The organism is Edwardsiella hoshinae NBRC 105699 = ATCC 33379 (genome assembly GCF_000474215.1).
Lineage (GTDB): Bacteria > Pseudomonadota > Gammaproteobacteria > Enterobacterales > Enterobacteriaceae > Edwardsiella > Edwardsiella hoshinae.
In genome coordinates this window covers 1-115,343 of record NZ_BAUC01000015.1, presented here as the reverse complement: position 1 = coordinate 115,343, position 115,343 = coordinate 1, and the positions used below count along the sequence as shown (strand labels likewise).

Below are 115,343 nucleotides of genomic sequence, written 5' to 3'. Positions count from 1 at the left end.
GGGGGCCAGCACACGGTGGAGCCAATGAGGCCTGCCTGAAGATGCTAGAAGAGATCAACCATGTCGATCATATCCCGGCCTTTATTAAGCGCGCTAAGGATAAGAACGACTCTTTCCGTCTGATGGGCTTCGGTCATCGGGTATATAAGAACTATGATCCGCGCGCGACGGTGATGCGTGAAACCTGCCATGAGGTACTTAAGGAGCTGGGGATGAACGACAACCTGCTTGAAGTCGCCCTAGAGCTGGAGCATATCGCGCTGAATGACCCCTACTTTATCGAGAAGAAGCTCTACCCCAATGTCGACTTCTACTCGGGTATCATCCTCAAAGCGATGGGTATCCCCTCGACCATGTTCACCGTTATCTTCGCCATCGCCCGCACCGTCGGCTGGATCGCCCACTGGAACGAGATGCACGAAGACGGCCTGAAGATCGCCCGTCCGCGTCAGTTGTACACCGGTTACGCCCGCCGCGACTTCAGCTCACAACTGGAGCGTCGTTAATCCCTCTCCCCGGCCTACCTCTCTGGCCGGGGAGTCCTCCCCCGCCTGCGGATATAACGGATCGACTATGAAGGCCTGGCGAGCGGCCACGGCGACGCCTCCCCGCCTGCGGATATAACGGGCCGCTCATCCGCCGTAGCCATCACGCCTCCCCTCCTCCCCGCCATAGCGTTATACTGCCGGCGAACACACGCTCCGCCCGGGAGGCATCATGCAGCACACCATCTTACAGGCCGGTCCCGAACTCCAACTGATACCGGCGCATCCCCGCTTTGCCCAGGCCCTGTTCACCCTGGTGGAGCAGAATCGGGAGTATCTCTGCCGTTTCCTCAGTTGGCCGCACAGTATGGTGCACGTCGACAATCTCTCTCAGAGTCTGCACGCCCAAGCCGAAGCGCACCACGCGGGCAGCGCACGCCATTACATCATCCACTATCAGCAACACTGTATCGGCGTCATCGCCTTAAATAGCATCGATCATCAGCGCCGTTGCGCGCCGATAGGCTACTGGCTAGCCCAGTCTTACCAGGGGAAGGGGCTCATCTCAGCCTCCCTCCAAGCACTGATGCAACACTATGTGGCACGGCGCGAAGTCACTCGCTTCGTAATCCAATGTATCAGCGATAATCTGCGTAGCAACGCCGTCGCACGCCGCAATGGCTTTACGCTGGTGGAGACGCGTCATCAGGCCTGTGAGCTCGAAGGGATACGTTATGATCAAAACACCTATCTGCGCCGTTTCGACTAGCGCTTACCACGCAAATAAAGCCAGTTTTTCGCACTTTACTAATCATAACGCTCCGTATCGGAGAATCACAAAGAGTTGCAAATAACACATTGAATAAAAAGAGTAAAATAAAAATTATCGGAATGAAAATCAACGTATAACGTGATAGGGACGCGAGTTAAAGCAAGATTTATCAACAAAAATATCGACAAATGCGGTATTATGACCAAGTAAACTTTATTTTTACCACTTTCCCGCCTGATGCCACGCAATACGCCTGCATCCCGGCGGTTTTTACTTTTGCGAGGTCTTATCATGCAACTGCCGCACTGCCCAAAGTGTCATTCTGAGTATACCTATCAAGATAATGACATGTACATCTGCCCGGAATGCGCTTACGAGTGGAATGACGCCACTGACGCCGCGCCGGAAGAGGAGAGCCTGATCGTCAAAGATGCCAACGGCAACCTGTTGGCCGATGGCGATAGCGTCACCGTCATCAAGGATCTGAAGGTCAAAGGTAGCTCCTCCATGCTGAAGATCGGCACCAAGGTGAAAAACATTCGCTTAGTTGAAGGCGATCACAATATCGACTGCAAAATCGATGGCTTCGGTCCGATGAAGCTCAAATCTGAATTTGTGAAAAAGAATTAATCCTTAGCCGATCGCATTCTAGATCCTCGTCTTCGCCAATGGGCGAGGATCTAAGACCATTATAAGACAATTAATTTAATGCGTTCTCAATCGAATGCTTTTGTAGAGCAAAGCAGATAATAATTATAATTCTTCACGCTTGCTTTACATCGATGTAGCAATATTTCCAAATCAATAGCATTACTATTCGAATGGCGACTCGCTGGCGTTCAATAATTAGACAGAAATAATAAATCAATAAAAATCAAAGGGTAATATTAAATACTGGCGTAAGAATTAATATTACCAAGTATAAGCAAAGGATTCATTTTTCCTTTCTCTGTAAAGTAGAGAAAAAAGATAGCTTAGGGTCTATATTCTGCCGACATTTTTATGTAAGCTGTGTGTGAAAAGTCGTAGCAGAAACAGAATGAGGACAATTACGATTAGATGAATAACTACGGACATGGCCCATGGGCGATGCTCCGTGAGAACAATCAGGCGTACTTTCTCTATTTGTCGTACCTGGAAAGTATCAACCTGATTGTGTCGTTTTCCCTGGTGTTGGCCAAATTGGCAACCTGATCCATCAATGGGTCAGGTTTTTTTTTACCATATTAACCTGGCTGCCATTCTATTAAGCGATGACAACAGCGTCTAGTTAGACTAAGGTATAGCTATCCCGCAGATAATGCAGGAGGCCCTCTGCGACTCATGTCAACATCTGGTTACCATGGAAGATAGAGGATGTAATTAACCACAGAACGTATTATTGTATAGCTTATTGTATGTGGTGGTGGCAATGAGGAGAAGGAAGCAGAGTGATTGCTGATAACGAGAGCCTGGCGCAGGATATCAAGCTGTTTATCGATCAATCTTTATCCTACTATGGTCAACTACAGTTTGCCTATTTATTGCTCAATAAGAAGAATCCAACGGAAATCACCATCATCTCCAACTCCCCCGATGAATGGGTCAAGTTGTACCAAGAGCACCATTACCAACAGATCGATCCGGTGGTGATCTGTGCGTTACGCCGTACCTCGCCTTTTCTCTGGGATGAGAAAATCACGGTGAATGCCAAACTCAACCTCTCCAAGATCTTTAGCTTGGCCAAAAAATACCAGGTCAATAAAGGGTATACCTTCGTCTTACACGATGCCGAAAACCAGCTAGCGATGCTTTCGATGATGGTCGATGAGCATAGCCTAAATATCGTCGAGCAGAATCAAGGCGCGTTACAGATGTTATTAATTAACGCTCATGAGCGTTTCATGGCGGGTCAACGACAGATTCAAGCGCAACAGCATAATATTAAAAATAATAACATGGAGAATATTTTCTCCGCGCGCGAGAATGAAATTCTGTATTGGGCCAGCATGGGCAAAACCTATCAGGAGATCGCGCTGATCTTGGGGATTAAAAGCGGAACGGTGAAATTCCACATCGGTAACGTTGTGAAAAAACTGGGCGTGCTCAACGCCAAGCATGCCATCCGACTTGGCGTTGAATTACAACTCATCAAACCGGTTGAGCGCTGATCGTCTCTTCTTCTAGCACCAACGGCCAAGCCTGTAGCAATGCCTCTTGCCAGGGGTGCTGTAACTCTTGATTAATCCGCTCAATCAAGCTGCGCTGATTCTCAGCGTCGGCTGGCAAATAGACTAAATAAATCGCCTGATCCTTTTCCGAGATGCCCTGCTCGACCACCGAAACATTCCAACCGGAGCGGTTTAGAATACGCAACATCGGCTGGCTGACGATGGTATAAATCCCCTGGTGGCCTGAAGCCAGGGTATAATTGATCATCGCCAAGAACAACAGGTGACATAGGGGATACTGGTTTGCCAACAAGGTGCGCGCTCGATACTTATCGACGAAGAAACGGCTGGACTCGAAGAACTGGCTACTGGCGGGGATCTCCGCCTTGGCGAAATACTGGAAGAAGGTACCCACAATCATGTTGTGATAACGCGTCTCGATTAAGCGCACGCTACACACCACATCATTATCCTTGACGCCCAGTAGATAGGTCGTATGCTCACTGTCATACTCATCGAACTCCATCCCATCGCTACAGTTGACGGCCCAATTCAAGCGGTCTTTAAACGTGTCTTTACGCAATGAGAATAGCTCACTAGAGGTTGTTCTTGACAGCGACTGATAGTCAACAGCAAAAATTTCAAACATATCCTTTCCTTTAACGCCCCCGTCTATGTAGCTCTCTCCGCTCACGGCTTAGACCAAGCTAAAAAGCTTACCTCGCTTGGCCAGCCTACCGACCGGCACAATCCTATCTTGCATCTTTCAAGGAAATATCCGAATTTAGTTTTTAATGATCGTTCGCCTCGATAGATAGCGGTTGCAAGACAACATATTACAATATGAGAAAACGTCATCATGCGCCTATAAAATACCGCTGAGGGTACCGCGCCGACACACTAAATTCATGAAAGAATAAAATCATCTTTACTTGTCAATATAAATTTAATGCAGCAATAAACTCTTCGGATTATCCGTTAGCATACAGGGAAATGGGGGGTTAAGACAAACGGAATATGAGAAAGTCAGCTGGGTGATCATTGAAAAAATAATAGCGCAATGGCGTAATTTTTGCAGGCGATTATTAATCGCCGCCGAGGACAACGGCAGACTCGCGATGACGGCAAGAATACGCAGTCACGGCGTCCCCCCACATAGGGAAATAGCATTACGGAAAGTTTTGGTATTAAATTGGTAATGTTGGGTGCGATGATGGCCGGCATCGCCGACCATCCGTTAGGCATTCACGCTGGATTAGCGATATCGATAAACGTTACCTCAAGACCATACTCCTGAGCCAACCACGCACCCAAGGCGCGAACGCCACCCCGCTCTGTAGCATGATGACCCGCGGCAAAGAAATGCAGTCCCATCTCACGGGCGGTGTGAATGGTTTGCTCCGATACCTCACCGGTAATGAACGCATCGACGCCAAAGCTGGCCGCCTGCTCGATGAATCCCTGCCCTCCCCCCGTACACCATGCCACGCGCCGGATCAGCGCAGGCGCATTATCGCCACTATGCAACACGCTATGATGCAGCTTACGTTCTAAGCGACCGATCATCTCTCCGGCGCTACACGGCTCAACCAAGTCACCATAGGGCAGTAATGGTGCGATCAGCCCTTGTGGCGTGATCTTCAGCAACTGGGCCAGTTGGGCGTTATTACCCAACTGCGGGTGAGCATCCAACGGCAGGTGATAGGCATACAAGTTGATGTCGTTGGCCAATAGCGTCTTCAGCCGCTGTCGACGCATTCCACGGATAGTCGGCGTCTCATTTTTCCAAAAATAGCCATGGTGGACCAGGACTGCATCAGCCTCGGCCTGCAACGCGGCATCCAACAGTGCCTGACAGGCCGTTACCCCAGTGATGACACGCCGCACCTCACGGCGCCCCTCGACCTGTAAACCGTTGGGTGCGTAATCCTGAATCTCAGCCACATTCAACAGCTGATTTATCTGTTGTTCTAACAACCAATTATCCATGCCCTCTCCTCACGTAGCGGCATTCGCCCCTTATCATTCGATCCTCGAATAATACGCTACTCCCGCCCTGAAAACAGCGCATGCTCCCCTTGACGCAAATGGTGAAAGCGTACGCCGCTACGGTTGCCCGCTGCCAATTGGGCCATGATGGTTTGCTCCGCCGTCTCTCCAGCCCGTAACGAGGGTTTAATATGCGCGATCACGACCGGGAATCCCTGCAATGCCGCGCTATCACCGCTGTAACGGGCCAGTTGAACCAACTCCTGATTGAGCAGGCGTGGCGTGAGATGACCGAACAGATGCGACGGGGGCACAGCGTCACTGAACGAGGTTTCGATGATCATGCCTTTTAGCGCACCGCTGGCCAACAACGGCCCCAAGCGGCGCCAGATACGATCGAGATGGTTGCTCTGCTCGACGCTATCGGCGCCAGTATCGCCGAAATAGGCGAAATACTCGCCCGCTCGCTCCAACAGGATCATCGCCGAGGTCACCCCGGCGTGACTCAACGGATAAACCTGGGCACTCATCCCGCTATTCCCTAACGAGAAACGCTGTGCTGGGCGTACGCTATGAATACGATAGGTACCCAAGCGTTGCCCCTGTCCGGCATCACTAAAATTGGGCCAGCTTTTCCAGTTAAAATAGTGGGTACGTAGCGTCTCCGCACTGCTTGCCAGGGTATAGATCGGCTTGCGGCTATCCTCCGGCGCGACCAACAATAGCCCGGCGACATGGTCCAGATGGGGGTGGCTGATAAAATAGGCCGTAATCAACTCGCGCAGCACGTATCCTTGCGGGGTCCAGGGTGCGGCGCGCTCGGCGCTCGCTTCGGGGAAAGCGCCCTGGGCTAGCGCCTTGGCGATCCCCGGCAGGGTCGAACCCGCGTCTAGCGCCACATAACCCGTATCCCGCTCATGGCGGATCAAATAGGCGGGGAGGTTATCGCCGCTCAGCCCCCCACCACTGCCTAATGCCACCACCTGAAAGCCCGCCAACGCGGGCAACGCCAGCAGACCATACAACAGCCAAGCGCCCACCACCCCACACCAGAGGATTCTCTTGGTCAACATCTGCTTGCTCTCCCTGTCGTCCCATATCGACTCATCCCCCGTCATCGTCAGCCGCACGCGCGCGTTGGAAGGCCAACAGCGTGTCTCGCCGCGCCCGGGCGTGATCGACCAAAGGATCGGGATAGTCTAGCACGCGCCGTTGACGCAACGCCCAGCGTTGAGGGTGATGGATCTCACTATCCGGGACATCCCTCAACGCCGGTAGCCAGCGACGGATAAACAGCCCCAGGGCATCATAACGCTGCCCCTGCGTGGTCGGATTGAAGATGCGAAAATAGGGCGCGGCGTCGCTCCCCGTCGAGGCCGCCCACTGCCAACCACCATTATTCGCCGCTAGATCGCCGTCGAGCAATTGGCTGAGGAAATAACGCTCACCGAGACGCCAGTCGATCAACAGATCTTTGACCAGAAAACTGGCCGTCAACATCCGTAGCCGGTTATGCATCCAACCGCAATGATTGAGTTGACGCATGGCCGCATCGATCAACGGGAAACCGGTCATTCCCTGTTGCCAGCGCTGCAAGCCCTGTGCATCATCACGCCAACGAATACGCGCCGTCCACGCAATAAAGGGACGGTGACGACACAGATCGGGCCAAGCCACCAGCAGGTGGCGGTAGAACTCACGCCAGATAAGCTCATTCAGCCAGGCCTCACTCCCGGAGGCCGCATTCGGCGCACAGGATAGCCGCTCCCGCATCGCCGCCACACACTGACGCGGCGACAAGATCCCTAACGTCAAATAGGGTGACAACAGGCTCGTGCCCGCCTGTGCAGGAAAGTCACGCCGCAACGCATAGGTCGCCAGATCGTTGTGACAGAAATGCGCCAGCCGCGCCAGGGCGGCGCACTCTCCGGCAGGGAACAACGTCGCATCGATCGCCGCCGCCGGGTAGTCAAAGGGGGTGGTCAAAAGGGGCGCGGCGGGCTGAGGCGCGCGCGGCGCAGGCGCCGGCAGGGGAGCGATGTCATGCTGGCTCAACAGAGATAAGAAGGCACGCTTAAATGGGGTAAATACCTTAAACATCTGTCCGCTGCCCGTCAGTACCGTACCAGGCGGCAACAACAAGGCATCGTCGAAGCGATGGCAGGGGATCGGTAGCGTGGCACATAGCGCCGCATCCCGCCGCCGTTCATTTAACTCATACTGACGATTAAAGAACAGGGCCGTGGCCTGATGCTGGTCGCAAAACTGTGCCACAGCCTGCCGCTGTGCGTCATAGTCCGCCACGCTCAAGCAATGCAGCGCTATGTGACGCGCTGCGAGTTCAGCCTGTAATAAGCGCAGATTCTGCCAAATAAACTGCGCCTGACGGGGCGCCATATCCTGCATCTGCCACTGACGCGGCGTCGCCACGTACAGAGCCAGCACCCGGGCGTGGGGAGCGGCGCAGGCAGCATGCAACGCACGATTATCGTTCATACGCAGATCGTTACGCAGCCAAACCACATGCGTCGTCATCGGTGCCACCTAATGACCATAGCGCAGACGCAAGACGTCCGGATACGGCGAAAAATAACGCTGTGAGGCCAAATAATCATCGGGATACTCACGCAGATAATGCTTCAACAGCGTCAAGGGGGCCAACAACGGCTGCGTCCCTTGGCGGTACTGCAAAATCAACTCGCTCAACTCGGCACGCTGGGCGGCACTCAGGCGCGGGCTGAAGTATCCCTGTACGTGTTGCAGCACGTTGGTATGGTTACGCCGTGTCGCGGGCTGGCGCATCAACGCCATCAGGCGCACACGGTAGTCGGCGGCGAACTGCGCCAGCGAGTCATACTGGGCGATAGCCGCCACCAACCGCCCCAAGGCGCGGTAATCGGATTGTGAATGCGCCAGCAGCAACAGCTTATAGCGGCTATGGAAAGCCACCAGCGCGCCGCGCGTCAACCCTTGGCGCCATAGCTGATTAAATTCATGCAAGGCATACACGCGAGCAATGAAGTTCTCACGCAGCAGCGCATCGCTCAGGCGGCCATCCTCCTCGACCGGTAACCACGGCATCGCCGCCATCAAGGCGGCGGCAAACAGCCCGACCCCACTCTTCCGCGCCTCTTGTCCGCTGTAAAGCTTTACCCGCTCCATACCACAACTGGGCGAACGTGCACAGAGTATAAACCCGCACAATGCGTGTAGTTGCGGCAGCTGACGCGCGGAAAACGCCTGCATCGCCGCCGTATAATCCAGGCTAGGGTCGCGGCTATCAACCAGCGCGATCTCCGATGACGCCTCACGCCGCATCAGGCGTAGAGCGGGACGCGGCGACGGCAGCCCTATGCCCATTTCGGGACAGACGGGCAAGAAGTGAAAAAATGGCGCCAGCGTCTCACAGGCCAAGGCCAGACGCTTATGACCGCCATCGAAACGCACCGTTTGACCGAGCAGACAGGCACTGATACCGACCGGGATCGCAGATGACATGGTAAGCCTCCCTTCACAACAATAGACGATTTCCAGGATCCTTACGCAAGTGTAGACTGTCGCGCCACATCTGCGAGTCTCAGGCACGCACCGTCAGAAGAAGTCAGGCTTCACCTTTTCAGATTCGCTCAGCCACACCGGTTTGTCGCTCGTCTTACACCATACCCGATGCAGATAACTGTAAAAACGCGCGCGATCCTTACGCCACAGCATCACCGGCAGCGCCAACGCGCCTACCAGGATGACACAGCAACGGCGTAGCAGGATGCGTGACCAGGAATAAGGGGGATAGGGCATCGAGACCTCCTTGCAAACACGCCTAAGACCTACGCGCTAGGCGGAAAACCTGCGGCCAGAAGCGCTGGCCTGAATGGCTCCAACATAGCCCCTCGCTGCGCAGAAAGCAAGCACTCATCCGACCACCTCATTCCTGCTCGATCCGCAGGCGATCACACGTTTTGATAAGCGCCGGCCGAATAGGTCAACTCGTAGCTGTGGCTGTAGATCTCAATGATATTGCCGAACGGATCCTCCATATAGACCATGCGGTAAGGCTTCTCGCCCGGATAATATTCACGCACCGGCATCCGTTGCTTACCGCCCGCCGCGACGATACGGGCCGCTAATCCTTCGACATCCGGGTCCTGCACACTGAAGTGAAATACCCCGTTCTTCCAGAACTCGAAGTTATTCACACGCGCCTCGCTGTTGGGAAACTGGAACAGTTCGATGCCGATCTTATCGCCCGTCGCCAGATGTGCGATACGAAACGAACCCCAGCCAGGGCCAAACACATCATTACACATCACGCCAATAGCGGAATCATCCTCGCGGATCTCGGTCGGCGGCATCACCAGATACCACCCCATCACAGATGTATAAAAGTCGACCGCCCGCGCCAGATCGGTCACGCTGATACCAATATGGGAAAAACTACGTGGATACGCCATCACTCTCACTCACCTCACACTCGTCGGTAGAAAACGCGTGACAGCGTAGAGCGATTACACATAATCAAAAATAAGGTTAAAGTAATAGAAGCGATAAAATTAATTTATGCTCAATCCACTCTGGCTACGGACGTTCATCGTCATCAATGAAACCGGGAGTTTTACCCGCGCTGCCGAACACCTCGATCTCACCCAGGCAGCCGTCAGTCAACATGTGCAACGCCTCGAAGCCGAACTCGGTCCCCTGCTGCTGCGCCAACCGCGCCGGCTCGAACTGACGCCACGGGGACGGATGGTGTTAGCGTTCGCTCGCCAACAGGCGCTCGCCTGCGCCCAACTGCGTGCGACCCTCGCCGATGACGATCCCTATCGCGGCACCATCACCCTCAGCACCCCGGGCAGCATCGGTCTATTACTCTATCCGCTGTTGTTAGATCAGCAACAGGCTCACCCCGATTTGGTTATCCGCCACCGTTTCGCGCCGACGCATGACATTATCCACGCGTTGCTGGCAGGAGAGAGCGACATCGGCTTAGTCGATCGTCCCGCCGACCATCCCCAACTGAACGCCCGCCCCTTCGTGCAAGAGCCGCTCTGCCTGGTGGTCCCGGCGAGCTACCAAGGCGAGGGCTGGGCGGATCTTTGTCGGCTCGGATTCATCGACCACCCCGACGGCCATGATATGGCGCAACGCCTGTTGGGACGCAACTATCCCGGCGCATCGCTCGCCACGCTGCCAATACGCGCGTTCACCAATCAAATCGGTCTGATCTTAGAGCCGGTGGCCCGCGGACTCGGTTTTAGCGTGCTGCCCCGCTGCGCCATCCGCGCCTTCCCTCGGCCAAATCACATCCGGATACTGACCACACCTGTCGAGGTAACGGATACCCTCTGGTTGACCTACCGTGCCGAATGGCCGCTCCCCGGACGCCACCAACGCCTGATAGCCGCCCTACAGCAGGCGATGTGCGAGTCGCTTGAGCTGCCGATGTCCTAACCCCCCCACCGGAGTCTGGCGGTATGCTCGACGCCGCCCGTCGCCCTTGCTGGCTGAATCACCGACATTTGATTGAATAAACTCCATTTTTATATTTTTTTTACAGCCTACACCGCCTTTTTTACCGTTTTTATGCCCGCGCTTTCCTACCCTAAGGAGGTCATCAAGCAATGCATAATGAGGAGAAAGGTAATGACAGTAGGCGTGATCGCCGGCGCCGTTTTGGTGCTGCTACTGCTGGTGTATCTGGTGTATGCACTGTGGCATGCGGAGGCATTCTGATGTTACTCAACGCCCTGATGCTCATCGGCCTGTTGCTGTTGGCGCTGTTCGTCCTGGCGCCTCCGCTCGGCAGTCTATTGAGTCGACTCATCGACGGTGAGCCTTATCGTGCCATGGTGCGTACGGAGCATATCCTGTGGCGCTTATGCGGCGTCACGCCATGTGACATGGACTGGCGCCGCTATCTGCAAGCGATCCTCGCCTTCAACCTGCTCGGCGCGACGCTATTGTTCGTCCTGTTGTTAGCCCAAGGCGTATTACCGCTTAATCCGCAAGGCTTTCCTGGCCTGCGCTGGGATCTAGCGCTCAACACCGCCATCAGCTTTGTCACCAACACCAACTGGCAGGCCTATAGCGGTGAGAACAGCCTAAGCTACCTTAGCCAGATGGCCGGACTCGGCGTGCAGAACTTTCTCTCCGCCGCCAGCGGCATCGCCATCTTGTTCGCGCTGACCCGTGCCTTCACCCGCCACGCCGATGCGGCGTTAGGTAATGCCTGGGTCGATCTGTGGCGCATCACCCTGTATGTCTTGTTACCTCTATCACTGTTGCTGGCGTTATTCTTCGTCGGCCAGGGCGTGGTACAAAACTTCGCCGCCTATGTCGATGTCAGCCCGTTGGAGGGAGGAGAACAACTGCTACCGATGGGGCCGGTCGCCTCGCAAGAGGCGATCAAACTGTTGGGCACCAATGGCGGCGGCTTCTTCGCTGCCAACTCCGCCCACCCGTTCGAAAACCCCAGCGCATTGAGCAATCTGGTACAAATGGTGGCGATCTTCCTGCTGCCGACCGCACTCTGCTTCGCCTTCGGCCGCAGTGTCGGCGATAGCCGCCAAGGACACGCCTTGCTGTGGGCCATGGTGCTGATCTTCAGCATCGCCGCCGCGGTGGTGATGTATGCCGAATTGCAAGGCAATCCACACCTGATGGCCCTAGGGGCCGACAGTAACGGCAACATGGAGGGCAAAGAGAGCCGTTTCGGTATCCTCGCCTCCGCCCTGTACGCCGTAGTGACGACCGCCGCCTCCTGTGGAGCAGTCAATGCGCTGCATGACGCTTTCACTCCCCTCGGCGGCATGGTGCCGATGTGGTTGATGCAGATCGGCGAGGTGGTCTTCGGCGGCGTCGGTAGCGGGCTCTATGGCATGCTATTGTTCGTCCTGCTCACCGTCTTCCTCGCCGGGCTGATGATCGGCCGTACCCCCGAGTATCTGGGGAAAAAGATCACCGTCTTCGAGATGAAGATGACCGCACTGGCCATCCTGATCCCCCCCGCCCTGGTTCTGGTCGGCAGCGCCATCGCCCTACTGTGTGACGCCGGACGCAGCGCCATCCTCAATCCGGGGGCCCATGGCTTTAGTGAGGTGCTATACGCTTTTTCCTCTGCCGCCAACAACAACGGCAGTGCCTTCGGCGGATTGCGCGCCGACACCCCGTTCTACAACCTATTGCTGGCCCTCGTCATGTTGCTCGGCCGTTTCGGGGTGATTATCCCGGTCATGGCCATCGCCGGTGCTCTGGCACTGAAAAAACGCCAACCGGTCGGCAACGGAACCCTGCCTAGCCACGGGGCCCTATTCGTCGGTCTGCTGATCGGCACCATCTTACTGGTCGGCGCCCTGACCTTTATTCCGGCACTGGCTCTCGGGCCGGTGGCCGAACAGCTACAAATGACGCTGGTTCCCAGCCAGCCGTGAGCGCAAGGACAAAAGAGAAAATCATCATGAGTCACCAACAGCGAGCCCTATTCGACCCCGCGCTGCTTAAGACCGCGCTGCGTGACGCCCTACGCAAACTGGACCCGCGCGTGCAATGGCGCAATCCGGTAATGTTCGTCGTCTACCTGGGTAGTCTGCTGACCAGCATTATTTGGCTGATGATCTTAAGCGGTTATACCGGCGGCAGCGCAGCCTTCACCGGCAGTCTGACGCTATGGCTGTGGTTTACCGTATTGTTCGCCAACCTGGCCGAAGCCTTGGCCGAAGGGCGCAGTAAGGCGCAAGCCGAAAGTCTGAAAGGAGTGAAGAAGCATAGCTGGGCCAAAAAGCTGCAACACGCACAGTACGGCGCCCCCTGGCAGCAGGTGGCCGCCGAGAGCCTGCGTAAGGGCGATGTCGTGTTGGTCGAGGCCGGCGATACCCTTCCCTGCGACGGCGAAGTCCTGGTGGGCGGTGCCTCGGTCGACGAGAGCGCCATCACCGGCGAGTCGGCCCCCGTGATCCGTGAGTCGGGCGGCGATTTCTCCTCCGTCACCGGCGGGACGCGGGTGCTCTCCGACTGGTTGGTCGTGCAGTGCAGTGTTAACCCCGGTGAAACCTTCCTCGATCGGATGATCGCCATGGTGGAAGGCGCCAAACGGCGCAAGACCCCGAATGAAATCGCCCTGACTATCTTGCTGATCGCCCTGACGCTGGTATTCCTGCTGGCCTGCGCCACGCTGTATCCCTTCTCGTTGTTCGGCGCGCAGGTCAACCGCATGGGCAGCCCGGTCACCATCAGTGTCTTGGTGGCGTTGTTGGTCTGCCTGATCCCCACCACCATCGGCGGTCTGCTCTCCGCCATCGGCGTGGCCGGAATGAGCCGCATGCTAGGTGCCAACGTCATCGCCACCAGCGGGCGGGCGATCGAAGCCGCCGGCGACGTAGACGTGCTGCTGTTGGATAAGACCGGAACCATCACCCTTGGCAACCGCCAGGCCTCCGAATTTCTCCCGGTCAGCGGCGTCAGCGAACAACAGCTGGCCAGCGCCGCCCAACTGGCCTCGTTGGCGGATGAGACGCCGGAGGGACGCAGCATCGTCGTACTGGCCAAGCAACGCTTTAATTTACGTGAGCGCGATCTGCACAGTCTCCATGCCACCTTCGTTCCTTTTTCCGCTCAAACACGCATGAGCGGCGTCAACATCCAAGGCCGCATGATCCGTAAAGGCTCCGTCGATGCCATCCGCCGTTATGTCGCATCGGCCAACGGTCACTTTCCACGCTCGGTGGATGAGGCGGTCGAGCGCGTGGCGCGCAGCGGCGCCACCCCGTTGGTGGTGGCGGAGGATGCCCGTATCCTGGGGGTTGTGGCGCTGAAGGATATCGTCAAAGGGGGAATCAAAGAGCGCTTCGCCGAGCTGCGTCGCATGGGGATTAAGACGGTGATGATCACCGGCGATAATCGTCTGACCGCCGCCGCCATCGCCGCCGAGGCCGGCGTAGATGACTTTCTCGCGGAGGCGACACCGGAGGCCAAACTGGCGTTGATCCGTCAGTATCAGGCTGAGGGACGCCTGGTGGCGATGACCGGTGACGGCACCAACGATGCCCCGGCGCTGGCCCAAGCCGATGTGGCGGTCGCGATGAACTCCGGCACCCAGGCGGCCAAAGAGGCCGGCAACATGGTCGATCTGGACTCTAACCCGACCAAACTGATCGAAGTGGTGCATATCGGCAAGCAGATGCTGATGACCCGTGGCTCGCTGACCACCTTCAGCATCGCGAATGACGTCGCGAAATATTTCGCTATCATCCCAGCGGCCTTCGCCGCCACCTACCCACAGTTGAATCAACTGAATGTGATGCACCTCAGTTCGCCCACGTCGGCCATCATGTCGGCAGTGATCTTTAACGCGGTGATCATCGTCTTCCTGATCCCGCTGGCGCTACGGGGGGTAAGTTACCGCCCGCTGAGTGCCAGCGCGCTACTGCGCCGCAACCTGTGGATCTATGGTGCCGGTGGGCTGGTCGTGCCCTTTATCGGCATTAAGCTTATCGATCTGTTGTTAACCCTCTGTGGCCTGGCCTAAAGGAGCGCTCACATGACACAGCCCTTACTCCGCCCCACCCTGGTCATGATGCTGGTTCTCACCCTGATCACCGGTGTCCTCTATCCTTGCTTAACCACGCTGCTGGCGCAGTTGATGTTTCCCTGGCAGGCCAACGGTTCGTTGCTGCAACGTGACGGACACACCGTCGGCTCCGCGCTGATCGGTCAAGACTTCCAACGCACAGACTATTTCTGGCCTCGTCCATCGGCCACCGCCGCACATCCCTATAATGCCTTGGCCTCCGGCGGCAGCAACTTGGCCATCAGCAATCCGCTGTTGACGCACACCCTCGCCGAACGCGCCACACAGTTACGTCAGCGCGATCCGTTAGAACCTTACGCCGAGGCGCTGCCGGTCGATCTGCTCACCAGTTCCGCCAGCGGTCTCGACCCCGATATCTCGCCGCAGGCCGCCTACTACCAGGCGCCCCGGGTGGCCGAGGCGCGCAGATTACCGCTCGCCCAGATCGAGGCGCTGATCGCCGGACTGAGCCGCAACAGTTGGCCGACCTTCATCGGACGGCCGACAGTCAACGTCTTGGCACTCAATCTGGCGTTGGATCGGCTATCATCGAAGCACCGCGCCCATTATGTTAATCCGTTGGCAAGATAAGGATATTTCATGGTCGATGATGAACCTCGCCCCGATCCCGACGCCCTACTGGCCCAACTAGGCGAGCCGGCGCGTGGCAAGCTGAAGATCTTCTTCGGTGCCTGCGCCGGCGTCGGGAAAACCTATGCCATGCTCCAGGAGGCGCAACGTCTACGCAGCCAAGGACTGGATGTCCTGGTCGGTATCGTCGAGACACATGGCCGCGGCGATACTGCCGCCCTGCTCGAGGGCTTGGCGCGCTTACCAGCCAAGCGCATTCATCATCGCGGCCGTCAACTGCATGAATTTGACCTCGACCGGGCGTTGGCCCGCGCGCCAGCGCTAATCCTGATGGATGAATTGGCACACACCAACGCCCCCGGCTCACGCCATCCCAAACGCTGGCAGGATGTCGAAGAGTTGCTGGCGGCCGGCATCGATGTACTGACGACCGTCAACGTACAACACTTGGAGAGCCTGAACGATGTGGTCGGTAGCGTCACCGGGGTACGAGTGCGGGAGACGGTTCCCGATCGGCTGTTCGACGCTGCCAGCGAGGTGGTGCTGGTCGACCTGACCCCGGATGATCTGCGCCAACGCCTTAAAGAGGGCAAGGTCTATATCCCCGGCCAAGCTGAGCGCGCCATCGAACACTTCTTTCGTAAGCGCAACCTGATCGCCCTACGTGAGCTCGCGTTACGCCGGACTGCCGATCGCGTAGACGAACAGATGCGCGCGCTCCGTAGCGGCCCGGGCGGTAACCGGGTTTGGCATACACGTGACGCCCTACTGCTGTGCATCGGCCCCCGCGCCGACAACGACCGGCTGGTACGTACCGCCGCACGTCTGGCCACGCGTCTCGGCTGCGTCTGGCACGCCGTCTATGTCGAAACGCCGCGGTTACATCGTCTGCCGGAAAGCGAGCGGCGCGCCATCCTACGCAGTATTCGCCTCGCGCAGGAACTGGGCGCCGAGACCGCCACCCTCAGCGACCCGTCCCCGGAGCGCGCAATCCTGCGCTATGCGCGCGAGCACAACCTCGGCAAGATCGTCATTGGCCGCCGCCAACGCGAGACGCGGCGCCTGCCTTGGCTCAGAGCCCGTTTCGCCGATCGCTTGGCGCGCCTCGGACCGGAGCTCGACCTGCTGATCGTCGCGCTGGAGGATCGCCCTCCCGGCGTGCGCGAACACGATCCCCGCCCTATCGGCGAACGTTGGCGAGTCCAGATCCACGGTTTTATGGTGGCCGCGGCACTGTGTGCCCTGATCTCGCTACTCGGCAAGCTCCTGCTCCCCAGCTTCGATCAGGTTAACTTGGTCATGATCTACCTGCTCGGCGTGGTACTGGTGGCGCTATTTTTTGGCCGTTGGCCCTCGGTGTTCGCCGCCTGCATCAGCGTCGCCAGCTTCGATCTGTTTTTCATTCAGCCGCAATGGTCGTTCGCCGTCAGCGACGTCCAGTATCTGGTTACTTTCGGGGTGATGTTGATCGTCGGTATTCTGATCGGTAACCTCACCGCCGGCATGCGTTACCAGGCTCGGGTGGCGCGTTACCGTGAGCAACGCGCCCACCACCTGTATGAGATGTCCAAGGCACTGGGCAACGCCCTCAATCAAGAGGCGCTAGTGCGCAGCAGTTGCGCCTCGCTTAACCATAGCTTCGGCGCACGCACCAGCCTGTTGCTGCCCGATAGCGAGGGCCAGTTACGCGCCCATCAGGGGGACGAGGCTGGGGTAGCCAACGTCGATCTGGCGATTGCCCAGTGGTGTCGCGACCGCGGCCAACCCGCCGGGGCCGGCACCGATACCTTGCCCGGCGTCCCCTACCAGTTGTTACCACTCTCCAGCGCCCAGACCACCTATGGCGTATTAGCCATCGAGCCCGCGAATCTGCGCCAACTGATGGTGCCGGAGCAGCAACGTCTGTTGCAGACCTACAGCGTGCTGATCGCCAATGCCCTGGAACGGTTGCATCTGGCGCACAGCGCGGCGGCGGCGCGCCTAGAGGCGGAGCGCGAGCAGCTGCGTAACTCGCTGCTGGCCGCGTTATCACATGACCTGCGTACTCCACTGACCGTCTTATTCGGCCAAGCGGAGATCCTGACGCTGGATCTGGCCAGTGAAAACTCCGTACACGCCCCACAGGCGGGCGAGATCCGCCAACAGATCCTCAACACCTCGCGCCTGGTCAATAACCTGCTGGATATGGCGCGCATCCAATCTGGTGGCTTCCGTCTACGCCAGGAGTGGCAATCTCTGGAAGAGATCGTCGGCAGTGCCCTGCATACCTTGGAGCCGATGCTGGCCGGCCATCCCCTCAGTCTCAAGCTGCCGCCGGATCTGCCGCTGGTCTACTGTGATGGCGCGCTGCTGGAACGGGTGGTGCAAAATCTGCTGGAGAACGCCGGAAAATACGCTGGCAGCGGGGCGACCATCCGCATCGCGGCTCGTGTCACGGCGGAAGAACTGGAGGTAGAAGTGAGTGACAACGGGGATGGTATCGCCAGCGCGCAGCGCCAGCAGATCTTCAACAAGTTTACCCGTGGCGATAAAGAGTCCGCCATCCCCGGCGTCGGTTTGGGATTAGCAATTTGTCGTGCCATTATTGAAGTACACGGTGGTAAAATCTGGCTCGAATGTCCGCCGGATGACGGCGCCCATTTTCACTTTACCCTACCGTTGCAAGCGGCACCGGAGATTGAGCCGGAAACCGATGTGGAGATGAGAGCGTAATCATGACCCCCATCCCGATAACCATCCTCATCGTCGAAGACGAACAGGCCATCCGCCGCTTCGTCCGCGCCGCCCTGGAGAATGAAGGATGGCGCGTCAACGAAGCCGATGGCCTACAGCGCGGCCTAATCGAGGCAGGCACTCGCCAACCCGACCTGATCATCCTCGATCTGGGACTACCGGACGGCGATGGCATCGAATTCATCCGTGATCTACGCCGATGGAGCCGCATCCCGCTGATCGTACTATCGGCGCGCAGCGACGAGGCCGACAAGATCACCGCACTGGATGCCGGCGCGGAGGATTTTCTCAGTAAACCGTTCGGCATCGGCGAACTGTTGGCACGGGTACGCGTCGCCCTGCGACGCCATACCCGCCAGCAGCAAGAAAGTCCGCTGGTCTGCTTCGGCGAGGTGCGCGTCGATCTGCTACAACGCAGCGTGACGCGCGCCGGTGAACCGCTGCACCTGACACCGATCGAATTCCGTCTGCTGGCCGAGCTGATCGCCAACAGCGGCAAAGTGTTGACCCAACGCCAATTGCTTAACAGCGTCTGGGGGCCAAACTACGTCGAGCATAGTCATTATCTGCGCATCTATATGGGGCACCTGCGACAAAAGCTGGAGGTGGAGCCGGCGCGCCCGCGTCATCTGCTTACCGAAACTGGCGTCGGCTACCGTTTTATCCCCTGACGCCCCGCTGCGCCGCGAACATCGCCCTCGCCCCCTCGTCGGTTGGCGCTTGCAAAAACAACGCCGCGCAAAGCGCGGCGTTGTTCTGGTGCAGCCAGATAATCAGGCGTTGGCCAACACGGCACTCACGATATCGACCGCCTCCTTCTCGATACGTTGGCGGTGCTCGGCGCCTAAGAAGCTTTCGCAGTAAATCTTGTAAGCCTCCTCGGTTCCGGAGGGGCGGGCGGCAAACCAACCATTGTCGGTCATGATCTTCAACCCGCCGATCGGCGCATCGTTGCCCGGCGCACGGGTCAAACGCGCGGTGATCGGGTCGCCTGCCAGCCGATCCGCCTGCACCATCTCCGGCGACAGGCGCGACAAAGCGGCCTTCTGGGCGTGGGTCGCCGGCGCCTGTAAACGGTTATAACTCGGCGAACCGAAGCGCTCAGCCAGCGCAGCGTAGTGCTGCTGCGGATTCTTACCCGTCTGTGCAGTGATCTCCGCCGCCAGCAGACACAGGATGATGCCATCCTTATCGGTCGACCACGGCGTACCGTTGAAGCGCAGGAAAGACGCCCCGGCGCTCTCTTCACCGCCGAAGCCTAGGCTGCCATCAAATAACCCATCGACAAACCACTTGAAGCCGACCGGCACCTCGACCAGGCGGCGATCGAGCGCCTTGACCACTCGATCGATCATCGCGCTGGAGACCAGGGTCTTACCGACAGCAACCTCGGCCCCCCACTGCGGACGATGACGGAACAGGTAGTCGATGGCGACAGCCAGATAGTGGTTCGGGTTCATCAATCCGGCAGGTGTCACAATGCCGTGGCGGTCGTAGTCCGGATCGTTGGCAAAGGCCAGATCGAAACGATCACGCAGCGCCAACAGACCCGCCATGGCGCTCTCGGAAGAGCAATCCATGCGGATCACGCCATCGTGGTCCAGATGCATGAAACGGAAGGTCTGGTCGACATGGTCGTTGACCAGCGTCAGATCCAGACCATAGTGCTCGCCGATCCGCTGCCAGTATTCGATACCGGAACCGCCGAGCGGATCGACACCGAGCTTCAGGCCTGCACGCTGGATAGCTGGCATATCGACGATATCACGCAGATCCTCAACGTAAGGCTGCACCAGATCGCGGGCATGGATCTGCCCGCTACGCCAGGCAGCCGCTAAGGTCTGGCGTTTCACCCCCGCCAAATCCTGTGCCAGCAATTGATTGGCGCGCTGCTCGATCACGCGAGTTAAATTGGTATCCGCCGGCCCGCCGTTAGTCGGGTTGTATTTGATACCGCCGTCTTCCGGAGGATTATGAGAAGGCGTGATGACAATCCCGTCGGCCAGTGCACCGCCCTGGCGATTATGCGTCAGAATGGCGTGCGATACCGCCGGCGTCGGCGTGAAGCCATTGTTTTCCTGCACCACCACCTCGACGCCATTGGCGCTCAATACCTCCAGCACGCTGATAAAGGCTGGCTCGGAGAGGGCATGGGTGTCCTTACCGACGAAGCAGGGACCTACGACACCATTGGCCTTACGCACCTCGGCGATAGCCTGGGCAATGGCCAGGATATGTGCCTCGTTGAAGCTCTGGCGCTGGGCGCTTCCCCGGTGACCAGAGGTGCCAAACTTCACGGCATGGGACGGATTATCCGCCTGCGGACGCAGGCTATAATATTGTGCAACCAGCTGAGCCACATTGATCAAATCGCTCTGCCGGGCAGGCTGCCCGGCGCGCGGGTGATTTGCCATCTGCGCTTCTCCCTAACGCTTGTTATTCATTAGATTGTGCCGCAAACCTTCTCGATCAGCTCCCCAGGGAACTGCATCGCTTGCATGATATGTTCGATCATGGCGCGCTTACGGCCTGAGTTGGTATTGGTGATCACCCAATAAGGGGTGTCGGGGACTTGCTTGGGTTTGGTGTGGTTGCCACTCTGCAACAGCGTATTCCTGTCACCGGCAAAGTAGACCCGGGTGCGCCCGTGCAGGGCATCCGTTGCCGCCGCAAACCCGTCGGCGTCAATATGGTACAACGTGGTCAACACCAGCATGAAACGGCCGACCGCCTTGTTTTGTTCTGCGTATTCGTCCGACAACAGCAATTCGCGCATGGTACGCACACGGTCCTGCGGCTGCGGCGCGCGAATAGCCAGGGGGGCTACCGGGAGCGGGGCGACGCTGACGGCCGTCTTATTCTCCATACCGACCTTCAACAGCCGGCGCAGAATGTCGGAAGCACTCTCGCCAATACGCTGGGTGTGGCTGGCAATATAGCGGTAAAGCTCCTCATCGACTTCAATCGTTTTCATCGTTATCCAGTACTTTTGCTACTCAGTCAGCCTGGATTATAAAGTCAAACGCCGTGAGCGGATAGCGTTTAGCGCCCCGCCAGAACGATTAAGGCGCATTTTGTGGTGTCGTGCAGCCCCATCCTGCTACGGACAACCGAGTAATGCCTGTGATAACCTACTGGTAACATTCTACCGACAACGCGTTTGCTCATGATCCTACCCCTGAACCACCAGCTACATCCGGCGCAACAGACGCGACGCTATCCCCCGTTGCTGCTGATCCACGGCCTATTCGGCTCATTGGACAATTTGGGGCTACTCGCCCGCGATCTGAAGCGCGATCGTGACGTGTTGCAGGTCGACTTACGTAATCATGGCCTCTCCGGCCACACGCCACAGATGAGTTACGATTTGATGGCCGAGGATCTCGCCGCCCTGATCGCCGACTATGATCTGCCCCCCTGCGATATCGTCGGTCATTCGATGGGGGGTAAGGCGGCAATGCGTCTGGCGGTGCGTCATCCGCAACGGCTACGCCGCCTGGCGATACTGGACATGGCGCCCGTTGCCTACCCGACCCGCCGCCACGACGCGGTCTTCGCCGCACTCTATGCGGTGCAGGAGGCGGCACTAGAGACGCGCTCAGCGGCAGCGACCTGCCTACGCCACTATCTTCAGTCTGAGGGGGTGGTACAGTTCCTACTGAAGTCCTTTCATCGCGGTCAATGGCGCTTTAACCTGCCCGCGTTATACCAACACTACCCCGCCATCCTCGGCTGGGATACGCAACCGCCTTACGCTGGCGAGGCACTGTTTATCAAAGGGGCTGACTCCCCCTATATCCTCGATGACTACCGTACGGCGATCATCCGTCAGTTTCCCCGTGCCCGCGCGCATGTCATCCACGCCACCGGCCATTGGCTGCACGCTGAACAGCCGGAGAAGGTACTCCATGTGCTGCATCGCTTCCTCGACGCCCCCGAGCACGTAGGGTGATAACGCCGGCGCGGCCGACATCCACATTGCCAACACCGCGCCGAGAAAGGATTGTCGCTGCCGCGCTCCCTAGGGTATGATGGCGCGCTAAAATCGACGGCAGGTCAACGCACGCTGCCGACGGGGAAAATCCCGAATATATGTTAATCGGAGCGCGGATTTCCCGCCCTCCCTTCTCCTTGCAGTACCGCTACCTGAATATGGCCAAAGAACAAACGGACCGTACGACGCTCGATCTGTTCGCGGACGAACGTCGCCCAGGTCGTCCTAAAACCAATCCGCTCTCCCGGGAAGAGCAGTTGCGGATCAACAAGCGTAACCAGCTGCGCCGCGATCGGGTCAAGGGGCTACGCCGCGTCGAGTTGAAGATGAACGAAGAGGCCGTGGCGATCCTCAATCGCCTGGCGCAAGAGCGTAACATCAGCCGCAGCGAGCTTATCGAGCAGATCTTGCTCAGTCAGCTCGCGACGCAACGCTGAGGGACGGCGGCGCGCGCCGCGTCTCGCCTAGGTATACCGCGCGGCGCAACGCACAATGACGATAAAGGCGTGATGCCAAAAGTGTTATAGTATCGACTGGTAGGTAGGCTGGCCCCGACGCTCGTCCACGGTTACATGGTATGGCGTCCCGTGGCGTCGACAGAGGACAGCCTGATTCAATTTCTGAGACAAAAGGTAAATTCGCGATATGGCAATCGTAGGTATTTTCTTTGGCAGCGACACCGGCAACACGGAAAACATTGCTAAGATGATCCAAAAGCAACTGGGTAAAGACGTTGCTGAAGTTCATGACATTGCCAAAAGCAGCAAGGAAGATCTCGCCGCGTTCGACATTCTGCTGCTCGGTATCCCGACCTGGTACTACGGCGAGGCCCAGTGTGATTGGGATGATTTCTTCCCCACCCTGGAAGAGATCGACTTTTCTGGCAAACTGGTCGCCCTGTTCGGTTGCGGCGATCAAGAAGACTATGCAGAGTACTTCTGCGACGCGATGGGCACCATCCGCGATCTGGTCGAAGCGCGCGGCGCTACGCTGGTCGGGCATTGGCCGACTGCTGGCTACCATTTCGAAGCCTCCAAGGCGCTGGTCGATAACGAAACCTTTGTCGGTCTGGCTATCGACGAAGATCGCCAGCCGGAACTGACTGCCGAGCGCGTCGACGCCTGGGTAAAACAGATCCGCGCCGAGATGCACCTGGACGAAATCCTGGGTTAACCCAGCCGCGGATGCCTGTCGGTCGCCCCTGCGGGGCCTGATAGCCGGCAGGTATCCCAACCATCAACAAAAACGATACCCTGACTCATCAGCGCATGTTTCCCGCTATCTTACTGATTTTACTGTTGCCTCCTCGCTGATTACCACAATATCGTCTTCCTGGGGCGGCGGCAGCGCGGTTCCCATTTCAGCCTATCGGCCTTATAATCAAACTCACTATTATTTCTGTTCGGCAGCGGCCTCTCGGTTCTGCCGGGCTCTGTGACAGGACAGAATCCGAATGACTGACAACAATATCGCGCTAAAGAAAGCTGGCCTGAAAGTCACGCTTCCCCGTCTCAAGATTCTGGAAGTACTGCAAGATCCCATGTGTCATCATGTCAGTGCCGAAGAGTTATACAAGAAACTGATCGATATGGGCGAGGAGATCGGTCTGGCGACGGTGTACCGCGTACTGAACCAGTTTGACGATGCCGGTATCGTCACCCGCCACAACTTCGAAGGAGGCAAGTCAGTCTTCGAACTGACCCAGCAGCATCACCATGACCATCTGATCTGTCTGGATTGCGGCAAGGTGATCGAGTTTAGCGATGAGTCCATCGAGAAGCGCCAGCAAGAGATCGCCAGGAAGCATGGTATCCAGCTCACCAACCACAGCCTCTACCTATATGGCCACTGTGCCTCTGGGGATGAGGGCGACTGCCGTCAGGATGAGTCACTCCACGACGAAAAGGCATAACCGCCCATCCGATGAGACAGACATACGGCCCCACGGGGCCGTTTTTTTTGCCGCGAGAGAATAAAAAAATGCCCTCATGGCGAGGGCAATCACGACTTACTACTCAGTTCGGCAGCGAAAAGTTCGACGCGGTTAAAGCCGGATGGCCTGCCCCGCGCAAGCCCCCGCACTGGCGGGGGAGAGGGTAACGTCCTCGGAAAGGTTAGGGTTTAACGGACTCGACGCGGCTAAAACGCTGGCCGTCCGGCGATACGGTACGTACCTGGACCTCGCCGCTCACCGTCGGCTGCGCCTGGGCATCGTAACGCTGCCACTGCTTACCGCCGTCGACGGAGTACTCGACCACCAGCCCCGGCATCGCCACGTTGGTTTCCAGCTTACCGTCAACCACGCGGGCCCCCGGCTGTGGGACACGATAGGCCACGCCCGACTTATCCATCTTGGCCAGTTCACGCTGGCCCATCAGGTTGGCGAAACGCTGCCAATCTTTCAACAGCGCCTGCTGATCGACCAGATGCGTCTCGCCGCCCTTATACTCACGGCCCGCCTGATATGGTTGTTCCCAACCGGCCTGATGCCAGGCTCGCTCGGCCACGGCCATGATGCGCGGATAGATCTTGTATTCCATCATATCGTCGGTACGCACCACTTCGCTCCACAACTGCGCGGAGAGACCATGGGCGCCCGGCCACGGCTTATCGCTCTTCGCCGTGAAGTAGTTACCATCGCGGTCGACCGAGGTTTCAGCGTTCTGCGGCAGGTTATCCGGCGCAAAGGCGAAGATCTTACGCTCATCGCTAAAGCGGGTGCCCCAGTAGTAGCCGTTCTCTTTCGGATTCACCTCATACGGGAAGTCCATGTAGACGTAATCCGGATTGGAGATGATCACCTCATAGCCTTTATTCGCCCAGTCGTTAGCCGAATCGAATCCTCCCCAATACAGGGTATCCCAGAAGTTCACCCCGACGCGCGGCGTGGCGAAGGCCTTGGCGTCCTTGGCATCCTTCAGACCGTCCTGCCAGGCCTGCATCTTACCGATACCATGATCCTTGACCATCTTGCTGACTTCGACTGCGAAGTGACTCGGCAGGTGATCCATATCGGCGACCTTGCCCGTGTTGATCATCGCCTGACAAGCCTGCGACTTGGCCCACGGCTTGTCCTCTTTGCTCAGGTCGAGCATCCCCTTGCCGGGTTCAGGCTTGCTCACATCGGTGTACCCCGGCCCTAAGCGGATGTTCTTCGCCTCGTCACCGCCGAAGTGCCAGGTAGTCAGCGGCTGCCCCGCCTCACGGTGCATCTGGGCGATTTCGCCGATCACCTTATCCACGAAGCGCTTGGAGGAGTCCAGGCACGGGTTGAGGTAGCTGTGGCGATCGTAGAACTGCACCGAGGTGGTGTTGGAGTCATCGGTCGGATCCAGCAGGCGATATTCGTTGGCCCCCTTCTCGTTACCCGCCGCCTTCAGCTTGTTATAACGTGCTTCCATCGCCACCACCGCCGCGCGGGCGTGGGCCGGCATGTCGATCTCCGGGATCACCTCGATATGACGCGCCTGGGCGTATTTCAGCAACTTGATATAGTCGGCACGGGTGAAGTAGCCGCTGCCATTGTTGTCGCTATCCGGGCCGGAGCCCAACTGCGGCAGCAGACATGTCTGCTCGGTCAGATCGTGGCAGCGCTTGCCCCCGATTTCGGTCAGCTCCGGCAGCCCCGGGATCTCAATACGCCAGCCCTCATCATCGGTCAGATGGAAGTGGAACTTGTTCAACTTATAGGCGGCCATCTGATCCAGCAGGCGCTCGATGGAGGCCAGTGAATGGAAGTTACGCCCGACATCCAGCTCGATGCCACGGTATTGGAAGCGCGGCGCATCCTCGGCGTCCAGCGTCGCGATCTTGGCGCTGCCATCCGCCGGCAGTAACGACAGAATGGATTGCAGACCGTAGAAGACCCCGGCCTGATCGTAACCGGTCACCTCAGCGCCCTTGGTGCCGATCTTCAGTTGATAAGCCCCCGCGACCGCCATGTCGCCCTTGAAGGCCTTGGTGGCGATCTGGGTTTTGATCGGGTACCCCCCCTTGACCTGCTTCACCCCCAACTGGCTCAGGCGCGCCTTGATGACGTCGGCGCTGGCATTGTTCAACACCGTCAGATCCAGGCTCACGCCACGCGCCAGATCGGCGTCCTGCTGATGCACCTTCAGGCTCATCGGCGTCGGCATGATCTGACCGCGTAGGCTGGAGGCCGGCAGGGTCTTCACATCGGCATTCTTGGCGAAACGGTTCTCCGGCGTCATCAGGATGTTCTTGTCATCCTGGGTACGCTTCCACAGATCACCGCTAAACGGCGTGACAAACTGGCTCAAATCTTCGGTATCGGTATTGGCGATCACCTTGGGTTTGGCGTCCGGCGACGTCACATACCAACGCGGCAACACGTCGCTCTCGAACAACTGCCAATATTCGCCAACGATCGGGATCTCGACGCGTTCCCCGGCGGCGAAGCCCTTGAATTTATCGGTCGGTTCAATCTTATGCAGATCGCCGGTCACAAAGGTGATCTTAAACTGATCGTTGCCACTCTTTAGGATCTGACGAATATTATGAAAATAGATGGCCCAGTCTTTACCCTCGATGGCGCTGCCATCGTTGGTCAGGCTGATCACGGCCTGGTTACAGGAGGCCCAGTCCGCGCCCAGTGCCGCGCAGTTGACGCCATTCTCCGCGCCGCGGTTGTCGGTGACGGCGTAGTTCACCTTCACCTGGCTGCTGATGCGGTCGACGAGCTGCTGATCGGCTTGCGCCATCCCACTCATCCCCAACATCCCCAAGGCCGTCGCCACTACGCTCAGTTTATAACCTTTCATCATCATCGTTTCCCTTCTGTCAATTCGCGTTGCCGGCGCGGATTTCCTGCCACAATGTACCGCAACGTGCGGTGTAGTTATCGCCAGCGCCACTCATCGCCGCTTCGATACACTGCTGGTAATTCAATACACTCACGCTCTCTTTCTGCGCGAATGCGGCCTGTGACGGACTCTGCTTCATTACCTCAAGAATGGTCTGACAGGCGGCGACCTTATCGCGATTGCCTTCCGCATCCTGCATACACGTGCTGTAGGCTTGCTTCAGCAGTTGTCCATCCTGCGACGGCGCGCTCGGCTGCGCACAGCCGGCCAGTACGATTGCGGCCACGGCCACACCCAGAATCGCTTTCATCTTCTCTCTCCCTTGATTCGCTTAGTCCCCCTCCGCGCGTGCGGAGGGGACATCAACTCAGAACACCGTGAACGGGGCGATGACGATAAACTTCACGTCGCGCTCATCCTGGAACATGTTGCTGTAACCACCGCCCCAGCTCGGGTTGTCGGAGTGGTTGTCGTACTGGGTGTAGTGCAGTTTGAACAGCGTGCCTTTCGCGCGACCATCCTGGATCACATACATCGCATCCAGGCTGTAGGCGCTCTCTTTGACGCGCTCGCTCTGGTTGGCCCAAGTGCTGTTCGGTTTGGCGTCCCATCCGTAAACATAGGAGCCCCCCACCGCCCAGCCGGGCAGATCCCACTTGCTCAAGTCATACATCACGCCGGCGAAGATCGCCTTCTCGCCGTTGGCGTTGAAGTCGGAGCGGTTATCCCACCAGATATCCAGGCGGCCATTGGAGGAGGCATAGGCCGGGGTCATACGTTGCAGGAAGTACCCCTGTTTACCCTCCGCCTTCACCCAGGTTCCTTCCAGGCGCAGATCGAACTGGCCGAGTTGGTAGCCCAAAGTCAGCCCCTGCAACCAGGCCGTACCGTCATAGATATTGGCGGCGCTGTTGGCGTCGGAGATGCGATCGTGCGCGGCGTAGAACTGATAGCTGGTCGTCAGCGGGCTACCGGCCAGGTCGAACTTATACGTCCCCTTGGCGAAGTACTGATCCATAAAGCCCTGCGCCTGACCGAAAGCGGCCTCCACGACCAGGCCGTTCTTGAAGTCATACTTCCCGCCCAGGGAGTGTAGGTACGACACCGCCTCCCCTCGCTTATCGCCCAGACCGCCCTGGTAGAACTTATCCATCTCCAGGTGCCACGGTGCCTTGTAGCGGTCCGTCCACATATAAGAGAAACTCAGCGCGCCAGCAGTGTCGAAGTCAAAGTTGGCACCGGTCTCGAAGCCTTGGTAGGTGCCCGGCATAAAACTCCAATGCGGAGCAATCAGCGTCTGGCCCGTCGGCTGGATCCAACCGATACGCGCCCACATCGGCCCCATCTTCAACTTGGCGGCTGCCTTATACAGGCTGATGCCGCTCTTATCGCCGCTGTAGTTTTCGTCGTAGGCTTTGTTGATAGAGGAGAAAGCGATTTCATTCGGGTGACCGCTTTCGGCGGACTCGGCCATTTCGATGGCGGTGAAAGCGCCGACATCCAAGCCGATAAAGTCAGCGGCATAGCCAGAGGAAAAATCGAGGCTGGCATTCCAGGTCGAGTGCGACAGATTGGTCTTATACTGGCCGCTCTCGATGTCCTTGCGATCACGCTCGCGCTGCCAATAGTAGATCCCACCGGTCATGGTTGAATCGTCAATGAACCCTTCTGCCTTCGCCTGTGAGGGCGCTACGAAGCCGGTGCCCAGCGTTGCTGCTGCAACAGCCAGCGCCAGCACACTGCGCTTAGCACGATGCGTAACCATAGAAAAATTCCTCTTTGACTGTAAAAAATGCGGCTGGCAGAACAGCGCTCGACCAGGTCGCCAATAGCCCCATTGGGGTAAAAGTTATTGTGTGACGAGAGCACAATCTCGTTCACTTACTGCACTACTAGACTATTTTTCGCGACGCGAATTATCAAACAAAAAGTAAATTATATGTATCAATTTTTGACCGAGTGCACATATTCTTATATTTAGTTACACTGCGGTATAATTTTAAAATAAAGAAAAAATACCATTAAAAAACAGAGATATATTTGTAATACTATTCGTGGTTAGGCGAGAGGGATTGACGGACTATGCGTGTAGTCATTGCGCTCATTACGCATCATTACTACATTAACGTAGGTTATTAATTTGCGACGCAAAATCACTTTTCTTGCTTTTGCCCAGCGTAGCGTCGAGGCGCAACGCTAGGTCGTATCACCTCGACCGCCCCTCAGCGCAGAGGGGCAGCGACCCCATCTCTGTTCACCGCCATAGTCAGCCCCGTGCTGGAGACAAAAAAAACCACGGGCCCGAGGGCCCGTGGTGTCTAGCTCAGAGAGGTGCGATGGCGCTTACACGCCCGTCTTAGCCCAGGTGTCACGCAGACCGACGGTGCGGTTAAAGACCAGATGCTCAGGAGACGAGTAACGACTGTCAGCGCAGAAATAGCCTTCACGCTCGAACTGGTAGGTTACCCCCGCGACAGCAACGGCCAAGCTCGGCTCGACGAAACCCTGACGGATCACCAACGACTCCGGGTTGATGGTGGACAGGAAATCCTCCGCCGCACCCGGATTCGGCACACTGAACAGCCGATCGTACAGGCGGAATTCGGCCGCGACGGCATGGCTCGCGGAGACCCAGTGGATCACCCCTTTCACCTTGCGCCCATCGGCCGGATCCTTGCTCAAGGTATCCGCATCGTAGCTGCAATAGATGGCGGTGATCTCGCCGTCGGCATCTTTCTCAACCCGCTCGGCACGGATCACGTAAGCGTTACGCAGACGCACTTCCTTACCCAACACCAGACGCTTGTATTGCTTGTTGGCCTCTTCACGGAAGTCGGCGCGATCGATGTACAGTTCACGCGCGAACGGCACCTCACGGCTACCCATCTCCGGCTTATTCGGATGATTCGGCATGGTCAGCATCTGCACGCTATCCGCCGGCAGATTCTCGATCACCAGACGCACCGGATCCAGCACAGCCATGGCACGCGGCGCGTTTTCGTTGAGGTCGTCGCGAATGCAGGACTCCAGGGCGGCCATCTCGACGTTGTTATCCTGTTTGGTGACCCCGATACGGCGGCAGAACTCACGCACCGCCGCGGCGCTGTAGCCACGACGACGCAGACCGGAAATGGTCGGCATCCGCGGGTCATCCCAGCCTTCGACGATCTTCTCGCTCACCAGCAGGTTCAGCTTACGCTTGGACATGATGGCGTATTCCAGATTCAGGCGAGAAAACTCATACTGCCGCGGATGGCATGGGATGGAGATGTTATCCAACACCCAATCATACAGGCGACGGTTATCCTGGAACTCCAGCGTACACAGCGAGTGGGTGATCCCCTCCAGCGCATCGGAGATGCAGTGGGTGAAATCGTACATCGGATAGATGCACCACTTATTGCCGGTCTGGTGATGTTCGGCGAACTTAATGCGGTACAGCACCGGATCACGCATCACGATAAACGGCGACGCCATATCGATTTTAGCGCGCAGGCAGGCACTGCCTTCGGCAAATTCGCCCTGGCGCATCTTCTCAAACAGTGCCAGGTTCTCTTCCACGCTACGATCGCGGAACGGACTATTTTTGCCCGGCGAGGTCAGGGTACCGCGATATTCGCGGATCTGCTCGGGGCTCAGCTCGTCGACGTAGGCCAGCCCTTTGCTGATCAATTCGATGGCGTAGTGATGCAGTTGGTCGAAATAGTCGGAGGAGTAGCGCACGGCCCCACTCCACTCGAAGCCTAGCCATTGCACATCACGCTTGATGGATTCGACGTATTCGATGTCTTCTTTGACCGGGTTGGTGTCATCGAAACGCAGATTGCACAGTCCTTGGTAATCTCTGGCAATACCGAAATTCAGGCAGATAGACTTGGCGTGACCGATGTGCAGGTAGCCGTTCGGCTCCGGCGGGAAACGGGTATGCACGCTACTGTGTTTACCGGACGCCAGATCGTCATCGATAATCTGACGGATAAAGTTGGTTGGGCGGGCTTCAGCCTCACTCATCTTCGGCTCCTCTTGCCAAAAAATACGTTCTCATGGCGTCATGATCTAACAACCACCGGCAGGACACAACCATTGTAACGGTAAAATCCTGACGTTTTTTGTCGTTACCGCCTGTCATTGCTTACTCGCGCGCCACGATCTCCTCTCGCCCCCACCAGCGAGACTCGTAACACCGCCATAAAAAAACGGGAGGCGCCTTTCGGCACCTCCCGCGCGCTTCGACCTCAGCGCGTCGCTGATTACTTGCTCAGCAGGGTATACAGCTTGCTTTCCCCGGCCACCACCTGGCCGGAAGCCGGTGCCCCGATTCCGCCAAACTCATCGATATTACTGACGACAACCGGGCTGATCATCGAGCGAGCGTGGGCATTCAGGTAATCCAGATCCAGCTCCAACACGGGTTGGCCGACGTTGACCACATCCCCTTCGTTCACCAAGCGTTTGAAGCCTTCACCGTTTAAGGCCACGGTATCGATCCCCATGTGTACCACCACCTCAGCACCGTCGTCGGTCTCCAGGCAGAAGGCATGGTTGGTATTAAAGATCTTCACCACGGTACCATTAGCCGGCGCCACTACGATGTTGCTGGTCGGGCGTACAGCGACGCCATCCCCCACCGCTTTGCTGGCGAACGCCTCATCCGGTACATCGCTCAGGGCGACCACCTCACCACTGATCGGTGAGACCAGAGTAGCACGGACACCGGCGGCGGCGTTTGGCGTCGCCTGAGCTTTCGCGGCCGGCGCGGCAGAGGGCGCGGCGCTACCGGCGGTGGCGGCCGGAACATTCCCTACGCTGCGCATCGCGTTAGCGATCTTCTCGGCCACGAAGCCAACAATGATCTGGACGCTGGTCTTGTTCAGACGGATCACCCCGGAAGCCCCCAGTTTCTTAGCCATCGCCTCGTTCACCAACGAGGAGTCCTTCACCGTCAGACGCAGACGGGTGATGCAGGCATCGATACCGGTCAGGTTGGCGGAGCCGCCGACACAGGCGATGTACTGACGCGCCACGTCGCTCAGGTCCGCCTCTTTGGTCAGATCCAGATCTTCGTCGTTGCCATCGGCCTCTTCACCGGCACCACTCAGCTCACGCCCCGGGGTCATCAGGTTGAATTTAGTGATGGTGAAACGGAATACCAGGTAGTAGATAACGAAGAACACCAGACCTTGCAGGATCAGCATGTACCAATGCGTGGCCAACGGGTTGCGTGATTGCAACACCATATCCACCAAACCAGCGCTGAAACCGAAGCCGGAGATCCAGTGCATACTGGCAGCGATAAATACCGAGATCCCCGTCAGGATGGCGTGCAACACATACAGTACCGGTGCCACGAACATGAAGGAGAACTCCAATGGCTCGGTGATACCGGTAAAGAAGGCGGCGAAAGCGGCGGCCAGCATGATACCGGCAACCTTAGCCTTGTTCTCCGGACGGGCACAGTGGTAGATAGCCAACGCCGCCCCCGGCAGACCGAACATCATGATCGGGAAGAAACCCGCCTGATAGCGCCCCGTGATACCGACGACGGCCTTGCCGCTCTCGATAGACTGTGCGCCCCCCAGGAAGTTGGGAATATCGTTGATGCCGGCGACATCGAACCAGAATACGGAGTTCAAGGCGTGATGCAGACCGACCGGAATCAGTAGGCGGTTGAAGAAGGCGTACACGCCCGCGCCAACGGAGCCCAGCTTCTGGATATGCTCGCCGAAGTTCACCAACCCGTTGAAGATCACCGGCCAGATGTACATCAGAATGAACGCCAGGATGATCATCAAAAACGAGGTCAGGATCGGTACCAGGCGGCGACCGCTGAAGAACGAGAGCGCCTTCGGCAATTCCACACTGCTGTAACGGTTGTACAACTCGGCAGAGATGATACCGACCAGAATACCGATAAACTGGTTGTTGATCTTCGCGAACGCGGCCGGAACCTGATCCACTGGGATCTTCTGGATCATCGCCACGGCAGCGGGCGAGCACAGCGTTGTCACCACTAAGAACCCGACAAAACCAGCCAGCGCGGCGGCCCCATCTTTATCTTTCGACATACCATACGCGACACCGATAGCAAACAGCACCGACATATTGTCGATAATGGCTGCACCGGATTTGATAAAGAACGCCGCCAGTGCGTTATCCCCCCCCCAGCCGACCGGGTCGATCCAATAACCGACACCCATCAGTATTGCGGCGGCGGGTAGCGTCGCTACCGGCACCATCAGCGCGCGGCCTACCTTCTGCAAATAACCGAGAATACTCACATTTCCCCCTATTGAGCCTACAATGTCACTAACGGCCCGATCATCACTGATTTAATCGATCAATATATTCGCAAAATTTATGGACAACATTCAGGAGTGTAAAAAATTTATTTTTCTCCGCAAATTAAAACCTCCTGATTTGTGATAATTATCACCAATAATCGGTGAAAAGCTATCTACCTACTGGCTATCAACGAAAACTTATTTTATCATTCGAAAAATCGATCGGCGTGGCGCAATTCGCCTTGCTAAGCGTGAGGTGCAGGAAGACCGCATGTGACGCCGAACCGGCTTTCCGTCCCGTTTCCCGTTATTGTAAAAGGTGCCCTATGAGACTTATTCCGCTGCATAACGCGACCGACGTTGGTCTGTGGTCTGCCCGTCATATCGTCAAGCGCATCAAGGCGTTCCAACCGACTGCCGAGCGGCCGTTTGTGTTGGGACTGCCAACCGGTGGCACACCGCTGCAAACCTACAAGCGTTTGATCGAACTGTATCAAGCAGGTGAGGTCAGCTTCCGTCACGTCGTAACCTTTAACATGGATGAATACGTGGGGTTGCCCGAATCGCATCCGGAGAGTTACCACAGCTTCATGTATAACAACTTCTTCAATCATATTGATATTCAAAAAGAAAATATCAATCTGCTCAATGGTAACGCACCAGATGTAGACGCGGAGTGCCGTCGCTATGAAGAGAAAATTAAATCTTACGGTAAGATCCACCTGTTCATGGGGGGCGTAGGCAACGACGGCCATATCGCCTTCAACGAGCCCGCCTCCTCGCTGGCGTCACGCACGCGTATCAAGACCCTGACCGAAGACACGCGCATCGCCAACTCGCGCTTCTTCAACGGCGACATCAACCTGGTGCCGAAGTATGCGCTGACCGTTGGTGTGGGCACCCTGCTGGATGCGGAAGAGGTGATGATTCTGGTGACCGGCCATGGTAAAGCCCTGGCGTTGCAGGCGGCGGTTGAGGGAAGCGTCAACCATATGTGGACCATCAGCGCTCTGCAATTGCATCCCAAATCTGTGGTGGTATGCGACCAGCCGGCTACCATGGAACTGAAAGTCAAAACGGTTAACTACTTCCGCGAGTTAGAAGCGGAAAATATGAAAGATCTTTGATAACTACGCTCCGGGGGAATGTGATGTACGCTTTAACCCATTGTCGGATTTATACCGGCCACGATATTCTTGACGACCATGCTGTTGTGATCGCCAATGGTTTAATTGAAAAAATCTGTCCTGAGTCCGCACTCGCTCCAGACATCGCCACGCGCGATCTGGGCGGCGCCATCCTGGCCCCCGGCTTTATCGATGTCCAGCTCAATGGCTGCGGCGGCGTGCAGTTTAACGACAGCGAGCAGGCCGTCAGCGAGCAAACGTTGGACATCATGCAGCGCGCCAACGAGCGATCCGGCTGCACCAGTTATCTGCCGACGCTGATCACCTGTAGCGATCAGATGATGCAGCGTGGCATTACCGTGATGCAGGCCTACCTGCACAAACACCGTAATCAGGCGCTGGGTCTGCATATCGAAGGACCCTACATTAGCCTGGAGAAGAAAGGCACCCACAACCCGCGCTATATCCGTCGTCCGGATCGCGCCATGCTCGACTTTATCTGTGCCCACGCCGACGCCGTCGTCAAGGTCACCATGGCGCCGGAGATGAGCGACGAGGCCGCCATCCGTCAGTTACGCGCCGCCGGGATCGTGGTTTCTGCCGGCCATTCCAACGCCAGCTATGATGAAGCCCGACGCGGCTTCGCCGCCGGGATGCGCTTTGCCACCCACCTGTATAACGCGATGCCAGCGATCAGTGGTCGCGCACCGGGACTGATGGGCGCCATCTTCGATACGCCGGAGGTCTATACCGGCATCATCGCTGACGGTCATCATGTCGCCTGGCCCAACATCCGCATGGCGAAAAAGCTCAAGGGCGACCATCTGGTGCTGGTTACCGACGCTACCGCCCCGGCGGGGGCCGACATTGACAGCTTCATTTTTGCGGGGAAAACAGTATATTACCGCAATGGCTTGGTCGTAGACGAAAACGGCACCCTGAGCGGATCCGCACTGACCATGATCGAAGCCGTGCAGAATAGCGTCGAACATGTCGGTATCGCCTTAGATGAGGCGCTGCGCATGGCTAGCCTCTACCCGGCCCGTGCCATTGGCGTCGAACAGCGCCTGGGCAGCATTGAGCCAGGTAAGGTGGCGAACCTGACGGCGTTTACCCGCGATTTCCGGGTAACCACGACCATCGTTAACGGTGAAACCGTCTACCAACACGGCGGTGAATAACAACAGACGGGTGAATGAGTGATGGCCACGGGTGGACTAGGACAGATCGGTAACGTCGATCTGGTAAAGCAGCTAAATAGCGCGGCGGTATACCGCCTGATCGACCAGCAAGGTCCAATCTCGCGTATTCAGATCGCCGAGTATAGCCAACTCGCCCCGGCCAGCGTCACCAAAATCACCCGTCAGTTACTGGAGCGCGGGCTGATCAAAGAGGTCGATCAGCAAGCCTCCACCGGCGGACGGCGCGCTATCTCCATCATCACCGAGACCCGCCATTTTCAGGCTATCGCCATTCGTCTCGGGCGTCATGACGCCACCATTACCCTGTACGATCTCAGCGGCAAGGAGTTAGGCATCGCCCACTACCCGTTGCCGCAGCGTACGCAGGACAGCGTCGAACACGCCCTGTTTCAAGCCATCGAGCATTTCATCCAGGAGCACCAGCGTAAGACGCGCGAGCTGATCGCCATCGCCTTGATGCTACCGGGTCTAGTCGACCCCGAGCGCGGTATCGTGCGTTACATGCCGCATATCGCCGTCAGCGACTGGCCGCTGGTACAACGCCTGGAGGAACGCTTCCGTCTGGCTTGCTTTATCGGCCACGACATCCGCAGCCTCGCGCTGGCCGAACACTACTTCGGCGCCAGCCGGGACTGCCGTGACTCTATCCTGGTGCGCGTACACCGCGGTACCGGCGCCGGGATCATCATCGATGAAAATATCTTTCTCGGCAGCAACGGCAACGTCGGCGAGATCGGCCACATTCAGATCGATCCACTCGGCGAACGCTGCTATTGCGGTAACTTCGGCTGTCTAGAAACCGTGGCGGCCAATGCCGCCATCGAACAGCACGCCCGCCGCCTACTGGAGCAGGGCTATCCCAGCACGCTGACACGCGAGGCCTGCACCATCAGCGCCATCTGTCGCGCGGCCAATCGCGGCGACGCACTAGCCTGCGAGATCATCGAGCGGGTCGGACGCCACCTGGGGCGCGCCATCGCCATCACCATTAACCTGTTTAATCCGCAGAAGATCGTCATCGCCGGCGACATCATCGAGGCGCGCAAGACGCTGCTACCCGCCATCGAGCGCTGCATCCAGACCCAAAGCTTGAAAGATTTTCGCCAAAATCTCCCGGTGGTCACCTCTGAACTCGACCATCGCTCGGCTATCGGTGCCTTCGCCTTGGTCAAACGTGCCATGCTGAATGGCGTGCTGCTGCAACGTCTACTGGAGCATCACGACTGATACCTCGCCGGGCACGTCTCGGCGCCTCTGACATCAAGTCCAGCGCTCCCCAGGCAGCCCCTCTGCGCCGTACCCGCTGGTGCGGCGTCCTCCTTTCCCGCCCCCGCGACGACGGTGCACGACACCGACGGGAAGCGGGATACCAGACCCGTACCCCGTGTTATAGTAAGTCACTGCATTATCAACGAGAAACCTGAACCTATGACAATAAAAAGCGTGATTTGCGATATTGATGGCGTGTTGATGCACGACAACACGCCGATCCCCGGTGCCGGCGAGTTTTTACAACATCTACAGCAACAAGCGATGCCGTTGGTGATCCTGACTAACTACCCGTCACAGACCGGGCAGGATCTGGCTAACCGCTTCGCCGCCGCCGGTATTGAGGTGCCGGAGCAGGTGTTCTACACCTCGGCCATGGCCACTGCCGACTTCCTCAAGCGCCAAGAGGGCAAGAAAGCCTATGTTATCGGCGAAGGCGCGTTGATCCATGAACTGTACAAGGCGGGGTTCACCATCACCGACATCAACCCGGACTTCGTCATCGTCGGCGAAACCCGTTCCTACAATTGGGAGATGATCCACAAGGCAGCCTATTTCGTCGCCCACGGTGCGCGCTTTATCGCCACCAACCCCGATTCCCATGGGCGTGGCTTCTTCCCCGCCTGTGGCGCTCTGTGCGCACCGATCGAATTGATCGCCGGACGCTCCCCCTTCTACGTCGGCAAACCCAGCCCCTGGATCATTCGTGCGGCCCTGAACAAGATGCAGGCGCACTCAGAAAGCACGGTGATCATCGGCGATAACCTGAAGACCGACATTCTGGCCGGCTTCCAGGCGGGACTGGAGACCATCCTGGTGCTCTCCGGCGTCTCCACCTTGGAGGATGTGGATACCATGCCCTTCCGCCCCAGCTATATCTACCCCTCGGTGGCCGACATCGATATTCTGTGATGCCGATAGCAGGCGGCGCTTGCCGCCTTTTTGAATATTCACTAATAAAAAGCCAATTTATTTAAACGTTATCTAAATTCATCCGTTTAAAAAAAACTTTTTTCGCTCCATGAGGCAAAATGCTTGATTTCCATTCAACGCATGACGCATGGTGAAAGACAGCGCGGGGCCGCCCCGTCGTCATTACCATCCGTCATGTCGTAGAGGAAACGCTATGTGTTCGATCTTTGGAGTGCTCGATCTGCAAACCGACCCGCAGGAACTGCGCAAAACCGCGCTGGAAATGTCTCGCCTGATGCGTCACCGTGGCCCGGACTGGTCCGGTATCTATGCCGGTGATAACGCCATCCTGGCCCATGAGCGCCTCTCCATTGTCGACGTCAATACCGGCGCCCAGCCGCTGTACAACCAGCAACGCACCCATGTGCTGGCGGTGAACGGCGAAATCTACAACCATCAGGCACTGCGCGAACGCCTGGCCGATCGCTACGCCTTCCAGACCGGTTCCGATTGCGAGGTGATCCTGGCGCTATACCAAGAGTACGGCCCCGACTTCCTCGATCAACTGCGCGGTATGTTCGCCTTCATCCTGTATGATGCCGAGCGCGACGCCTACCTGATCGGCCGTGACCATCTGGGGATCATCCCGCTGTATATGGGGCATGACGAGCACGGCAACCGCTTCGTCGCCTCCGAGATGAAGGCATTGGTCCCTGTCTGCCAGACACTACGCGAATTTCCCGCCGGCAGTGTCTTATGGAGCCGAGACGGTGAAATCCGCCGTTACTATCAACGCGATTGGTTCGACTATGCTGCCGTCGAGCATAACACCAGCGATAGCAGCGCCCTGCGTTGCGCCCTGGAAGAGTCGGTGAAGAGCCATCTGATGTCCGATGTCCCCTACGGCGTGTTGCTCTCCGGGGGATTGGACTCTTCCATCATCTCCGCCATCACCAAGAAGTTCGCCGCACGCCGTGTCGAGGATGACGAACGCAGCGCCGCCTGGTGGCCCCAATTGCACTCTTTCGCCGTCGGCCTAGCCGGTGCGCCGGATCTGAAGGCAGCCCAAGAGGTGGCTAACCATCTGGGTACGGTACACCATGAGATCCACTTCACCGTACAAGAGGGGATGGACGCCATCCGCGACGTGATTTACCACATCGAGACTTACGATGTCACCACCATCCGCGCCTCGACGCCGATGTACCTGATGGCGCGCAAGATCAAGGCGATGGGGATCAAAATGGTACTGTCCGGCGAAGGGGCCGACGAGGTATTCGGCGGCTACCTCTATTTTCATAAAGCGCCCAATGCCAAAGAGTTCCATGACGAGACGGTGCGTAAACTGCTGGCGCTACACATGTATGACTGCGCACGCGCTAACAAGGCGATGGCCGCCTGGGGCGTCGAGGCCCGAGTGCCGTTCCTCGACAAGGCCTTCCTCGACGTGGCGATGCGTCTCAACCCACGCGACAAGATGTGCGGCAATGGCCGCATCGAGAAGCAGCTACTGCGTGAATGCTTCGAAGCCTACCTGCCCGCCAGCGTCGCCTGGCGCCAGAAGGAGCAATTCTCCGACGGGGTGGGTTACAGTTGGATAGACTCGCTGAAAGCCGCCGCCGAGGCGCAGATCAGTGATCAAGCGCTGGCTAACGCCCATTTCCGCTTCCCCTACAATACCCCGACCTCAAAAGAGGCTTACCTGTATCGCGAGATCTTTGCACAGCTGTTTCCGCTACCCAGTGCGGCCGAGTGTGTCCCCGGCGGCCCCTCTGTCGCCTGTTCTTCCGCCAAGGCGATCGAATGGGATGCGTCGTTCCGCCGGATGGACGACCCCTCCGGACGCGCCGTCGGCGTCCATCAATCTGCCTACTAACTGATGAATGGCGGCATGCGCTAGGCAGCGTACGCCGCCCGGATAACGTAAAGTCGCCGCGCAACGCCGACTTTTTGCCGATTTTTGTTGCTTTTCACAGCGACCTGTATAATCCACAGGCAAACGGTGCATCAAAGGGAATTTGGCGTAAAAAAGGGGTTGACGCTTCCCCCCCATATCCGCATAATGCGCCCCGCAACGCCGATGAAGGCAAGCGAATAAAGTATGGCTACGTAGCTCAGTTGGTTAGAGCACATCACTCATAATGATGGGGTCACAGGTTCGAATCCCGTCGTAGCCACCATACTTTATGCTATTGCTAGGCGGGAGTGGCGAAATTGGTAGACGCACCAGATTTAGGTTCTGGCGCCGCAAGGTGTACGAGTTCAAGTCTCGTCTCCCGCACCATTTCAACCCGGCTTGCGTCGGATGGGGTATCGCCAAGCGGTAAGGCAGCGGGTTTTGATCCCGCCATCCCCAGGTTCGAATCCTGGTACCCCAGCCATATTTTTCTGTCTCATTGAGACTGGTTACAGTCCCGATTGGGGTATCGCCAAGCGGTAAGGCAGCGGGTTTTGATCCCGCCATTCCCAGGTTCGAATCCTGGTACCCCAGCCACAGAAAAATAACGCATTGTAATTCAATGCATTATATGATTTACTCAGCACTACATTGATGGCTACGTAGCTCAGTTGGTTAGAGCACATCACTCATAATGATGGGGTCACAGGTTCGAATCCCGTCGTAGCCACCATTCTTGGGGTATCGCCAAGCGGTAAGGCAGCGGATTCTGATTCCGCCATCCCGAGGTTCGAATCCTCGTACCCCAGCCAAATTTCTTCGGTTCGCTCAAGCGGGCCGCGCATCTGAGGATGCTACGCACTCTTGGGGTATCGCCAAGCGGTAAGGCAGCGGATTCTGATTCCGCCATTCCGAGGTTCGAATCCTCGTACCCCAGCCATTAAAAAAAGCTCGCCTGCGGTGAGCTTTTTTTTTCATCTGACATTGGCTAACGTCCGCGACCCGGCGGCTAACGCCGGAGCGCATTCTCACAATCCGATGGCGTAACGCAGCGCGCGCGTCTTGAGCTCTCCGGCATGCTCCGCCGCCATCAGTCCCAAGTTACGCAACAAAACCAGCGGCGGCAGACGGTTACTAAAAGCCGCATAGAAGAGATCCATTCCACTCTGCATCAACAGGTTATCCGGGCGACGCCGACGCTGGTAGCGTTGTAATACTGCCAGGCTCTGCCAGGCCTCACCGCGTGCGCGCGCCGTCAGCAACGTCGCCAACAACGCCTCGACATCGCGATAGCCCAGATTCACCCCCTGGCCGGCGAGCGGATTGATGGTATGCGCCGCATCGCCCAACAATGCCAACCCCGGCAGCACATAGTGTCGCGCATGGCGCCGAATCAATGGGAAAGCCCCCGCCGCCACCGCCTGCACCGACCCCAGACGGGAGGGAAACGTGGCGCGGATCGCCGCATCCAATTGCGGCAAAGGCAGGGCTAACAACTGGCGAATCCGCGCCGGACTGTCATACCACACCAGCGAGGCCCAGCCGGGCCACAGTGGTAAGAAAGCGCGCGGGCCCTCCGGCGTAAATTGCTGCCAGGTGACATCCTGCGGCGTCGGGGGAGTTTTGACGCTGATCAGCATGCAATCCTGACGATACTGCCACCCCTGAATGCCGATGCCGGCCTGGCTACGCACCCGCGATTCGGCCCCATCGGCGGCGATCACCAACCCGGCGTGCAGGCGCGCGCCATCATCCAACTGCAACTGCCAGCCTGCACCGTCACGCCGCAGTTGGCGTAACCCTGCGCCGGTACGCAGCGTCACCCGCTCGTCGGCGGCCAACGCCTGCCATAACGCCCACTGCAACACCCGGTTTTCTAACATATACCCCAGATAAGGCAGGCCGAGACTCTCGGCACGAAAGGCCACTCGTGCATCCTGCCACTCCCAGGTTTCCAGACCCCGGTATGGCACGGCCCGCAAGGCACACACCGCTTCCCATACACCAAGCCGCGCCAACAGGCGCACGCTGGCCATGCTGATGGCAGAGATGCGTAGATCGGGCGCGCTAGCGGGAATGAAGGGGGCTGGCGGCTGTGGCTCCACGACCGTTACCGCCAGGCCTGCCTGTGCTAAGCCCAATGCCGCCGCCGCGCCAACCATGCCGGCACCGACCACTACGATGTTGTCCGCTTGCTCCCCCATCTTGCTACCCTCTCCTCGCTATCACTGCCGCGCCTGCGGCACCGCACATTTTGCGCTAGTGTAACGGATTTCCCACGCCTTGCCCCCTGCTATCTGACTGGTCACGACAGCGCCAAGCGATTACAATAGCCGCCCTGCTGCGGACGCAACGGTCACCGCCGGCGGGCGCCTCATCGGCGTTCGCGCGTCCCTGATCCACCTGCACAGAGCAATGGCAAGTCGATGACAAAAAAACTGCATATTAAAACCTGGGGCTGTCAGATGAATGAGTATGACTCATCCAAGATGGCCGATCTGCTGGGCAGCACGCATGGCCTTGAGCTGACGGATAATGCCGAGGAAGCCGATGTCCTGCTGCTGAATACCTGTTCGATCCGTGAAAAGGCGCAGGAAAAAGTGTTCCATCAGCTTGGCCGCTGGAAGATGCTCAAAGAGGCCAAACCGGATCTAATCATCGGCGTCGGCGGTTGTGTCGCCTCGCAAGAGGGCGAACATATTCGCGAACGCGCCAGTTTCGTCGACATTATCTTTGGCCCGCAAACCCTGCACCGCCTGCCGGAAATGATCGAGCGGGCACGCGGCAGCCACAGCCCGGTGGTCGACGTCAGCTTCCCGGAGATCGAGAAGTTCGACCGCCTACCGGAACCGCGCGCCGAGGGCGCGACCGCCTTCGTTTCCATCATGGAGGGCTGCAACAAATACTGCACCTACTGCGTCGTGCCCTACACCCGCGGCGCCGAAGTCAGCCGGCCGTGTGACGATGTGCTGTTCGAAATTGCCCAACTGGCCGCCCAAGGGGTCCGTGAGGTCAACCTGCTGGGACAGAACGTTAACGCTTATCGCGGCGCCACCTTTGACGGCGGCATCTGCACTTTCGCCGAGCTGCTGCGACTGGTGGCGGCCATCGACGGTATCGACCGTATTCGCTTCACCACCAGCCACCCGATCGAATTCAGCGATGACATCATCGCTGTCTATGAGGACACGCCAGAGCTGGTCAGCTTCCTGCATCTGCCGGTACAGAGTGGCTCTGACCGTATCCTCAACCTGATGAAACGTACCCATACCGCGTTGGAGTATAAGGCGATCATCCGTAAGCTGCGCAAGGCGCGCCCGGATATCCAGATAAGCTCCGACTTTATCGTCGGTTTCCCGGGGGAGACGCAACAGGACTTCGAGCAGACCATGCAGTTAATCGCCGACGTCGACTTTGACATGAGCTACAGCTTCATCTTCTCTGCCCGCCCAGGGACACCGGCCGCCGACATGGTGGATGACGTCCCGGAAGCCGAGAAGAAGCAACGGCTGTATATTCTGCAAGAACGCATTAACCAGCAGGCGATGCGTTACAGCCGCCGTATGCTGGGCACGGTGCAGCGCATCTTGGTTGAGGGCACCTCACGCAAGAACGTGATGGAGCTCTCTGGACGCACCGAAAACAACCGCGTGGTCAACTTTGCCGGCCAACCCGAAATGATCGGCCGTTTCGTCGATGTGGAGATCACCGAAGTCTTGCCCAACTCCCTGCGTGGGGTCGTCGTACGCAGCGAAGAAGAGATGGGGCTGCGCATCAGCGAATCACCGCAGTCGGTGATCGCGCGTACCCGTAAAGAGGATGAGCTAGGCGTCGGTCGCTACCAGCCGTAACCACCGCCACGCCCGGCCCTGCGCCGGGCGTGCTTTTCCTGCCATGCCTAGGGATGATAGTGATAGCCCCCCTGGATCCCCAACGGCACGCCCAGTCCCCACATCGCCAGCAACAACACGCTCCAGCACACCGCCAACAACAGAGAATAAGGCAGCATCAGCGCCGCCAGTGAGCCAATCCCTGCCGACGAGACATATTTCCGACAGTAGACCACGACCAACGGAAAAAAGCCCATCAATGGCGTAATAATATTCGAGGTGGAATCGCCGATGCGATAGGCCGCCTGCGCCAGTTCCGGTGACAGCTGCACCGCCATCAGCATCGGCACCAAGATCGGGCTGAGTAGCGCCCACTTGGCCGACGCCGATCCCAGTAACAGATTAACCAAAAATACCAGCAGCACCACCCCGAGTAACGTCCCTGCACCGGGTATACTGAGGGCTTTGAGACCGGAAGCACCAGCCAACGCCAGCAGTGTAGCCAGGTTGGAGGCGTCAAACAGAGCGATAAACTGGGCGGCAAAGAACACCACCACCAGGTAATAGCCCATGGAGCTCATGTTGGCCGTCATCGCCACAATCACATCCTTCCCCGAGGTAAAGCGCCCACTGGCAAAGCCATATACCGTCCCCGGAATGGCAAACAGGATGAAGATCAGCGGCACGATGGCACGGATCGCCGGGGCCGACGAGGCGCTTAACGCGCCAGACGGACTGCGAAAGGGTGAGGCATCGGGGTACATTAGCAACGCCAGTCCGGCCAGCATCAGCAACATCACCGTCAGCGCCCGACGAAACGCCCGATTTTCTTGTGGAGTAAAGTCGTCAAGCGCCCCGTCAGCCGCCTCGACGGGCATATCCACCACCTGATGGCGCAAGCGCGGCTCGATAAAACGATCCGTCACCAGCCATACCAACAGGATCACCATCAGGCCTGAGAGTGAGGTAAACAGAAAATTACACAGCACGTTCACCGTATAGCCCGGCGCCAATAGGCGTGCCGCCGCCTCGCTAAACCCCGCCAATAGGGCATCATTCCCCGATGGAATAAAACTGGCCGAGTAGCCACCGGATACCCCGGCGAAAGCCGCACAGATCCCCGCCAGCGGATGGCGGCCAACACGCTGGAACACCACCCCGGCCAGCGGGATCACCAGCACATATCCCACGTCAGCCGCCACATGGCTGATCAGCGCAACCAAAACGACCATCGGCGTCAACAGCCGCAGGGGGGTGAGCCGTACCAGCTTTTTCACCGCCGCGTCGATAAAGCCGGCGCGATCAGCCACCCCAACCCCAAGCAACGCCACCAGCACGATGCCCAGCGGTGGGAAAGCGGTAAAGGATGAGGTCATCTTACTGAGGAAATCCACCAAGTGCGCCAGGGTCATCATATTGACCACCTGTACCGCCTCGCCACTACTGGGATTGATAAAGCTAAAGGAAACCTGCGACAACGCTGCCGACAGCAGCAACAACAGGATCATCAGGTAAATGAACAGCAGCGCCGGATCCGGTACCCGGTTCCCCCAGCGCTCGACGGCGCTGAGAAAGCGCGCCATCCCTCCGTGACTCTCCTCTCGCGGGGCGGACGTTTTCTGAGGTGAAGCCATGGTTTGTGCCCTCCGTTGTCTGTGTCACCACGGGCCATGGTAACAAGTCGTCTCTGGTGTTTTTTTGCGCCAATCCTCAGTTAAAAAAACGTTAAGTCAGATGTGGTAATGATATATTAATAAAACAAAATATAATGATTACATGACATTAAAATAAATGGGGCGTTCCCCGCTGACGCCGGCGTCGTGTGCGAAGATTGGCAATTGCTACCCGGTGACATGTATGATGTGCGTAACCGTTGTCTATATACCGCGTGGCCAACGCATGGCCCGCATCCCTGCGTCTCCCGCGCCGCGGGCGGCGTAATGCACACACAAATCCAGAGGATTGATTTGAACGTCACAACCGAAGAACTCTTGCTTGAACCCGCTGATAATCAGCGACTGAATAGCCTGTGCGGCCCGTTTGATGACAATATTAAACTGCTCGAACGCCGTCTGGGGATCGAAATCAGTCACCGTGACAATCACTTTAAGCTGGTCGGCCGTACCCCTTGTGTACACGCCGCCATCGATATTCTCAAACAGCTGTATGTCGACACGGCCCCGCTACGCGGCCAGATCGGCGACATCGATCCCGAACAGATCCACCTGGCGCTCAAGGAGAGCCGGGTGTTGGAGCAAGCCGCCGAGCACGTGCCCGATTACGGCAAAGCGATCCACATCAAAACCAAGCGTGGACTGATCAAGCCGCGTACCCCGAATCAAGCGCAGTACATCGCCAACATTCTCGACCACGACATCACTTTCGGCATCGGCCCGGCCGGAACCGGCAAGACCTATCTGGCGGTGGCCGCCGCTGTAGATGCCCTGGAGCGCCAAGAGATCCGCCGTATCCTGCTGACCCGCCCGGCGGTCGAAGCGGGAGAGAAACTGGGCTTTCTCCCCGGCGATCTTAGCCAGAAGGTTGACCCCTACCTGCGCCCGCTGTACGACGCGCTGTTTGAAATGCTCGGTTTCGAGCGGGTCGAGAAGCTGATGGAGCGCAACATCATCGAAGTCGCACCGCTGGCCTACATGCGTGGACGCACCCTGAATGATGCCTTCATCATCCTGGACGAAAGCCAGAACACCACCATCGAACAGATGAAGATGTTCCTGACGCGTATCGGCTTTAACTCCAAGGCGGTGATCACCGGCGATATCACCCAGGTCGATTTGCCGCGCAATCAGAAATCCGGGCTACGTCATGCCATCGAGGTACTCTCGCCAGTCGACGAGATCAGCTTCAACTTCTTCCACAGCGAAGACGTGGTACGCCACCCGGTGGTCGCTCGCGTAGTGATGGCCTACGAGGCGTGGGAAGCCGCCGAACAACAACGCAAAGCGGCGCTGGCCGCCGAGCGCAAACGCGAGGCCCAGGCCTCTCAGCAACAGGAACAAGCATGAGTCATATTATTCTCGATCTCCAAATCGCCTGCGACGACGCCCCCGGCCTCCCGGCCGAGGGGGACTTTCTCCGCTGGCTCGAGGCGGTGCTGCCGCGCTTCCGTGACGAGGCGGAGGTCACCATCCGCCTGGTGGATGAGGCGGAGAGCCACCAGCTTAACCTCACCTACCGTGGTAAAGATCGGCCAACCAACGTGCTCTCCTTCCCGTTTGAGGCCCCGCCGGAAATTGAGCTGCCACTACTCGGTGACATGGTGATCTGCCGTCAGGTGGTGGAGGCTGAGGCGCAGCAACAGAACATAACCCCGCTCTCACATTGGGCGCATATGGTTGTGCATGGCGCGCTTCATCTGCTAGGGTATGACCACATCAGCGACCAAGAGGCTGAAGAGATGGAGTCTCTGGAGGCCGAGATCATGCAGGCGTTAGGCTATCCCGATCCCTACGCGGCCGAAAAAGAGTCCAACTGAACGAACCCGCCGGGTTCATGTTTGCGCTGGCCGCGTGGCGGCCGGCGTTAAGATTGACCAGATAAAGAGTAACCACATACATACGCTATGAGCGACGACCATTCTCAGAATAGCGACAGCCCCAGTCCCCATAAGAAAGGCTTCTTTTCCCTTTTACTCAACCAACTGTTCCACGGCGAGCCGAAAAACCGCAACGATCTGGTTGAGTTGATCCGTGACTCCGAACAAAACGATCTGATCGACCCCGATACCCGCGACATGCTGGAGGGCGTCATGGATATCGCCGAACAGCGCGTGCGCGATATCATGATCCCGCGTAGCCAGATGGTCACCCTGAAGCGGAATCAGACCCTGGACGAGTGCCTGGATGTCATCATCGACTCCGCCCACTCTCGCTTCCCGGTGATCAGCGAGGACAAAGATCACATCGAGGGGCTGCTGATGGCCAAGGATCTGCTGCCCTTCATGCGCAGCGATGCCGCCCCTTTCAGCATCGACAAAGTGCTGCGCCAAGCAGTCGTGGTGCCGGAAAGCAAACGTGTCGACCGGATGCTGAAAGAGTTTCGCTCCCAGCGTTACCATATGGCTATCGTCATCGACGAGTTCGGCGGCGTCTCCGGTCTGGTCACCATCGAGGATATTCTGGAATTGATCGTCGGCGAGATCGATGACGAGTACGATGAAGTTGAGGATCGCGACGTGCGTCAGATCAGCCGCCACCTGTATACCGTGCGGGCACTGACCCAGATTGAGGATTTCAACGAAGTCTTCGCCACCCGCTTCAGCGACGAGGAAGTCGACACGATCGGCGGGCTGGTGATGCAGGCCTTCGGCCATCTACCGTCGCGCGGCGAGAGCATCGAAATCGATGGCTACCAGTTTAAGGTCGCCATGGCAGACAGTCGACGGATCATCCAGGTGCACGTCAAGATCCCGGATAACGCCCCGCTGCCCCAGTTGGACACCGACATCTAGCGAAAACGCGGGGGCATCGCGCCCCCGCTCATCGCAATTACGCCAACAGGCGTCGTGGCTCGGTGTAATTCAGACCATGGGCCTGCGCCACCGCCGGACAGGTCAATTGCCCGGCCATCACATTCAATCCGGCCATTAACCCCGCATCCTGGCGTAACGCCGCCAAGCCATGATCGGCCAATGCCAAGATGTAGGGCAGCGTCGCATTATTCAGCGCCTGCGTCGCACTATAGGCCACCGCCCCCGGCATATTCGCGACACAATAGTGCACCACCCCCTCCTCAACATAGGTTGGCTCTTGGTGCGTCGTGGGGCGCGAGGTGGCAACACACCCGCCCTGATCGATCGCCACATCGACGATTGCCGATCCCGGACGCATCGTCGCCACCTGCGCCCGCGACACCAATTTAGGTGCCGCGGCGCCGGGCACCAGCACTCCGCCGATCAACAGATCGGTCGTCGGCAGCAGGCGTCCTATCGTCTCACTGCTGGAATAGAGCAGCTTCACCCGCCCCTGAAACTCACTATCCAGCCGCTGCAACACCGCCACGTTGTAGTCCAGCAACGTCACATCGGCGCGCATCCCTAGCGCCATACGCGCCGCATTGGCGCCGACCACGCCGCCCCCCAGGATCACTACCTTAGCCGGCTCGACGCCAGGCACCCCAGCCAGCAGGATACCGCGTCCTCCCTGTGTCTTCTCCAACGCCTGGGCACCAGCCTGGATCGACATCCGTCCGGCCACGGCCGACATTGGCGCCAGCAACGGCAATGCGCCGTCACTGTTGGTCACCGTCTCATAAGCGATGCAGACGGCACCACTGGCCAGCAACGCCTGGGTCTGTGCCCGATCGGGTGCCAGATGCAAATAAGCAAACAAGATCTGCCCTGGACGCAGCCGCGCGCATTCGGCCGCCTGTGGCTCCTTCACTTTCACGATCAATGCCGCGCTGGCGAACAGCGTAGCGGCATCGGCGACGATCTCGGCGCCGGCCTGGCGATACATCTCATCGCTATAGCCGATGCCCGCCCCCGCCGCGCTTTCCACCATAACTCTATGGCCTCGTAACGTAACTTCACGTACACTGCTCGGCGTCATACCGACACGATATTCGTGGTTTTTTATTTCTCTTGGTATGCCAATAATCATGTTAGCCTCACGTTATCTGCTGGTTACCGCACCCTAAAAAACAGCCGAATCATTGCATTATTTTTCACCAGTATAGGCACTGTGGAATAGAATTTGTTACCATTTTTTAACAACTGTTGGGCTACATCTCCATTCTGAAGTGAAAAGAGTAGAATTAATGACTATCGCTGCTTTACTGCAACGCCAACGCATGCGCGCGTTATTGGCCCTGGCCAGCGGGGCCTGCGGCACCCTCGCCTTCTCGCCCTATGATATCTGGCCGGCGGCGCTGATCTCCCTCTGCGGCTTGCTCGCCGTCACCTTGAATCGCACGACACGCCAGGCCATGCTACTGGGCTTCCTATGGGGGCTAGGGCTGTTCGGCAGTGGCGTCAATTGGGTTTATGTCAGCATAGCGCAGTTTGGCGGCATGCCGACGGCGATCAGCGTCTCCTTGGTGGTGCTGCTGGCTGCCTACCTGGCGCTCTACCCACTGCTGTTCTGCGCCGTACTCAACCGTCTATGGCCGCGCGCTAACCTCTGGCGTCTGGTGATCGCGGCGCCAGCGTTATGGCAGGTCAGCGAGTTTCTACGCGGCTGGGTGCTAACGGGATTTCCCTGGCTACAGTTTGGCTATAGCCAGCTCAACGGCCCATTGAAAGGGATCGCACCGCTGGCTGGCGTCGACGCCATCACCTACCTGTTGCTGGTCATCAGCGGCCTGCTTGTGTTGGCCGCCGTACGGCGTCGCACCATGCCGGCGTTGCTGGCGCTACTGCTGCTACTCGCCCCCTGGCCGCTCCGCCAACTGCATTGGTATCAAAGCCTGCCGCAGAAGTCAGTCAACGTCGCCATGGTGCAGGGCGACATCGCCCAGTCGCTGAAGTGGGACCCGAACGCGCTGATCACCTCGCTGCAAGCCTATCTCGACGCCACCCGGCCTTACCTGGGCAAGGCGCCGATCATCATCTGGCCTGAGTCGGCCATCGCCGACACCGAGGCCAACCAACAGCCGTTCCTGACCATGATGGATCGCCTGCTACGCGCCCACCACAGCAGCCTGATCACCGGTCTGGTGGACGAGCGCCCCGGGCCGCATGGCATGCGCTTCTACAACTCGGTGATCGTGCTGGGCGGCGAGACGCCTTACCACTACCCGGCGCGCCAACGCTACAGCAAACATCACCTGGTACCGTTCGGCGAGTTTGTTCCGATGGAAGATCTGTTGCGCCCGCTGGCGCCCTTCTTCAACCTGCCGATGTCGGCTTTCAGCCGTGGCGACTATGTACAGCCGGCACTCCAAGTTCAGGGTTACGATCTCACCACCGCCATCTGTTATGAGATCGTGCTGGGCGAGCAGGTGCGCGCCAACTTCCGCCCGAATACCGACTTCTTGCTCACCGTCTCTAACGATGCCTGGTTCGGCAACTCCATCGGCCCGTGGCAACACTTCCAGATGGCGCGGATGCGAGCGCTGGAGCTCGGCCGGCCGCTGTTACGCGCCACCAACAACGGCATCACCGCCGCCGTCGACGCCTCCGGTAACGTCATCGCCAGCCTGCCGCAATTCACGCGCCAGGTACTCGAAGTCAACGTTACCCCGACGCGGGGCGAAACGCCCTATGCCCGCCTGGGAAGCACACCACTATGGCTACTCAGTGCGCTGATGGGCAGCTTGGCACTACTCTACGCGCTACGCCGCCGTTAATCTCACTCGCGGGCGATCATGCCGATCGCCCGCTTCCTTGGCATACCCCTTGCAATAGTTCCCCGTAGTGGGGCAAAAACAGCCTAAACCAGCGATAAAAGGCCAGGCTTGCACCACGCTGGCGCGACACTCCGCCCTAACGGTGTGCAGACGCCCCCTCGCGCCATAAAATGGTGCGTGTTATACCTCATTTTATAAACATTTTGATATCAATTTATTTACATTGCGTTATGTTTCTATCCATCTCTCCCACGCCAGCGTTCGGCGGGGAAACTCGTTAAATAAACATTACAAAACAAATAGATAGACACAACACCCCTCAACAGGAAGGAGTCAGGCATGCATAAGTCTGTGTTAACAATGGCACTTTTAGCACTATCTCTCCCGCTGTATGCCGTAGCGGATAGCGGTACCTCCGATTCGGCCACATTACAGAAGATCAAGCAGAATGGCGTGATCGTCGTCGGCCACCGTGAGTCATCGGTGCCCTTCTCTTATTACGACAATAAACAGCAGGTGGTCGGCTACTCGCAAGATTACAGCAACGCCATCGTGGCCGCGGTAAAGAAGCAACTCGCACTGCCTAACCTCCAAGTGAAGCTCCTGCCTATCACCTCGCAAAACCGTATCCCATTGTTACAAAACGGTACCTATGACTTTGAGTGCGGCTCGACCACTCATAACGCCGAGCGCCAGCAACAAGTGGCCTTCTCCAATACCCTGTTCATCGTCGGTACCCGCTTGTTGACCGCCAAGGACAGCGGAGTGCATGACTTCCGTGATCTGGCGGGTAAACCGGTGGTGGTCACCTCCGGCACCACCTCAGAGATCATGCTCAATCGCATGAACGAAAAAGAGGGTATGAAGATGCGTATCATCAGCGCCAAGGATCACGGCGACTCATTCCGTACCTTGGAAAGCGGCCGCGCGGTAGCTTTCATGATGGACGATGCACTCCTGGCTGGCGAGCGCGCCAAGGCCAAGCAACCCGAACGCTGGGTCATCGTCGGTACACCGCAGTCCTATGAGGCCTACGGCTGCATGCTGCGTAAGGATGATCCCGCCTTCAAGAAGTTGATCGACGACACCATCGCCCAGGCACAAACCGCCGGCCAGGCCGCCAGTTGGTATCAGCGTTGGTTCGAGCAACCGATCCCGCCGAAGAATATGAATCTACACTTCGCCCTCTCCGAGGAGATGCATAAGTTGTTCGCCACGCCCAACGATCGCATCGCCGAATAGACGTAACCACGCCGCGTCGTCCCGTAGGCGCCTACGGGACACGGCATCGCTCTCCTTGCGCGCCCGCTGGCGGCGCGCCGGTTAACCGGAGTCATCTATGTCTATCGATTGGAACTGGGGCATCTTCCTCGAACCGGCCCCCTTCGGCGGCACCACCTACCTGGGCTGGATCGGCTCCGGGATGCAGGTGACGATTGCCCTCTCCGCAGCGGCCTGGCTGATCGCTCTGCTGTTAGGTTCGCTGCTGGGGATCCTACGCACCCTGCCTAGCCGTCCGCTGGCGACGCTTGCGGCCCTCTACGTGGAGCTGTTCCGCAACGTCCCGCTGATCGTGCAATTTTTTACCTGGTATCTGGTGGTGCCGGAGCTATTGCCGACGGACTGGGGCAACTGGTTTAAAGGCGAACTGGATCCGCCGATCCAGTTTTTCGTCTCTTCGCTGTTGTGTTTGGGACTGTTTACCGCGGCACGCGTCTGCGAGCAGGTGCGCGCCGCGATCAATGCCCTGCCGCGCGGGCAGAAGAACGCCGGGCTGGCGCTCGGTTTCACTCTGGCGCAAACCTACCGCTACGTGCTGTTACCCAACGCCTACCGGGTGATCGTGCCGCCCCTCACCTCCGAGATGCTGAACCTGGTAAAGAATTCGGCCATCGCCTCGACCATCGGTTTGCTGGACATGGCCGCCCAGGCCGGCAAGCTGCTGGATTACTCGGCGCATGCCTATGAATCCTTCACAGCCATTACCCTGGCCTATATCGCCATCAATGCGCTATTGATGCTGGGCATGCATCTGCTGGAGCGGCGCCTCCAGCTACCGGGCAATATGGGGAGCCGCTAATGTATCAATTCGACTGGAGTTCCATCGTCCCCAGCTTGCCCTATTTGCTGGATGGTATGGCGATCACCTTGCAGATCACCGTCACGGCGGTGGTGGTCGGCATTCTATGGGGTACCTGCCTGGCAGTGATGCGCCTGTCACGCTGGAAACCGCTCGCCTGGCTGGCCGCGCTGTACGTTAACCTCTTCCGCTCGGTGCCGTTGGTGATGGTGTTGCTGTGGTTCTACCTGGTGGTGCCCAGCCTATTGCAACAGGTGCTCGGCCTGTCACCTAAACAGGATATCCGGCTGATCTCGGCGATGGTTGCCTTCGCCCTGTTCGAAGCCGCCTACTACTCGGAGATCATCCGCGCCGGGATCAAGAGCGTCGCACGCGGGCAGAACGCCGCCGCTCTGGCGCTGGGCATGACACCGTGGCAATCCATGTACCTGGTGATCCTGCCGCAGGCGTTCCGCGCCATGGTGCCACTGCTGCTGACCCAAGGGATCGTGCTATTTCAAGACACCTCGCTGGTGTACGTCCTAAGTCTGGCTGACTTCTTCCGCACCGCCTCAACCATCGGCGAGCGCGACGGCACCCAGTTAGAGATGATCCTGTTCGCCGGTGTCATCTACTTTATTATCAGCCTCAGCGCCTCGCTGCTGGTCAACCATCTTAAGAAAAGGAGCGCAGTATGATCGCCCTGCAACAGGTCAGTAAATGGTATGGGTCGTTTCAGGTGCTGAACGACTGTAGCACCCATGTCGATAAGGGCGAGGTGGTGGTAGTCTGCGGCCCCTCCGGCTCGGGCAAGTCGACCCTGATCAAGACCGTCAACGGGCTAGAGCCGATCCAGCAAGGGCAGATCACGGTCAATGGCACGGCGCTGCACGACCAGCGCACCAACCTGGCGCGGCTGCGTGCCCAAGTCGGTATGGTCTTCCAGCACTTTGAGCTGTTTCCCCACCTGTCGATCATCGACAACCTGACCTTAGCGCAGATCAAAGTGCTCGGCCGCCCACGCGCTCAAGCCATCAGCAAAGGTCAGGCCCTGCTGGAACGGGTCGGCCTGGCATCGCACGCTAGCAAGTTCCCCGCCCAACTCTCCGGTGGCCAGCAACAGCGCGTAGCCATCGCTCGAGCACTGTGCATGGATCCGGTGGCGATGCTATTCGACGAGCCGACCTCAGCCCTCGATCCAGAGATGATCAACGAAGTCCTGGATGTGATGATCGCTCTGGCGCGCGAGGGCATGACGATGATGGTGGTCACTCATGAGATGGGGTTCGCGCGCAAGGTAGCCAACCGGGTGATCTTTATGGATGAGGGACGCATCATCGAAGACCGGGCAAAGGACGATTTCTTCACCCAGCCCCACTCGCCGCGTGCGCGTGATTTCCTAGCAAAAATCATCCACTAACACGCAGGAAGCCGAGCGTCTCAGGAGTGCGCCCTGACTCACGCTTTCCCCCCCGGCAACTGTCCGAGCTTGCGTCACGGGAGTATGGTGTAAGCCAACCATCCCGTGACGCGAATCGGAGGGCTCCCCATGACACTTCCCCTGATCATCGATTGCGACCCCGGCCACGATGATGCCATCGCCCTAATCCTGGCGCTGGCCAGCCCAGAATTAGATCTACGGGCCGTGACCACGTGTGCCGGCAATCAAACGCCCGACAAGACCCTGCGCAACGCCCTGCGCATTCTCACCCTGCTCCGCCGCAGCGACATTCCGGTGGCGGCCGGAGCCGCCAAGCCGTTGCTGCGCGAGCTGATCATCGCCGACAATGTACACGGTGTGAGCGGATTGGACGGCCCCTGCCTACCCGAGCCCGGCTTCGCCCCCCGCCCCGAAGGGGCGCTGGCGTTGATGGCGCAGACGCTACGCGCCAGCGCGCAACCGCTCACCCTGGTGGCCACAGGGCCACTGACCAATGTGGCGCTGTTGTTGGCGGCGCATCCCGAGTTACACACACGCATCGCACGCATCGTCATCATGGGCGGCAGCGCTGGCGCCGGTAACTGGACCCCCGCGGCAGAGTTCAACATCTATGTCGATCCCGAAGCCGCCGAGATGGTATTCCAGAGCGGTGTGCCCATCGTGATGGCAGGGCTGGACGTGACCCATCGGGCACAAATCCTCGATGCCGATATCGAACGCTTGCGCGCCTTAGGCAACCCGGTGGCGCGTACCGTCGCCGAGTTGCTCGACTTCTTTATGCGCTATCACCGTCAAGAAAAATGGGGCTTTCAGGGCGCGCCGCTACACGATCCCTGCACCATCGCCTGGCTGCTACGTCCCCAACTCTTCCGCCACCACACATGTTGGGTCGGCGTGGAAACCTGTGGACAATACAGCGACGGCATGACGGTAGTCGATAGCCTCGGCCAGAACGGTTTGCCCGCCAACACCACCGTACTGACAGACATCGATCGTAGGGCTTTCGTCGATCTGCTCGTCGAGCGGATCGCCACGGCCTATGGCGACTTCACGGAGGAAAGAGGATGAAACGACCGGTGATCATCGACTGCGATCCTGGGCTGGATGATGCCATCGCCCTTGCGATGGCGCTGCGCGCACCGCAACTGGCGGTGTTGGCGGTAACCACCAGCGCCGGCAACCAGACCCCAGAGAAAACCCTGGACAACGCCCTGCGTCTGCTGACCCTGATGGGGCGCGATGACATTCCGCTGGCCGGCGGTGCCGCCAAGCCGCTGCTCTACCCACTGCGCATCGCCCAAGAGGTACACGGCAGCAGCGGAATGGGACATACCCAACTGCCTGAAGCCCCCCGCAGCGCCGATGCGCGTGGCGCACTGGCGCTGATGGCCGAGGTATTGCAGCGTAGTCGCGAACCGGTCACCCTGGTGGTCACCGGCCCGATGACCAACGCGGCCTTACTGCTGCGTAGCTATCCGCAACTGCGCTCGCGCCTGGCGCAGATTGTCTTTATGGGCGGCGGGATGGACGTCGGCAACGTCACCCCCTGCGCCGAGTTCAACATCCTGGTCGATCCTCACGCGGCGGACATCGTGATGCAATCCGGCGTACCGCTGGTCATGGCCGGACTACATATGACCCACCAGGCGTTGGTGCTACCTGACGAGGTTGAGCGCATCCGCGCCCTCGCCAACCCGGTAGCGCTGGCGGTGGCCGAGATGCTCGACTTCTATCTGCCTATCTACCTCAATGGACCACGCCATTTACCAGGGGCAGCGATGCATGATCCCTGTGCCATCGCCTGGCTGCTGGCGCCGCAGTTGTTCAGCAGCGCGCATTATTGGGTGGGCGTGGAAACACGCGGACGCTATACCGCGGGGATGACGCTGGTCGATCGCCACCGGCTGACGGGACGCGACGCCAACTGCGAGGTGCTGTTGACCATCGACCGCCCCGCCTTTGTCGCGTTACTGATCGCCGAGCTACGGCGCTACGCGGCGTAGCGCCAAGCCACGACGCGAGCGTCTTCAGGGACGGAAGGGGCGGCGCTGGAACTGATCATGTCCACAGCGCGGGCAACGCGGCAAGATCTCCGGGGTATAGACATCCAGGTTGAAGTGGCACTTCTCACACACCAGATGCCCCAGACCGACCACCTCGCCGCTGTGGTAGACACCGTGATGGCTGACATCCTGTAATACCTCGCGCCATTCGAGCTGGGTCTTGTCGGTGATGTCGGCCAACTCCTGCCACAGGCTTTCCTTAATCACCCGCATGAAGACACTGTCCTCCATCTCATCGCGGCTCTCCTGATAGGCACGAGCGAACTCTTCCAGATCGCGGCGCATCGCTAGACGGATCTGTTCGATGTCGGCCTCGCTCAGGTCGCTGGCATGGCGCAGTTGCTGCTGCGCGCTATCCAGCAGCGCATCGATGTCGCGCTCGCCGTTCTTCAGGCGTTCGGTCAGCGCCGCCAGCCATTGTTGATAATAGTGCGTCACCTTACTCATCGTCCTACCTCCATCTCGCAGCGGTCAGAAAAACCAACATGCCGCCCCCTCTGCACCGGCCGGCACGTAACTCCCCGAGTTCTCGTCTGTTAGTTATAGTTTAGCCCTGATTAATTGTCAGACTATCCTCTTCATCGTCACTGCGTAACAAAAGGTGATCGACGCGACGGCGGGGAAAGAATTCGCCACGCAGCCACGCTCGGCGGTTGTTGCCTGCGGCGCTTATCGGCTATTCTATGCCGATCACTATCACACATCAGGCTACAGGTGTAGCTGTTTCACTAACAGGACTTCCAGCTGCCATGCAAGAGCAATATCGTCCAGAGGACATCGAATCCCACGTCCAGCGTCATTGGGATGAACAGAAAACCTTCCAGGTCACCGAGGATGCCAGCAAGGAGAAATACTACTGCCTCTCCATGCTGCCGTACCCGTCCGGTCGTCTGCATATGGGCCACGTCCGTAACTACACCATCGGTGATGTGATCTCCCGCTATCAACGCATGCTCGGCAAGAATGTGCTACAACCCATCGGTTGGGATGCGTTCGGCCTGCCCGCGGAAGGTGCCGCGGTCAAGAATAACACCGCGCCGGCCCCCTGGACCTACGCCAACATCGACTATATGAAGAACCAGCTGAAACTGCTGGGATTCGGCTATGACTGGAGCCGTGAAATCGCTACCTGCAAGCCGGACTATTATCGCTGGGAGCAGTGGTTCTTCACCAAGCTGTATGAGAAAGGCCTGGTCTATAAGAAGACCTCCGCGGTCAACTGGTGCCCCAACGACCAGACCGTGCTGGCCAACGAGCAGGTGATCGACGGTTGCTGTTGGCGCTGCGACTCCAAGGTAGAACGCAAGGAGATCCCGCAGTGGTTCATTAAGATCACCGATTATGCCGATCAACTGCTCAACGATTTGGATAAGCTGGAAGACTGGCCGGAACAGGTCAAGACCATGCAGCGTAACTGGATCGGTCGCTCCGAAGGGGTGGAGATCACCTTCCGCGTCGCCGATCGCGACGACACCTTCGCCGTCTACACCACCCGCCCAGACACCTTTATGGGCGTCAGCTACCTGGCGATCGCGGCGGCACACCCGCTGGCTCAGGAAGCCGCAGCCAACAACCCGGCGTTGGCGCAGTTTATCGATGAGTGCAAAAACACCAAGGTTGCCGAAGCCGACATGGCGACCATGGAGAAGAAAGGCATGGCTACCGGCCTGTACGCTGTACATCCGTTGAGCGGTGAGCGTCTGCCCATCTGGGTCGCCAACTTCGTATTGATGGATTACGGTACCGGCGCAGTGATGTCCGTTCCGGCTCACGACCAGCGTGACTGGGAGTTCGCCGACAAGTATGGCCTACCAATGAAAGCGGTGATCCTGACCGCCGATGGCCACGCACCAGACATCAGCGCCGCCGCCATGACCGAAAAAGGGGTGCTGTTCAATTCTGGCGAGTTTGATGGTCTAGACTTCGCCGCCGCCTTCGACGCGGTAGCCACCCGCTTAGCCGCCCTCGGCGTCGGCGAGCGTAAGGTCAACTACCGCCTGCGTGACTGGGGGGTCTCCCGTCAACGCTACTGGGGCGCACCGATCCCGATGGTCACCCTGGAGGATGGTAGCGTCATCCCGACGCCGGAAGATCAACTGCCGGTGATCCTGCCGGAAGACGTGGTGATGGATGGCATCACCAGCCCGATCAAGGCCGATGCCGAGTGGGCCAAGACCACCGTCAACGGCCAGCCGGCGCTGCGCGAAACCGATACCTTCGACACCTTCATGGAGTCCTCCTGGTATTACGCCCGTTACACCTGCCCGCAGTTCGACCAGGGCATGCTGGACCCAGCGGCGGCCAACTACTGGCTGCCGGTCGATCAGTATGTCGGCGGTATCGAGCACGCCATCATGCACCTGATGTACTTCCGTTTCTTCCACAAGCTGATGCGTGATGCCGGCCTGGTGAATTCCGATGAGCCGGCCAAACGCCTGCTGTGCCAGGGGATGGTGCTGGCCGATGCCTTCTACTACACCGGTGCCAACGGCGAGCGGAACTGGGTGTCGCCGGTCGACGTTACCGTCGAGCGCGACGACAAGGGACGCATTACCAAGGCCACTGACCGTGACGGACGAGAACTGATCTACGCCGGCATGAGCAAGATGTCCAAGTCGAAGAACAACGGCATCGACCCGCAGGTGATGGTTGAGCGTTATGGCGCCGACACCGTGCGTTTGTTCATGATGTTCGCCTCCCCGGCAGAAATGACGCTGGAGTGGCAGGAATCAGGCGTCGAGGGGGCCAACCGCTTCCTGAAGCGCGTCTGGAAACTGGCCTATGACCACGTGCAGAAAGGCCCGACCGCGCCCCTCGACCTCAGTGCGCTGAATGACGATCAGAAGGCGTTGCGCCGCGATCTGCATAAGACCATCGCCAAGGTAAGCGACGACATCGGGCGCCGTCAGACCTTCAATACCGCCATCGCCGCTGTGATGGAGCTGATGAACAAGCTGACCCGAGCCCCGCAGGAGAGCGAGCAGGATCGCGCCCTGATGCAGGAAGCGCTGCTGGCGGTGGTACGCATGCTGTACCCGTTCACCCCGCACATCTGCTTCACCCTGTGGCAGGATCTGGGCGGCGCCGGCGATATCGACGTCGCACCGTGGCCGGTCGCCGATGAAGCGGCAATGGTCGAAGAGAACAAGCTGATCGTGGTACAGGTCAACGGTAAAGTTCGCGCCAAGATCACCGTCGCCGCCGACGCCAGCGAAGAGCAGGTACGTGCCCTGGCGGCGGCGGAGCCGTTGGTCGCCAAGTACCTCGATGGTGTCACCGTGCGTAAGGTGATCTTTGTGGCGGGCAAACTGCTTAACCTGGTTGTCGGTTGAGCCTAGGAGGACGTGTGCGACATCGTATCACTACGCTGTTGCTAGGATTGGCGGTGTTACTCACCGCCGGATGTGGATTCCACCTGCGCGGCAACGTGCAGGTTCCCTCCGAGTTCCATAAGCTCATCTTAGACAGTAGCGACCCGTATGGTCCCTTTACCCGCGCGGTGCGCGAGCAGTTGCGCCTAAACGATATCATCATCGTCGATGCGCAGAGCCTAGCGGCACAGAGCCGCACGGCCCAAACGGCTACGGACAACACGGCTAAAACGGAAGTAGATAAAACGGCCAGTGCGCTGCCCTCTCTGCGCCTGTTAGGTATTAGCCGTAGTCAAGACACCGTCTCCATCTTCAAGGATGGAGTCACGGCAGAGTACCAGATGGTGATGACCGCCAACGCTCAGGTGCTGGTGCGTGGCCACGATATCTACCCGCTCACGGTACGCGTCTACCGCAGCTTCTTCGACAATCCGTTGGCCGCCTTGGCAAAGGATGCCGAACAGACGATGTTGGTGCAGGAGATGTACCAACAGGCGGCCCAGCAGTTGGTGCGTAAGCTGATGAGTGTGCAAGCGGCCGAGTTGCACAACAACGATCGGCGGATGAGCGTCGAAGCCAGCGCGCCACGGGTGCAGGGCAGCGACGATTTTGAACGGGTCAACACCAGCATCATCGCCGCACCGGCGTCCACGGCCGGACACACGGCACAATGAACCGGATCTACCCCGAACAGCTCGGCGCGCAGTTGCAGGATGGACTGCGCCCCTGCTACTTCATTCTGGGCAACGACCCCCTGCTCATCCAGGAGAGTCTGGATCTGATCCATCAGCGCGCCCGCGAACTGGGGTTCGACGAACAGCATAGCGTCGCGCTCGATCCCCACACCGACTGGGAGGCGCTATTCAGCCAATCCCAATCACTAAGCCTGTTCGCCAGCCGTCAGATCCTCACTCTGACCTTGCCGGACAACGGCGTCAATGCGGCGATAGGCGAGCGACTGTGTCAACTCGCCGGACTGCTACACCCGGATCTGTTACTCCTGCTGCGCGGCCCCCGTCCCACGCGCGCCCAGGAGAACGCCGCCTGGTATAAACAGCTGAGCACCCAGGCCACCCTGATCAGCTGCCAAACGCCGGAGCAGGCGCAGCTGCCGCGCTGGGTAGCCAACCGCGCTCGCCAGATGCAGCTACAGCTCGATGAGGCGGCGTTGCAACTGCTGTGCTACTGCTACGAAGGCAATCTATTGGCGCTGTCGCAGGCCCTCGGACGCCTGGCGCTGCTCTACCCCGATGGGCGGCTCACCCTGCCGCGCGTCGAGCAGGCGGTCAACGATGCCGCTCACTTCTCCCCGTTTCACTGGGTAGATGCCATGCTCGCGGCACGCGCCAAACGGGCCTGGCACATTCTCAGCCAGCTACGCCAGGAAGGCTGCGAGCCCGTGCTGTTGCTGCGTACCGCCCAGCGTGAAGTACTGCTGCTGTTGCAGTTGCAACGCGCGAGCCAACAAACACCGCTGCGCACCCTGTTCGACCGGCATAAAGTGTGGCAAAACCGCCGCCCGCTGTTGACTCAGGCGTTACAAAATCTGACATTGCCTCAGCTGTATCAGGCGGTCACTTTGCTCAGCCAGTGCGAACAAATCATCAAACAGGATTTCGGCCAATCCGTCTGGCCACAGCTGGAATCCTTGACCCTACTACTGTGCGGCAAGATGCTGCCGGAGAGTATGCTGCATGCCGAGTAAATCCTGCCCGGCGGCGCCAGCCCTGCTGGCGCTGTTTGGAGGCACTTTCGATCCCATCCACTATGGTCATCTCAAACCGGTAACGGCGCTGGCACAAGAGGTGGGGCTTAGCCACATCACCCTGCTGCCCAACCATGTACCGCCGCACCGCCCTCAGCCGGAAGCCAGTGCCGCCCAACGCCTGGCGATGGCGCGTCTGGCCATCGCCGACGATGCGCTGTTCTCCGTCGATGACCGCGAACTGCGTCGCGATACGCCCTCTTATACCATCGATACCCTGGAGGGATTACGCGCCGAACTGGGCAACCAGCAACCGCTGGCCTTTATCATCGGGCAAGACTCGCTGCTCAGCCTGCACCGCTGGCAACGCTGGCAAGATATTCTGCACTGTTGCCACCTGTTAGTCTGCGCCCGCCCCGGCTATCCCGACCATCTGGCGACGCCGGAGTTGCAAGCCTGGCTGGAGCGGCACCGTACCCAGGACAGCGCCCGTCTGCATCAGCAACCTCATGGCTTAATCTACTTGGCCGACACACCACTCTACTCCGTCTCCGCCACCGATATCCGCCAGCGGCGTCACCTAGGCGTCAGCTGTGATGATCTCCTACCGCGGTCGGTACAGCGTTATATCGAGCTACAGGGTCTCTACCGCTAAACCCGCGCCTGTGGTCGGCCGCTTTCGCCCGTTCGGTGATTGACAGGGATTTGCAGGCTGCTATTCTCCGCAGCTACGCATAGCGGGCACGCGCACCTCCCCCAGCGAGGTGCGTCAGATGCCTGGCTATCACCGCATAACTTTATCCACCGTTTGATGAGGGGGAACCTTTGCAAGGTAAAGCACTCCAAGATTTCGTTATTGATAAGATTGATGACCTGAAGGGGCAAGAGATCGTCGCTATCGATGTCCGTGGCAAATCCAGTATCACCGACTGCATGATCATCTGCACCGGTACCTCGAACCGCCACGTGATGTCCATCGCCGACCATGTAGTGCAGGCATCCCGTGCCGCAGGCCTGATCCCGTTGGGCGTGGAAGGACAAAATGGCGCCGAATGGGTGGTCGTCGATCTCGGCGACATCATCGTACACGTGATGCAAGAAGAGAGCCGCCGCCTGTACGAGTTGGAAAAACTGTGGGGTTGATGCGGTGAAACTGCAACTGGTGGCGGTCGGCACCAAGATGCCCGACTGGGTACAAACCGGCTTTCTCGACTATCTCAAGCGCTTTCCCAAAGATATGCCGTTTGAACTGACCGAGGTGCCGGCCGGTAAACGCGGCAAAAACGCCGATATTCGCCGCATCCTGGAGAAAGAGGGCGAACTGATGCTGGCGGCGGTCGGCAAAGGCAACCGCATCGTCACCCTGGATATTCCCGGCAAGCCGTGGGATACCCCAGCGTTGGCCGGGCAATTGGAGCGCTGGAAACAGGATGGCCGCGACGTAAGCCTGTTGATCGGCGGCCCCGAGGGATTAGCGCCGGCCTGCAAAGCGGCGGCCGAACAGAGCTGGTCGTTGTCACCGCTGACGCTGCCGCACCCACTGGTGCGCGTGTTAGTCGCCGAAAGCCTCTACCGTGCGTGGAGCATCACGGCCAATCATCCTTATCACCGTGAGTAATCGCCTGCCGGCCTGTGCCGGCAATGATGTTAATCCCGGCAATACGCTAGAGCATGACGGAACGGAATGAAACCAGATCGTAACCCCTTTCGTGACTATTCGGCAGAGTCCGCCCTGTTCATCCGGCGCGCGCTGGTCGCCTTCGCCGGTGTCCTGCTGCTGACCGGGGTTCTGATCGCCAATCTGTATCACCTCCAGATCCTGCGCTTCGAAGACTATAAGACGCGCTCTAACGAGAACCGTATCAAGCTGGTGCCCATCGCCCCCAGCCGCGGGATGATCTACGATCGTAACGGTACCCCGCTGGCCTTTAACCGTACCATCTATCAGTTGGAGGTGATCCCTGAAAAGGTCGATGGACTCCAAGCGCAGATCGCAGCCTTGCGCCCGATCGTCGATCTCAGCGATGAGGATCTCGATAACTTCCAAAAGGAGCGTAAGCGCTCGCGGCGCTTTACCTCGATTCCGCTGAAGACCGCCCTCAATGAGGTGCAGGTAGCGCGCTTCGCCGTCAACCAGTTCCGCTTTCCCGGCTTCGAGGTTAAAGGCTATCAACGCCGCTACTACCCCTACGGCTCCGCCCTGACCCACGTCATCGGTTATGTCTCTAAGATCAACGATAAAGACGTCGAACGCCTGGACAAAGAAGGCAAGTTGGCCAACTATGCCGCCACCCACGACATCGGTAAGTTGGGCATCGAACGCTACTATGAGGATCTGCTGCACGGCAAGACCGGTTACGAAGAGGTCGAGGTCAACAACCGGGGGCGGGTGATCCGCCAACTGCACGAACAACCGCCCCAGGCGGGGAAAGATATCTACCTGACGCTGGATCTCAACCTTCAACGCTACATCGAGCAGTTACTGGTCGGCAGCCGTGCCGCGGTGGTGGTCAGCGATCCTCGCACCGGTGGCATCCTGGCGCTGGTTTCTACGCCCAGCTATGATCCGAACCTGTTTGTCGACGGTATCTCCAGCAAGGACTACCGCGCCCTGCTCAACGACGCCAATCGTCCGCTGATCAACCGTGCGACCCAGGGGGTCTATCCGCCTGCCTCAACGGTGAAACCCTATGTCGCGGTCTCGGCGATGAGCGCCGGGGTGATCTCGCGTAACACCACCCTGTTCGATCCCGGCTGGTGGCAGTTGCCCGGCTCGGAGAAGCGCTTCCGCGACTGGAAGAAATGGGGGCATGGACGACTAAACGTCACCAAAGCGCTGGAGGAGTCGGCGGATACCTTCTTCTACCAGGTGGCCTATGACATGGGGATCGATCGGCTGAGCGAGTGGCTCAGTAAATTCGGCTATGGCCAGTACACCGGCATCGATCTCTCAGAGGAGCGCTCCGGGCTGATGCCGACCCGTGAGTGGAAGCTTAAGCGTTACAAGAAACCCTGGTATCAAGGCGATACCATCCCGGTCGGTATCGGTCAGGGCTATTGGACCGCCACCCCGATCCAGATGGCAAAGGCGCTGAACATCCTGATTAACGATGGCAACGTCAAGGTCCCGCACCTGCTGCTGAGCACCCGCATCAACGGTCAGTTGGTGCCGTTCCGTCAGCAGGAAAGCCAGCAGATCGGCGACATCCATTCCGGTTTTTGGGAGATCGCCAAAGACGGCATGTTTGGCGTGGCTAACCGCCCCAACGGCACCGGTTATAAATACTTCAGCGGCGCCCCTTATAAAATCGCCGCCAAGTCCGGTACCGCTCAAGTCTTCGGCTACGAGACCTACAACGCGCATACCATCGCCGAACACTTGCGCGACCATAAGCTGATGACCGCCTTCGCTCCCTACGATAATCCGCAGGTGTCGGTGGCGATCATTCTGGAGAACGGCGGTGCCGGTCCGGCCGTCGGCACCATCATGCGCCAGATCCTGGATCACATCATGCTGGGCGATGACAATACCCAGCTTCCCAACGCCACCCCCGCGCCTCCCGGCGTGGAGGGTGACTGATAGGCATACGGATTCACCATGACTGAGAATCAACAAAAGCGCTCAATCTGGGCCAAGATGCACATCGATCTGCCTTTCCTGCTCTGTATCCTGGCGGTACTGGTCTATAGCGCCATCGTGATGTGGAGCGCCAGCGGCCAGGATATGGGCATGATGGAGCGCAAGATCGGCCAAATCGTGATGGGGTTAGTGGTCATGCTGGTCATGGCACAGATCCCGCCGCGCGTCTATGAGCACTGGGCCCCCTACCTGTATATCTTCTGCGTCATCCTGTTGATCCTGGTGGATGCCTTCGGCCAGATTAGTAAAGGCGCGCAACGCTGGCTGGATCTCGGCTTCGTCCGCTTCCAACCGTCGGAAATCGCCAAGATCGCCGTACCGCTGATGGTGGCCCGCTTCATCAACCGTGATGTCTGTCCCCCCTCGCTCAAGCATACCGGCATCGCCTTGATCCTGATCTTCCTGCCGACCCTGCTGGTCGCCGCCCAACCCGACTTGGGTACCTCGATCTTGGTCGCCGCCTCTGGACTGTTTATCCTGTTCCTCGCCGGCATGAGCTGGCGTCTTATCGGCTTGGCGGTGATCTTGGTCGCCGCCTTCATCCCGGTGTTGTGGTTCTTCTTGATGCATGACTACCAACGCGACCGCGTGATGATGCTGCTCGATCCGGAGAGTGACCCGCTGGGCGCCGGATATCACATCATTCAATCCAAGATCGCCATCGGCTCCGGTGGCTTGAGCGGTAAGGGCTGGCTACACGGCACGCAGTCGCAACTGGAGTTCTTACCAGAGCGCCACACTGACTTTATCTTCGCCGTACTGGCCGAGGAGTTGGGGTTATTCGGCGTGCTGCTGCTGCTGGCGCTATACCTGCTGATCATCATACGCGGCCTGTATATCGCTGCCCGGGCACAGACCACCTTCGGCCGGGTAATGGTCGGCGGTTTAATGTTGATTCTATTCGTTTATGTTTTCGTTAATATCGGGATGGTCAGTGGCATTTTACCCGTGGTTGGCGTACCTTTGCCCCTAGTCAGCTATGGTGGCTCGGCGTTGATCGTCCTGATGGCCGGGTTTGGTATCGTGATGTCGATCCATACCCATCGCAAAATGTTATCCAAAAATCTGTAGAGGTCGCGATGCGAATGGCGCACAAATCCTGGCTCAGTCTGAGCTTGGCCTGCCTGATCCTGGCGGGTTGTACCACCCACGACGACGGCGTGATCCAGGCGCCGCCGCAGCCGGCCTATAACGGGCCCGTCGTCGAGATCCCCGGCATCGAACCGCGCTACGAACCCTATATTCCCAGTGCCAACCAGGATTACAGCCGTAACGGCCAACGTTATACCATCGTCAAGGATCCGAGTAATTTCTCGCAAATCGGCCTGGCGGCGAGCTATGGCGAGGAGAACCGCGGCAATGTCACCGCCAGTGGTGAACAGTTCAATCCGGAGGCGATGACGGCGGCGCACCCGACCTTGCCGATCCCCAGCTATGTACGCGTCACCAACCTGGCTAATGGCCGCCGCTTGGTGGTGCGTATCAACGATCGCGGCCCCTATACCCCTGGGCGGATCATCGATCTATCGACCGCCGCCGCGAATCGTTTAAACCTCACTCAGCATACCAAGGTGCGTATCGATTTTATCAATGTGGCACCGGATGGTACCCTCTCCGGCCCTGGCACCATCGGTACCCGCGTCGCTAAGCAGAGCTACGCTCTGCCAGCCCGTCCGCAGATCGGCATGGCGGAGCCTGCGCTGTCCGTCGCGGCCAGTGCGCCATCCGCAGCCAGCAGCGCCCCCGCACCGGAGCCGGTGAGTCAACCGGCCGGCGCCACCATCGGCAACCCAACACCGGCCAGCCTCGCCGCCAACCATGAACATGACAGCATGCCGCTCAGCGCCCCCGCCAGCCACAGCGGCGGCTTCCTCGGCGCACCACAACCGCTGCGTAGCGGCGTGCTAGAAGAACAACCCCCGGCAGCGACACCGGCAACGGTGAATCCCTCATCCGCAGCGGCCGCGGTAAGCGGCGCCATCGGCGGCCACTACCTGGTGCAGGTGGGCGCGGTCAGTAGCCACACTCGCGCCCAGCAATGGCAACAACAACTCAGCCAACGCTTCGCCGTGCCGGGCAAGGTCGAGGCCAACGGCGCGATCTTCCGTGTCCAGCTCGGGCCGTTCGCCACCCGTAGCGAGGCCAGCGCGCTGCAACACCGCCTATCCAGCGAGGCCGGTCAGCAATCCTTTATCACCAACGCGCCTTAACCTGTCCGTGGCCTACCCCGGTGGGCCACGCAATACTTATACACATATTGCTTGTGTAAAAAACCATTGCCACACTATGCGTTAACGTTGCATCTGCTATAGTGTGGCTCGTTTGTCACTTTTTAATTCACGGATGTTGTAGTCCCCATCATGAAACGCAAAGCTGCTTCTTTAACCCTGAAATACGTTGCCGCCGGCAGCCTGCTGGCCGTGGCTCTCACCGGCGCGGCGCGCGCCGACGATGTCAATCTGAAGACCATGATCCCCGGTGTGCCGCAGATCGATGCCGAAGCCTATATTCTGATCGACTACAACTCCGGCAAGGTTCTGGCCGAACATAACGCCGATGAACGGCGTAACCCGGCCTCGCTGACCAAGATGATGACCAGTTACGTCATCGGTCAGGCGATGAAGGCCGGTAAATTCGGTGAAAATGACGTAGTGACCGTCGGCAAAGATGCTTGGGCGACGGGTAACCCGGTGTTCCAAGGCTCCTCGTTGATGTTCCTCAAGCCGGGCGATCAAGTTTCCGTCGGCAATCTGATCCGCGGCATCAACCTGGTTTCCGGTAACGACGCCTGCGTCGCCATGGCCGACTACGTCGCCGGTAGCCAAGACGCCTTCGTCGGACTGATGAACAACTATGTCAAAGCGCTGGGGCTGCAAAATACGCACTTTGAGACGGTACACGGCCTGGATGCGCCGGGCCAGTTCAGCTCCGCGCGCGACATGGCGTTGATCGGCCAAGCACTGATCCGCGATGTGCCGCACGAATACGCCATCTATAAAGAGAAAGAGTTTACCTATAACAATATCCGTCAGATGAACCGTAACGGTCTGTTGTGGGATACCAGTATGAATGTGGACGGTATCAAGACCGGCCATACCGCCTCTGCCGGCTACAACCTAGTGGCCTCGGCGACAGAAGGCAACATGCGCCTGATCTCCGCCGTGATGGGGGGACGCACCTTTAAAGGGCGCGAAACCGAGAGCAAGAAACTGCTGACCTGGGGCTTCCGCTTCTTCGAAACCGTCTCGCCGCTGAAGGCCGGACGTGAATTCGCCTCCGAACCGGTTTGGTTCGGTGATACCGATCGTGCCCAACTGGGCGTCGATAAAGACGTCTACTTGACCATCCCGCGCGGGCGGATGAAAGATCTTAAGGCCAGTTATGTGCTGAACAGCAACGAACTGGACGCTCCCCTGGCGAAGGATCAGGTGGTCGGCACCATCAACTTCCAACTGGATGGCAAGACCATCGAACAACGCCCATTAGTGGTGTTGAACGAAGTGAAAGAAGGGGGCTTCTTCAGCCGTATGATCGATCACATCAAGCTACTGTTCCATCGCTGGTTTGGTTGATTTCTGGGCGCCAGACTTGAAAATGGCGCCCCGCCCCCCACATACTGTATAAGTCATACTCCCGCCACGGCGGGAGTTATCATTGGTAGAAAGTGCAATACGCTGGAGCTGAGATGAAAACCAAACTGAATGAGCTGCTCGAATTCCCGTGCGAGTTTACCTATAAAGTCATGGGGCTGGCACAGCCTGAGCTGGTCGATCAGGTTGTCGAAGTAGTACAGCGCCATGCGCCGGGCGACTACACCCCGCAGGTGAAGCCGAGTAGCAAGGGAAACTACCACTCGGTTTCCATCACCATCAATGCAACCCATATCGAGCAGGTCGAGACGCTGTACGAAGAGCTGGGCAACATTGAGATCGTCCGCATGGTTCTGTAATTACAGTTAATTAACCAAAATACAGCATTTGTCGCGGCCCGGTACGGCATGATCGCCTTACCGGGCCGCGCTTTTTTGCCCCCGGCCACTGGTGACTGAGGGCGACTCTCGGTATAATGGCCTTACCAATTTTTTAACCTGAAGATGACGCCATTGCAACAACAGACTCTCATACTGCGTCAACTGGGGTTGCAGCCTTATGCGCCGGTATCCCAAGCGATGCATACTTTCACCGATCGCCGCCGCCACGATACCCCAGATGAGTTGTGGTTGGTCGAGCATCCCGCCGTGTTTACCCAAGGGCAAGCCGGCAAGGCCGAGCATCTGCTCAATCCCGGCGATATTCCGGTGATCCAAAGCGATCGTGGCGGTCAGGTCACCTACCATGGGCCCGGCCAGCAAGTGATGTATGTCCTGCTCGATCTGCGCCGCCATCATTGCGGCGTCCGCGACCTGGTCACGGCGCTGGAGGAGAGCGTGGTGCGCACTCTGGGCGAGTGGGACATAGACGCCTACCCGCGTCCCGATGCCCCCGGCGTTTATGTCGATGGCAAGAAGATCTGCTCCCTCGGTCTGCGTATCCGCAAGGGGTGCTCTTTCCATGGCTTAGCGCTGAACATCGCCATGGATCTCGCCCCCTTCCAGCGAATCAATCCCTGTGGCTATGCCGGATTGCAGATGACGCAGGTCAGCGATCTGAAACCCGGCGCCACCCTGGCGCAGATCCAGCCCCGCCTGGTACACCATTTTACCCAACTGCTCGGCTATCATCGGCTCGAGCACAGCCAGTGGAATCCGCAAGATTATGAGTAAACCAATTCAGATGGAGCGTGGCGTCAAATACCGCGACGCCGACAAGATGGCGTTGATCCCGGTAAAATCCGTCGCCGTCGAGCGCGAGCAACTACTGCGTAAGCCGGAATGGATGAAGATCAAACTGCCGGCCGATTCCAGCCGCATTCAGGGCATCAAGGCGGCGATGCGTAAGAATGGCCTACATTCGGTATGCGAAGAAGCCTCCTGCCCCAACTTGGCCGAGTGTTTTAACCACGGCACCGCCACCTTCATGATCCTCGGCGCCATCTGTACCCGTCGTTGCCCGTTCTGCGACGTGGCGCATGGTCGCCCGCTGGCACCGGATGCGCATGAGCCGGAAAAACTGGCTCAAACCATCTCCGACATGGGGTTACGTTACGTGGTGATCACCTCCGTCGATCGCGACGATCTGCGCGACGGCGGCGCCCAGCACTTCGCCGACTGCATCCGTGCCATCCGAGCCAAGAGCCCGCAGATCCGCATCGAAACCCTGGTGCCGGATTTCCGTGGCCGGATGGATCGCGCCCTGGAGATCCTCAGCGCTAATCCGCCGGACGTGTTTAACCACAACCTGGAAAACATTCCGCGTCTCTATCGCCAAGTACGTCCCGGCGCCAATTACGCGTGGTCGCTGCGCCTGTTACAACAGTTTAAACAGTGCCATCCGGATATCCCGACCAAGTCTGGTTTGATGGTTGGGCTGGGCGAGACCAACCAGGAGATCATCGAAGTGATGCGCGATCTGCGCGCGCATGGTGTGACTATGCTGACCCTGGGACAATACCTGCAACCCAGTCGCCATCACCTGCCGGTGCAGCGCTATGTCAGTCCAGATGAGTTCGCCGAAATGAAAGCGGCGGCGTTAGCGATGGGCTTCACTCATGCCGCCTGTGGCCCTTTCGTACGCTCTTCTTACCACGCCGATCTCCAGGCGCAAGGTATCGAGGTCAAGTAAGCACGCTCTACCAGGGCCGCGCGAGGTGCTCAGCTCTGGCGCTATCAATGTAGGCGGTAGCGGGTGGTGACGTAGAGGAGTGACCAGCGCTAACCAGCAAGGGAAGAATGCAGCCCAGCCGATACCTTCTGGCTGTGCGAGCGATAATGACAAAGGGCTGACAGTGTCAGCCCTTTATATTGTCTACGTTGTCGCATGGACAAAACTGGTTACAACTTTGCCCTGTTCCCGCTTCCCCGCGCCCGTCACGCTGACATCGGCTAAGCGGATTACTCTTTATGCTCGACTCGCGGCGTCGCATCATCGTTCGTGTTTTTCTTAGCCGCCGGCGTCTCATCGTTCATCGCCTTCTTAAATCCCTTCAGTGCTGCGCCGAGATCGGAGCCTAGCGTACGCAGCTTATTGGTCCCAAACAGTAAGACGATCAGCACGGCAATAACCAGAAGCTTGGTAATACTAATACCTTCCATAAATACCTTCTTAATGTTGTGTACAGCACCGCTCAGGCGGCTGAAGAAACAGCACCACAGTAAACCTGAGTTATTAACCGTAAAAATGGCTAACGGCGCAAAACCAAGATGTAACAGAGTTAAACGACCCAGGATGACGGCCAGGCTCGCTCACACCAGCGTGGAAGATAAAAAAGACGCCGAGCGCAGATGTGGCCCGGCCTGCATGAGAGGATCAGGGATGATTGATATCGTGCGGCTGTAAAGTCGCCAGGTAAGCATTAAACGCCGCCGCATCGCGCGCTAACGCTTCAATATGGCTCCCCACGATTTTAAACTGGCGTAGTAGGCTATTATTCTCCGGCAACGAACCGAGATCGACCAACTTGCGGGTGAGCTGCTCATTCTGTTGCAGTAACGCCGCCTCGCGTTGACGCGCCTGCGCCAACTGCATGCGCATTCCCTCACACTCTTGCTGCCAGACCTGGCGCTGCTGCTCAAAACTCACTTTCAAATCATCCAGCGCCGCCAATGAATTCCGCAGTTGTACTTCCAAGTCAGACATGACACCTTCCCCCGGACGGCGCGCACCGTCACCGCACCACACCAATACGCTTCTCGTCTACCTCCGCCATCATAGTTAGCTTGGTGAATAAATGCGACCCTTTGCCGGAGGAAGCTGCGGAAATTCAGCGAAAATCCGAATTCTCTCGCGCGATGTTACGGTAACGGATTACCTGCCGCCCGATAAATCTGATACCAAGTCTCACGGCTTAAATTCACGGTGCACGCCTGGCTTATCTGCGCCAGACGTGCCGGATTCATACTCCCCGCGATAACCTGCATCTGCGCCGGATGGCGCAAAATCCACGCCGTCGCCAAGGTCGTCTTACTGACGCCATACTCGGCAGCGATCGTCGCCAACGTTTGGTTAAGCTCGCTAAAGTCAGGGTGATCGAGGAAGACTCCGCTGAACATGCCGAATTGGAACGGCGACCAGACCTGAAGGGTGATGTCGTGCAGACGACAATAGTGCAACACATCGCCGCTACGATCGATGGCCGCCTCACTCTCGACATTCACATTGATGCCGCTGCGCACCATGCCGCCATGCGCGATGCCGAACTGCATCTGGTTGACCCGCAGCGGTTGTGGCAGAAACTTCTGCAACAACGCCAACTGTAGCGGCCCATAGTTAGAGACACCGAACGAGCGCACCTTCCCCTGCTCCACCAGCCGGGCAAAGGCCTCGGCCACTTCTTGCGGCTCAATGAGGGTGTCGGGACGATGTAGCAACAACATATCCAGATAGTCACACTGCAAACGCTGGAGGATGCCATCGACCGAGTCCAGGATATGACGATAGGAACTGTCATAAAATCCGCTGCGAATGCCGCATTTGGATTGGATAAACATCGTCTCACGCCGCGCCCCTTGGGCGCGGACGGCGCGGGCAAAACGCCGTTCACACTCTCCCGCACCGTAAATATCCGCATGGTCGAACACGTTGATCCCCAGTGCCAGCGCCTGATCGATCAGGCTGGCGGCTTGAACGTCATCCAACGTTGTCAAGCGCATGCAGCCTAATGCGATAGCGGATACCTGTGGGCCAGCGGCGCCCAATGTCAGTTGTTTCATCACTCACTCCTGTCTCTGCGGGACGGTACCCGGCGGCTTAGGGTCTCTACCCTATCACGTAGCAAGGAAACACTATGCCACAGTGACCGCCAATCCGCCGCTGACGGCGTAACATTTATCGCACAATCTGTAACAAAGATATACGTTTACCATTATGACAATTTAGTAAAAAGATCATACATTTTTACTCCAGCGCCACACCGCCTGCGATAACGCGGCGCACTAGACAAACGCCGGCACGGAGCTGGCACGGAATCATTGGCCGGGCGAAACGTCGGCCGTCACGGGAGACACACCACATCATGCAAGGGATCTCAGATAAACAACGCGGACTGGCCCTACTGGCCCTACTCATCGCCGTCAATCTCGCCGCCTGGCTATGGGCCTTCATGGCCTTTCACCAACACGCCGTCATGATGAGCGCGGCGCTATTGGCCTATGGCTTCGGCCTACGCCATGCGGTCGATGCCGATCACATCGCCGCCATCGATGCGGTGACACGCAAGCTGATGCAGCAGGGAAAACGTCCACTGGGCGTCGGTGCCTTCTTCTCTCTCGGCCACTCCACCATCGTAGTGCTCGCCTGTCTGGCTATCGTCCTCACCTCGCTTGCCTTCCGCGATCGCATCGATAGCCTGCATCAATACGGAGGGCTGATCGGTACCGCGGTATCGGCGCTGTTCCTGCTGGCCATGGCGCTGCTGAATCTACACATCCTATTCGGCGTCTGGCGCCAATTCCGCCACCTCACCCGGAACGGTGGGCAAGACAGCACGTTGGCGGCCGATATGCCCCTGCCCGGCGGAGTGATGACGCGCCTGTTTCAGCGGACCTTTCGCTTGGTGAACCAGAGTTGGCATATGTACCCGGTCGGCTTCCTATTCGGACTAGGGTTCGATACCGCCACCGAAGTCGGCCTGCTGGGGATCTCAGCCTCCGCCGCCACGCACGGCCTCTCACTCTGGTCGCTGATGATCTTTCCGGCCTTATTCACCGCCGGCATGGCACTAGTCGACTCGCTGGATAATTTTGTCATGGTCGGTGCCTACGGCTGGGCCTTCTCTCACCCCATCCGCAAGCTGTACTATAACATGACCATCACCGCCGCCTCGGTGGGCGTGGCACTGGTGATTGGCGGATTGGAGGCGTTGGGGCTGATCGCCGACAGCCTGCAACTACAGGGGGAATTCTGGCAGTTAATCGGACGCCTCAACGACCAGATGGGCAACGTCGGCTTCTGGGTTATCGGCGGCTTCATTTTGTTCTGGCTACTGTCGCTACTCAACTACCGCTGGCGCGGCTACGATCGCATCGCGACCGCGAGCGTCGAGTAAAGTTACAATTGGTGTCGTGATCTACACCGGCATTCACGCTATGATCCTAGGTCGAACCGCCGCGCCTCGCCGCCGGCGGTCGGACACAGGGAGAAGCGGTCGCTACAGCGGCCAGTGCGAGACACCAGTTCATGACACACACCACGCAACGTATCTCTATGATCTGCATCGGCGTACTGCTGCTGATGCTAGCTGGCTGCTCCAGCCGTCATCATCGACCGGCAGCCAACGATAACCCCAATGCCTACGATGGCATGATCCAGGCGGCAGCGGCGCAATACCGTCTCGACCCCAAGCTGATCAAGGCTATCATCCAGGTGGAATCGTCCTATAATCCCAACGCCGTCAGCCCCTCCAACGCCATCGGGCTGATGCAATTAAAGGCCGATGGTGCAGGTTGCGACGCCTACCGTTACCAGGGAAAGCGCGGCTGCCCGGACCGCGATGAACTGTTCGATCCCGCCACCAACATTCAGCTCGGTGCCGCCTACCTCGGCGCTTTACAAAATCAACAGCTGTACTGGATCAACGATCCTCTCACTCGCCGTTATGCCACCGAGGTAGCCTATGCCAACGGTGCCGGGGCGTTACTGCGCACCTTCTCCTCGAATCGCCAAACGGCCATCGCCATGATCAACCGCCTCAGCCCAGCCGCCTTTCACTGGCATGTACGCCAGCATCATCCTGCCGCCCAGGCACCACGCTATATGCAAAAGGTTGAAACCGCCTACCGCAATCTCTGAGCCAGCGGCGCGACACATATGACCGTCAGGCCGCGGCCTCCTCTCTGGAGAGCGGATAGCATGCCGACGCCTCTCGCCGGACGCCGCGCATCCGCCCCCTCGCAGGCCTACGCCTACTCGGCGAGAGAGGGACGACACAGCGGCACGTTTTCTCGGCAATAAGGACACCAGGTATGGCAACGACTTAACACGCTGTGCAGACGGACGCGAATGCGCCGGCCACAACGGGCGCAAGCGGCATAACGCAATGCCAGCAGCCCTTGCACCGCATTTTCCCGCGCTTCCGTCCCCGTCTCCTCTCGCGCCTGATCGACGCGGGCGGGCAACTTCCTGTGTAACATGCGCGCTTCTCTCCACTCACTCGGCGACGTCAACCACTACACAATCGTAGGCGTTTCTTGTCAACCTTGCCGGAGCAGGTACGCGGAAACGCCGTCACGAATTCCAAGAGGGTCGGCACCTTGAAGGCAGCCAGATGCATCGCACAATGTTCGATCAGCGTCTGGGCCGCTACCTCGGCGCCCGGCATCAGTTGAACGATGGCTTTCACCGCTTGATCGCGCAACGCATCCTCAACCCCGATCACCGCCGCTTCACACACCGCAGGATGGCGCTCCAGTACGCGCTCCACCTCGCTGGAAGCGACGTTTTCTCCTGCGCGCTTAATCAGATTCACCGCCCGATCGACAAAATAGAACCAGCCTTCATCATCGTAATAGCCGGTATCGCCGGTGTACAACCACCCATCCTCGCGCAACAGACGGGCAGTCGCCTGCGGATCGTCATAATAGCCCTTAAACAGGGTGCGACCGGCGACGCCACGCAAGCAGATCTCACCGATCTGATGCGGCGGCAATGGCCGCCCCTGGGCATCGACGATGCGCGCCTGATAGCCCATCCCTGGCCGACCGATCGATGGATAGCGCCGTTCGCGGCCTGGCGTATCGCCGATGGCGCCGACCACCGTCTCGGTCATGCCGTAGGAGTTAAACAACGACACCGCAAAGCGCCGCTCGAATTCGCGCTTCTCCGCCAAGCTGATATTGAGGTAAAAGAACAGATCGCGCAGACAGTGGTGACGTTCCCAGGCACGCACCGGTTGGAGCATCAGCGTGCGGACGATCAATGGAATGGCGTGACTGAAAGTGGCACGATGCAGGCAGATCTGACGCCAGAAGCGACGGGCGCTGTACTTTTCCAACAGGATCAAGGTGCCGCCGGTCATCAGCATCGGCATCGCCGCGCTGCATTGAAAATCGATGTGGAAGTTAGGCATACAGCTCAGATAACGATCGCGCGCCGTCATCTGCCCCTGCCAAGCGGTATAGTGACCGCCAAACAGCAGATTGGCATGGGTCAATTCGACCCCTTTCGGCGCCGAGGTGGTTCCAGAAGTAAATAGGATCTCGGCCACATCGTCACTACTGAGCGCCACCGTGCGGCACAAGGTTTCCGCTTGGACGCCGCGTGCGGTCGTGAAGTCCTGCGCCTGACCCGCTCCCCAGCTCAAGATATGGCGCAGCACAGGGCGAGTGCGGTGATACAGCGGCAAAAACTCCGCCTGACAGACCAAGAGAGAGACACCACAACGCGCTAGCAGATACTCGCACTCCTCGGCGGTATAACCCGTGTTGATCGGCACGGCGATAGCACCGATATAGGCCAAGCCAAACCAACAGAACAAAAACTCCGGGCAGTTGCGCATCTGCAACCCCACCCGCTCCCCTTTCTCGACCCCCAATGACAAGAACAGGTTGGCCGTCTTGACGATCTCCACCTGCATCTGGCGGTAACTGTACTCTTGCGTCGCCCCGTCGCGATCCTCATATACCAAGGCACACTGTTCCCCCTGGTCGCGCGCGCGCGCCTGCCACACATCCCGCAGGGTGGCATCCCCGATCATATCCATAGTCCCTCTCGCTACCGTCATCGCCGACAGGCTATCCCCTGCAATCCACGCACGAGATCCTGCTAGCGAATATAATGCCATATGCTTTATTTATTTCTGACATCAATGATTTTTCCTACCGATAAAATTATAAAATTTGGCGTTAATCACATTCGCAAAATAAATAGTCGAGCAATGATCAGCGGCGAGCGAATAAATACAACAGATACTCAAAACAATTAAACAAACCAGAAACCAGAAAATAACACCCCGATCGACTGTGCCCCGCCCTAGCCGACTAGAAGTAAGAAGATCAAATGGATAGCATCAACATCAAGGGGCGTATACAAGTTTCATCGTTAGCGTAGCGCCTCCCGCATTTCCGACGGATGACAACGCCGTGGGGAATCGCTGGCGAGAGATATTTCCAGCGTGACGCGTGGATAAGGCGAAATAAGAATGGGACGATACTTGGATCGTAAAAATTAATCGTTAAATATTTTTTAATTAAGGCATAGCGGCGGTGATGTTCCGAATGTCTCACTCGCCGCCTGGCGGCATATTCCCCCCCTGTTGGGTGCCGATATGCGACGCCCCGCCACGCGGGGCTATCCCGCCGCGCCGGGCGGCGGGATGTGGCCGAGATTAACGCCCCTTCCAGACCGGTGCGCGTTTTTCGGCGAAGGCCTGCGGCCCCTCCAGCGCGTCCTCGGAGTGCAATACCGCCGGGTAGTGCTTCAGCACGCCGCTACGGGTCAGACGGTAGCCCTCTTCCACCGACAACTCGGCGGTGGCGCGGAAGATCTCCTTCAGAGCCGCCAGCGCCAACGGCGCGCTCTCAGCCACCTGCTGCGCCAGCTCTCGCGCCGTCGCCATCAGGTTAGCGTTCGGCACCACCCGATTGACGATACCCCAGCGCAACGCTTCTTCTGCCTCCATACGCCGTCCACTCATCATCATCTCGCAGGCGATCGCCGGGGGAAGGCACTTCGGCAGACGCAACATGCCGCCACTGTCCGGTACGATACCCAGCTTCGCTTCCGGCAGGGCGAAACAGGCGTTCTCGGCGCACACGATCATGTCAGCCGCTAATGCCAGCTCGAAACCGCCGCCGAAGGCGTAGCCGTTCACCGCCGCGATCACTGGCTTATCCAGATCGAACAACTCCGTCAGGCCGGCGAAACCGCCCGGACCGAAATCCGCGTCGGGGGCCTCGCCCTCAGCCGCAGCTTTCAGATCCCAACCGGCAGAGAAGAAGCGCTCACCAGCGCCGGTGATGATGGCGACCCGTAGCGTCGGATCGTCACGAAAAGCGATAAACGCCTCACCCATCGCCAGGCTGGTCTTGGCATCAATGGCATTGGCTTTGGGGCGGTTTAGCGTAATTTCCAGAATTGCGCCGTTGCGTTCTAGCTGTAATGACTCGCTCATCCTCATACTCCATTCCGATTTTAACAGGGTTATCGCACCGGCTTTCTGCCCTGGAGTCGAGGCCGGAGATCGCCTCCCACGACACGCGACTCCGATGCGGCCTAACATAAACTTTTCTTAATCACCTTGCCCGAACAGCTGCGCGGTAGGCTGTCGCGGATCTCCAGGAAGGAAGGCACTTTAAACTTGGCCATCCGCATCTCGCAGAAAGCGAAAAATTCCGCCTCGCTTAACGTCTCACCAGGGTTGAGCACGACCACCGCCTTGATCGCCTCATCGCGCAGCGAGTCTTTCAGCCCGACCACCGCCACATCCATGATCTTGGGGTGGCTAGCCAGGATATTCTCGATCTCTACACAGGAGATGTTCTCTCCGCAGCGTTTGATCATGTTGCAGCTACGATCGACAAAGTAGAAAAAGCCCTCGTCGTCGCAATAGGCATAGTCGCCAGTACGTAGCCAGCCGTCGGCGCGTAATACCCGCGCCGTCTCCTGCGGCAAGCCGTAATACTCCTTAAACAGTGTCTTGCCGGGAATACCGCGTACCCACAGCTCGCCAGTCTCACCAACGCTCAACGCCTGCCCCTCAGGACCGCGGATCGCTGCCTCGTAGCCCATTCCGACTCGACCGATGGACGGCCAGCGCCGTTTGTCGCCGGGCCGATCACCGATGAGGCCGACGATGGTTTCCGTCATGCCGTAGGAGGTCAACAGACGTACGCCAAAGCGCTGGACAAAGGCGTCTTTCTCCTCGCTGGACAAGTTGAGGTAGAACAGCACCTCACGCAGGCAGTGGTTACGCTCCCAAGGCATCACCGGCTGCATCATCAAGGTCTTGATCATCAGCGGAATACACTCGGTCAGCGTCGCACGGTACTTGCACACCTGGCCCCAAAAGGCACGCGCGCTGTACTTTTCCAACAGCACCAGGGTCGCTCCGGCGCTAAAGGCCGCCATCGCCACGGTACACTGGCAATCGATGTGGTAGGCGGGCATCGCCGTCAGATAGACGTCATCGGCGCGCAACGCGCATTGCCAGGCGGTGTAGTAACCGGCGAACAGCAAATTATAGTGAGTGATCACCACGCCCTTCGGTGCCGAGGTGGTACCGGAGGTAAACAGGATCTCGGCGGTATCCAGCGCGCTGAGCACCGGGGCGTGCAGCAGTTGGGGCGGTTGCTGCGCCAGCAGCGTCGGGAAATCCCAGCAACCGTCGGCAGGCAAGCTCGCTCGGTCGCCGTCGATCAGCAGGACCCCCTGCAAGGGAGAGTCCACCTCCTGACGCAAACACGCATAGGCGGGATAGGCTGCCTGACTGGTTACCACCAAGCGGGCGTCGCATTGGGCGATGATAAAGGCACACTCATCGTGTAGCAGATTGGCGTTAATCGGTACGACCACCGCCCCGATCTTCGCCAGACCGAACCAACAGAAGATAAACTCGGCACAGTTGTTTAGATGCAACGCCACCCGCTCGCCCGGTTCGACGCCCAGGGTCAGAAACAGGTTAGCCGTGCGATTGATCTCCTCGTTCAGCCGCGCATAACTATAACTGCGCGCCTCGCCTCGCAGATCTTCGACGATCAGTGCGGTCTTCTCCCCATGCATCTGTGCCAGATCGTCCCACGCCTGACGCAGATGGCGTTCTCCTATCATGTCCATACGCTACCGCCCTTGCTTCTATACCGTCGTCGCCCGCCTGAAACGAGCGACGAGCTTCACTGCTGGTGTTATTTGCCGGTCTTCGCCAGCCCTTTCTCGACCAACGCATCGATCGCTGCCTGGTCATAACCGATGCTGTTCAGAATCGCAGCGGTATCCATGCCGTGGTTCGGCATACCGCGCCAGATCTGACCGGGGTTGTTCTTGAACTTCGGCATCACGTTCGGCCCCTTACAGGTGTGGCCATCGATAGCCTGCCAAGTGGTGATGGACTCGCGCGCCACATACTGCGGGTTGCTCTCCAACTCATCCACATTGAGCACCTTGGCACAGGCGATCTTCAGTTCGGCGAAGCGCGCCTGCACCTCGGCAATGGTATGCTGTGCCAGCCAAGCATCCAGCTTCTCTTCTACCAGCTCGCCGTGCGGGCATTCGATGCGATGGATCAGTTGGGTGCCTTCCGGGATCGCCGGGGTATCCAACAGATGAGCCAGGCCGATATCGCCGAACAATTCGCGGATCTGGTTGATACCTACCAGCTCCATCACGATGTAACCGTCGCTACAGCGATAGAGACCGCAGCCGGCGTAGTAGGGATCTTTCCCCTTGGTCATACGCGGGCACATCTCACCGCCATTGAAGTAGTCCATCATGAAATACTGCCCCATGCGCAACATCACTTCATACATCGCTACGTCGATGCTTTCGCCGACGCCGGTCTGCTGTGCTTTGTACAGCGCGGCGAGAGCAGCAGTGGTCACCGTCATACCGGAAAAGTAGTCGGCAGTGTAAGGGAAGGCGGGCATCGGCTGATCTTTATCGCCGTTCTGGATCAGGTAGCCGCTGAACGCCTGGGCGATGGTGTTATAGGCGGCCAGGTTGGTGTACTCCGGCGTGCCATACTGGCCGAAGCCGGACAAGTGGGCGATCACCAGTTTCTTGTTACGCTCCCACAGCACCTCATCGGTGATGCCGCGGCGGGCGAAGGCCGGCCCTTTACTGGCTTCGATGAAGATATCGGTGGTCTCCATCAGGCGCAGGAAGGCTTCGCGTCCCTCATCCTTGAAAATGTTCAGCGACAACGCATGCAAGTTGCGGCGTGACAGCTGCGGGTAATTGGGTTGCACCCGGATGGTGTCCGCATAGGCGACGTTCTCGATCCAGATGACTTCTGCCCCCCACTCGGCAAACATTTGCCCGGCAAAGGGACCGGCGATCTCGATGCCGGAAAATACGACGCGTAGGCCAGAAAGCGGGCCAAATTTGGGCATGGACAGACGGTCAGACATAGCGTGATCCTTCTTTTGCAAAAATCAGCGGGCCCGAGGGCGGAGCCTCCGCTCCGGGCATCATGGCGCACAGACGGCCGCCGCGGCGGCCGTCATTGACGTTTAGCGATACTGCTTCAGTACCGCACGCCCCAGGGTCAGGATCTGCATCTCGTCGGAACCGCCAGAGACACGATCCACGCGCAGGTCGCGCCAGAAGCGGGTGATGCGGTGATCGCCGGCGATCCCTACCCCACCCAGCACTTGCATCGCCGTGTCTACCACCTCGAAGGCGGCGTTGGCGCAGAAGTACTTACACATCGCTGCATCGCCGGAGGTCATCAGGCCGTTGTCGCTCTTCCAAGCCGCTTCCAGCAGCATGTTTTTCATCGAGTTCAACTTGATGGCCATATGGGCGAACTTCTCTTGGATCAGTTGGAAACGGCCAATGGTTTCGCCGAACTGTACACGCTGGTTTGCGTAGCGTGCCGCATCCTCGAAGGCGCACATCGCGGTACCATAGTTGGTCAGAGCAACCAGGAAGCGCTCATGGTCAAACTCCTCCTTCACGCGGTTAAAGCCATTGCCTTCGCGGCCAAACAGATCCTTCTCCTCCAGTTCGACGTTGTCGAATACCACTTCGCAGCAGCTGTCCATACGCAGGCCCAGCTTCTCTAGCTTGTTGACCTTGATACCCGGCAGGCTCATGTCGACAAACCACTCGGAGTAGATGGCCTTCTCCGGTGACGCGCCGTCACGCGCCATCACCACCAGGTACGGGGTGTAGGCGCTGCTGGTGATGAAGCACTTGCTGCCGTTAAGGTAGACCTTGCCGTTTTTACGGGTGTAGGTGGTTTGCAGGCTACCGACGTCGGAGCCCGCGCCCGGTTCGGTGATCGCCGAGTTCCACATCTGCTTACCGGTACCACGGAAGGCCATGATGCGATCGATCTGCTCCGGGGTGCCTTCGCGCAGAACGGTGTTAAAGCCACCCGGTAACTGATACAGCACATAGGTCGGTGCGCCCAGGCGTCCCAGTTCCATCCAGACCGCAGCCAAGGTAACGAAGCCGGCGTCCAGGCCGCCCTGATCTTCCGGCAACAGCAGTGAGTCGATGCCCATGTCCGCTAAAGCCTTGACGAAGCGTTCGGGATATTCGCTGTTGCGATCGCACTCGGCGAAATAGGCCTCCCAGTTTTCCTGTGCCATCAAATCGCGAATCCCGGCAACGAACAGTTCCTGTTCGTCAGTCAGTGTAAAATCCATGTGTCAGACCTCTTGGTTGGCAGTTAACGGTTTAATATTTCCAGTACGTGGACTTGGCATCTTTCAGGAAAGATATTGTTATCAATATGTTGACAAAGAATAGTGGGCAGCCGCCGGCGATAATCGCCGTCTGAATCGGCTTCAGTCCGCCCAGAGCCAGCAGGATGATGCCGATGATGCCGACCAGCACAGACCAGCCCACACGAACCCAAATCGGCGGCTCTTGATAACCACTGGCCTCTTTACAGGTCGACATGGCCAGGGTGTAGGAGCAGGCGTTGATCAGGGTCACGGTAGCGATGAAGCACAGGATGAAGAACGCCCACATCGTCGCCGTACTCAGCGGCAGCGCGGCCCAGGTTTCGATGATGGCGCGGGCCACCCCGTGAGACTCGATGGTTTTCGGCAGATCGATCACGCTGTTGTTCATCAGCGACAGGGTGTTACTGCCCAGGATAGTCCACAGCAACCAGGTGGAGGCGGTCAGGCCGCCGACCATCCCTAGGCACAACTGGCGGACGGTACGTCCCTTGGAGATACGGGCCAAGAAGATACACATCTGAATGCCGTAGACGATCCACCATGCCCAATAGAACACGGTCCAGGCCTGCGGGAAGCCAGTCTTGCCGACCGCGTCGGTATAGAACAGCATGCGGCCAACGTTCATCAGCAACACCCCGACTGAGTCGGTGAAGTAGTTCACGGTGAAGCTGGTGGCCCCGATGATCAGTACCCAGGCCAGAATGATGATGCTCAGGTAGTTACGCACATCACTGGCGACTTTGACGCCCTTCTGGAGACCGAAAGCGACGCACACGGCGTTAAACACGATCCAGCAGCAGATGATCAACGCATCCAGCTCTAGCGTATGCGGCACGCCGAACAGGTATTGAATGCATTCGGTTACCAGCGGTGTCGCCAGACCCAGACTGGTCCCCATCGCCAGGATCAGCGCCACCAGGTACAGGTTGTCCACCACGATGCCGAACAGGCCGTTACAACGCTTCTCCCCCATTAGGGCGACCAGGGTGCCGCTGGGGCGTACCACACTGATCTTACGGACAAACAGGAAGTAACCGAAGGCGACCGCCAGGAAGCTGTAGGTTGCCCAGGGCAACGGTCCCCAGTGGAACAGGCTATAAGCCAAGCCCATCTCTTTGGCCGCGTTGGAGAACGGCGTCAGGCCGAAGGGCGGCGTGGCGACGTAGTAATAGATCTCGATGGAGCCCCAGAACAATACCGCCGCCGATGTACAGGAGGCGAACATCATGAAGATCCAGCTGACGGTGCTGAATTCCGGTGCCTCATCCCCGAGGCGACGCTGAGCGAAGGGCCCAAAGATCAGCCAAAACCATCCCCCCAACATTACCACCATGTACCATTCGAACGCCCAACCCCATGTGTAGGTGATGTAGTTAAATACCGAGTTAATCACCGCGTTGGACGCATCCAAATCACGAATGGTGAGATAACAAAGTAACGCGACAATAATCAGTGAAGGGAAAAAGACTTTCGGCTCTATCCCTGTTTTCCGTTTGCTATTTTCTGTCTGCATTTGCGTTTCTTCCCCTCATAGCAAGGCCTGGCCTGCCATGACCACGTTAAGTGTAAAGGTTCTGAATAAGTCACGTTAGCGCAGATATAACTCGGCGTAGCGCGACATGAGTCTCTCTATTATTTGAGATAAAAAAGCAATTGATTACCAAATTACTAATATTACATTTCTCAACGCGGCTTATCCTGCGCGGTAAGCGAGAGCGAATGATTAATGTGTGATTATAATGAAATTGGACCGTTCAATAATCTGTGATCTTAATCAAATTATCTCTCTGGTTGCCCGCCACGCCTGACGTCACCCTCGCTGCACACCGTACAAACCAAAGAAATAAATACAATAAAAACAAATAGTTAAAATGAATTTGCCGCAAAAAAACCTAATGCAAACGCGATGTAACACCTTCAATATTGGTGATCTAGGTATTATTTTGGCATTTTGAATCATGGTATTTCTATTGGCGTCAGAAGGATTTCAGCACCAGGATACGCGATGAAGGAATATTAAATTACACCGACTCTATTTGCCGCTGATTTATTTATAGAACAGGTTAAAGGTATTTAACAAGTCTATTACCAAAATATAATTTAATTTTTCTTCCCGGTCTGCTGCCTGATTCTGGACAGTAGCGTCGTACCCCAATTTATATTGCCTAGCGGAGAAGTGATGAAAATTATCGCATGTTATAAACTCATCCCCGAAGAGCAGGATATCACGGTAAACAGTGATGGCACCCTGAACTTGAGTAAGGCGGATAACAAAATTAGTCAGTTCGATCTTAATGCGATTGAAGCGGCCAATGCCTTAAAACAACAGAATAGCGATATTCATATCGTCGCCATGAGCGTCGGCGGCGACGCCCTGAACAATGCCAAGGCACGTAAAGATGTGCTATCACGCGGCCCGGACGAACTGGTCGTCGTGGCGGAAAACGGCCTGGAACACAGCCTACCGCATCAAACCGCCACCCTGCTGGCCGCCGCGGCACGTAAGAGCGGCTTCGATCTGATCCTGTGCGGTGACGGCTCAGCCGACCTCTACGCCCAGCAGGTCGGTCTGCTATTAGGCGACGCACTCGCCGTCCCGGCGATCAACGGCGTCAGCCGTATTCTGTCGCTCAACGCCGATAGTATCGAGGTCGAGCGTACGCTGGAAGATGAGATCGAAACCCTAACCCTGCCGCTGCCGGCGGTCATCGCCGTCTCTACCGACATCAACGCCCCGCAGATCCCGTCGATGAAAGCCATCCTTGGCGCCGCCAAGAAACCGGCACAGACCTGGTCCTGCGCCGATCTCGATGCCGGCGACGTCCAATCCTACACCACCCTGCTCAGCGTCCAGGCGCCGCAGCAGAAGGCGCGTGCGCGGGTGATCATCGAAGGGGACGGCGAAGAACAGATCGCCGAGTTTGCAGAACAGCTGCGCAAGATCGTGCGTTAATGGGGAATAACATGAGCAAATATGCAACCGTATGGGTATTCAGTGACAACCAAGCACGCCTGGCTGAAGTGATGGGCGGTGCCCGCGCGTTGGGCGATAACATCCAAGCCGTCGTCCAGGGTGACGAACAGGCCGCCCTGGCTTTCCGACTCGGCGCCGACGCCGTCCACGATCTCGGTGCGTTACCCGCTGAGCGCATCGTCGAATCCTATGCCGATACCCTGGCGCACGCCATTCGTACTCACGGCGATCGCGCCCTGGTCTTGCTGCCCGCGACCCGACGCGGCAAGGCGTTGGCGGCCCGCCTCGGCGCCCGTCTACACGCAGGTGTCGTCAACGACGCCAGCGAAGTCGTCCTGGATGACGGTCAGCCTGTCGCCACCCACATGGTGTACGGTGGCCTGGCGCTGGGTAAAGAGCGCATCGATACCCCCTATGCGGTGATCACCCTGGCCAGCGGTGCCTTCGCCGCCGCCGCAGAAGATGCCGCCCGCAGCGGTAACGCGACTCCCCTGGCTTTCGTCGCACCGGCTACGACCATCACCTGTGTCTCCCGCCGTGCCAAGCAAGGCGAAAGCGTCGATCTGGGTAAAGCCCGCTGGGTGGTCAGCGTCGGACGCGGCATTGGCAGCCAGCAGAATATCGCGCTGGCACAAGCCTTCAGCGATGCCATCGGCGCCGAACTGGGTTGTTCACGCCCGGTCGCCGAGAACGAGAAGTGGATGGAGCGCGAACGCTATGTCGGTATCTCCGGCATCATGATCAAGCCGGAGCTGTATCTGGCGCTGGGTATCTCCGGCCAGATCCAGCACATGGTCGGTGCCAATGGCGCCCAGACCATCATGGCGATCAACAAGGATAAGAACGCCCCGATCTTCCAGTATGCCGACTACGGCATCGTCGGGGATCTGACCAAGATCGTCCCCGCGCTGACCGAGGCCCTGAAACGCTAGTCCTATGACCGGCGCCCATGATGGCGCGCCGGTCGCTTTACCTGCTACTGGAGACACCATGTCTGAAGATGCATTTGACGCCATTATCGTCGGCGCGGGTCTGGCCGGCTGCGTCGCCGCCCTGGTGCTGGCGCGCGCCGGCGCCAACGTCCTGGTGATCGAGCGCGGCAACTACGCCGGCGCGAAAAACGTCACCGGCGGTCGTCTATACGCCCACTCCCTGGAACGCATCATCCCGGGCTTCGCCGACCAAGCCCCCATCGAACGCCGCATTACTCACGAGAAGATCTCATTCCTCACCGCCGACAGCGCCGTCACCCTGGATTATCACAACGCCCGCGAGAGTGAGGCCACCGCCGCCTCCTATTCGGTATTGCGCGGCAAATTCGACACCTGGCTGATGGAGCAGGCCGAAGCGGCCGGCGCCCAGTTTATCCCCGGCATCCGAGTCGATCGGCTGATCCAACGCGATGGCCGCGTCGTCGGCGTCGAGGCCGATGGCGACGAGCTGGAAGCGAACGTAGTGATCCTGGCCGAGGGGGTCAACGCTCTGCTGGCCGAACAAATCGGCATGGTACAACCGCGCGTGGCAGCCAAGCACGTCGCCGTGGGGGTGAAAGAGCTGATTGAGCTACCGCGTGAGCTTCTAGAAGCCCGCTTCGCCCTCCAGGGTAACGACGGCACCGCCTGGCTATTCGCCGGCACCCCCTCCGACGGTCTGATGGGGGGCGGCTTCCTCTACACCAACGGCGACTCACTATCGCTGGGCATCGTCTGCGGCCTGCACCACATCGAGCAGGCAGGTAAATCGATCCCACAGATGTTGGAGGATTTTAAACAGCACCCGACGGTACGCCCGCTGATCGCTGGCGGCAAGACCGTGGAGTACGCCGCTCATGTGGTTCCCGAGGCCGGCATCAACATGCAGCCTAAACTGGTGGCCGATGGGGTTCTGCTGGCGGGCGATGCGGCGGGTATGTGCCTCAACCTCGGCTTTACCATCCGCGGCATGGATCTGGCAATCGCCTCCGGTGAAGCGGCGGCGCAGGCCGTATTGGCCGCGCGCGAAAAACAAGACTTTAGCGCCGCCGGGCTGGCCGACTACCCGCATCTGCTGGAGAGCTTGCCGGTCATGAAAGAGCTGCGCCACTACCGCAAGGTACCGGCGATGATGGACAACCCGCGCATGTTCACCCAGTACCCGCAATTGGCCGCCGATATTATGTCCGCGCTGTTTACCGTCGATGGCCGCCCGCCGCAGCCGCTGCGTAAGACCTTGTTACAGCACTGTAAACAGGTCGGCTACCTGAATCTGCTCAAAGACGGCATTAAAGGAGTGACAGCACTATGAGCGAACCCGTGAACGTCGATGTCAAACTGGGCATCAATAAGTTCCATGTCGATGAGGGGCATCCGCATATCATTATCCGCGAACACCCCAATATGGCGGCCCTACGTACCCTGACGCTGGCCTGTCCGGCGGGGTTATATAAGCTACAGGACGATGGTAGCGTCCAGTTTGACTATGCCGGTTGTCTGGAGTGCGGAACCTGCCGCATCCTGGGCATCGATGACGTCCTGGAACAATGGAACTACCCGCGCGGCACTTTCGGTGTCGAATACCGCTACGGCTAACCTCTCGACGGAGACGGCTAATCCCGTCTCCGTCTCATAATCATAATAATGCACCTGCCGGCCCCCCGCCCCTGCGGGGATTACATCGCCACCTTGACAGATACCAGGATTATGGAACAGCATAAAAGATTCGATGACATCAGTTTTACGCCGGTGCACCGCAAAATCATGCTGTGGGGGAGCGGTGGCCCGTTCCTCGATGGCTACGTACTGGTGATCATCGGCATCGCCTTAGAGCAGTTGACCCCGCTGCTGCAATTGGATGCCAACTGGATAGGCTTAGTGGGCGCCGCCACCCTGGTCGGTCTGTTCATCGGCACCTCGCTGTTCGGCTATGTTGCCGACCGCGTCGGTCGCCGCCTGATGTTCCTGATCGACATCATCGCCATCGGCGTAATCTCCGCCGCCACTATGTTCGTCAGCTCGCCTCTAGAACTGGTGATCCTGCGCTTCCTGATCGGCATCGTCATCGGCGCCGACTACCCCATCGCCACCTCGATGATCGCCGAATTCTCCTCTACCAAGCAGCGCGCCTTCACCATGGGTTTTATCGCCGCCATGTGGTACATCGGCGCCACTGCCGCCGATCTGGTCGGCTACCTGCTGTATGATGTGGAAAATGGCTGGCGTTGGATGCTGGGTAGCGCCATCATCCCCTGCATCATCATCTTACTGGGACGGGTCGAGTTACCGGAGTCGCCACGCTGGTTGATCCGTAAGGGGCGTCATGCCGAATGTCAGGCACTGATGATTAAACTGTTCGGCCAGCCAGTCTCCTTCGATGACGAGACGCAGCAAGAGACACGTTATCGCGACATCTTCAGTCGGCGTCACCTCTCCTCGATCCTGTTCGTTGCCATCATCTGGACCTGTCAGGTGATCCCGATGTTCGCCATCTACACTTTCGGCCCGCAGATCGTCACGCTGCTGGGACTCGAACAAGGGCGCGAGGCGGTCTTGGGCAACGTGGTGATCAGTCTGTTCTTCATGTTAGGGTGTCTACCGGCCATGTACTGGTTGAACAGTATCGGGCGCCGCCCGCTGCTGATCGGCAGCTTCGCCGTTATGACCCTGGCGCTACTGATGTTGGGCGTGATCGATCAGCCAGGCATCGTATTGATCGTCAGCGCCTTCGCTCTGTATGCCTTCTTCTCCGGCGGCCCCGGCATTCTGCAATGGCTCTATCCTAACGAACTGTTTCCCACTGCCATTCGCGCCTCGGCGGTCGGCGCCGCCATGTCACTAAGTCGCATCGGTACCGTGATCTCAACCTACGCACTTCCCCTCTTCATGCAGCAGCACGGCATCTCCGCCACCATGCTGGTCGGTGCGGGGATTTCGCTGTTCGGCCTCGTGGTGTCGCTGCTGATGGCGCCGGAGACGCGCGGCCTAACGCTAGAGCAAACCAGTCAGATGCGTTTGTGCCGCAGTCGGCGCTAACTCGCCTTTACATGCGCGCGGTTAACGGGTTGCCCAGAGGGCAACCCGTTGGTCGTCAGGCAATCTGCAACTGACGGTAGAAATAGTCGGCACCATCACGCAACGCCTGATCGGCGGATTCCATCATGCGCGAATAGTGTAAGAAGGCATGCAACACGCCGGGGTACATGTGATAACTACAGGGTTGTTGATGCTCACGCAAAGTCTGAAACAACGCCACACTGTCATCCAACAGCGGGTCAAACTGCGCCCCGGCGATAAAACAAGGTGGAATATCGTGGGTTAGGTCATTGTTAAATAAGCAGTAATAGGGAGATTCCCGCGCCGCCTCATCGGGTAAGTAAGCCTGCTCGTAGCTAAGCAGATCCGCCTGTGTCAGGCCATCCCAAACGCCGCCATACAGACGACGCGTGGCGGAGTCTTGTAAACCATACAGTCCGTAATAGAGCAGCACGCCGCGCACCTCACCGCACTCGATTCCCTGATCGCGTAACCACAGCACCGTCGCCATGGCCAGCATGGCGCCGGCCGAATCTCCGGCAAAGCCGATACGCGCCATCGGTAGAGCATAGTCGGCAGCATGTTGATGAAAGAAACGGCACACCGCTACGCTCTCCTCGATCGCCTGAGGAAAACGCGCCTCTGGCGAGAGGGTATAATCGATGCCAACCACGGCACAATGGCTATACTCCGCCAACAACCGCATAATCCGATCATGAGTATCGAGATTACCGAGAATAAAACCGCCACCATGCAGGTAAAAGATCACCGCTTGCGCCGGATGCTGCGGATAATAGATACGCGTCGCAACGCGACCATAAGGCGTCGCCACCGAGACTGATTCGCAGCGCGCCATTTCGGCGCCGCCCTGATTCCAATATTTTCTTTCCTGAATATAGGCTTGGCGCATCGAGGAATAATCTGAGCAAACTGATTCTTGCGTTGCATTATCCTGCTGAAACTGCAAAACACGTTGCATCTCCGCGGAAACCCGCTGGAGAACATTCACTTTATTGTTAGCGTTCATTATACCCTCCGGATAAGATAGTGCTTATTTTATGGCATAATAAAATAGGTTCTGTGAGCCAGGACATACGCATAAAAATTCCATAATAAATAGTGGCATAGAATGAAAATCCGAGCATAACGTATGCAGGCTATCGCCCTAGCCGATAGGCTCAACAATAATATTGCCCCTCAAGATTACTCGGCTAACGGCAACGCGCCTTGGAAAAAGGCTAATAATATAAATTACGTAAATTACACCTGTAGAAAACATTGAATTAACAATGCGTCACAGACGACACTTTCCTGAAAAACCGCAAAAATTTCATTGTTAATAGTAGGGCACCTTAGGTATATTCAAAATATCCCTGGCCGAGGCTAAGCCGCCCACGACAATATTGATAAGGACGGCTAATCATATTCAACCTTAGGCCACAGAATATTGTTAAATGGATTAACCATTCTGGTTAAATGGGTGAAAATATGTGTAGAGAGTATACTCAGGAACCTTTATATCTGTCGGTTGCCCGTTGGGTGATGCAACAGCAACGGTGGGTTAGCGCCCGCGAAATCGCCCAACAGTTCGACCTTTCTACCTGTAAGGCCATCAACACCGTCTCCTATATTCTTTCCGGTGTGGAAGAGATCACCTGTCAGACCAAGACCGTTCCCAATCAGCTAGAGGGCCGTGGCTGCCAGTGCCAACGACTGATTCAAGTCACGCATATCGATGAGTTGATCGCCACCCGGATTCGTAATGCCATCAATATGGAAGCGGAAAATGAGGAGAGCCGCAACGCCAACGAGACGCCGGTAAGTCAGGAAGCCCAGGCTCAGGCCGACGCAGAGGCCGTAGCGCGCATGGCGATCCGCGTCCCTCCCGATGAGCTCAACCGTGAGCAGAAATGGCAATGGATGCTTTCCAAAGCCCAGCGTAAATAAGCGCGAGCAGAATGAGTTTACCCATCCGTACTCGCTACACCGCCGCCGACGCCCAGAAGGTAGCGCTGCGAACGGGTACGGACAGGTAATCATCCGGCAGGATAAAGCGGCGACCGGATGCAGCGGAATAATACCCAGAAACGCCGCCGAGGGTGCCGTAACTCAGTCCTGTCGCTACAGTTATACAATATCTCGGCGGTCGCACGGTATATTTATTTTATTTATAATTATCCGCTTTTTCTTCTCCTGTCGTCCGGCATTTAACCGCGAAAAACTGGTACCTCAGCGTTCGCCAATGCGGGATGAGACCGTCCTTTTCTCCCGCTCAGTCAGCCGCCCCAGCACGCCAAGCATCGCGCTAACAACCACGCACAACGCTATCCCTTTCTCCAGGATAAAAATCACATGATCTCACTGGCTTTATCTTTGCCGCTTTTTTCCCAAAACTATTCGCTCTACGCTATTTGCATGCATAGCGCTTGACGCCGTAGAAACATCTTCTCAATATATAAGAAAATATATAACGTGCGCCGCTGCGTTCGCCGAGTACGGACTACGCGGCGACGCCCGCAAGGAGAAGGGAAATGCTAATCGATGACATTGACTTCGCCGCACTCTACCGCCAGCAGTTGACGCTGGCGCAGCGTACACCGAAATCGCCAGAGCATTGGGATCGCCGCGCCCAGGCCATGTCGGTCACCTGTGCCGCCGCGAACGATCCCTATTTACAGCAGCTAACGGCAGCAATCGATCTGCGTCAGGCGCAGACGCTTTTGGACGTCGGCTGCGGCCCCGGCAGCGTCTGTCTGGCCTTGGCTCCACGCCTACGCCAAGTTTATGGGTTGGATTATAGCCCAGGCATGCTGGCGGTAGCGGCTCAACGCGCCGCCCAGCAAGGAATCGACAACGCCATCTTGTTACGCCGCGCCTGGGAAGAGCCCTGGGACGACATTCCCCGTTGTGATATCGCGGTCGCTTCACGCTCGACGTTAGTGGATGATCTACGCCCGGCGCTGGCCAAACTCAATCGACATGCCCGCTTAGGCGTCTATACCACCCACCCGGTCAGCAGCAGCTTCGTCGATGGCGAGATCTTACGCGCCATCGGCCGTCCAGTGCGGGAACTGCCTAATTACCTCTACGCCGTCAACATCCTCTACCAGATGGGGATCTATGCCGAGGTCAACTTTATCCGGGTTCCCGCCTGTCAACAGCGCGCCGAATCAGCCGCCCAATTTGCCGACGCCCTGAGTGTGGCGCTCGGTGAGGTCAGCGCCGAGGAGCGCCAGGCTCTGGAGGCCTATTACCGTCACTGCCGCCTACACGGACGCACCCCGGCCGGCGCACTCCGCGACTGGGCGTTGATCAGCTGGCGGCCCCAACCCCTTGCCGAGGAGAGTGCATGATCTTTATCAGTGATAGCCAACTGGATACTTGGCTACAGGAAGATATTCAAGGAGGCGATATCACCACCCGCGCGCTGGGTATTGGCAAGCAGCGCGGCGAGATACGCTTTTATCACCGTCAGGGAGGCTGCGTCAGCGCCATCACGCTGGCTTGTCGCCTACTCGCCCGCCTCGGCCTGGCGGTCACGCCCGCCGTCAACGACGGCGACACCGTCGAGCCGGGCGACCTTCTGCTTCACGCGCAAGGCACCGCCGGCGCCCTGCATCAGGGGTGGAAAGCATGTCAAAATCTGTTGGAGTGGAGCTGCGGCGTGAGCGATTACACCGCGCGCATGGTCGCCCTACTGCGACGTTATCAACCCGACGGTCAGATCGCCTGTACCCGCAAGTCGGTGCCGGGTACTCGCCTGGCCGTGATGCAAGCGGTGCTGGATGGCGGCGCCATTCTGCATCGCGCTGGCTGTGGCGAAACTGTGCTGCTCTTCGCTAACCATCGCCGCTTCTGGCCCGATCCTGACGATTGGCAAGGCATGGTGTCACGCCTACGCCATCAGGCCCCCGAGAAATGTATCATCGTCGAAGCCGATACCCCCGAAGAAGCGCGCGCGGCGCTGTATGCCCAGCCTGATATTCTGCAACTGGATAAGTTCTCCCCTGAACAGGCGCGGGCGATCCGCCAGGTGGCCGACGACGTGGCGCCGGGATGCCGCCTCTCACTGGCCGGCGGGATCAACCTGGCTACCGTCGAGAGCATGGCGCAATGCGGCATTGACTTATTAGTCACTTCGGCACCTTATCACGCCGCGCCGGCCGATATTAAAGTCCGGCTAATCCCCGAGGCCTGAGCGGTCCATGGCGAGCGGCCAAGACCGCCCGCCATCACGGTCGCTTAGAAACGGTAACCGATACCCAGGTTGAAGCCGTTGATACTGTGCTTACTGCCGCCCAGATCGGCACGAGAGCCTTCATAGCCGATATCCACGCTCCAATTGGCCAGCGGATTGATCTGCACGCCGGCGCCGTACATCACCCCACCCTTGCTACGCGAATCCTGGAGGCTGCCCTCTTGAGCGCTGCCGAGCGAGACCTCGCGCCACGAGGCGAACACCGTCGTCTTATTTACGTTAATCCCCAACAGGCCATAAACGCTGATTTTTATCTAAGCGCAGCTACAACGCTTCGTTTACCCATGTCCGATCATTCATGTCCAGTGCCCATTATCGTTACCAGAATGAGTCAGTTTATCCAGACATCGAGGGCGGTGCGCTTACCCAAATAGCACCTTTAACCTATCCATGCACCAACGCCCAGATGAGCACATCATCATGATGATTAATTCTTGTTTATGCACTTTTCGTTTAAAATTTCACACTGTAAATTTATTGTGTTACTGAAACTTAAATCTAGAAGATAAGTAGACAAATGATTTTAAATTCTGGTCATATTTTTAATTTCATAACATACATATTTTTTACTCCCAGGTTATTGACGGTTGCGTTATTTATGTTATTTACTCTTGTGGCATTGAAACCAAAATGCAACATCAAATATTTTAATCTTAACAATCCCAACGAGAGGGTATTACTATGATTAAGCTCTCTACTCTGTCTCAGCGCATTTCTGCAATCACTGAAGAAAATGCCATGTATACCAAAGGTCAGGTTATCGTTCTTAACTGATAATTTATGGCATAGGCCGCATTCAGTATGCGGCCTTACTTTTTTGGAGAGAAAAATGTCTCTTTCAAATATTAAGCCCATGATTAAAGAGTCACATCACATCATTTTGGCTGATGATGGTGATATCTGTATTGGAGAAATTCCGGGAGTCTCCCAGATAATTAATAATCCTCCTGCATGGGTAAGATCGGCACTTGAAAAAATGGATGGTAAAAGGACTGTCCCTCGGATTTTTAAAGAGTTAATCAATGAAGGAGTTCAGCTAAAAAGCGAGTGTCTTGATGCGTTTGTTGCAAGTTTAGCTGAAAGGAAACTTCTTCAGGACAACGCCTTCTTTTCAAACTCGCTATCTGGTCAAGAAATTGAAAGGTATAACAGGCAGATCCTCCAGTTTTCATTGATTGATGCCGATAACCAACATTCCTTCGTCTATCAAGAGCGGCTAAAGCAAAGTAAGATTGCCATCTTCGGAATGGGTGGGTGGGGGACATGGTGCGCTCTACAACTAACGATGGCAGGCGTTGGAGCATTAAGACTCATTGATGGCGATGATGTAGAATTATCAAATATTAATAGGCAGGTTCTGTATCGTACAGATGATGTAGGTAAGAACAAGGTGGATGCGGCCAGAGAAACGCTCATGGCATACAATGAGAATGTCAATGTTGAGACATTCTGCGAGTTTGCATCTTCAGATAAAGGCAGATTAGAAGAACTCATTGGCGACAGTACTTTTATTATTCTTGCATGGGCAGCGCTCGGTTACTACCGTAAGGACACCGCTGAAGAGATTATTCATAATATAGCCAAAGAAAAAGCGATTCCGGTTATCGAACTTGGTGGTGATCCCTTGGAGATTTCTGTTGGTCCAATCTACCTCAATGATGGTATCCAAAGTAATTTCGAAGATATCAAAGATCTCGTAAAAAATAAATATTATGATAGCGATTACGACATTAGAAAGTTTCAGGAAGCTCGTCTCAAACACTCATTCATTGACGGTGAGCGGAAAGTGAATGCTTGGCAAAGCGCCCCCTCATTATCAATTATGGCTGGTATCGTCACAGACCAAGTGATAAAGATCATTACTGGTTATGATAAACCACATCTTATCGGAAAAAAATTCATTCTCTCACTACAGAATTTCAACGTGCGTGAGGAGGTGATTTGTAAATGAATAATAATGACACAAAAGATTTCAGCGATAAAGGTTATTTGACCAAAAACATTGAATGTCTTTTTAGTTCAAAAATCACAGATATAATGAAGTCATCGCAATCTTCATCCGAAAACAGTTGGACATATATATACAAGAATTCAATAGAACAGAAAGACTTATCATTCACGACTACAGCTAGGGAAATTAATCAATGCTATAAAAAATGCTTTGAAGATTACTGTGAGAATAGATTCAGCTTTTTCTTTAGAAGACTGTCAAATGAAACTAAAGATAATGTTGCACCTTGTGAAGCAGCGGCAATGGCCTTTGATTTTTGCAACTCTGAAAACTTCAAAGACTTGATTGCGAGCTTGACTGGTCGGGGGATCGGAGGCATTGATGTTTTTTACATTAATCGCTTCGATAAAAGTCATTTCCTCAATACTCACTCTGATTCGGGGAACAATGTTGGTATTGCACTGAACATCACTCAGAACTGGGAACCAAACTTTGGTGGTCTCACACATATTCTTAGTCAGGAAAAGGACAAGGTTATTAAGACACTAACTCCAGCTTTAGGGGAATTATTCCTCTTTGATACCTCTGAGGTACAAGTTCCACATTTTGTCTCAATGGTGACTGCTAATCAAAAAAACAGGAGAATGTCAGTGATAGCAAGATATGGAAAGGATTAAGTAGATGTCTAAAAATTCTTTATGGCTTACTTTCTTAATGGCGTTAATATGGGGAACGTCCTTTCCTGTATCAAAAATTGCCATTGATGTAATAGGACCATACACATTCAGAGTGGCGGGATCTTTAGTTTCCTGCTTCATCATCTTTATTCTTTTTAACAAAAACATCATGGAGAACTTGGGAAAATTTAACTTGGATGAATTTCTGAAGCTTGCTATAATAGCTGTTCCAAATGTTTTTATTGTTCCCATGCTGAACAGCATTGCTCTACACTTCACTTCTGTTACCAATGCAACAATACTTGTTTATACAATGCCTTGCTTTACTTCGTTAATACTGATGGGGCTGGCAAGGAGGGTAAACCTATTGTCTTCCTTATCCCTTCTTTTGTGTTTATCAGGCATATTTTTAATACTGAAAGAGGTTCATGTAGGTTTAGGCGAAATAATTATACTTTGTAGTGCTATGTTTTGGGCTATTGGTGCTGTTATCTCGCAGAAGGTCGTTACTGCCATTCCCTTTAAAGCAAGGTTGTTTTGGCAGATTTTAATTTCGACTGTATTAGTGATGCTATCTTATCCTTTTTTTCAGCGTGGGTCATTGCTACACCCCATAGTTACTGCATTTAGTGATATTAAAATCTTGTTATGTATTTTTTATCTGGGCGGTATTGGTAGTGCGTTGGTATATTACATCTGGTTTTATTTAATACAGAATGAGAGTGCGGAGTTTGCAAGTTATGCAACTTTATTATCACCAATAATCACTGTTATTATTGCCGCTTCGTTAATGAATGAAGTGCCTACAACCAAACAGATCTATGGCTTCGTTTTGATATTGATTAGTGCATTATTAGTGAATGTTATAAAACCTTATTTCATAAAAAAACAATAGCAAGGTAGTTCACAAGGCGAACCTCAATGATTAGCTTGTTATTGGCGTTGGTTCATGGATAGGTTAAGGATGTAATTTCCCTTACCCACTGTAATTTAGGCGGTTTTACTCTGCTTACAGACAGCATAAGGCTGAGCCGTTCCAATCGTCTACGGTTGTTGTACCAGTCCACCCAGTCAGCATCGCTACTTCGACCTCTGAGCAATTTTTCCAGCTCTGGCTGTGTATCACCTCCGCTTTGTACAGCCCGTTGATGCTTTTCTATAGCCGAGCCATAAAGCGTGGATCCCCAATGGACACTGTTTACCATTGCTTTTAGGGATGATAGCCTGTCTGCACCGCCAGGCGCTGGAGAAGACGATCATCGTTGAGGCGGATACACCGCAAGAAGCCCAGGCGGCTGCGCTGCCGCCTGTCGCTGGCCGACGGCATCAATCTGGACAACATGGTGTCTACTGCCCGCCGTCGTTCCTATCAGAAACGGTAACCGATACCCAGGTTGAAGCCGTTGATACTGTGCTTACTGCCGCCCAGATCGGCACGAGAGCCTTCATAGCCGATATCCACGCTCCAATTAGCCAGCGGATTGATCTGCACGCCGGCGCCGTACATCACCCCTCCCTTGCTACGCGAATCCTGTAGCTGGCCCTCGCTATAACCGCCGAACGAGACATCTCGCCAGGAACTCGATACTGTTGCCTTATTGATATTCACGCCTAGTAGGCCATAAACGCTAATGCTATCGCTGAGACGCCAAGCGGGACCGGCCGCCAACGCGTAATATTTCAGGTTGGTATTTACGCGGGAATAATCCATGGGATCGTTATCCTCGAATGACTTACTGCCACTCATATAGGTGAACGAAGTCAACAGACTCAAAGGGGAGTCCCACTCGTAACGGTACTTCAGGTTGACCCCCGTAATATTTTTAAAATCCGCGACCTTCGCCTGGGCATAGCCCAAGGAGACGGTCTGCGTATCGGCCATAGCCGGGGCTGCGACACCCATGGCGATCAACAGAGATAATGTGCACAAGCGTGTTTTCATTATGATTATTCCTAAACAAGGACAAGCGGTGAACATGGCACGATAAGAGGCAGACGACGCCCACTTAAAAATCCATATCAATACAGTGTGTTAATCATTACAGGAGGTGAAGGAACGCTAGCGAGAACGCAGCGGGATCCCGCCAGTTCGTTGCCAGCAAGTCGCACGTTGTTGCGCTCTCCATCGCCGTAACCGCATTAACATAGCGCTAGGAAAATATACCGAAGTTAAACCGCACGGCACATTTAACACGCCCTCGGCGTGAATTAGGAATAGACTTAGTGCTCACATCGATTTTACCGAAAGAACTGTTCGGCTCAGTTTTATTTGTATTGCAAATGAATCTTTATCATCAAAATCTATCTTAAGAATAATACCATTTTATTTAAAATCACTTGATCTCCAGATTGAAGAATGAATAATAACCGCCCTGCTCGGACAGGGCTAAACCAATAACTAACGAGAAATAGGTAGACACAATGAAAAATACGACTCTGGGTAAGTATATCTTTATCATCGGCGCTGCATTACTGCTCGGCGCTTGTAGCGACATGAGCATGCATCCCTATGCCGCCTATGGTACGCCGATCGAGGTCATCGCACCGGCAGGACACTACAGCGAATGGCACACGGATAGCCGCAGCCGTACCTCGGGCGACAGCCACAGCCAATCGCAGGGTAACTGCACCCAGAGTGAAGATAGCCAGTTCAGCGCGAACGGCGTCACCCGTACGCGCCAGAGTAATTGCAACACCCGCAGCCAGACCCACAGCAGTAGCACCAGCAAGACCCGCTCCAGCAGCGTCGGTTTCAGCGTCGGCGGTCCTATCGGCGCCAGCTTAGGGTTGATCAAACAGATGGAGTCCATGAACCGCTCGCACGACAGCGGTATGGGCCATGATGAGATGTTCAGCGCGTTCGGCTTCTAAGCTCACGCGCCGATGCGTGTCTGCCTGACGATACTCGCGTCGCTGGTCGCCATCGGTTATCGCACATCCAGCAACGGGCAACGATGAGCATGGCGCGGCATGCACCCGTGCCGCCAGCCCCCACGCATGACGGACAGCGGGAAAGCAAGACGCCACGACAAGAAAATGAGACGCCGCCGCAACAGCGAGCTCGTCGCGGCGTTTTATGCTAGCGCTCCTGTTTCTGTAGCCTGAGGAGGTTATGATGATCGCACGCACCCTATTACTCCTGGCGCTATGCCTGCCGTTTATCGCGCGCGCCGCGCCGCAAGGAGAGGAAATGACCCTGAGCCAAATCAGTCCCTATGACTTTGCCCAAACCCGCCAACGCCTGTTGAGCAACATCCAGACCCGCCAGCTCACGCTCTTTGCCGAACTGGATCACGCCGCCGCCGCCCAACAAAACGGATTAACCATGCCACCGACCACGGTGTTGGTGTTCGGCAATCCGAAGGGCGGCACACCACTGATGTTAGCGCATCCCTCCCTGGCATTGGATCTGCCTTACCGGGTGCTGATCGCCCGCCAGGAGGATGGGCGCGTCCGCGTCAGCTACCCCGATAGCCGCAGCTATGCACGCCATGGCCTAACCCCCGACGAACTGGCCCAGATGGCCAAAATGCCTGCGGTGGTTCAAGCCGCCTTGCAGCCCAAGGCGAATTAAACCGGCCCTGGGGCGTCTACAATACCGTCCAAGCCTGGCTGTAGTCGCCCTCGCTGAACAACTCACTCAACCCGCTGATCTGTTTGAGGCGTAATACCTCGTCGGCATCCATGCCCAGCTCCTCACCGATACGCTCCTCGCTCCATCCCAAACGATGCAGATCGCGTACAATATCCGACATCGAGGCTATCTGATGCTTACCCCGAGCACGATTGTGACGAATCGTAGCGGCGATGCGTGCCGCCTCGTCAGCGCGTTCCGCCGGCAGCGGCGTTACTGGCAGGTAGCCATGCAGACGCTGGCGCAACGCGGCTTTCTTGCTGCCGAGTAGGTAACGGTGGAACCCATCCACCACCACGTAACTCGTCGGCCCCTCCTGTTGTACCACCACGATAGGTTGAGTAAACCCATCCGAGGTCAACGAGCGTTGCAACAGGCGCTTTTCCACCGGTGCCATCACGTTGGGATTATAGTCATTGGCCTCGACGTGCTCGGCCGCCACCCACAACACGCAATCTACCGGCTCGGCGGCGAAAGGACTGTGACCATGTAGCCGTAACCGTAGACGATTGAGCAACGCGATACGCTGCGCCAGATCCGGCTGGGCCTCAAGCAGGGCATCTAATGCCTGCTCCAACTCTTCCACGCTCATCTCAGATAATCTCCCATTGATGGCGTTTTGCCTGAATCCGCTTGACATAACGCTCATAGGATTGCGGTCGATTGGGGCTAAAGGAGAGTGACCGACACCAAAAATCATTTTTAATCATTGTCTTGCAGATACGACGCCAGGAGGGGATATCTTTCGCCCCCAGATCCTTCTCCTGGCTATCGGGAATATCCTGCGGATAACCGTGCGCCTGATACCAACGCAAGTAGATGGCGATCTTATTGCGGTAATGCTCCGCCGTCTTCTGCGGCATGCTAGCCAACAGATAGTGCGCATAACTCTTCCAGCTATGATGTGCGGGTTTGCTGATCTGGCGGTTGAGCGCGTAAAATTCGCCACTCTGGTTAGCATAAATGGCACCGCTGTTGGCACCGGCTACCCGTTCGCAGGCACGGCTCCACGTCTCTGGCTCTAGCACATGGTACAACCAGAGCCCCTTGCGCTGCTCCGGGCCGAACGGCTCACAGATACGCATCTGGCGCAACGGAACCCCGGCGCGATACATCAGATCATACAGGGGATTATAGGGTAGGCGCTGCTGCGCATTAAAACGCCAGATATCGCTGACTTTCCAGTCATACAACGGATAGGCGGTATAATAAAAACCGTCGGGCGAGGCGGTAGTCCAGGGTTTATCTTCGGCGTAACGCAACTTACTCTGTGAGGCGACCGCCATGAACCGGTTCAGCGACTCGTCGGCGCGGATGCCCACCAGCGTCACCATGCTCTTACGCTGCGACAGCCAGAGGGAGAAGTTGACCACGAAACTCTCGAAGGTGATCCCCGCATGGTAGAAGGGAAAATAGGCTGGATCGGTAATGGCGTCGGAGGGCGGCTGGCGCACCCATTCAACGCCCGGTTGCCAACAGATCCACTCCGTCTCGTGCTGCGAGACGCCGCTGGCCGTCGTCAATGGCAACGCCACCCAGAAAAAACGTTCGACCACATCGCGGTAACGTTCACGCATCTGCGCCACATGTTGGATGGTATAGTTAAATTGCACCTCCCAGTCGACAAATAGCACGAAGAAACGGCGCTTTTTCTGCCGGGCTACCTCGGCGGCGATATGCAACAACACGGTGGAGTCTTTCCCGCCGGAAAAAGAGAGGCAGACGCGAGGAAAGGTATTAAATATCCAAAGCATCCGTGCATAAGCCGCGACGAACACATTCTCTGGCAATGGGATTTTATTCATGTTTTTATATATTGTGAGTCACACAAATTATTAAAATAAATAACACAATTAATATAGTCGATACTTTTAAAACCCACTGCCATCCTACGCCAGTCTTTTCTCAATAAAGCCACGTCTGGATCACAATTTATTGCCGCTGCGCGCAATAACATAAATAGCAGAAATATATAAACTTAAATAAATAATTTTCCACGCTGCTCTCATTATTCATTCCTTACATTACTAACGAGACGAATAACACTGGCTAGCAATTGCAGACACATCGCCGAAAGTCCCTATGCTATACTATGTAAATCAAGTAATTATAAGGAGATCGATAATGTCCGAGCGTATGGATGCAGGCGCATCGAATGACAAGCGTCTGCCTATCCTGGTCTTTGGCGCACTGGGCATCGTCTTCGGCGACATTGGCACCAGTCCACTGTATACCCTGAAAACGGTTCTCACCTTAGCCGGTAACCCCCACTCTCCCACGTTGGTCTTGGGGCTTCTCTCATTGCTGTTCTGGACGTTGGTGATCATCACCTCCCTTAAATATGCGCTCTGCGTGATGCGTATCGATAACCATGGAGAGGGGGGGATCCTGGCGTTAATGTCATTATTGGTGCGTCACAAGCACTCACGCCCGGCCATCGTTACCGCGGCCCTGCTCGGTGCAGCGCTGATCTATGGCGACGGGGCTATCACCCCGGCCATCTCGGTACTCTCTGCGCTGGAAGGGTTGAACTTAGTGATGCCGGAACTTAGCCCTTATATTCTGCCGGCGACCGTGGTGATCCTGGTGGTACTGTTCGCCTTGCAACATTTGGGCACCGCTAAGATCAGCCGCTTGTTCGCCCCCATCATGACCCTATGGTTTCTGACCATCGCCGTGCTAGGCATCTGGGGTATCTGCCGTTATCCCGCCGTCTTGCTGGCACTGAACCCCTACTATGCGGTTCATTTTATGCTGAGCAACGGTATGTTAAGTTTCGTCGTACTCGGCGGCGTCTTCCTATGTGTCACCGGGGCAGAGGCGCTGTACGCCGACATGGGCCACTTCGGGCGCCGGCCTATTTGGTGTGCCTGGTTTGGCATCGTCTTCCCCAGCCTACTGCTAAACTACGCAGGCCAGGCGGCACTGGTGCTATCAGGGGCCGATCTCAGCCAGAATATCTTTTATCTACTCTGCCCTTCGCCGCTGGTTCTGCCCTTGGTGATCCTGGCAACCCTGGCGACCATCATTGCCAGCCAAGCGATCATCAGCGGCGCGTTTTCCATGACGCGCCAGGCCATCCAACTGGGCTGGCTGCCACGCCTGCAAATCAAGCAGACTACCGAAGAGAGTTACGGCCAGATCTACATCGGCAGCATCAACCTGATGCTGATGATCGTTACCCTGTTATTGGCCATCTTCTTCAAGACCTCGGAGAACCTGGCCTCCGCCTACGGCATCGCCGTATCACTGACCATGACCCTGACCTCGTCGCTGCTGTTCATCGCCATGCGGGAAATCTGGCATTGGTCGCTACTGCGTAGCCTGTGCGCCGCCGGCTTCTTCCTGTGTGTGGATCTGCTTTTCCTCTGCGCCAATCTGACCAAGCTACTGGATGGCGGCTATATTCCCTTGCTGCTGGCGCTGGCCATCTTCACCCTCATGTTGACCTGGCACCAAGGGAGCGCGCTCATCCGCCGCAAGACTCAGGAGCACATGATTCCGTTGCCGACCTTCCTCAACACCCTTGCTGCACAGAATATCCCGCGGGTTCCCGGCACCGCCGTGTTCTTGACTCGCTCGGCGGCCGGAGTGCCATCGGTGATGCGCTTGCATGTGCAGCGTAACGGCTCGCTGCACCGCAACGTACTGCTGCTGACCATCCAGGTCGACAACGTCCCCTATATCGCCGCACGTGAACGGGTGACGCTGACTCCGGTCACCAAGAACTTGTGGCGCGCTACCGCCCACTACGGCTTTATGGAGCACCCCAACATTCCGCAACTGTTGAGCATGTCGGACTTCGAGCCGTGCGCGATTGATAACCAGGCCATGACCTACTACATCGGCCACGAATCGCTGATGCTCAAAGAGCGCAACCGCGCCTTCCCTAACTGGCAACGTAAGATATTCCGCGTCATGATGCGCAATAGTGCCCATGTGACCGATTACTACTACCTGCCCAGCGATCAAGTGGTCGAATTGAACCGCATCGTCTCAATGTAAGCCCACCGCCACCAGGGCGCCCATCGACGCCCTGGTTCATCGGCAGCTGACCTCCTCAGCGTTGATACTCGGTATGCCAAATCTCGCGGCAATAGCCCTTGATGGTGTAATCACTCGAAAAGCCGCCCATCTGACTCATTCCCTGCAAGGTACGACGATACCATTCCCGATGCTGGCTGAAATCATGCTGAGCCTGCTGCTGAGCGCGTCGATAGTCCTCGAAGTCGACCAGATGCATATAGTAATCCGTGGCGGTCAACATCTCGTACAGAGGGCGAAAACGTGTCCGATCGGCGCACAATTCGCCGGAAATCAGCGTATCGATCGCCGCCTGTAACGCGGGCTGCTGCCGTAACACCTCATAGGGTCGATACCCCTGCGCCTTCAGTTGGGCGATCTGTGACGTATCATGGCCGAACAGGTAGAAATTCTGCGCCCCCACGGCCTCACGGATCTCAATGTTGGCGCCATCCAGCGTCCCAATCAGCAACGCGCCATTCATAGCGAACTTCATATTACTGGTGCCAGAGGCTTCGGTACCGGCCATCGAGATCTGTTCCGACAGATCACTGGCCGGGATCAACCGCTCAGCCAGCGAGACGCTGTAATCCTCCAGGAAGATCACCCGGATCACCCCGTTAACCCGCGGCAACTGACTGATGCGGCGAGCCACGCAGTTGACCAGTTGCAAGATTAACTTGGCCAAGGTATAGCGCGGCGCCGCCTTACCGGCGAAGAAGTAGATCTTCGGTGTCGCCAGCTCGGCCCCCTCCTGGATTCGCTGGTATTGATAAATAATGTGCAACACATTGAGCAACTGACGCTTATATTCATGGAAGCGCTTGGCGTGCACGTCAAACATCGCTAGCGGATCGAGTGCCAAACGGTAACGACGGTAGATAGCGTTGCTCAGCGCCAGCTTGTTATCACTCTTAATACGGCGAATACGATCCACGACCTGATCGTCCGCGCAATAGGCCGACAACGCCGCCAAGCGGCGCGGCTCATCCAGCCAACCCGGTCCGATCAGCTCGCTGAAAAGCGCCGCCAGACGCGGATTGGCCAGTTGCAACCAGCGTCGATGCGAGATGCCATTGGTCTGGTTGACAAACTTCTCCGGCGCCAGACGACTAAACTGCGGCAGCAGCAGGTCGCGTACCAACGTCGAGTGAATCGCGGAAACCCCGTTCACTCGGTGGCTGCCCAACGTCGCCAGATTGACCATGCGCAGACGCTTCTCTCCACGCTCATCGATCAACGACAGGTGCGGCAGCAAGCATGCCACCTCATCGGGGTAGCCGCGGCTGACCGCCGTCAAAAAGCGGTGGTTAATCTCATAGATCAGTTGCAAATGGCGCGGTAACAGGCGCTCCACCAACGGTAGCGACCAACACTCCAAGGCTTCCGCCATCAGGGTATGGTTGGTAAAAGAGCAGGTGTCGCAGGTCAACGACCAAGCCTCATCCCAACCGAGGCGATACTCGTCGACCAGCACACGCATCAGCTCAACCACGATCAACGCTGGATGGGTATCATTGATATGCACCGCCGCCCAGCTAGATAGCTGATGAATGTCGTCATGCTCGGCGAAAAAGTCATGCAGCAAATCGCGCACAGTGCAGGCCACCAGGAAATATTCCTGCGTGAGGCGCAACTCCTTGCCGCTGAGGATCTCATCGGAGGGGTAGAGGATCTTCGAGATATTCTCGCTACTGATCTTCTCACCGACGGCTTGCAGGTAATCCCCCTGATTAAAGATGGCGATATCGAAGGAGTCGGAGGCGGCGGCGTGATACAGACGCAGACGGTTGACGCCCTTACCCTCACCGCCACTGACATAGTAATCATTAGGGATGCCCAGCAACACCTTCCACTCTAACCACATCGGGTTGTAGTGCCCCTGGGCGTCAAAGCCGTGCTCGATGCGGCCATAGATCGGGATCAACAGGCTCTGGGTTTGATGCTGCACCATCCAAGGCGAGACCGTGGCGTGCCACTCATCCGGCTTCTCGACCTGTTGATCGTTGATGATCAACTGGCGGAATAGGCCATACTCGTACTTGATGCCATGGCCGCTGGCCGCGACGTCCAAGGTGGCCAATGAATCCATAAAGCAGGCGGCCAGCCGCCCCAACCCCCCGTTGCCCAGCGCCGCATCCGGTTCACTGTCGAACAACGCCGCCAAATCCTGTCCCTCGGCGGCCAAAGCCGCCTGCGCCGTCGCGTACAGACCGAGGTTTTGCAGATTAAAACGCAATGACTGGCCGATCAGAAACTCCATCGACAAGTAGTAGACCCGTTTCCGCTGGTGCTGGCAGTGACGTTGGTAGGTCTGGCAATAGGCGTCATACAGACGATCGCGCACCACCAGCGCCAAGGCGTTGAACCAATCGCGCGTGTTGGCCGCTGCCGCCTCGACGCCCAAACGATGGCGTAATGCATCAACCACCTGATGCCGCATCAGGCTTTCACTGCTTTCGACTACTTCAGAATAGGACATAAGCCGCCCCCGGTGATTACGGCGAGATCCGCCCTTGGCCCGGCGGCCTGATGCCGTCCCGCGACCGCTTAGACCGCGCCAAGACGAAGCGACATCAAGGTCTTCGCCTCGCCACTCCTGGCTTCGGCCGTCCGATTCACGGCTGCCGGTGCGGCAGCACGTACTTGATCAAACGCTGTTCATTACCCATCCCGCCGGGACGATAGTGATACTCATCGGTCATCTGGCGGATCAGCAACATCCCCATACCATGCTCCGGCCAACTTTGTGGATCGTCGCGTTGCGGATCGAGCGTCGCTGGTTGTAACGCCATCGGAGGGATCGGCCGACCGCGATCGCACAACACCACCTCCAGATAGCGCGGCTTACGCGCTAGGGTTACCCGCACCGGATGCGCTGCGCAGCGACCGTGACGCACGATGTTGCTAAAGGCCTCGTTAGCAGCCAATTCGAGCTGAAACAGCGCATCCGACGGCGCCCCCTGAAAGAACTCCTGTAACGCCGCCCCTAACAGAGCCAGGCTCTCTAGGTTAGTCGCCAGCGGAAAAGAGTAGCTACGCAGTTTCATCGTGCCAAACCTTAGCCGAACTGGCGCGCCAACGCCTGCTGCCGATCGGCGCCGATATGAAAGACCCGATCCATGCGCGTGATACGAAACATGCCGAGAATGTTGTCATTCAGGCCGCACAGACGCAGATCTCCGCGATTATTCAGCAGTTTTAACAGTGAGACTAACGCTCCCAGGCAGCTACTATCGATAAAATCCACCTGACTGAAATCGAGCAATAACTGGTGATGCCCCTGCTCAATCAGCGTCACCACCTCCTGGCGAAAGATCCCCGCCACCGAGGCATCTAAACGGCGAATTAAGGGAGAGACGACAGTCACACCTTCCCACTCTTCCACGGCAATATTCATACTCCCTCCTCCCACTCCTCGCCTTAATCGGCGCAACGGGTAATCATCAACAACGAAATATCATCGGCAAACGGCTGACGCGGCGTCACCGCTGCCGGGCTATGCCACTGTGCCAGCGCCTCAGCCAACCGCGCCAATGTTGCAGGCACCGACGTCGGCCGCGGTGCCTGCAACACCTGGCACAGGCGAGCCTCGCCGAATTGTTCGCCCTGCGGGCTATAACATTCGCTGATGCCGTCACTGTACAGGCAGAGGCGATCACCCGGCGCGAGGAGCAGAGCGTGATCCTCATAGGTCGCCCAGTCGAATAGGCCGATCGGTAGGCCGCCATCACCGACACGGCGCAGCCCCCCATCCGCCTGAAACCACAACGGGGTCGGATGGCCGGCCTGACACAGGCGAAGCCGCCCATCACGGGTATCCAGCACCCCATAGATCAAGGTGAAGTAGCGTACGATGCCGTCATCCTGCGGCTCCAGACAAAAACGGCGATTCAGCTCGCTTACGACCGCCTGCGGCGCTGCCGGGCTGGTATCCGGTGAACGAAATAGCAGGCTGTGGGTCAGCAACGCACTGGTAAACTCACGAGCGACCGACTGCGCCAACATGGCGGCACTGACGCCGTGACCGGCCACGTCCACGCAATAAAACCCCAGATGATGGGCATCCAACATGAAGTAATTCAACAGGTCGCCAGACACATAGGTCGATGGCAGGAACAACCAGTCGGCATGGTAACCGTTGATGGTCTGGTCATGGCTGGGCAACAGGCTACGTTGCATGGCGGCGGCGGCTTGGAGATCGGATTCAATCCGTTGGTAGGCATGCGCCAGGGTGGCGTTGCGTGCCGCCAGGGTACTCTCCAGTTGAATGATGCGCTGCGCGGCATGTAATCGACTACGCAACTGCCCCTGGTTGAGCGGCTTGGTCAAGAAATCATCGGCCCCAGCCTCCATCCCCGCCACCAGATCCTCACTCGACTGGCGGATGGTCAGCAGGATCAGGTAGACATAGTGACCATAATCTTGGGCTCGAATCGCACGGCACAAGGTGGCGCCATCCATCAGCGGCATCTCCCAATCACTGATCACGATGTGCACCTGGTGACGTGCCAGACAGGCCAAAGCCTGCTCGCCATCTTCCGCCTCGATCACTCGGTATTGCCAACGCGCCAAGATCGTCGCAAGTAGGCGACGATAGCCCGGCGAATCATCCACGATCAATACCGTGTCGGCCAACAAGGAGTTCTCTGCCACCACGCCCATCCCCCCGACCTCGCCCGTTATCAGCTCTCAGCGGATTCCCTGTAGCAAAGATAGATAACAACCCGCCAACGCACCAATTTTTGCCACGGATTTTCTCTGCGTGCGACGCCCCAGCAATGGGTTAGCCAGGATTAAAACTGAAAGCGCAGCCAGGCGAAATAGACGTTACCGTTATTGTAGGTTCCTGGAATATAGGTCATTTGCATTGTCAGCGGCCCATAACCTAGCGAGGCCATCGGCAGCACGACCGGAATGGGGATGTATTTCCAGTTATCACGCATGGTGACGCCAAGGGTATAGCCGGCCCCCCAGTGGAAATCCGAGTCGGCGATCGGCCGCCAGGTCGCCTCCCAGCCATAGCCGCCGATCGGCTCCCACTTGTTAAACGAGTCCTTAAACGCCATCAGATACAAGCCATGCCAGTTCCCCTTCTCGTCCCAGCGCGACTGGCCGAAACCGGCGCCCCATGGCCGCTCGTTGTAGCTCTCGATCTTTTCGCGGCTATAAGCAAAACGCGCATGCCAGGTAATCGCCGGCAGATAAAAGTCATGATGTTGCGGCTGCTGCCATGTCTGGACCACATTCGCACGCAGTGTCTCCACGAGGCTCGGCATTGAAGCGGATGCGCCCCAGGTAAAAAACGCGCATAGCGACGCCAGCGCGGAAATATAGTGATGCATTTTCACGGAGGTGATTTCTCGCAGGTGATTTATGGTATGCGTTACAGAGTAGTCAGCATAACGATATTAAGCTGAACAATTCACTAACGTCCTTTCGATATCCGCCAACACGACAGCATATATTTAGCCTGGACGGCTGAGCGTCCATAAGAAATAAGCATTAACGATTACGATGGCGACGCGAACAAGGGGCTAGCGTGCGTACGCGTTCGATAAAATAACCGCAAGAAAAATCACCGGAATTTTTGGCAAGTATGCCTCGCGGCAGCGGGATGAGGCGTCCGAAATTTATCGTCTTAAACCATGAACACCACAGAGCACGACGCTGGTCGCGGTCGCCGTTACTGCCCGGCGAGTTAGTGCTATGATGAATTCACCTCTGTCTGACGGGGAAAAACCGAACGTTATGTCTATTTTTCAACCCCTCGTCAGCTCCAGCAGCGTTATATTGAGGTCAGGATCATGAGCGTAGAGACACACCACAATGACGCCCCTTTCGGCACTCTGCTTGGCTATGCACCGGGCGGCGTCGCAATTTATTCTTCCGACTATAGCACGCTGGATCCTCGGGTTTACCCGGATGAAGCCTCCCTGCGCAGCTACATCGACGATGAGTACATGGGCCACAAATGGCAATGCGTCGAATTTGCCCGCCGTTTTTTGTTTATTAACTACGGCGTCGTCTTCACCGATGTCGGTATGGCCTACGAAATTTTCTCCCTGCGTTTTCTGCGCCAGGTGGTCAACGATAATCTATTACCACTGTACGCATTCGCCAACGGCTCTCCACGTCCACCAGTCGCCGGCGCCCTGCTGATCTGGCAGAAGGGCGGCGAGTTCAAGGGCACCGGTCACGTCGCCGTTATCACCCAACTGCGCGGCGACAAGGTCAGGATCGCCGAGCAGAATGTCATTCACGCGCCGCTGCCGCCGGGACAACAGTGGACGCGCGAGCTCACCCTGCAACGGGAGAATGGCCGCTACACCATCCAAGACACCTTTGACGATACCGAGATCCTCGGCTGGATGATCCACACCGAAGACGCACGCGACAGCTTAGCGCAGCCGACATTAGCGCCCCAAGCGATGGCGATCCATGCCGCTCGTCGCCCCGACCGCGCCCTCTTCGAGGGTCGCTGGCTGAACGAAGACGATCCCGTAGAGCTAAGCTATGTGCAGGCCAACCAGGGACACGTCATCAACCACGATCCCAGCCAATACTTCACCATCTCGGAAAGCGCCGAGCAGGAGTTGATCAAGGCGACCAACGAGCTACACCTGATGTACCTGCATGCGACAGACAAAGTACTGCGCGACGACAGTCTATTAGCCTTATTCGATATTCCAAAGATCCTCTGGCCGCGATTGCGCCTCTCCTGGCAACAACGGCGCCACTGCATGATCACCGGGCGCCTCGACTTCTGCATGGATGAACGCGGGCTGAAGGTCTACGAATACAACGCCGACTCTGCCTCCTGCCATACTGAAGCCGGGCTGATCCTGCAACACTGGGCCGAACGGGGTGACGGCGTCAACGGCTACAACCCAGGTGAAGATCTGCTCAATGAGTTGGCTGGCGCCTGGCGCCATAGCCACGCGCACCCCTTTGTCCACATCATGCAGGATGAGGACGAGGAAGAAAGCTACCACGCCCTGTTTATGCAGCGAGCACTGAGCCAAGCGGGCTTCGACAGCAAGATCGTCAAGGGACTGGCCCCCCTACGCTGGGATGCCACCGGCCAATTGATTGACGATGAGGGACGCCTGGTGACCTGTGTCTGGAAGACCTGGGCCTGGGAGACGGCCATCGAACAGGTACGCGAGGTCAGTGATGCCGAATATGCCGCTGTACCGATCCGTACCGGTAAGCCGGAAAAACAGGTCCGTCTGATCGACGTATTGCTACGCCCGGAAATCATGGTATTCGAGCCGCTCTGGACGGTGATCCCCGGTAACAAGGCCATCCTGCCGATCCTCTGGTCGCTGTTCCCGAATCATCGCTACCTGCTGAATACCGACTTCGTCCCCAATACGGCGTTAGCCCGTAGCGGTTATGCCGTCAAACCGATCGGCGGACGTTGCGGTAGCAACATCGATCTGGTGAGCCGCCACGAGGAGGTACTCGACACGACCAGCGGTAAATTCCACGATCAGAAAAACATTTATCAGCAACTCTGGTGTCTACCTCAAGTAGCAGATAAACATATTCAGGTTTGCACCTTTACCGTCGGTGGAAGTTACGGCGGCGCCTGCCTGCGATCCGACCGCTCCTTGGTGATCAAGAAAGAGAGTGATATCGAGCCGTTAGTGGTACTCAAGGATAGTGCGTTCTTGTGCTAAATACGGCTGACCCCGCTCGACAACGGGCGGGAAGGTTAAGGCCAAAAAATACCGGCCTACCACATGGTAGGCCGGTAACATCGGTGCGAAATATAACCAATGGCTTAATCGCTGATCAGATCCTGAACCTGATTACGGAATTCGATGACCTTTTTACCTGGCTGTTCCTTACAAATCTTCATCACTTTCGGCACCATCACCGTCTGGATCTTCTGCCAATCAACATAGTCGCCCCCCTTGTATTGGCGATCTTGATTGACGACCCATACCATCACTGGCGTCATCGCCTTCGGATTCATCTGGGTAAATTCATGGCAGGTCATGGTTTCCGGCGTCGTCACGGTAGTCATCGTCGGCTCTTGCGCACAGGCACTGCCGGCCAGCGCCAGCGTCAAAGCCAATGCGGAAGCACCGAGAAATGTTGTGTTAACTTTCATCATAAACTCCTTATGAAAATAATATCCGCGTCAGACACGCTTGATATTGACCTCCTAATCATTATCAGCTTTTCCCTGTTTGTATAATTAAATTAGCGAAAAACATCATGCAGCTATGTACATTTTTATTTACATACATTGCCCATGACCAACCGGTAATAAAAATAAGCCATTAGACCAATCACTATTTTATTTAACCTTAAATACCAATTCCCTTTTATTGTATAAAAATATTTTTCTTACTCTGTTAGACACCATAACGAAAAATCCGCCAATGCGCGCGACCGCGTCACATCAACGCGCACCGTTAGCACGCCGCTCGCCCGTGTCGTCCCTACCCTCAGCCCGGTCACGATCATACGGTTGGCGTACCTGCGGGGAATATGATGTGCAACATCGCGCCGCGCTGAGTCGCTCGCATCAAATAACCCGGCCCTATTACCCAACTTTTCCCACCGGCCAGTATGAAATGACCGGGCTATCCTCGCTGACCTTAGCAGCCCCAACAGGGGGCTCGCCTACGCCCCCCAACCAGAGCGGGCCGTGTAAGCTACACCAAGCCGAATAAATCGTCGCGCCAAACTCGTCGCACATTGATGATGAGCATAGTGACACAGTGCTCAATGGGGGCTGGCGTGTGGCCCTCTCCCTCTCCGCGCGCGCCAAGCCGCACGCGAGACCTCGGCCTGCTCAACCGCCCCCCTTGACCAACATCATCGTCGCCCTCACGCCATAGCGCGATGCTTATACGGTAGCCTCCCCAAGACATTAATTTCCTCAAAAACCATCAATCAAGAAATAGTTAATTCTTGCCAGGCATGCTTTATCGATAATAGCGATATCATCAGGATATAGTCGTAACCAGCAGACACCTAGCCATCCCCCCAACCAGTTTTCATGCTACACAACGATAGGTAATAATAAGAATATTATAATATAAAAGCATTTTCTTATTTAAGGAGCATCACGCCACTCATATCATAAAAAATGAATTAAAGGAATATCATAAAATATCATTGTAAGCCTTACCCCATAAAAAAGAGATAGACGCAGCATGAGCCAGAAAAATAGGCAGGTAAGGTTTATCCTGTTATTCATTATCTTTTTTATCGTATTGATCGCTGTCGGCAATATCATTGTCAAACGACGCATCTCACCGCAGCTTGTCGAAACTGAAGTCAGGAACATCAAGCTTACCGCTGAGGCACAAAGCATCATCAAAGCACAGATAACGCGGGAACCAGCACAACAACGCGCCATCAGCGAATCAGTCAGATCTCTCCCCCAATGAGCAACTCGACAACCCATTAGCGATGCCAATTAATCAATATGGCGACGGGATCTAGCCATTGCCGGGGAGGCGCGATCCCGCCAAGGAGCCATTGAGTACCGTCTATGCGCGAGATCCGCAGGAGGCACTCCAACTCAATAGCGTATGGAGCTCACCCGATACCCAGCCATATTGGCGGCAGCGTTGGTATCTGGCGGGATTCAATACCACGCCCGGCGCATGTGCCTAGGCCAACGCCAACCAGGATACGGCAGTTCACAACCCAGAACCTACTGCGCCATGGCGATAAGCCGAAACGGCCAACCTTGGGGCGTCGCAACCATCGATGTGACGCTGGAAGTCCTTAACTGACAGCCACAACAGATGGGCCGAACGCTCGGCAGCACGGTTCTGCTCATCGAGGGGGAGATAGCGCACCAGATGCTGATCACAGTGCGTAGGTTAACTTATACGATCTCTCGCTCCCGGTATCCCCCATTGTAGGCCCTACGCCAACAAGAGACGCAGGGCGAGTGGCGGCATCGACCTCGCCTCATGTACCGAGGAGCTATCCGCCGCCATTGGCGAAGCCGCCACCTCGCTGGAGGCGCAGAGCGTACAGTTGGCACAAGCCGTCCGTAGCTTCAAGCACTAAGCCCACACTCCCCCTCTTGCCGCGATAGCGCAGCGGTAAGGTGGGGATATGCGCTATCAACATCACCGCTCTTGGCTGTAGAAAACCCCAGATACCACAACGGAATCACGATAATCGCATAACGGTGCCAGCGGAATAGCGCACGCTAGTCACCCCCGCGTTAAGCGCCCCGACATAAGGCAGACATACGGCTTCCCAAAGCGATATTACTCACAACGCCCGGTGATCATGATGACGGTTTGCTTTACCACGGAATAACCGACGTTGCCGGGCCGAAAGACGCACCCCGGCTATTCAGCAAAATTCACGGGCTTCTCCGCGAGCAGAAGCAGGATACTTTCCTCCTCCGGCAACAATAAAATTTTGCCCAATAAATTACAGAGCATTTTCCTACTACTGAACAAAATTTTATTTCTTACTTTATTTTTTACCTCCCCCTCATAACAACCCCCCCCGTGAGTTATAGTTACCGAACACAATGATCGAATAGAAAAATCCTATCCACATCAACAAGATAGAATAAGAAATATCTTATTAATCCCCAAAATTACATTTACTTACACTTATTTCCCATTGATTTAATTAAGATTTTCCTAATAGCATTAGAGCCTACCCTTTCTCAAATTTAAGAATTTTATTCTTTATGAGGAATCATTAAAGCTCGGAAACGGTGTTTTATACTTATTTATTCCTATTCCATTATCTATTTTTCTAATTACTGGCCATTGCGTGTTTTTTTGATCTTCATTTTATTCAATTGCTCAGCAATTCCACAATGCGTCAAAATAATAAATAGACAATACGATTAATTATTTTATGTGTCAGGTAATTAGTGACATAAATCTTCATCGTTCTCTTTATTGCTAGTTCCTAAAGTTAATCACATTGTTGGAAAGTATTAAGTTGAAACTAATTTAGGATAGACATGACAATGATGGAAAAAAAATACATAGCCTATGCTATCAGTTCTATATTACTACTCGGTACCTCTCTATCCGCATCTGCATCTGTATGTAAACGGCTTGATGCTCATTGCATAATAGGATTCTTACCCGTCAATCATAATGAGTTAAATAAAACACACCAAACCATCAATAACGCTATCGCCGCTGGTGACCAAGCTACCCTGACACA

Annotated in this window: 105 protein-coding genes, 7 tRNA genes and 1 pseudogene (1 of these 113 running past the window's edge); 71 read left to right on the top strand and 42 right to left on the bottom strand. The window is 57.0% G+C overall.

What is annotated here, in order from left to right; genetic code table 11:
• From EHO01S_RS06695 to EHO01S_RS06675, 4 genes are all read left to right on the top strand, one after another.
• Positions 1-506 carry the end of a citrate synthase gene (locus tag EHO01S_RS06695; protein ID WP_024523229.1) on the top strand. 778 nt of this gene lie to the left of the window's left edge, so the window shows 506 of its 1,284 coding nt (coding positions 779-1,284); its start codon lies off the left edge, out of view; the stop codon is at positions 504-506.
• A 211-nt stretch (positions 507-717) separates the two neighbouring features.
• Positions 718-1,254: a GNAT family N-acetyltransferase gene (locus tag EHO01S_RS06690; protein ID WP_024523228.1), complete on the top strand. Its 537-nt coding sequence runs from the start codon at positions 718-720 to the stop codon at positions 1,252-1,254.
• A gap of 294 nt (positions 1,255-1,548) precedes the next feature.
• Complete coding sequence (locus EHO01S_RS06685; RefSeq protein ID WP_024523227.1) at positions 1,549-1,887, top strand: zinc ribbon domain-containing protein YjdM; 339 nt, start codon at positions 1,549-1,551, stop codon at positions 1,885-1,887.
• Positions 1,888-2,687: 800 nt separating this feature from the next.
• Positions 2,688-3,407 carry a helix-turn-helix transcriptional regulator gene (locus tag EHO01S_RS06675; protein ID WP_024523226.1) on the top strand — a complete coding sequence of 240 codons (720 nt, stop codon included), beginning with the start codon at positions 2,688-2,690 and terminating at the stop codon, positions 3,405-3,407.
• Here the strand turns inward: EHO01S_RS06675 and EHO01S_RS06670 are convergent.
• The 7 genes from EHO01S_RS06670 to EHO01S_RS06640 form a co-directional block, all read right to left on the bottom strand.
• The gene (locus EHO01S_RS06670) at positions 3,388-4,056 is read right to left on the bottom strand and encodes an acyl-homoserine-lactone synthase (protein WP_024523225.1); all 669 of its coding nucleotides are present in this window, start codon (positions 4,054-4,056) and stop codon (positions 3,388-3,390) included. The two genes, EHO01S_RS06675 and EHO01S_RS06670, sit on opposite strands and share 20 nt — an antisense overlap.
• A gap of 596 nt (positions 4,057-4,652) precedes the next feature.
• The gene (locus tag EHO01S_RS06665) at positions 4,653-5,396 is read right to left on the bottom strand and encodes a type 2 GTP cyclohydrolase I (protein ID WP_024523224.1); all 744 of its coding nucleotides are present in this window, start codon (positions 5,394-5,396) and stop codon (positions 4,653-4,655) included.
• 56 nt (positions 5,397-5,452) lie between these two features.
• Positions 5,453-6,469, bottom strand: a complete 1,017-nt coding sequence (locus EHO01S_RS06660; protein ID WP_035370290.1) for an MBL fold metallo-hydrolase — start codon at positions 6,467-6,469, stop codon at positions 5,453-5,455.
• A 31-nt stretch (positions 6,470-6,500) separates the two neighbouring features.
• Entirely contained in the window at positions 6,501-7,931 is a 1,431-nt protein-coding gene (gene phrB / locus EHO01S_RS06655) for a deoxyribodipyrimidine photo-lyase (protein WP_024523222.1), read from the bottom strand.
• Positions 7,932-7,940: 9 nt separating this feature from the next.
• Positions 7,941-8,894: a YbgA family protein gene (locus EHO01S_RS06650; RefSeq protein ID WP_024523221.1), complete on the bottom strand. Its 954-nt coding sequence runs from the start codon at positions 8,892-8,894 to the stop codon at positions 7,941-7,943.
• A 93-nt stretch (positions 8,895-8,987) separates the two neighbouring features.
• Positions 8,988-9,191, bottom strand: coding sequence for a YbfA family protein (locus EHO01S_RS06645; RefSeq protein WP_024523220.1), 204 nt, complete (start codon positions 9,189-9,191; stop codon positions 8,988-8,990).
• 152 nt (positions 9,192-9,343) lie between these two features.
• A complete protein-coding gene (locus EHO01S_RS06640; RefSeq protein WP_024523219.1) occupies positions 9,344-9,844 on the bottom strand; it encodes a lactoylglutathione lyase family protein in 501 nt (166 codons plus the stop codon).
• Between the two features lie 106 nt (positions 9,845-9,950).
• Between EHO01S_RS06640 and EHO01S_RS06635 the strand changes: the two genes are divergently transcribed.
• The 7 genes from EHO01S_RS06635 (at position 9,951) to kdpE (ending at position 18,950) form a co-directional block, all read left to right on the top strand.
• Positions 9,951-10,841, top strand: coding sequence for a LysR family transcriptional regulator (locus EHO01S_RS06635; RefSeq protein WP_024523218.1), 891 nt, complete (start codon positions 9,951-9,953; stop codon positions 10,839-10,841).
• 192 nt (positions 10,842-11,033) lie between these two features.
• The gene (gene kdpF, locus EHO01S_RS18215; RefSeq protein WP_070244629.1) at positions 11,034-11,123 is read left to right on the top strand and encodes a K(+)-transporting ATPase subunit F; all 90 of its coding nucleotides are present in this window, start codon (positions 11,034-11,036) and stop codon (positions 11,121-11,123) included.
• Positions 11,123-12,820, top strand: coding sequence for a potassium-transporting ATPase subunit KdpA (gene kdpA / locus EHO01S_RS06625; RefSeq protein WP_024523217.1), 1,698 nt, complete (start codon positions 11,123-11,125; stop codon positions 12,818-12,820). The genes kdpF and kdpA overlap by 1 nt, the downstream gene beginning before the upstream one ends.
• Positions 12,821-12,846: 26 nt before the next feature.
• A complete protein-coding gene (gene kdpB, locus EHO01S_RS06620; RefSeq protein ID WP_024523216.1) occupies positions 12,847-14,913 on the top strand; it encodes a potassium-transporting ATPase subunit KdpB in 2,067 nt (688 codons plus the stop codon).
• Between the two features lie 12 nt (positions 14,914-14,925).
• Positions 14,926-15,546, top strand: coding sequence for a potassium-transporting ATPase subunit KdpC (gene kdpC, locus EHO01S_RS06615; protein ID WP_024523215.1), 621 nt, complete (start codon positions 14,926-14,928; stop codon positions 15,544-15,546).
• A gap of 9 nt (positions 15,547-15,555) precedes the next feature.
• On the top strand, positions 15,556-18,258 hold the full coding sequence (gene kdpD, locus EHO01S_RS06610) for a two-component system sensor histidine kinase KdpD (RefSeq protein ID WP_024523214.1): 2,703 nt from the start codon (positions 15,556-15,558) through the stop codon (positions 18,256-18,258).
• Between the two features lie 2 nt (positions 18,259-18,260).
• On the top strand, positions 18,261-18,950 hold the full coding sequence (kdpE, locus tag EHO01S_RS06605) for a two-component system response regulator KdpE (RefSeq protein WP_024523213.1): 690 nt from the start codon (positions 18,261-18,263) through the stop codon (positions 18,948-18,950).
• A 102-nt stretch (positions 18,951-19,052) separates the two neighbouring features.
• Here the strand turns inward: kdpE and pgm are convergent, their stop codons facing one another.
• Positions 19,053-20,693 (bottom strand): phosphoglucomutase (alpha-D-glucose-1,6-bisphosphate-dependent), encoded by a 1,641-nt coding sequence (gene pgm, locus EHO01S_RS06600; protein ID WP_024523212.1) that lies wholly within the window; start codon positions 20,691-20,693, stop codon positions 19,053-19,055.
• Between the two features lie 29 nt (positions 20,694-20,722).
• A complete protein-coding gene (gene seqA / locus EHO01S_RS06595; protein ID WP_024523211.1) occupies positions 20,723-21,253 on the bottom strand; it encodes a replication initiation negative regulator SeqA in 531 nt (176 codons plus the stop codon).
• Positions 21,254-21,445: 192 nt separating this feature from the next.
• On the opposite strand from seqA, the gene EHO01S_RS06590 reads away from it, so the two are divergent.
• From EHO01S_RS06590 to fur, 4 genes are all read left to right on the top strand, one after another.
• Positions 21,446-22,231 (top strand): alpha/beta fold hydrolase, encoded by a 786-nt coding sequence (locus tag EHO01S_RS06590; RefSeq protein WP_024523210.1) that lies wholly within the window; start codon positions 21,446-21,448, stop codon positions 22,229-22,231.
• 200 nt (positions 22,232-22,431) lie between these two features.
• Entirely contained in the window at positions 22,432-22,710 is a 279-nt protein-coding gene (gene ybfE, locus EHO01S_RS06585; protein WP_024523209.1) for a LexA regulated protein, read from the top strand.
• A 208-nt stretch (positions 22,711-22,918) separates the two neighbouring features.
• Positions 22,919-23,446, top strand: a complete 528-nt coding sequence (gene fldA, locus EHO01S_RS06580) for a flavodoxin FldA (RefSeq protein ID WP_024523208.1) — start codon at positions 22,919-22,921, stop codon at positions 23,444-23,446.
• A 280-nt stretch (positions 23,447-23,726) separates the two neighbouring features.
• Positions 23,727-24,185: a ferric iron uptake transcriptional regulator gene (gene fur / locus EHO01S_RS06575; RefSeq protein ID WP_024523207.1), complete on the top strand. Its 459-nt coding sequence runs from the start codon at positions 23,727-23,729 to the stop codon at positions 24,183-24,185.
• Positions 24,186-24,387: 202 nt separating this feature from the next.
• Here fur and EHO01S_RS06570 read toward each other — a convergent pair whose 3' ends face one another.
• The 5 genes from EHO01S_RS06570 to nagE form a co-directional block, all read right to left on the bottom strand.
• Entirely contained in the window at positions 24,388-27,054 is a 2,667-nt protein-coding gene (locus tag EHO01S_RS06570; protein WP_024523206.1) for a beta-N-acetylhexosaminidase, read from the bottom strand.
• A gap of 19 nt (positions 27,055-27,073) precedes the next feature.
• Positions 27,074-27,406 (bottom strand): ChiQ/YbfN family lipoprotein, encoded by a 333-nt coding sequence (gene chiQ, locus EHO01S_RS06565; protein WP_024523205.1) that lies wholly within the window; start codon positions 27,404-27,406, stop codon positions 27,074-27,076.
• Between the two features lie 57 nt (positions 27,407-27,463).
• Entirely contained in the window at positions 27,464-28,861 is a 1,398-nt protein-coding gene (gene chiP, locus EHO01S_RS06560; protein ID WP_024523204.1) for a chitoporin ChiP, read from the bottom strand.
• A gap of 578 nt (positions 28,862-29,439) precedes the next feature.
• Positions 29,440-31,107, bottom strand: coding sequence for a glutamine--tRNA ligase (gene glnS / locus EHO01S_RS06555; protein ID WP_024523203.1), 1,668 nt, complete (start codon positions 31,105-31,107; stop codon positions 29,440-29,442).
• Between the two features lie 239 nt (positions 31,108-31,346).
• Positions 31,347-33,374, bottom strand: a complete 2,028-nt coding sequence (nagE, locus tag EHO01S_RS06550) for an N-acetylglucosamine-specific PTS transporter subunit IIBC (protein ID WP_024523202.1) — start codon at positions 33,372-33,374, stop codon at positions 31,347-31,349.
• Between the two features lie 329 nt (positions 33,375-33,703).
• On the opposite strand from nagE, the gene nagB reads away from it, so the two are divergent.
• The 12 genes from nagB (at position 33,704) to EHO01S_RS06490 (ending at position 40,724) form a co-directional block, all read left to right on the top strand.
• Positions 33,704-34,504, top strand: coding sequence for a glucosamine-6-phosphate deaminase (gene nagB / locus EHO01S_RS06545; RefSeq protein ID WP_024523201.1), 801 nt, complete (start codon positions 33,704-33,706; stop codon positions 34,502-34,504).
• A 23-nt stretch (positions 34,505-34,527) separates the two neighbouring features.
• Positions 34,528-35,685 (top strand): N-acetylglucosamine-6-phosphate deacetylase, encoded by a 1,158-nt coding sequence (gene nagA, locus EHO01S_RS06540; protein WP_024523200.1) that lies wholly within the window; start codon positions 34,528-34,530, stop codon positions 35,683-35,685.
• Positions 35,686-35,706: 21 nt separating this feature from the next.
• A complete protein-coding gene (gene nagC / locus EHO01S_RS06535; RefSeq protein WP_024523199.1) occupies positions 35,707-36,933 on the top strand; it encodes a DNA-binding transcriptional regulator NagC in 1,227 nt (408 codons plus the stop codon).
• 201 nt (positions 36,934-37,134) lie between these two features.
• The gene (locus tag EHO01S_RS06530) at positions 37,135-37,887 is read left to right on the top strand and encodes an HAD-IIA family hydrolase (protein WP_024523198.1); all 753 of its coding nucleotides are present in this window, start codon (positions 37,135-37,137) and stop codon (positions 37,885-37,887) included.
• A gap of 214 nt (positions 37,888-38,101) precedes the next feature.
• Entirely contained in the window at positions 38,102-39,763 is a 1,662-nt protein-coding gene (gene asnB, locus EHO01S_RS06525) for an asparagine synthase B (RefSeq protein WP_024523197.1), read from the top strand.
• Between the two features lie 227 nt (positions 39,764-39,990).
• Positions 39,991-40,067: transfer RNA gene (locus EHO01S_RS06520), tRNA-Met, on the top strand.
• Positions 40,068-40,086: 19 nt separating this feature from the next.
• Positions 40,087-40,171, top strand: a tRNA-Leu gene (locus EHO01S_RS06515).
• A 22-nt stretch (positions 40,172-40,193) separates the two neighbouring features.
• Positions 40,194-40,268: transfer RNA gene (locus tag EHO01S_RS06510), tRNA-Gln, on the top strand.
• Between the two features lie 38 nt (positions 40,269-40,306).
• Positions 40,307-40,381 (top strand) — tRNA-Gln (locus EHO01S_RS06505).
• A 59-nt stretch (positions 40,382-40,440) separates the two neighbouring features.
• A tRNA-Met gene (locus EHO01S_RS06500) sits at positions 40,441-40,517 on the top strand.
• A gap of 4 nt (positions 40,518-40,521) precedes the next feature.
• A tRNA-Gln gene (locus EHO01S_RS06495) sits at positions 40,522-40,596 on the top strand.
• A gap of 53 nt (positions 40,597-40,649) precedes the next feature.
• Positions 40,650-40,724, top strand: a tRNA-Gln gene (locus EHO01S_RS06490).
• 88 nt (positions 40,725-40,812) lie between these two features.
• Here EHO01S_RS06490 and ubiF read toward each other — a convergent pair.
• A complete protein-coding gene (gene ubiF / locus EHO01S_RS06485; RefSeq protein ID WP_024523196.1) occupies positions 40,813-41,988 on the bottom strand; it encodes a 3-demethoxyubiquinol 3-hydroxylase in 1,176 nt (391 codons plus the stop codon).
• Between the two features lie 222 nt (positions 41,989-42,210).
• Here ubiF and miaB point away from each other — a divergent pair, with 222 nt between their 5' ends.
• On the top strand, positions 42,211-43,635 hold the full coding sequence (gene miaB, locus EHO01S_RS06480) for a tRNA (N6-isopentenyl adenosine(37)-C2)-methylthiotransferase MiaB (RefSeq protein WP_024523195.1): 1,425 nt from the start codon (positions 42,211-42,213) through the stop codon (positions 43,633-43,635).
• A gap of 47 nt (positions 43,636-43,682) precedes the next feature.
• Here the strand turns inward: miaB and EHO01S_RS06475 are convergent, their stop codons facing one another.
• The gene (locus EHO01S_RS06475) at positions 43,683-45,248 is read right to left on the bottom strand and encodes an AbgT family transporter (RefSeq protein WP_024523194.1); all 1,566 of its coding nucleotides are present in this window, start codon (positions 45,246-45,248) and stop codon (positions 43,683-43,685) included.
• Between the two features lie 333 nt (positions 45,249-45,581).
• Here EHO01S_RS06475 and EHO01S_RS06470 point away from each other — a divergent pair, with 333 nt between their 5' ends.
• From EHO01S_RS06470 to corC, 3 genes are all read left to right on the top strand, one after another.
• Complete coding sequence (locus EHO01S_RS06470) at positions 45,582-46,637, top strand: PhoH family protein (protein ID WP_024523193.1); 1,056 nt, start codon at positions 45,582-45,584, stop codon at positions 46,635-46,637.
• Complete coding sequence (ybeY, locus tag EHO01S_RS06465; protein WP_024523192.1) at positions 46,634-47,107, top strand: rRNA maturation RNase YbeY; 474 nt, start codon at positions 46,634-46,636, stop codon at positions 47,105-47,107. Before EHO01S_RS06470 ends, ybeY begins: the two co-directional genes overlap by 4 nt.
• Positions 47,108-47,194: 87 nt before the next feature.
• Positions 47,195-48,082 carry a CNNM family magnesium/cobalt transport protein CorC gene (gene corC, locus EHO01S_RS06460; RefSeq protein WP_024523191.1) on the top strand — a complete coding sequence of 296 codons (888 nt, stop codon included), beginning with the start codon at positions 47,195-47,197 and terminating at the stop codon, positions 48,080-48,082.
• 37 nt (positions 48,083-48,119) lie between these two features.
• Here the strand turns inward: corC and ald are convergent, their stop codons facing one another.
• A complete protein-coding gene (gene ald, locus EHO01S_RS06455) occupies positions 48,120-49,232 on the bottom strand; it encodes an alanine dehydrogenase (protein ID WP_024523190.1) in 1,113 nt (370 codons plus the stop codon).
• Between the two features lie 157 nt (positions 49,233-49,389).
• Between ald and lnt the strand changes: the two genes are divergently transcribed.
• From lnt to rihA (EHO01S_RS06420), 7 genes are all read left to right on the top strand, one after another.
• The gene (gene lnt, locus EHO01S_RS06450) at positions 49,390-50,919 is read left to right on the top strand and encodes an apolipoprotein N-acyltransferase (RefSeq protein ID WP_024523189.1); all 1,530 of its coding nucleotides are present in this window, start codon (positions 49,390-49,392) and stop codon (positions 50,917-50,919) included.
• 339 nt (positions 50,920-51,258) lie between these two features.
• Positions 51,259-52,161 carry a glutamate/aspartate ABC transporter substrate-binding protein gene (locus EHO01S_RS06445; protein ID WP_024523188.1) on the top strand — a complete coding sequence of 301 codons (903 nt, stop codon included), beginning with the start codon at positions 51,259-51,261 and terminating at the stop codon, positions 52,159-52,161.
• A gap of 97 nt (positions 52,162-52,258) precedes the next feature.
• Positions 52,259-52,999: an amino acid ABC transporter permease gene (locus EHO01S_RS06440; protein WP_024523187.1), complete on the top strand. Its 741-nt coding sequence runs from the start codon at positions 52,259-52,261 to the stop codon at positions 52,997-52,999.
• On the top strand, positions 52,999-53,676 hold the full coding sequence (gene gltK, locus EHO01S_RS06435; RefSeq protein WP_024523186.1) for a glutamate/aspartate ABC transporter permease GltK: 678 nt from the start codon (positions 52,999-53,001) through the stop codon (positions 53,674-53,676). The genes EHO01S_RS06440 and gltK overlap by 1 nt, the downstream gene beginning before the upstream one ends.
• Positions 53,673-54,398, top strand: a complete 726-nt coding sequence (locus EHO01S_RS06430; protein WP_024523185.1) for an amino acid ABC transporter ATP-binding protein — start codon at positions 53,673-53,675, stop codon at positions 54,396-54,398. Before gltK ends, EHO01S_RS06430 begins: the two co-directional genes overlap by 4 nt.
• A gap of 129 nt (positions 54,399-54,527) precedes the next feature.
• Complete coding sequence (gene rihA / locus EHO01S_RS06425) at positions 54,528-55,487, top strand: pyrimidine-specific ribonucleoside hydrolase RihA (protein WP_024523184.1); 960 nt, start codon at positions 54,528-54,530, stop codon at positions 55,485-55,487.
• Positions 55,484-56,422, top strand: a complete 939-nt coding sequence (gene rihA, locus EHO01S_RS06420; RefSeq protein WP_024523183.1) for a pyrimidine-specific ribonucleoside hydrolase RihA — start codon at positions 55,484-55,486, stop codon at positions 56,420-56,422. Before rihA (EHO01S_RS06425) ends, rihA (EHO01S_RS06420) begins: the two co-directional genes overlap by 4 nt.
• A gap of 24 nt (positions 56,423-56,446) precedes the next feature.
• On the opposite strand, the gene EHO01S_RS06415 is transcribed toward rihA (EHO01S_RS06420), so the two are convergent.
• The gene (locus EHO01S_RS06415) at positions 56,447-56,929 is read right to left on the bottom strand and encodes a zinc ribbon-containing protein (protein WP_024523182.1); all 483 of its coding nucleotides are present in this window, start codon (positions 56,927-56,929) and stop codon (positions 56,447-56,449) included.
• A gap of 302 nt (positions 56,930-57,231) precedes the next feature.
• Between EHO01S_RS06415 and leuS the strand changes: the two genes are divergently transcribed.
• From leuS to lipA, 13 genes are all read left to right on the top strand, one after another.
• Entirely contained in the window at positions 57,232-59,814 is a 2,583-nt protein-coding gene (gene leuS, locus EHO01S_RS06410; protein WP_024523181.1) for a leucine--tRNA ligase, read from the top strand.
• 14 nt (positions 59,815-59,828) lie between these two features.
• Positions 59,829-60,527 carry an LPS assembly lipoprotein LptE gene (lptE, locus tag EHO01S_RS06405; protein ID WP_024523180.1) on the top strand — a complete coding sequence of 233 codons (699 nt, stop codon included), beginning with the start codon at positions 59,829-59,831 and terminating at the stop codon, positions 60,525-60,527.
• Entirely contained in the window at positions 60,524-61,558 is a 1,035-nt protein-coding gene (gene holA, locus EHO01S_RS06400; RefSeq protein WP_024523179.1) for a DNA polymerase III subunit delta, read from the top strand. The genes lptE and holA overlap by 4 nt, the downstream gene beginning before the upstream one ends.
• Positions 61,548-62,213, top strand: coding sequence for a nicotinate-nucleotide adenylyltransferase (gene nadD, locus EHO01S_RS06395; RefSeq protein WP_024523178.1), 666 nt, complete (start codon positions 61,548-61,550; stop codon positions 62,211-62,213). The genes holA and nadD overlap by 11 nt, the downstream gene beginning before the upstream one ends.
• 170 nt (positions 62,214-62,383) lie before the next feature.
• Complete coding sequence (gene rsfS, locus EHO01S_RS06390; protein ID WP_024523177.1) at positions 62,384-62,701, top strand: ribosome silencing factor; 318 nt, start codon at positions 62,384-62,386, stop codon at positions 62,699-62,701.
• A gap of 4 nt (positions 62,702-62,705) precedes the next feature.
• Positions 62,706-63,176, top strand: a complete 471-nt coding sequence (gene rlmH, locus EHO01S_RS06385) for a 23S rRNA (pseudouridine(1915)-N(3))-methyltransferase RlmH (protein WP_024523176.1) — start codon at positions 62,706-62,708, stop codon at positions 63,174-63,176.
• A gap of 66 nt (positions 63,177-63,242) precedes the next feature.
• The gene (gene mrdA / locus EHO01S_RS06380) at positions 63,243-65,138 is read left to right on the top strand and encodes a peptidoglycan DD-transpeptidase MrdA (protein ID WP_024523175.1); all 1,896 of its coding nucleotides are present in this window, start codon (positions 63,243-63,245) and stop codon (positions 65,136-65,138) included.
• 18 nt (positions 65,139-65,156) lie between these two features.
• Positions 65,157-66,269, top strand: coding sequence for a peptidoglycan glycosyltransferase MrdB (gene mrdB, locus EHO01S_RS06375; protein ID WP_024523174.1), 1,113 nt, complete (start codon positions 65,157-65,159; stop codon positions 66,267-66,269).
• Positions 66,270-66,277: 8 nt separating this feature from the next.
• A complete protein-coding gene (rlpA, locus tag EHO01S_RS06370; protein WP_035370284.1) occupies positions 66,278-67,408 on the top strand; it encodes an endolytic peptidoglycan transglycosylase RlpA in 1,131 nt (376 codons plus the stop codon).
• A gap of 150 nt (positions 67,409-67,558) precedes the next feature.
• Positions 67,559-68,770 (top strand): D-alanyl-D-alanine carboxypeptidase DacA, encoded by a 1,212-nt coding sequence (gene dacA / locus EHO01S_RS06365; protein WP_024523172.1) that lies wholly within the window; start codon positions 67,559-67,561, stop codon positions 68,768-68,770.
• 113 nt (positions 68,771-68,883) lie between these two features.
• A complete protein-coding gene (gene ybeD / locus EHO01S_RS06360; protein WP_012849475.1) occupies positions 68,884-69,147 on the top strand; it encodes a DUF493 family protein YbeD in 264 nt (87 codons plus the stop codon).
• Between the two features lie 144 nt (positions 69,148-69,291).
• On the top strand, positions 69,292-69,960 hold the full coding sequence (gene lipB, locus EHO01S_RS06355) for a lipoyl(octanoyl) transferase LipB (RefSeq protein WP_035370281.1): 669 nt from the start codon (positions 69,292-69,294) through the stop codon (positions 69,958-69,960).
• Positions 69,953-70,918, top strand: coding sequence for a lipoyl synthase (gene lipA / locus EHO01S_RS06350; protein WP_024523170.1), 966 nt, complete (start codon positions 69,953-69,955; stop codon positions 70,916-70,918). The genes lipB and lipA overlap by 8 nt, the downstream gene beginning before the upstream one ends.
• A 269-nt stretch (positions 70,919-71,187) precedes the next feature.
• On the opposite strand, the gene tatE is transcribed toward lipA, so the two are convergent.
• The 3 genes from tatE to EHO01S_RS06335 all read right to left on the bottom strand — a co-directional run bounded on the left by tatE (position 71,188) and on the right by EHO01S_RS06335 (position 73,005).
• Positions 71,188-71,388, bottom strand: a complete 201-nt coding sequence (tatE, locus tag EHO01S_RS06345) for a twin-arginine translocase subunit TatE (RefSeq protein WP_024523169.1) — start codon at positions 71,386-71,388, stop codon at positions 71,188-71,190.
• A 214-nt stretch (positions 71,389-71,602) separates the two neighbouring features.
• A complete protein-coding gene (locus tag EHO01S_RS06340; protein ID WP_024523168.1) occupies positions 71,603-71,932 on the bottom strand; it encodes a hypothetical protein in 330 nt (109 codons plus the stop codon).
• A 155-nt stretch (positions 71,933-72,087) separates the two neighbouring features.
• Positions 72,088-73,005 (bottom strand): aldo/keto reductase, encoded by a 918-nt coding sequence (locus EHO01S_RS06335; RefSeq protein WP_024523167.1) that lies wholly within the window; start codon positions 73,003-73,005, stop codon positions 72,088-72,090.
• A gap of 302 nt (positions 73,006-73,307) precedes the next feature.
• Between EHO01S_RS06335 and EHO01S_RS06330 the strand changes: the two genes are divergently transcribed.
• Positions 73,308-74,339 (top strand): HoxN/HupN/NixA family nickel/cobalt transporter, encoded by a 1,032-nt coding sequence (locus EHO01S_RS06330; RefSeq protein WP_024523166.1) that lies wholly within the window; start codon positions 73,308-73,310, stop codon positions 74,337-74,339.
• Positions 74,340-74,470: 131 nt separating this feature from the next.
• Positions 74,471-75,082 carry a transglycosylase SLT domain-containing protein gene (locus tag EHO01S_RS06325; protein ID WP_024523165.1) on the top strand — a complete coding sequence of 204 codons (612 nt, stop codon included), beginning with the start codon at positions 74,471-74,473 and terminating at the stop codon, positions 75,080-75,082.
• 113 nt (positions 75,083-75,195) lie between these two features.
• Here the strand turns inward: EHO01S_RS06325 and EHO01S_RS18210 are convergent, their stop codons facing one another.
• The 7 genes from EHO01S_RS18210 to caiT all read right to left on the bottom strand — a co-directional run bounded on the left by EHO01S_RS18210 (position 75,196) and on the right by caiT (position 84,151).
• Positions 75,196-75,423, bottom strand: coding sequence for a formamidopyrimidine-DNA glycosylase (locus EHO01S_RS18210; protein WP_232238236.1), 228 nt, complete (start codon positions 75,421-75,423; stop codon positions 75,196-75,198).
• A gap of 29 nt (positions 75,424-75,452) precedes the next feature.
• On the bottom strand, positions 75,453-76,991 hold the full coding sequence (gene caiC / locus EHO01S_RS06320) for a crotonobetaine/carnitine-CoA ligase (RefSeq protein WP_024523164.1): 1,539 nt from the start codon (positions 76,989-76,991) through the stop codon (positions 75,453-75,455).
• Positions 76,992-77,615: 624 nt separating this feature from the next.
• Entirely contained in the window at positions 77,616-78,401 is a 786-nt protein-coding gene (gene caiD, locus EHO01S_RS06315; protein WP_024523163.1) for a crotonobetainyl-CoA hydratase, read from the bottom strand.
• Positions 78,402-78,502: 101 nt separating this feature from the next.
• Positions 78,503-80,062 carry a crotonobetaine/carnitine-CoA ligase gene (caiC, locus tag EHO01S_RS06310; RefSeq protein WP_024523162.1) on the bottom strand — a complete coding sequence of 520 codons (1,560 nt, stop codon included), beginning with the start codon at positions 80,060-80,062 and terminating at the stop codon, positions 78,503-78,505.
• Positions 80,063-80,130: 68 nt separating this feature from the next.
• Positions 80,131-81,351 carry an L-carnitine CoA-transferase gene (caiB, locus tag EHO01S_RS06305; RefSeq protein ID WP_024523161.1) on the bottom strand — a complete coding sequence of 407 codons (1,221 nt, stop codon included), beginning with the start codon at positions 81,349-81,351 and terminating at the stop codon, positions 80,131-80,133.
• A 102-nt stretch (positions 81,352-81,453) separates the two neighbouring features.
• The gene (caiA, locus tag EHO01S_RS06300; protein WP_024523160.1) at positions 81,454-82,596 is read right to left on the bottom strand and encodes a crotonobetainyl-CoA dehydrogenase; all 1,143 of its coding nucleotides are present in this window, start codon (positions 82,594-82,596) and stop codon (positions 81,454-81,456) included.
• A gap of 31 nt (positions 82,597-82,627) precedes the next feature.
• Positions 82,628-84,151, bottom strand: coding sequence for an L-carnitine/gamma-butyrobetaine antiporter (gene caiT / locus EHO01S_RS06295; protein ID WP_024523159.1), 1,524 nt, complete (start codon positions 84,149-84,151; stop codon positions 82,628-82,630).
• A 666-nt stretch (positions 84,152-84,817) separates the two neighbouring features.
• On the opposite strand from caiT, the gene fixA reads away from it, so the two are divergent.
• The 5 genes from fixA (at position 84,818) to EHO01S_RS06270 (ending at position 89,619) form a co-directional block, all read left to right on the top strand.
• Entirely contained in the window at positions 84,818-85,591 is a 774-nt protein-coding gene (gene fixA, locus EHO01S_RS06290; RefSeq protein WP_024523158.1) for a putative electron transfer flavoprotein FixA, read from the top strand.
• Positions 85,592-85,602: 11 nt separating this feature from the next.
• Positions 85,603-86,544: an FAD-binding protein gene (locus EHO01S_RS06285; RefSeq protein ID WP_024523157.1), complete on the top strand. Its 942-nt coding sequence runs from the start codon at positions 85,603-85,605 to the stop codon at positions 86,542-86,544.
• 58 nt (positions 86,545-86,602) lie between these two features.
• Complete coding sequence (gene fixC, locus EHO01S_RS06280) at positions 86,603-87,895, top strand: FAD-dependent oxidoreductase FixC (RefSeq protein ID WP_024523156.1); 1,293 nt, start codon at positions 86,603-86,605, stop codon at positions 87,893-87,895.
• Positions 87,892-88,179 (top strand): ferredoxin-like protein FixX, encoded by a 288-nt coding sequence (fixX, locus tag EHO01S_RS06275; protein WP_024523155.1) that lies wholly within the window; start codon positions 87,892-87,894, stop codon positions 88,177-88,179. The genes fixC and fixX overlap by 4 nt, the downstream gene beginning before the upstream one ends.
• A gap of 111 nt (positions 88,180-88,290) precedes the next feature.
• Positions 88,291-89,619, top strand: a complete 1,329-nt coding sequence (locus tag EHO01S_RS06270; RefSeq protein WP_024523154.1) for an MFS transporter — start codon at positions 88,291-88,293, stop codon at positions 89,617-89,619.
• 55 nt (positions 89,620-89,674) lie between these two features.
• On the opposite strand, the gene aes is transcribed toward EHO01S_RS06270, so the two are convergent.
• Positions 89,675-90,646, bottom strand: a complete 972-nt coding sequence (aes, locus tag EHO01S_RS06265) for an acetyl esterase (protein ID WP_024523153.1) — start codon at positions 90,644-90,646, stop codon at positions 89,675-89,677.
• Between the two features lie 461 nt (positions 90,647-91,107).
• Between aes and caiF the strand changes: the two genes are divergently transcribed.
• The 3 genes from caiF (at position 91,108) to modD (ending at position 93,817) form a co-directional block, all read left to right on the top strand.
• Positions 91,108-91,566, top strand: coding sequence for a carnitine metabolism transcriptional regulator CaiF (gene caiF / locus EHO01S_RS06260; RefSeq protein WP_024523152.1), 459 nt, complete (start codon positions 91,108-91,110; stop codon positions 91,564-91,566).
• Positions 91,567-92,150: 584 nt separating this feature from the next.
• Positions 92,151-92,972: a class I SAM-dependent methyltransferase gene (locus EHO01S_RS06255; protein WP_024523151.1), complete on the top strand. Its 822-nt coding sequence runs from the start codon at positions 92,151-92,153 to the stop codon at positions 92,970-92,972.
• The gene (gene modD / locus EHO01S_RS06250) at positions 92,969-93,817 is read left to right on the top strand and encodes a ModD protein (RefSeq protein ID WP_024523150.1); all 849 of its coding nucleotides are present in this window, start codon (positions 92,969-92,971) and stop codon (positions 93,815-93,817) included. Before EHO01S_RS06255 ends, modD begins: the two co-directional genes overlap by 4 nt.
• Before the next feature lie 44 nt (positions 93,818-93,861).
• On the opposite strand, the gene EHO01S_RS06245 is transcribed toward modD, so the two are convergent.
• A complete protein-coding gene (locus EHO01S_RS06245; RefSeq protein ID WP_370447917.1) occupies positions 93,862-94,125 on the bottom strand; it encodes an Ail/Lom family outer membrane beta-barrel protein in 264 nt (87 codons plus the stop codon).
• Between the two features lie 433 nt (positions 94,126-94,558).
• Between EHO01S_RS06245 and EHO01S_RS18205 the strand changes: the two genes are divergently transcribed.
• The 4 genes from EHO01S_RS18205 to EHO01S_RS06230 are packed head-to-tail and all read left to right on the top strand — an operon-like array spanning position 94,559 to position 97,400.
• Positions 94,559-94,651, top strand: a complete 93-nt coding sequence (locus EHO01S_RS18205; RefSeq protein ID WP_071991000.1) for a pantocin A family RiPP — start codon at positions 94,559-94,561, stop codon at positions 94,649-94,651.
• Between the two features lie 55 nt (positions 94,652-94,706).
• Positions 94,707-95,828, top strand: a complete 1,122-nt coding sequence (locus EHO01S_RS06240) for a ThiF family adenylyltransferase (protein ID WP_024523148.1) — start codon at positions 94,707-94,709, stop codon at positions 95,826-95,828.
• Positions 95,825-96,505 carry a 2OG-Fe(II) oxygenase family protein gene (locus EHO01S_RS06235; protein WP_024523147.1) on the top strand — a complete coding sequence of 227 codons (681 nt, stop codon included), beginning with the start codon at positions 95,825-95,827 and terminating at the stop codon, positions 96,503-96,505. The genes EHO01S_RS06240 and EHO01S_RS06235 overlap by 4 nt, the downstream gene beginning before the upstream one ends.
• 4 nt (positions 96,506-96,509) lie before the next feature.
• Positions 96,510-97,400 carry a DMT family transporter gene (locus EHO01S_RS06230; protein WP_024523146.1) on the top strand — a complete coding sequence of 297 codons (891 nt, stop codon included), beginning with the start codon at positions 96,510-96,512 and terminating at the stop codon, positions 97,398-97,400.
• Between the two features lie 52 nt (positions 97,401-97,452).
• Here EHO01S_RS06230 and EHO01S_RS19275 read toward each other — a convergent pair.
• From EHO01S_RS19275 to EHO01S_RS06225, 3 genes and pseudogenes are all read right to left on the bottom strand, one after another.
• Positions 97,453-97,661 (bottom strand): annotated as a pseudogene (locus EHO01S_RS19275) (IS3 family transposase); the annotation flags it as partial.
• A 54-nt stretch (positions 97,662-97,715) separates the two neighbouring features.
• Positions 97,716-97,847, bottom strand: coding sequence for a hypothetical protein (locus EHO01S_RS19270; protein WP_255209544.1), 132 nt, complete (start codon positions 97,845-97,847; stop codon positions 97,716-97,718).
• Between the two features lie 27 nt (positions 97,848-97,874).
• Positions 97,875-98,447, bottom strand: a complete 573-nt coding sequence (locus EHO01S_RS06225; RefSeq protein WP_035370279.1) for an Ail/Lom family outer membrane beta-barrel protein — start codon at positions 98,445-98,447, stop codon at positions 97,875-97,877.
• A gap of 479 nt (positions 98,448-98,926) precedes the next feature.
• Between EHO01S_RS06225 and EHO01S_RS06220 the strand changes: the two genes are divergently transcribed.
• Together EHO01S_RS06220 and EHO01S_RS06215 are read left to right on the top strand one after the other, a co-directional pair.
• Complete coding sequence (locus tag EHO01S_RS06220) at positions 98,927-99,376, top strand: hypothetical protein (RefSeq protein ID WP_024523144.1); 450 nt, start codon at positions 98,927-98,929, stop codon at positions 99,374-99,376.
• A 241-nt stretch (positions 99,377-99,617) separates the two neighbouring features.
• The gene (locus tag EHO01S_RS06215) at positions 99,618-100,079 is read left to right on the top strand and encodes a DUF302 domain-containing protein (RefSeq protein ID WP_232238237.1); all 462 of its coding nucleotides are present in this window, start codon (positions 99,618-99,620) and stop codon (positions 100,077-100,079) included.
• A gap of 16 nt (positions 100,080-100,095) precedes the next feature.
• Here EHO01S_RS06215 and EHO01S_RS06210 read toward each other — a convergent pair whose 3' ends face one another.
• A complete protein-coding gene (locus EHO01S_RS06210) occupies positions 100,096-100,731 on the bottom strand; it encodes an IbrB-like domain-containing protein (RefSeq protein WP_024523142.1) in 636 nt (211 codons plus the stop codon).
• 1 nt (position 100,732) lies between these two features.
• Complete coding sequence (locus EHO01S_RS06205; RefSeq protein WP_024523141.1) at positions 100,733-101,944, bottom strand: phosphoadenosine phosphosulfate reductase; 1,212 nt, start codon at positions 101,942-101,944, stop codon at positions 100,733-100,735.
• A 319-nt stretch (positions 101,945-102,263) separates the two neighbouring features.
• On the opposite strand from EHO01S_RS06205, the gene EHO01S_RS06200 reads away from it, so the two are divergent.
• Positions 102,264-104,144 carry a potassium transporter Kup gene (locus tag EHO01S_RS06200; protein WP_024523140.1) on the top strand — a complete coding sequence of 627 codons (1,881 nt, stop codon included), beginning with the start codon at positions 102,264-102,266 and terminating at the stop codon, positions 104,142-104,144.
• 55 nt (positions 104,145-104,199) lie between these two features.
• Here EHO01S_RS06200 and EHO01S_RS06195 read toward each other — a convergent pair whose 3' ends face one another.
• The 5 genes from EHO01S_RS06195 to pagP form a co-directional block, all read right to left on the bottom strand.
• Positions 104,200-106,644, bottom strand: coding sequence for a glycogen/starch/alpha-glucan phosphorylase (locus tag EHO01S_RS06195; protein WP_024523139.1), 2,445 nt, complete (start codon positions 106,642-106,644; stop codon positions 104,200-104,202).
• Positions 106,645-106,780: 136 nt separating this feature from the next.
• Positions 106,781-107,212, bottom strand: a complete 432-nt coding sequence (locus EHO01S_RS06190; protein WP_024523138.1) for an ATP-binding protein — start codon at positions 107,210-107,212, stop codon at positions 106,781-106,783.
• A gap of 11 nt (positions 107,213-107,223) precedes the next feature.
• Positions 107,224-107,562 carry an STAS domain-containing protein gene (locus tag EHO01S_RS06185; RefSeq protein WP_024523137.1) on the bottom strand — a complete coding sequence of 113 codons (339 nt, stop codon included), beginning with the start codon at positions 107,560-107,562 and terminating at the stop codon, positions 107,224-107,226.
• A 23-nt stretch (positions 107,563-107,585) separates the two neighbouring features.
• Positions 107,586-108,827, bottom strand: a complete 1,242-nt coding sequence (locus EHO01S_RS17480) for a PP2C family protein-serine/threonine phosphatase (RefSeq protein ID WP_051355201.1) — start codon at positions 108,825-108,827, stop codon at positions 107,586-107,588.
• Between the two features lie 131 nt (positions 108,828-108,958).
• Complete coding sequence (gene pagP / locus EHO01S_RS06175; protein WP_115314473.1) at positions 108,959-109,507, bottom strand: lipid IV(A) palmitoyltransferase PagP; 549 nt, start codon at positions 109,505-109,507, stop codon at positions 108,959-108,961.
• Between the two features lie 462 nt (positions 109,508-109,969).
• On the opposite strand from pagP, the gene gss reads away from it, so the two are divergent.
• Positions 109,970-111,847: a bifunctional glutathionylspermidine amidase/synthase gene (gss, locus tag EHO01S_RS06170; RefSeq protein ID WP_024523135.1), complete on the top strand. Its 1,878-nt coding sequence runs from the start codon at positions 109,970-109,972 to the stop codon at positions 111,845-111,847.
• A gap of 104 nt (positions 111,848-111,951) precedes the next feature.
• Here the strand turns inward: gss and EHO01S_RS06165 are convergent, their stop codons facing one another.
• A complete protein-coding gene (locus EHO01S_RS06165) occupies positions 111,952-112,284 on the bottom strand; it encodes an HdeA/HdeB family chaperone (RefSeq protein WP_024523134.1) in 333 nt (110 codons plus the stop codon).
• A gap of 1,054 nt (positions 112,285-113,338) precedes the next feature.
• On the opposite strand from EHO01S_RS06165, the gene EHO01S_RS17940 reads away from it, so the two are divergent.
• Positions 113,339-113,575, top strand: coding sequence for a hypothetical protein (locus EHO01S_RS17940; RefSeq protein ID WP_024523133.1), 237 nt, complete (start codon positions 113,339-113,341; stop codon positions 113,573-113,575).
• 547 nt (positions 113,576-114,122) lie between these two features.
• Here the strand turns inward: EHO01S_RS17940 and EHO01S_RS18835 are convergent.
• The gene (locus EHO01S_RS18835) at positions 114,123-114,272 is read right to left on the bottom strand and encodes a hypothetical protein (RefSeq protein WP_155964354.1); all 150 of its coding nucleotides are present in this window, start codon (positions 114,270-114,272) and stop codon (positions 114,123-114,125) included.
• Between the two features lie 862 nt (positions 114,273-115,134).
• Between EHO01S_RS18835 and EHO01S_RS19195 the strand changes: the two genes are divergently transcribed.
• The coding region (locus EHO01S_RS19195; protein WP_217994560.1) for a hypothetical protein at positions 115,135-115,343 on the top strand (209 nt) is incomplete at its 3' end.

Bases quoted from the DNA above. Each gene is read 5' to 3' on its own strand.
- ybfE (WP_024523209.1), top strand. From the start codon at position 22,432: ATGGCCAAAGAACAAACGGACCGTACGACGCTCGATCTGTTCGCGGAC.
- caiA (WP_024523160.1), bottom strand. From the start codon at position 82,596: ATGGATTTTACACTGACTGACGAACAGGAACTGTTCGTTGCCGGGATT.
- EHO01S_RS06635 (WP_024523218.1), top strand. From the start codon at position 9,951: ATGCTCAATCCACTCTGGCTACGGACGTTCATCGTCATCAATGAAACC.
- dacA (WP_024523172.1), top strand. From the start codon at position 67,559: ATGAAACGCAAAGCTGCTTCTTTAACCCTGAAATACGTTGCCGCCGGC.
- EHO01S_RS06650 (WP_024523221.1), bottom strand. From the start codon at position 8,894: ATGTCATCTGCGATCCCGGTCGGTATCAGTGCCTGTCTGCTCGGTCAA.
- nagC (WP_024523199.1), top strand. From the start codon at position 35,707: ATGGCCACGGGTGGACTAGGACAGATCGGTAACGTCGATCTGGTAAAG.
- caiF (WP_024523152.1), top strand. From the start codon at position 91,108: ATGTGTAGAGAGTATACTCAGGAACCTTTATATCTGTCGGTTGCCCGT.
- EHO01S_RS06255 (WP_024523151.1), top strand. From the start codon at position 92,151: ATGCTAATCGATGACATTGACTTCGCCGCACTCTACCGCCAGCAGTTG.
- asnB (WP_024523197.1), top strand. From the start codon at position 38,102: ATGTGTTCGATCTTTGGAGTGCTCGATCTGCAAACCGACCCGCAGGAA.
- EHO01S_RS06225 (WP_035370279.1), bottom strand. From the start codon at position 98,447: ATGAAAACACGCTTGTGCACATTATCTCTGTTGATCGCCATGGGTGTC.
- EHO01S_RS06240 (WP_024523148.1), top strand. From the start codon at position 94,707: ATGTCTCTTTCAAATATTAAGCCCATGATTAAAGAGTCACATCACATC.
- modD (WP_024523150.1), top strand. From the start codon at position 92,969: ATGATCTTTATCAGTGATAGCCAACTGGATACTTGGCTACAGGAAGAT.
- EHO01S_RS06415 (WP_024523182.1), bottom strand. From the start codon at position 56,929: ATGAGTAAGGTGACGCACTATTATCAACAATGGCTGGCGGCGCTGACC.
- lipA (WP_024523170.1), top strand. From the start codon at position 69,953: ATGAGTAAACCAATTCAGATGGAGCGTGGCGTCAAATACCGCGACGCC.
- glnS (WP_024523203.1), bottom strand. From the start codon at position 31,107: ATGAGTGAGGCTGAAGCCCGCCCAACCAACTTTATCCGTCAGATTATC.
- EHO01S_RS06335 (WP_024523167.1), bottom strand. From the start codon at position 73,005: ATGAAACAACTGACATTGGGCGCCGCTGGCCCACAGGTATCCGCTATC.
- caiD (WP_024523163.1), bottom strand. From the start codon at position 78,401: ATGAGCGAGTCATTACAGCTAGAACGCAACGGCGCAATTCTGGAAATT.
- EHO01S_RS06690 (WP_024523228.1), top strand. From the start codon at position 718: ATGCAGCACACCATCTTACAGGCCGGTCCCGAACTCCAACTGATACCG.
- caiC (WP_024523164.1), bottom strand. From the start codon at position 76,991: ATGGATATGATCGGGGATGCCACCCTGCGGGATGTGTGGCAGGCGCGC.
- EHO01S_RS18205 (WP_071991000.1), top strand. From the start codon at position 94,559: ATGATTAAGCTCTCTACTCTGTCTCAGCGCATTTCTGCAATCACTGAA.
- fldA (WP_024523208.1), top strand. From the start codon at position 22,919: ATGGCAATCGTAGGTATTTTCTTTGGCAGCGACACCGGCAACACGGAA.
- rlpA (WP_035370284.1), top strand. From the start codon at position 66,278: ATGCGAATGGCGCACAAATCCTGGCTCAGTCTGAGCTTGGCCTGCCTG.
- EHO01S_RS06445 (WP_024523188.1), top strand. From the start codon at position 51,259: ATGCATAAGTCTGTGTTAACAATGGCACTTTTAGCACTATCTCTCCCG.
- mrdB (WP_024523174.1), top strand. From the start codon at position 65,157: ATGACTGAGAATCAACAAAAGCGCTCAATCTGGGCCAAGATGCACATC.
- leuS (WP_024523181.1), top strand. From the start codon at position 57,232: ATGCAAGAGCAATATCGTCCAGAGGACATCGAATCCCACGTCCAGCGT.
- EHO01S_RS06200 (WP_024523140.1), top strand. From the start codon at position 102,264: ATGTCCGAGCGTATGGATGCAGGCGCATCGAATGACAAGCGTCTGCCT.
- EHO01S_RS06230 (WP_024523146.1), top strand. From the start codon at position 96,510: ATGTCTAAAAATTCTTTATGGCTTACTTTCTTAATGGCGTTAATATGG.
- ybeY (WP_024523192.1), top strand. From the start codon at position 46,634: ATGAGTCATATTATTCTCGATCTCCAAATCGCCTGCGACGACGCCCCC.
- caiT (WP_024523159.1), bottom strand. From the start codon at position 84,151: ATGCAGACAGAAAATAGCAAACGGAAAACAGGGATAGAGCCGAAAGTC.
- EHO01S_RS06235 (WP_024523147.1), top strand. From the start codon at position 95,825: ATGAATAATAATGACACAAAAGATTTCAGCGATAAAGGTTATTTGACC.
- ald (WP_024523190.1), bottom strand. From the start codon at position 49,232: ATGATTATTGGCATACCAAGAGAAATAAAAAACCACGAATATCGTGTC.
- kdpF (WP_070244629.1), top strand. From the start codon at position 11,034: ATGACAGTAGGCGTGATCGCCGGCGCCGTTTTGGTGCTGCTACTGCTG.
- EHO01S_RS06660 (WP_035370290.1), bottom strand. From the start codon at position 6,469: ATGTTGACCAAGAGAATCCTCTGGTGTGGGGTGGTGGGCGCTTGGCTG.
- kdpE (WP_024523213.1), top strand. From the start codon at position 18,261: ATGACCCCCATCCCGATAACCATCCTCATCGTCGAAGACGAACAGGCC.
- EHO01S_RS06325 (WP_024523165.1), top strand. From the start codon at position 74,471: ATGACACACACCACGCAACGTATCTCTATGATCTGCATCGGCGTACTG.
- rihA (WP_024523184.1), top strand. From the start codon at position 54,528: ATGACACTTCCCCTGATCATCGATTGCGACCCCGGCCACGATGATGCC.
- kdpB (WP_024523216.1), top strand. From the start codon at position 12,847: ATGAGTCACCAACAGCGAGCCCTATTCGACCCCGCGCTGCTTAAGACC.
- EHO01S_RS17480 (WP_051355201.1), bottom strand. From the start codon at position 108,827: ATGGGCGTGGTGGCAGAGAACTCCTTGTTGGCCGACACGGTATTGATC.
- gltK (WP_024523186.1), top strand. From the start codon at position 52,999: ATGTATCAATTCGACTGGAGTTCCATCGTCCCCAGCTTGCCCTATTTG.
- ubiF (WP_024523196.1), bottom strand. From the start codon at position 41,988: ATGGGGGAGCAAGCGGACAACATCGTAGTGGTCGGTGCCGGCATGGTT.
- EHO01S_RS06670 (WP_024523225.1), bottom strand. From the start codon at position 4,056: ATGTTTGAAATTTTTGCTGTTGACTATCAGTCGCTGTCAAGAACAACC.
- EHO01S_RS06270 (WP_024523154.1), top strand. From the start codon at position 88,291: ATGGAACAGCATAAAAGATTCGATGACATCAGTTTTACGCCGGTGCAC.
- EHO01S_RS06475 (WP_024523194.1), bottom strand. From the start codon at position 45,248: ATGGCTTCACCTCAGAAAACGTCCGCCCCGCGAGAGGAGAGTCACGGA.
- EHO01S_RS06285 (WP_024523157.1), top strand. From the start codon at position 85,603: ATGAGCAAATATGCAACCGTATGGGTATTCAGTGACAACCAAGCACGC.
- corC (WP_024523191.1), top strand. From the start codon at position 47,195: ATGAGCGACGACCATTCTCAGAATAGCGACAGCCCCAGTCCCCATAAG.
- EHO01S_RS06685 (WP_024523227.1), top strand. From the start codon at position 1,549: ATGCAACTGCCGCACTGCCCAAAGTGTCATTCTGAGTATACCTATCAA.
- chiQ (WP_024523205.1), bottom strand. From the start codon at position 27,406: ATGAAAGCGATTCTGGGTGTGGCCGTGGCCGCAATCGTACTGGCCGGC.
- EHO01S_RS06640 (WP_024523219.1), bottom strand. From the start codon at position 9,844: ATGGCGTATCCACGTAGTTTTTCCCATATTGGTATCAGCGTGACCGAT.
- EHO01S_RS18210 (WP_232238236.1), bottom strand. From the start codon at position 75,423: ATGTTACACAGGAAGTTGCCCGCCCGCGTCGATCAGGCGCGAGAGGAG.
- EHO01S_RS06570 (WP_024523206.1), bottom strand. From the start codon at position 27,054: ATGAAAGGTTATAAACTGAGCGTAGTGGCGACGGCCTTGGGGATGTTG.
- pgm (WP_024523212.1), bottom strand. From the start codon at position 20,693: ATGGCAAATCACCCGCGCGCCGGGCAGCCTGCCCGGCAGAGCGATTTG.
- EHO01S_RS06165 (WP_024523134.1), bottom strand. From the start codon at position 112,284: ATGAAAGTTAACACAACATTTCTCGGTGCTTCCGCATTGGCTTTGACG.
- EHO01S_RS06185 (WP_024523137.1), bottom strand. From the start codon at position 107,562: ATGAATATTGCCGTGGAAGAGTGGGAAGGTGTGACTGTCGTCTCTCCC.
- EHO01S_RS06340 (WP_024523168.1), bottom strand. From the start codon at position 71,932: ATGTCTGACTTGGAAGTACAACTGCGGAATTCATTGGCGGCGCTGGAT.
- EHO01S_RS06440 (WP_024523187.1), top strand. From the start codon at position 52,259: ATGTCTATCGATTGGAACTGGGGCATCTTCCTCGAACCGGCCCCCTTC.
- fixA (WP_024523158.1), top strand. From the start codon at position 84,818: ATGAAAATTATCGCATGTTATAAACTCATCCCCGAAGAGCAGGATATC.
- lnt (WP_024523189.1), top strand. From the start codon at position 49,390: ATGACTATCGCTGCTTTACTGCAACGCCAACGCATGCGCGCGTTATTG.
- mrdA (WP_024523175.1), top strand. From the start codon at position 63,243: ATGAAACCAGATCGTAACCCCTTTCGTGACTATTCGGCAGAGTCCGCC.
- EHO01S_RS06205 (WP_024523141.1), bottom strand. From the start codon at position 101,944: ATGAATAAAATCCCATTGCCAGAGAATGTGTTCGTCGCGGCTTATGCA.
- nagB (WP_024523201.1), top strand. From the start codon at position 33,704: ATGAGACTTATTCCGCTGCATAACGCGACCGACGTTGGTCTGTGGTCT.
- chiP (WP_024523204.1), bottom strand. From the start codon at position 28,861: ATGGTTACGCATCGTGCTAAGCGCAGTGTGCTGGCGCTGGCTGTTGCA.
- holA (WP_024523179.1), top strand. From the start codon at position 60,524: ATGAACCGGATCTACCCCGAACAGCTCGGCGCGCAGTTGCAGGATGGA.
- caiB (WP_024523161.1), bottom strand. From the start codon at position 81,351: ATGTCTGACCGTCTGTCCATGCCCAAATTTGGCCCGCTTTCTGGCCTA.
- aes (WP_024523153.1), bottom strand. From the start codon at position 90,646: ATGAACGCTAACAATAAAGTGAATGTTCTCCAGCGGGTTTCCGCGGAG.
- EHO01S_RS19270 (WP_255209544.1), bottom strand. From the start codon at position 97,847: ATGTTGTCCAGATTGATGCCGTCGGCCAGCGACAGGCGGCAGCGCAGC.
- EHO01S_RS18835 (WP_155964354.1), bottom strand. From the start codon at position 114,272: ATGTTGATAGCGCATATCCCCACCTTACCGCTGCGCTATCGCGGCAAG.
- EHO01S_RS17940 (WP_024523133.1), top strand. From the start codon at position 113,339: ATGAGCCAGAAAAATAGGCAGGTAAGGTTTATCCTGTTATTCATTATC.
- EHO01S_RS06330 (WP_024523166.1), top strand. From the start codon at position 73,308: ATGCAAGGGATCTCAGATAAACAACGCGGACTGGCCCTACTGGCCCTA.
- EHO01S_RS06645 (WP_024523220.1), bottom strand. From the start codon at position 9,191: ATGCCCTATCCCCCTTATTCCTGGTCACGCATCCTGCTACGCCGTTGC.
- EHO01S_RS06195 (WP_024523139.1), bottom strand. From the start codon at position 106,644: ATGTCCTATTCTGAAGTAGTCGAAAGCAGTGAAAGCCTGATGCGGCAT.
- nadD (WP_024523178.1), top strand. From the start codon at position 61,548: ATGCCGAGTAAATCCTGCCCGGCGGCGCCAGCCCTGCTGGCGCTGTTT.
- fixX (WP_024523155.1), top strand. From the start codon at position 87,892: ATGAGCGAACCCGTGAACGTCGATGTCAAACTGGGCATCAATAAGTTC.
- kdpD (WP_024523214.1), top strand. From the start codon at position 15,556: ATGGTCGATGATGAACCTCGCCCCGATCCCGACGCCCTACTGGCCCAA.
- caiC (WP_024523162.1), bottom strand. From the start codon at position 80,062: ATGGACATGATAGGAGAACGCCATCTGCGTCAGGCGTGGGACGATCTG.
- tatE (WP_024523169.1), bottom strand. From the start codon at position 71,388: ATGGAAGGTATTAGTATTACCAAGCTTCTGGTTATTGCCGTGCTGATC.
- gss (WP_024523135.1), top strand. From the start codon at position 109,970: ATGAGCGTAGAGACACACCACAATGACGCCCCTTTCGGCACTCTGCTT.
- kdpA (WP_024523217.1), top strand. From the start codon at position 11,123: ATGTTACTCAACGCCCTGATGCTCATCGGCCTGTTGCTGTTGGCGCTG.
- fixC (WP_024523156.1), top strand. From the start codon at position 86,603: ATGTCTGAAGATGCATTTGACGCCATTATCGTCGGCGCGGGTCTGGCC.
- EHO01S_RS06190 (WP_024523138.1), bottom strand. From the start codon at position 107,212: ATGAAACTGCGTAGCTACTCTTTTCCGCTGGCGACTAACCTAGAGAGC.
- rihA (WP_024523183.1), top strand. From the start codon at position 55,484: ATGAAACGACCGGTGATCATCGACTGCGATCCTGGGCTGGATGATGCC.
- kdpC (WP_024523215.1), top strand. From the start codon at position 14,926: ATGACACAGCCCTTACTCCGCCCCACCCTGGTCATGATGCTGGTTCTC.
- seqA (WP_024523211.1), bottom strand. From the start codon at position 21,253: ATGAAAACGATTGAAGTCGATGAGGAGCTTTACCGCTATATTGCCAGC.
- EHO01S_RS06530 (WP_024523198.1), top strand. From the start codon at position 37,135: ATGACAATAAAAAGCGTGATTTGCGATATTGATGGCGTGTTGATGCAC.
- EHO01S_RS06220 (WP_024523144.1), top strand. From the start codon at position 98,927: ATGAAAAATACGACTCTGGGTAAGTATATCTTTATCATCGGCGCTGCA.
- ybeD (WP_012849475.1), top strand. From the start codon at position 68,884: ATGAAAACCAAACTGAATGAGCTGCTCGAATTCCCGTGCGAGTTTACC.
- EHO01S_RS06430 (WP_024523185.1), top strand. From the start codon at position 53,673: ATGATCGCCCTGCAACAGGTCAGTAAATGGTATGGGTCGTTTCAGGTG.
- lipB (WP_035370281.1), top strand. From the start codon at position 69,292: ATGACGCCATTGCAACAACAGACTCTCATACTGCGTCAACTGGGGTTG.
- EHO01S_RS06215 (WP_232238237.1), top strand. From the start codon at position 99,618: ATGATGATCGCACGCACCCTATTACTCCTGGCGCTATGCCTGCCGTTT.
- phrB (WP_024523222.1), bottom strand. From the start codon at position 7,931: ATGACGACGCATGTGGTTTGGCTGCGTAACGATCTGCGTATGAACGAT.
- miaB (WP_024523195.1), top strand. From the start codon at position 42,211: ATGACAAAAAAACTGCATATTAAAACCTGGGGCTGTCAGATGAATGAG.
- fur (WP_024523207.1), top strand. From the start codon at position 23,727: ATGACTGACAACAATATCGCGCTAAAGAAAGCTGGCCTGAAAGTCACG.
- pagP (WP_115314473.1), bottom strand. From the start codon at position 109,507: ATGCATCACTATATTTCCGCGCTGGCGTCGCTATGCGCGTTTTTTACC.
- EHO01S_RS06665 (WP_024523224.1), bottom strand. From the start codon at position 5,396: ATGGATAATTGGTTGTTAGAACAACAGATAAATCAGCTGTTGAATGTG.
- EHO01S_RS06210 (WP_024523142.1), bottom strand. From the start codon at position 100,731: ATGAGCGTGGAAGAGTTGGAGCAGGCATTAGATGCCCTGCTTGAGGCC.
- nagA (WP_024523200.1), top strand. From the start codon at position 34,528: ATGTACGCTTTAACCCATTGTCGGATTTATACCGGCCACGATATTCTT.
- EHO01S_RS06590 (WP_024523210.1), top strand. From the start codon at position 21,446: ATGATCCTACCCCTGAACCACCAGCTACATCCGGCGCAACAGACGCGA.